Source organism: Bradyrhizobium sp. HKCCYLS1011 (assembly GCF_051167795.1).
Taxonomy (GTDB): Bacteria; Pseudomonadota; Alphaproteobacteria; order Rhizobiales; family Xanthobacteraceae; genus Bradyrhizobium.
In genome coordinates, this window is the sequence record NZ_JBNPTT010000005.1 from 223,354 (window position 1) to 336,473 (window position 113,120).

General features: G+C 62.4%; 105 protein-coding genes, 2 pseudogenes and 1 riboswitch (2 of these 108 only partly in view). Of the genes and pseudogenes, 64 read left to right on the top strand and 43 right to left on the bottom strand.

The window, feature by feature from the left end; translation table 11 throughout:
* The 11 genes from ACQR1W_RS18085 to ACQR1W_RS18135 form a co-directional block, all read left to right on the top strand.
* A protein-coding gene (locus ACQR1W_RS18085) for a phage tail sheath C-terminal domain-containing protein (RefSeq protein ID WP_434852055.1) crosses the window boundary here: on the top strand, nt 1-730 show its 3' portion. 683 nt of this gene lie to the left of the window's left edge; only the last 730 of its 1,413 coding nucleotides appear in the window; its start codon lies off the left edge, out of view; its stop codon occupies nt 728-730.
* 11 nt (nt 731-741) lie between these two features.
* Nucleotides 742-1,245, top strand: coding sequence for a phage major tail tube protein (locus ACQR1W_RS18090; RefSeq protein WP_315743088.1), 504 nt, complete (start codon nt 742-744; stop codon nt 1,243-1,245).
* 60 nt (nt 1,246-1,305) lie between these two features.
* On the top strand, nt 1,306-1,590 hold the full coding sequence (locus tag ACQR1W_RS18095; protein WP_434852056.1) for a phage tail assembly protein: 285 nt from the start codon (nt 1,306-1,308) through the stop codon (nt 1,588-1,590).
* Between the two features lie 159 nt (nt 1,591-1,749).
* Nucleotides 1,750-4,323: a phage tail tape measure protein gene (locus tag ACQR1W_RS18100; protein WP_434852057.1), complete on the top strand. Its 2,574-nt coding sequence runs from the start codon at nt 1,750-1,752 to the stop codon at nt 4,321-4,323.
* A gap of 2 nt (nt 4,324-4,325) precedes the next feature.
* Nucleotides 4,326-4,712 carry a phage tail protein gene (locus tag ACQR1W_RS18105; protein WP_434852058.1) on the top strand — a complete coding sequence of 129 codons (387 nt, stop codon included), beginning with the start codon at nt 4,326-4,328 and terminating at the stop codon, nt 4,710-4,712.
* Nucleotides 4,712-4,921, top strand: a complete 210-nt coding sequence (locus tag ACQR1W_RS18110) for a tail protein X (RefSeq protein ID WP_407156298.1) — start codon at nt 4,712-4,714, stop codon at nt 4,919-4,921. The genes ACQR1W_RS18105 and ACQR1W_RS18110 overlap by 1 nt, the downstream gene beginning before the upstream one ends.
* Entirely contained in the window at nt 4,918-6,000 is a 1,083-nt protein-coding gene (locus ACQR1W_RS18115) for a phage late control D family protein (RefSeq protein WP_434852059.1), read from the top strand. The genes ACQR1W_RS18110 and ACQR1W_RS18115 overlap by 4 nt, the downstream gene beginning before the upstream one ends.
* Nucleotides 6,001-6,073: 73 nt before the next feature.
* The gene (locus tag ACQR1W_RS18120) at nt 6,074-6,961 is read left to right on the top strand and encodes a glycoside hydrolase family 19 protein (protein WP_434852060.1); all 888 of its coding nucleotides are present in this window, start codon (nt 6,074-6,076) and stop codon (nt 6,959-6,961) included.
* A 10-nt stretch (nt 6,962-6,971) separates the two neighbouring features.
* Nucleotides 6,972-7,340 (top strand): hypothetical protein, encoded by a 369-nt coding sequence (locus tag ACQR1W_RS18125; protein WP_434852061.1) that lies wholly within the window; start codon nt 6,972-6,974, stop codon nt 7,338-7,340.
* 58 nt (nt 7,341-7,398) lie between these two features.
* Nucleotides 7,399-7,869: a hypothetical protein gene (locus tag ACQR1W_RS18130; protein WP_434852062.1), complete on the top strand. Its 471-nt coding sequence runs from the start codon at nt 7,399-7,401 to the stop codon at nt 7,867-7,869.
* Nucleotides 7,870-7,874: 5 nt separating this feature from the next.
* Nucleotides 7,875-8,210, top strand: a complete 336-nt coding sequence (locus ACQR1W_RS18135; RefSeq protein ID WP_434852063.1) for a hypothetical protein — start codon at nt 7,875-7,877, stop codon at nt 8,208-8,210.
* A gap of 189 nt (nt 8,211-8,399) precedes the next feature.
* Here the strand turns inward: ACQR1W_RS18135 and ACQR1W_RS18140 are convergent, their stop codons facing one another.
* The 7 genes from ACQR1W_RS18140 to ACQR1W_RS18170 form a co-directional block, all read right to left on the bottom strand.
* On the bottom strand, nt 8,400-9,248 hold the full coding sequence (locus ACQR1W_RS18140; protein WP_434852064.1) for a cation diffusion facilitator family transporter: 849 nt from the start codon (nt 9,246-9,248) through the stop codon (nt 8,400-8,402).
* Between the two features lie 22 nt (nt 9,249-9,270).
* Nucleotides 9,271-9,642, bottom strand: a complete 372-nt coding sequence (locus tag ACQR1W_RS18145) for a hypothetical protein (RefSeq protein WP_434852065.1) — start codon at nt 9,640-9,642, stop codon at nt 9,271-9,273.
* Nucleotides 9,639-12,854, bottom strand: coding sequence for an efflux RND transporter permease subunit (locus tag ACQR1W_RS18150; protein WP_434852066.1), 3,216 nt, complete (start codon nt 12,852-12,854; stop codon nt 9,639-9,641). Before ACQR1W_RS18150 ends, ACQR1W_RS18145 begins: the two co-directional genes overlap by 4 nt.
* On the bottom strand, nt 12,847-13,797 hold the full coding sequence (gene ihpB / locus ACQR1W_RS18155) for a divalent metal ion exporter adaptor subunit IhpB (RefSeq protein ID WP_434852067.1): 951 nt from the start codon (nt 13,795-13,797) through the stop codon (nt 12,847-12,849). Before ihpB ends, ACQR1W_RS18150 begins: the two co-directional genes overlap by 8 nt.
* Nucleotides 13,794-15,065, bottom strand: coding sequence for a divalent metal ion exporter subunit IhpA (ihpA, locus tag ACQR1W_RS18160; protein ID WP_434852068.1), 1,272 nt, complete (start codon nt 15,063-15,065; stop codon nt 13,794-13,796). The genes ihpB and ihpA overlap by 4 nt, the downstream gene beginning before the upstream one ends.
* 58 nt (nt 15,066-15,123) lie before the next feature.
* On the bottom strand, nt 15,124-15,501 hold the full coding sequence (locus ACQR1W_RS18165; protein WP_434852069.1) for a hypothetical protein: 378 nt from the start codon (nt 15,499-15,501) through the stop codon (nt 15,124-15,126).
* Between the two features lie 328 nt (nt 15,502-15,829).
* On the bottom strand, nt 15,830-16,663 hold the full coding sequence (locus ACQR1W_RS18170; protein WP_434852070.1) for a hypothetical protein: 834 nt from the start codon (nt 16,661-16,663) through the stop codon (nt 15,830-15,832).
* Nucleotides 16,664-17,642: 979 nt separating this feature from the next.
* A riboswitch (Fluoride riboswitch) is annotated at nt 17,643-17,705 on the top strand.
* A gap of 27 nt (nt 17,706-17,732) precedes the next feature.
* Between ACQR1W_RS18170 and crcB the strand changes: the two are divergent.
* A pseudogene (crcB, locus tag ACQR1W_RS18175) lies at nt 17,733-18,095 on the top strand (fluoride efflux transporter CrcB); the annotation flags it as partial.
* Nucleotides 18,096-18,476: 381 nt separating this feature from the next.
* Here crcB and ACQR1W_RS18180 read toward each other — a convergent pair.
* Nucleotides 18,477-21,527, bottom strand: a complete 3,051-nt coding sequence (locus ACQR1W_RS18180; protein ID WP_434852071.1) for an efflux RND transporter permease subunit — start codon at nt 21,525-21,527, stop codon at nt 18,477-18,479.
* Entirely contained in the window at nt 21,524-22,630 is a 1,107-nt protein-coding gene (locus ACQR1W_RS18185; protein WP_434852072.1) for an efflux RND transporter periplasmic adaptor subunit, read from the bottom strand. The genes ACQR1W_RS18180 and ACQR1W_RS18185 overlap by 4 nt, the downstream gene beginning before the upstream one ends.
* 466 nt (nt 22,631-23,096) lie before the next feature.
* Here ACQR1W_RS18185 and ACQR1W_RS18190 point away from each other — a divergent pair, with 466 nt between their 5' ends.
* The 7 genes from ACQR1W_RS18190 (at nt 23,097) to ACQR1W_RS18220 (ending at nt 27,673) form a co-directional block, all read left to right on the top strand.
* A complete protein-coding gene (locus ACQR1W_RS18190) occupies nt 23,097-23,297 on the top strand; it encodes a DUF3551 domain-containing protein (protein ID WP_139024790.1) in 201 nt (66 codons plus the stop codon).
* A 218-nt stretch (nt 23,298-23,515) separates the two neighbouring features.
* The gene (locus tag ACQR1W_RS18195; protein ID WP_434852073.1) at nt 23,516-24,043 is read left to right on the top strand and encodes a Na+/H+ antiporter subunit E; all 528 of its coding nucleotides are present in this window, start codon (nt 23,516-23,518) and stop codon (nt 24,041-24,043) included.
* Nucleotides 24,036-24,326: a monovalent cation/H+ antiporter complex subunit F gene (locus ACQR1W_RS18200; protein WP_434852074.1), complete on the top strand. Its 291-nt coding sequence runs from the start codon at nt 24,036-24,038 to the stop codon at nt 24,324-24,326. Before ACQR1W_RS18195 ends, ACQR1W_RS18200 begins: the two co-directional genes overlap by 8 nt.
* Nucleotides 24,327-24,340: 14 nt before the next feature.
* On the top strand, nt 24,341-24,616 hold the full coding sequence (locus tag ACQR1W_RS18205) for a monovalent cation/H(+) antiporter subunit G (RefSeq protein WP_434852075.1): 276 nt from the start codon (nt 24,341-24,343) through the stop codon (nt 24,614-24,616).
* Nucleotides 24,613-25,554: an MnhB domain-containing protein gene (locus tag ACQR1W_RS18210; protein ID WP_434852076.1), complete on the top strand. Its 942-nt coding sequence runs from the start codon at nt 24,613-24,615 to the stop codon at nt 25,552-25,554. Before ACQR1W_RS18205 ends, ACQR1W_RS18210 begins: the two co-directional genes overlap by 4 nt.
* A complete protein-coding gene (locus ACQR1W_RS18215; protein ID WP_434852077.1) occupies nt 25,551-25,895 on the top strand; it encodes an NADH-quinone oxidoreductase subunit K in 345 nt (114 codons plus the stop codon). The genes ACQR1W_RS18210 and ACQR1W_RS18215 overlap by 4 nt, the downstream gene beginning before the upstream one ends.
* Nucleotides 25,895-27,673 carry a complex I subunit 5 family protein gene (locus tag ACQR1W_RS18220; RefSeq protein WP_434852078.1) on the top strand — a complete coding sequence of 593 codons (1,779 nt, stop codon included), beginning with the start codon at nt 25,895-25,897 and terminating at the stop codon, nt 27,671-27,673. The genes ACQR1W_RS18215 and ACQR1W_RS18220 overlap by 1 nt, the downstream gene beginning before the upstream one ends.
* Nucleotides 27,674-27,778: 105 nt before the next feature.
* On the opposite strand, the gene ACQR1W_RS18225 is transcribed toward ACQR1W_RS18220, so the two are convergent.
* From ACQR1W_RS18225 to ACQR1W_RS18235, 3 genes are all read right to left on the bottom strand, one after another.
* Nucleotides 27,779-28,609: a sensor histidine kinase gene (locus ACQR1W_RS18225; protein ID WP_434852079.1), complete on the bottom strand. Its 831-nt coding sequence runs from the start codon at nt 28,607-28,609 to the stop codon at nt 27,779-27,781.
* 1,394 nt (nt 28,610-30,003) lie between these two features.
* A complete protein-coding gene (locus tag ACQR1W_RS18230; protein ID WP_434852080.1) occupies nt 30,004-30,759 on the bottom strand; it encodes a response regulator in 756 nt (251 codons plus the stop codon).
* Between the two features lie 117 nt (nt 30,760-30,876).
* Complete coding sequence (locus ACQR1W_RS18235) at nt 30,877-31,674, bottom strand: IclR family transcriptional regulator (protein WP_434852081.1); 798 nt, start codon at nt 31,672-31,674, stop codon at nt 30,877-30,879.
* A gap of 281 nt (nt 31,675-31,955) precedes the next feature.
* Here ACQR1W_RS18235 and ACQR1W_RS18240 point away from each other — a divergent pair, with 281 nt between their 5' ends.
* From ACQR1W_RS18240 to ACQR1W_RS18280, 9 genes are all read left to right on the top strand, one after another.
* Nucleotides 31,956-32,567: a flavin reductase family protein gene (locus ACQR1W_RS18240; protein ID WP_434852082.1), complete on the top strand. Its 612-nt coding sequence runs from the start codon at nt 31,956-31,958 to the stop codon at nt 32,565-32,567.
* 4 nt (nt 32,568-32,571) lie between these two features.
* A complete protein-coding gene (locus tag ACQR1W_RS18245; RefSeq protein WP_434852083.1) occupies nt 32,572-33,930 on the top strand; it encodes an MFS transporter in 1,359 nt (452 codons plus the stop codon).
* 22 nt (nt 33,931-33,952) lie between these two features.
* Nucleotides 33,953-34,813, top strand: coding sequence for a fumarylacetoacetate hydrolase family protein (locus ACQR1W_RS18250; protein ID WP_434852084.1), 861 nt, complete (start codon nt 33,953-33,955; stop codon nt 34,811-34,813).
* Nucleotides 34,814-34,815: 2 nt separating this feature from the next.
* Nucleotides 34,816-35,619, top strand: coding sequence for a 2-oxo-hept-4-ene-1,7-dioate hydratase (hpaH, locus tag ACQR1W_RS18255; protein WP_434852085.1), 804 nt, complete (start codon nt 34,816-34,818; stop codon nt 35,617-35,619).
* A gap of 16 nt (nt 35,620-35,635) precedes the next feature.
* Entirely contained in the window at nt 35,636-36,031 is a 396-nt protein-coding gene (locus tag ACQR1W_RS18260; protein ID WP_008972177.1) for a RidA family protein, read from the top strand.
* An 11-nt stretch (nt 36,032-36,042) separates the two neighbouring features.
* The gene (locus ACQR1W_RS18265; protein WP_434852086.1) at nt 36,043-36,918 is read left to right on the top strand and encodes an amidohydrolase family protein; all 876 of its coding nucleotides are present in this window, start codon (nt 36,043-36,045) and stop codon (nt 36,916-36,918) included.
* Nucleotides 36,919-37,019: 101 nt separating this feature from the next.
* Nucleotides 37,020-37,514, top strand: coding sequence for a hypothetical protein (locus ACQR1W_RS18270; RefSeq protein WP_434852087.1), 495 nt, complete (start codon nt 37,020-37,022; stop codon nt 37,512-37,514).
* A 298-nt stretch (nt 37,515-37,812) separates the two neighbouring features.
* A complete protein-coding gene (locus ACQR1W_RS18275; protein ID WP_434852088.1) occupies nt 37,813-38,160 on the top strand; it encodes a c-type cytochrome in 348 nt (115 codons plus the stop codon).
* A gap of 144 nt (nt 38,161-38,304) precedes the next feature.
* Entirely contained in the window at nt 38,305-38,841 is a 537-nt protein-coding gene (locus ACQR1W_RS18280; RefSeq protein ID WP_434852089.1) for a lipocalin-like domain-containing protein, read from the top strand.
* Between the two features lie 33 nt (nt 38,842-38,874).
* Here ACQR1W_RS18280 and ACQR1W_RS18285 read toward each other — a convergent pair whose 3' ends face one another.
* The 8 genes from ACQR1W_RS18285 to ACQR1W_RS18320 all read right to left on the bottom strand — a co-directional run bounded on the left by ACQR1W_RS18285 (nt 38,875) and on the right by ACQR1W_RS18320 (nt 51,144).
* A complete protein-coding gene (locus ACQR1W_RS18285) occupies nt 38,875-39,981 on the bottom strand; it encodes an ABC transporter ATP-binding protein (protein WP_434852090.1) in 1,107 nt (368 codons plus the stop codon).
* A gap of 2 nt (nt 39,982-39,983) precedes the next feature.
* On the bottom strand, nt 39,984-40,877 hold the full coding sequence (locus tag ACQR1W_RS18290; protein WP_434852091.1) for a carbohydrate ABC transporter permease: 894 nt from the start codon (nt 40,875-40,877) through the stop codon (nt 39,984-39,986).
* Nucleotides 40,874-41,815 carry a carbohydrate ABC transporter permease gene (locus tag ACQR1W_RS18295; protein WP_434852092.1) on the bottom strand — a complete coding sequence of 314 codons (942 nt, stop codon included), beginning with the start codon at nt 41,813-41,815 and terminating at the stop codon, nt 40,874-40,876. The genes ACQR1W_RS18290 and ACQR1W_RS18295 overlap by 4 nt, the downstream gene beginning before the upstream one ends.
* A gap of 1 nt (nt 41,816) precedes the next feature.
* A complete protein-coding gene (locus ACQR1W_RS18300; protein WP_434852093.1) occupies nt 41,817-43,076 on the bottom strand; it encodes an ABC transporter substrate-binding protein in 1,260 nt (419 codons plus the stop codon).
* Between the two features lie 1,332 nt (nt 43,077-44,408).
* A complete protein-coding gene (locus ACQR1W_RS18305; protein WP_434852094.1) occupies nt 44,409-47,516 on the bottom strand; it encodes an efflux RND transporter permease subunit in 3,108 nt (1,035 codons plus the stop codon).
* The gene (locus ACQR1W_RS18310; protein ID WP_434852095.1) at nt 47,513-48,697 is read right to left on the bottom strand and encodes an efflux RND transporter periplasmic adaptor subunit; all 1,185 of its coding nucleotides are present in this window, start codon (nt 48,695-48,697) and stop codon (nt 47,513-47,515) included. The genes ACQR1W_RS18305 and ACQR1W_RS18310 overlap by 4 nt, the downstream gene beginning before the upstream one ends.
* Before the next feature lie 723 nt (nt 48,698-49,420).
* On the bottom strand, nt 49,421-50,446 hold the full coding sequence (locus ACQR1W_RS18315; protein WP_434852096.1) for an aldo/keto reductase: 1,026 nt from the start codon (nt 50,444-50,446) through the stop codon (nt 49,421-49,423).
* A 200-nt stretch (nt 50,447-50,646) separates the two neighbouring features.
* Entirely contained in the window at nt 50,647-51,144 is a 498-nt protein-coding gene (locus ACQR1W_RS18320) for a hypothetical protein (protein ID WP_434852097.1), read from the bottom strand.
* Nucleotides 51,145-51,361: 217 nt separating this feature from the next.
* On the opposite strand from ACQR1W_RS18320, the gene ACQR1W_RS18325 reads away from it, so the two are divergent.
* Nucleotides 51,362-51,571 (top strand): hypothetical protein, encoded by a 210-nt coding sequence (locus ACQR1W_RS18325; RefSeq protein WP_434852098.1) that lies wholly within the window; start codon nt 51,362-51,364, stop codon nt 51,569-51,571.
* Nucleotides 51,572-51,588: 17 nt separating this feature from the next.
* Here ACQR1W_RS18325 and ACQR1W_RS18330 read toward each other — a convergent pair whose 3' ends face one another.
* Nucleotides 51,589-52,518 carry an NAD(P)-dependent oxidoreductase gene (locus tag ACQR1W_RS18330; protein WP_434852099.1) on the bottom strand — a complete coding sequence of 310 codons (930 nt, stop codon included), beginning with the start codon at nt 52,516-52,518 and terminating at the stop codon, nt 51,589-51,591.
* Nucleotides 52,519-52,717: 199 nt separating this feature from the next.
* Nucleotides 52,718-53,131, bottom strand: coding sequence for a DUF305 domain-containing protein (locus ACQR1W_RS18335; RefSeq protein WP_434852100.1), 414 nt, complete (start codon nt 53,129-53,131; stop codon nt 52,718-52,720).
* Between ACQR1W_RS18335 and ACQR1W_RS18340 the strand changes: the two genes are divergently transcribed.
* Nucleotides 53,013-53,276 carry a hypothetical protein gene (locus ACQR1W_RS18340; protein ID WP_434852504.1) on the top strand — a complete coding sequence of 88 codons (264 nt, stop codon included), beginning with the start codon at nt 53,013-53,015 and terminating at the stop codon, nt 53,274-53,276. The two genes, ACQR1W_RS18335 and ACQR1W_RS18340, sit on opposite strands and share 119 nt — an antisense overlap.
* Nucleotides 53,277-53,410: 134 nt before the next feature.
* Nucleotides 53,411-54,349 carry an RNA polymerase factor sigma-32 gene (locus tag ACQR1W_RS18345; RefSeq protein ID WP_434852101.1) on the top strand — a complete coding sequence of 313 codons (939 nt, stop codon included), beginning with the start codon at nt 53,411-53,413 and terminating at the stop codon, nt 54,347-54,349.
* Nucleotides 54,350-54,405: 56 nt separating this feature from the next.
* Here ACQR1W_RS18345 and ACQR1W_RS18350 read toward each other — a convergent pair whose 3' ends face one another.
* The 10 genes from ACQR1W_RS18350 to ACQR1W_RS18395 all read right to left on the bottom strand — a co-directional run bounded on the left by ACQR1W_RS18350 (nt 54,406) and on the right by ACQR1W_RS18395 (nt 65,094).
* Entirely contained in the window at nt 54,406-56,604 is a 2,199-nt protein-coding gene (locus tag ACQR1W_RS18350) for a molybdopterin cofactor-binding domain-containing protein (protein WP_434852102.1), read from the bottom strand.
* Between the two features lie 12 nt (nt 56,605-56,616).
* Nucleotides 56,617-57,597 carry an FAD binding domain-containing protein gene (locus ACQR1W_RS18355; protein WP_434852103.1) on the bottom strand — a complete coding sequence of 327 codons (981 nt, stop codon included), beginning with the start codon at nt 57,595-57,597 and terminating at the stop codon, nt 56,617-56,619.
* Nucleotides 57,594-58,250 (bottom strand): 2Fe-2S iron-sulfur cluster-binding protein, encoded by a 657-nt coding sequence (locus ACQR1W_RS18360; protein WP_434852104.1) that lies wholly within the window; start codon nt 58,248-58,250, stop codon nt 57,594-57,596. The genes ACQR1W_RS18355 and ACQR1W_RS18360 overlap by 4 nt, the downstream gene beginning before the upstream one ends.
* A gap of 13 nt (nt 58,251-58,263) precedes the next feature.
* Nucleotides 58,264-58,668 (bottom strand): cupin domain-containing protein, encoded by a 405-nt coding sequence (locus tag ACQR1W_RS18365; RefSeq protein WP_434852105.1) that lies wholly within the window; start codon nt 58,666-58,668, stop codon nt 58,264-58,266.
* Nucleotides 58,669-58,870: 202 nt separating this feature from the next.
* The gene (locus tag ACQR1W_RS18370) at nt 58,871-59,143 is read right to left on the bottom strand and encodes a hypothetical protein (RefSeq protein ID WP_434852106.1); all 273 of its coding nucleotides are present in this window, start codon (nt 59,141-59,143) and stop codon (nt 58,871-58,873) included.
* A gap of 547 nt (nt 59,144-59,690) precedes the next feature.
* A complete protein-coding gene (locus ACQR1W_RS18375; protein ID WP_434852107.1) occupies nt 59,691-60,653 on the bottom strand; it encodes a GlxA family transcriptional regulator in 963 nt (320 codons plus the stop codon).
* 26 nt (nt 60,654-60,679) lie between these two features.
* Nucleotides 60,680-61,402 (bottom strand): response regulator transcription factor, encoded by a 723-nt coding sequence (locus ACQR1W_RS18380; protein ID WP_434852108.1) that lies wholly within the window; start codon nt 61,400-61,402, stop codon nt 60,680-60,682.
* Nucleotides 61,403-61,614: 212 nt separating this feature from the next.
* Nucleotides 61,615-63,078, bottom strand: a complete 1,464-nt coding sequence (locus ACQR1W_RS18385; protein ID WP_434852109.1) for a catalase — start codon at nt 63,076-63,078, stop codon at nt 61,615-61,617.
* 340 nt (nt 63,079-63,418) lie between these two features.
* Entirely contained in the window at nt 63,419-64,399 is a 981-nt protein-coding gene (locus tag ACQR1W_RS18390; RefSeq protein WP_434852110.1) for an agmatinase, read from the bottom strand.
* Nucleotides 64,400-64,452: 53 nt separating this feature from the next.
* Nucleotides 64,453-65,094 (bottom strand): glutathione S-transferase family protein, encoded by a 642-nt coding sequence (locus tag ACQR1W_RS18395; protein WP_434852111.1) that lies wholly within the window; start codon nt 65,092-65,094, stop codon nt 64,453-64,455.
* Between the two features lie 201 nt (nt 65,095-65,295).
* Here ACQR1W_RS18395 and ACQR1W_RS18400 point away from each other — a divergent pair, with 201 nt between their 5' ends.
* From ACQR1W_RS18400 to ACQR1W_RS18425, 6 genes are all read left to right on the top strand, one after another.
* Nucleotides 65,296-65,493, top strand: a complete 198-nt coding sequence (locus ACQR1W_RS18400; RefSeq protein WP_434852112.1) for a hypothetical protein — start codon at nt 65,296-65,298, stop codon at nt 65,491-65,493.
* Between the two features lie 29 nt (nt 65,494-65,522).
* Complete coding sequence (locus ACQR1W_RS18405; RefSeq protein WP_434852113.1) at nt 65,523-67,019, top strand: cytochrome-c peroxidase; 1,497 nt, start codon at nt 65,523-65,525, stop codon at nt 67,017-67,019.
* Between the two features lie 576 nt (nt 67,020-67,595).
* On the top strand, nt 67,596-69,068 hold the full coding sequence (locus ACQR1W_RS18410) for a catalase (RefSeq protein ID WP_434852114.1): 1,473 nt from the start codon (nt 67,596-67,598) through the stop codon (nt 69,066-69,068).
* A 111-nt stretch (nt 69,069-69,179) separates the two neighbouring features.
* Nucleotides 69,180-69,914, top strand: a complete 735-nt coding sequence (locus ACQR1W_RS18415) for an MIP/aquaporin family protein (RefSeq protein ID WP_434852115.1) — start codon at nt 69,180-69,182, stop codon at nt 69,912-69,914.
* Between the two features lie 232 nt (nt 69,915-70,146).
* Nucleotides 70,147-71,127 carry a helix-turn-helix domain-containing protein gene (locus ACQR1W_RS18420; RefSeq protein ID WP_434852116.1) on the top strand — a complete coding sequence of 327 codons (981 nt, stop codon included), beginning with the start codon at nt 70,147-70,149 and terminating at the stop codon, nt 71,125-71,127.
* A gap of 206 nt (nt 71,128-71,333) precedes the next feature.
* The gene (locus tag ACQR1W_RS18425; protein ID WP_434852505.1) at nt 71,334-71,507 is read left to right on the top strand and encodes a hypothetical protein; all 174 of its coding nucleotides are present in this window, start codon (nt 71,334-71,336) and stop codon (nt 71,505-71,507) included.
* A 172-nt stretch (nt 71,508-71,679) separates the two neighbouring features.
* Here the strand turns inward: ACQR1W_RS18425 and ACQR1W_RS18430 are convergent.
* From ACQR1W_RS18430 to ACQR1W_RS18445, 4 genes and pseudogenes are all read right to left on the bottom strand, one after another.
* Nucleotides 71,680-71,925: pseudogene (locus ACQR1W_RS18430) on the bottom strand (Hint domain-containing protein); the annotation flags it as partial.
* 76 nt (nt 71,926-72,001) lie between these two features.
* The gene (locus tag ACQR1W_RS18435; RefSeq protein WP_434852117.1) at nt 72,002-72,286 is read right to left on the bottom strand and encodes a hypothetical protein; all 285 of its coding nucleotides are present in this window, start codon (nt 72,284-72,286) and stop codon (nt 72,002-72,004) included.
* 111 nt (nt 72,287-72,397) lie between these two features.
* Complete coding sequence (locus ACQR1W_RS18440; RefSeq protein ID WP_434852118.1) at nt 72,398-73,132, bottom strand: SDR family NAD(P)-dependent oxidoreductase; 735 nt, start codon at nt 73,130-73,132, stop codon at nt 72,398-72,400.
* Nucleotides 73,133-73,142: 10 nt separating this feature from the next.
* A complete protein-coding gene (locus ACQR1W_RS18445; RefSeq protein WP_434852119.1) occupies nt 73,143-74,183 on the bottom strand; it encodes a LacI family DNA-binding transcriptional regulator in 1,041 nt (346 codons plus the stop codon).
* Nucleotides 74,184-74,373: 190 nt separating this feature from the next.
* On the opposite strand from ACQR1W_RS18445, the gene ACQR1W_RS18450 reads away from it, so the two are divergent.
* From ACQR1W_RS18450 to ACQR1W_RS18515, 14 genes are all read left to right on the top strand, one after another.
* A complete protein-coding gene (locus tag ACQR1W_RS18450; RefSeq protein ID WP_434852120.1) occupies nt 74,374-75,675 on the top strand; it encodes an ABC transporter substrate-binding protein in 1,302 nt (433 codons plus the stop codon).
* A 61-nt stretch (nt 75,676-75,736) separates the two neighbouring features.
* Nucleotides 75,737-76,624 carry a carbohydrate ABC transporter permease gene (locus ACQR1W_RS18455; RefSeq protein WP_434852121.1) on the top strand — a complete coding sequence of 296 codons (888 nt, stop codon included), beginning with the start codon at nt 75,737-75,739 and terminating at the stop codon, nt 76,622-76,624.
* A gap of 4 nt (nt 76,625-76,628) precedes the next feature.
* Nucleotides 76,629-77,456: a carbohydrate ABC transporter permease gene (locus tag ACQR1W_RS18460; protein ID WP_434852122.1), complete on the top strand. Its 828-nt coding sequence runs from the start codon at nt 76,629-76,631 to the stop codon at nt 77,454-77,456.
* A gap of 7 nt (nt 77,457-77,463) precedes the next feature.
* A complete protein-coding gene (locus tag ACQR1W_RS18465; RefSeq protein ID WP_434852123.1) occupies nt 77,464-78,468 on the top strand; it encodes a zinc-dependent alcohol dehydrogenase family protein in 1,005 nt (334 codons plus the stop codon).
* Between the two features lie 6 nt (nt 78,469-78,474).
* Nucleotides 78,475-79,545, top strand: coding sequence for an ABC transporter ATP-binding protein (locus ACQR1W_RS18470; RefSeq protein ID WP_434852124.1), 1,071 nt, complete (start codon nt 78,475-78,477; stop codon nt 79,543-79,545).
* Nucleotides 79,542-80,501, top strand: coding sequence for a sugar kinase (locus ACQR1W_RS18475; protein WP_434852125.1), 960 nt, complete (start codon nt 79,542-79,544; stop codon nt 80,499-80,501). The genes ACQR1W_RS18470 and ACQR1W_RS18475 overlap by 4 nt, the downstream gene beginning before the upstream one ends.
* Nucleotides 80,498-81,535 carry a tagatose 1,6-diphosphate aldolase gene (locus ACQR1W_RS18480; RefSeq protein ID WP_434852126.1) on the top strand — a complete coding sequence of 346 codons (1,038 nt, stop codon included), beginning with the start codon at nt 80,498-80,500 and terminating at the stop codon, nt 81,533-81,535. Before ACQR1W_RS18475 ends, ACQR1W_RS18480 begins: the two co-directional genes overlap by 4 nt.
* A gap of 39 nt (nt 81,536-81,574) precedes the next feature.
* Entirely contained in the window at nt 81,575-82,699 is a 1,125-nt protein-coding gene (locus ACQR1W_RS18485) for a mandelate racemase/muconate lactonizing enzyme family protein (protein WP_434852127.1), read from the top strand.
* Nucleotides 82,700-83,358: 659 nt separating this feature from the next.
* Nucleotides 83,359-83,544: a hypothetical protein gene (locus ACQR1W_RS18490; RefSeq protein WP_434852128.1), complete on the top strand. Its 186-nt coding sequence runs from the start codon at nt 83,359-83,361 to the stop codon at nt 83,542-83,544.
* A 71-nt stretch (nt 83,545-83,615) separates the two neighbouring features.
* Nucleotides 83,616-84,296 carry a response regulator transcription factor gene (locus tag ACQR1W_RS18495; RefSeq protein ID WP_434852129.1) on the top strand — a complete coding sequence of 227 codons (681 nt, stop codon included), beginning with the start codon at nt 83,616-83,618 and terminating at the stop codon, nt 84,294-84,296.
* A 9-nt stretch (nt 84,297-84,305) separates the two neighbouring features.
* A complete protein-coding gene (locus tag ACQR1W_RS18500; RefSeq protein WP_434852130.1) occupies nt 84,306-85,739 on the top strand; it encodes an ATP-binding protein in 1,434 nt (477 codons plus the stop codon).
* A gap of 51 nt (nt 85,740-85,790) precedes the next feature.
* On the top strand, nt 85,791-86,714 hold the full coding sequence (gene rpoH / locus ACQR1W_RS18505) for an RNA polymerase sigma factor RpoH (protein ID WP_434852131.1): 924 nt from the start codon (nt 85,791-85,793) through the stop codon (nt 86,712-86,714).
* 80 nt (nt 86,715-86,794) lie between these two features.
* On the top strand, nt 86,795-89,977 hold the full coding sequence (locus tag ACQR1W_RS18510; RefSeq protein WP_434852132.1) for an efflux RND transporter permease subunit: 3,183 nt from the start codon (nt 86,795-86,797) through the stop codon (nt 89,975-89,977).
* Nucleotides 89,974-91,242 carry an efflux RND transporter periplasmic adaptor subunit gene (locus ACQR1W_RS18515; RefSeq protein WP_434852133.1) on the top strand — a complete coding sequence of 423 codons (1,269 nt, stop codon included), beginning with the start codon at nt 89,974-89,976 and terminating at the stop codon, nt 91,240-91,242. The genes ACQR1W_RS18510 and ACQR1W_RS18515 overlap by 4 nt, the downstream gene beginning before the upstream one ends.
* Before the next feature lie 72 nt (nt 91,243-91,314).
* Here the strand turns inward: ACQR1W_RS18515 and ACQR1W_RS18520 are convergent, their stop codons facing one another.
* The 6 genes from ACQR1W_RS18520 to ACQR1W_RS18545 all read right to left on the bottom strand — a co-directional run bounded on the left by ACQR1W_RS18520 (nt 91,315) and on the right by ACQR1W_RS18545 (nt 96,715).
* Entirely contained in the window at nt 91,315-91,797 is a 483-nt protein-coding gene (locus tag ACQR1W_RS18520; protein ID WP_434852134.1) for a hypothetical protein, read from the bottom strand.
* Nucleotides 91,798-92,232: 435 nt separating this feature from the next.
* Nucleotides 92,233-93,117 (bottom strand): ABC transporter ATP-binding protein, encoded by an 885-nt coding sequence (locus ACQR1W_RS18525; protein ID WP_434852135.1) that lies wholly within the window; start codon nt 93,115-93,117, stop codon nt 92,233-92,235.
* Nucleotides 93,102-93,989 carry an ABC transporter permease gene (locus tag ACQR1W_RS18530; RefSeq protein WP_434852136.1) on the bottom strand — a complete coding sequence of 296 codons (888 nt, stop codon included), beginning with the start codon at nt 93,987-93,989 and terminating at the stop codon, nt 93,102-93,104. Before ACQR1W_RS18530 ends, ACQR1W_RS18525 begins: the two co-directional genes overlap by 16 nt.
* Complete coding sequence (locus ACQR1W_RS18535; RefSeq protein WP_434852137.1) at nt 93,986-95,401, bottom strand: ABC transporter substrate-binding protein; 1,416 nt, start codon at nt 95,399-95,401, stop codon at nt 93,986-93,988. The genes ACQR1W_RS18530 and ACQR1W_RS18535 overlap by 4 nt, the downstream gene beginning before the upstream one ends.
* 163 nt (nt 95,402-95,564) lie before the next feature.
* Complete coding sequence (locus ACQR1W_RS18540) at nt 95,565-96,350, bottom strand: Crp/Fnr family transcriptional regulator (protein ID WP_434852138.1); 786 nt, start codon at nt 96,348-96,350, stop codon at nt 95,565-95,567.
* 74 nt (nt 96,351-96,424) lie between these two features.
* Nucleotides 96,425-96,715 (bottom strand): gamma-butyrobetaine hydroxylase-like domain-containing protein, encoded by a 291-nt coding sequence (locus ACQR1W_RS18545; RefSeq protein WP_008972221.1) that lies wholly within the window; start codon nt 96,713-96,715, stop codon nt 96,425-96,427.
* 257 nt (nt 96,716-96,972) lie between these two features.
* On the opposite strand from ACQR1W_RS18545, the gene ACQR1W_RS18550 reads away from it, so the two are divergent.
* The 6 genes from ACQR1W_RS18550 (at nt 96,973) to ACQR1W_RS18575 (ending at nt 104,812) form a co-directional block, all read left to right on the top strand.
* On the top strand, nt 96,973-97,746 hold the full coding sequence (locus ACQR1W_RS18550; protein WP_434852139.1) for a ferredoxin--NADP reductase: 774 nt from the start codon (nt 96,973-96,975) through the stop codon (nt 97,744-97,746).
* Between the two features lie 104 nt (nt 97,747-97,850).
* A complete protein-coding gene (locus ACQR1W_RS18555; RefSeq protein ID WP_434852140.1) occupies nt 97,851-99,593 on the top strand; it encodes a fumarate reductase/succinate dehydrogenase flavoprotein subunit in 1,743 nt (580 codons plus the stop codon).
* Between the two features lie 21 nt (nt 99,594-99,614).
* Complete coding sequence (locus ACQR1W_RS18560) at nt 99,615-99,848, top strand: 4Fe-4S dicluster domain-containing protein (protein WP_008972224.1); 234 nt, start codon at nt 99,615-99,617, stop codon at nt 99,846-99,848.
* Nucleotides 99,849-99,850: 2 nt separating this feature from the next.
* Nucleotides 99,851-100,828, top strand: coding sequence for a HEAT repeat domain-containing protein (locus ACQR1W_RS18565; protein ID WP_434852141.1), 978 nt, complete (start codon nt 99,851-99,853; stop codon nt 100,826-100,828).
* A gap of 1,060 nt (nt 100,829-101,888) precedes the next feature.
* Nucleotides 101,889-103,439: an ABC transporter substrate-binding protein gene (locus ACQR1W_RS18570; protein WP_434852142.1), complete on the top strand. Its 1,551-nt coding sequence runs from the start codon at nt 101,889-101,891 to the stop codon at nt 103,437-103,439.
* A 29-nt stretch (nt 103,440-103,468) separates the two neighbouring features.
* Nucleotides 103,469-104,812 carry an MmgE/PrpD family protein gene (locus ACQR1W_RS18575; RefSeq protein ID WP_434852143.1) on the top strand — a complete coding sequence of 448 codons (1,344 nt, stop codon included), beginning with the start codon at nt 103,469-103,471 and terminating at the stop codon, nt 104,810-104,812.
* Here the strand turns inward: ACQR1W_RS18575 and ACQR1W_RS18580 are convergent.
* A complete protein-coding gene (locus ACQR1W_RS18580) occupies nt 104,784-105,716 on the bottom strand; it encodes a LysR substrate-binding domain-containing protein (protein WP_434852144.1) in 933 nt (310 codons plus the stop codon). The genes ACQR1W_RS18575 and ACQR1W_RS18580 overlap by 29 nt on opposite strands.
* A 177-nt stretch (nt 105,717-105,893) precedes the next feature.
* On the opposite strand from ACQR1W_RS18580, the gene ACQR1W_RS18585 reads away from it, so the two are divergent.
* The 7 genes in view from ACQR1W_RS18585 to ACQR1W_RS18615 are tightly spaced (each overlapping or abutting the next) and all read left to right on the top strand, a layout consistent with a single transcriptional unit that may run on beyond the window.
* A complete protein-coding gene (locus ACQR1W_RS18585; RefSeq protein WP_434852145.1) occupies nt 105,894-107,012 on the top strand; it encodes an NAD(P)/FAD-dependent oxidoreductase in 1,119 nt (372 codons plus the stop codon).
* Nucleotides 106,993-107,289, top strand: a complete 297-nt coding sequence (locus tag ACQR1W_RS18590; protein WP_434852146.1) for a (2Fe-2S)-binding protein — start codon at nt 106,993-106,995, stop codon at nt 107,287-107,289. Before ACQR1W_RS18585 ends, ACQR1W_RS18590 begins: the two co-directional genes overlap by 20 nt.
* Nucleotides 107,286-108,689 carry an NAD(P)/FAD-dependent oxidoreductase gene (locus ACQR1W_RS18595; RefSeq protein ID WP_434852147.1) on the top strand — a complete coding sequence of 468 codons (1,404 nt, stop codon included), beginning with the start codon at nt 107,286-107,288 and terminating at the stop codon, nt 108,687-108,689. Before ACQR1W_RS18590 ends, ACQR1W_RS18595 begins: the two co-directional genes overlap by 4 nt.
* Nucleotides 108,686-109,816, top strand: a complete 1,131-nt coding sequence (locus ACQR1W_RS18600; RefSeq protein WP_434852148.1) for an NAD(P)/FAD-dependent oxidoreductase — start codon at nt 108,686-108,688, stop codon at nt 109,814-109,816. The genes ACQR1W_RS18595 and ACQR1W_RS18600 overlap by 4 nt, the downstream gene beginning before the upstream one ends.
* Nucleotides 109,813-110,757, top strand: a complete 945-nt coding sequence (locus ACQR1W_RS18605) for an ABC transporter permease (protein WP_434852149.1) — start codon at nt 109,813-109,815, stop codon at nt 110,755-110,757. The genes ACQR1W_RS18600 and ACQR1W_RS18605 overlap by 4 nt, the downstream gene beginning before the upstream one ends.
* Entirely contained in the window at nt 110,754-111,617 is an 864-nt protein-coding gene (locus tag ACQR1W_RS18610; protein WP_434852150.1) for an ABC transporter permease, read from the top strand. Before ACQR1W_RS18605 ends, ACQR1W_RS18610 begins: the two co-directional genes overlap by 4 nt.
* Nucleotides 111,614-113,120, top strand: the 5' portion of a protein-coding gene (locus tag ACQR1W_RS18615) for an ABC transporter ATP-binding protein (RefSeq protein WP_434852151.1). 338 nt of this gene lie beyond the right edge of the window; 1,507 of the gene's 1,845 nt are visible here — the first part of the coding sequence; it begins with the start codon at nt 111,614-111,616; the stop codon falls past the right edge of the window. Before ACQR1W_RS18610 ends, ACQR1W_RS18615 begins: the two co-directional genes overlap by 4 nt.

Here is a 113,120-nt window from a genome sequence, read left to right on the forward strand (position 1 = left end):
GATGTTGGCCCTGGCCGATGCCATGAAGGCGCATATCCTGGCCGATGGTCCCTCGACCACGGATGCCGCCGCGTTCGCATACCGCGCTGACTATGGCTCCCGTCGCGTGTTCGTCATCGACCCGACCGTGTCCGGCTGGTCGGTGAAGACCAGCACCTACTCATTGGAGCGCGCTTCGGCTCGCGTCGCCGGCCTGATCTCGCGCGTCGATAACGACACTGGCTTCTGGGAGTCGCCGTCGAACAAAGAGGTCTACGGCATGGCCGGTCTCGGTCGGCCAATCGACTACGCCTACGGTGACAAGAACAGCCGTGCGAACATCCTCAACGAAAACGAGATCGCGACGTTCATCCGCGACGACGGTTGGTATCTGTGGGGCAACCGCACTTGCTCGGCGGATGAGAAGTTCGCCTTCCTGTCCGTGTCCCGCACAGCCGACATGATCGACATCTCGATCGCCAAGGCGCACCGCTGGGCGGTCGATCGCGCGATCACCAAGCAGTACCTCGATGACGTGGTCGCGTCGGTCAACGCCTACATGCGGCAGTTGAAGACGAAGGGCGCGATCCTCGGCGGTCAGTGCTGGGTCGATCCCGAGTTCAACACGGAGGCCGACATCACCGAAGGCCATGTGACGTTCTCGTATGACTTCACCCCGCCGTATCCGGCCGAGCGCGTGACCTTCCGGTCGCATCTCGTCTCCGACTACATCCGCAACCTCTTCGCATAACGGGGAAAGAGATGATCCCGCGCGTACTCCGCAACTTCAACAGCTTCGTGAATGGGGTCGGCTATGCCGGCCGCATTTCCGAAGTCGAGCTTCCCGAACTCAACATCAAGACCGAGGAGTATCGGGCCGGCGGCATGGATGCACCCGCCGAACTCGACCTTGGCATGGAGGTCATGACCGCCAAGTTCACGTTCGGCGAATACAACACGCAGATTCTCGGCCTGTTCGGCAACATGGACGGCAACGCCTCGCGCGTGCAGCTCCGTGGCGCCCTTCAGCGCGACGGCGAGCCCGCCGTTGCGATGATCGTCGATCTGCATGGCGGCTTCAAGTCGAACACGCTCAACACTTGGAAGGCGGGCGACCTGACGCAGAACGAAGCCACGATGACCCTTCGCTATCTGAAGATTCAGATCGGCGACACCGTCGCGGTCGAGATCGACGTGGACAACATGATCCGGCTGGTCAACGGCGTGGATCAGTTGGCTTCGATCCGCACTGCGATGGGCATGTAATCACAACGGGCCGGTCTCGCTACGGCGGACCGGCCACTACCTAGCGGGAGACTACCGACTATGACTGATGAAGTGCAGCCGGACATGCGCTTGACGGCGGATGTCAAACTCGACTTCCCGGTGACCGTGGATGCTGTGGCGTACAATAAGCTGACGATGCGCCGTCCGAAGACCAAGGACTCGATCAAGGCGGCGAAGTTCAAGGGGCACGACGCCGATCGCGGCATCCTGCTCTTGGCTGATCTCTGCGGCGTTGCGCCGGACGTGATTCAGGAACTTGACGAACTCGATGCGAAGAAGCTCGGCGATCAGCTTGAGGCTTTTCGTGGGGGTCAGTCGAACTAATCGATCTCCGCAAGGCGATCCTGACGCTCATTCGGCTGACCAAAGGCGGCATCTCAATCAGCGAAGTCGAAGAAATGATGCTCTCCGACTTCTACGAATGGCTCGAAGCCGCCACGGAGCTTCAGGCTGATATCAACAATGCGATGAAGGCAAAGTAAGATGGCGACCGGCTTCTCCGTATTCGTCAATATCGGGGGCAAGGTCAGTCCCAGCCTCAACGCCGCAGTGAACGCAGCGAAGTCGCAGGTCAATGGCCTTGCGACTTCGCTCGCCGCCGCCTCCAAAAGCTTCAGTGCTCCGTTCGTGGCGGTCAATAAGCACCTCGATGCGACGGCGAAGCGGATGGCTACCATCCAACGCGCCGGCCGCAATGCAACGTTGGGCGTGACCGCGCCGGTCGGCCTCTTGGCGATCAGCGCCATCAAGGCGGCGAATGAGCGCGCCAAGGCGATCAATGTGCTCGACGCGGTCGGCCTCGATGACTACGGCGCCGACCAAGAGAAGGAGCGTGAGGCCGCGAAGAAAGACATCGTGAGCTTCGCTGACACGCTCTCCAAGAAGTACGGCGACGCGACCGAAATTCTGAAGACCTTCAATGAACTGCTCAAGGCGGGCTTCAGCGCGCCAGCGGCGAAGGGCTCCATCGAGACCGTGTTGCAGGGCGCAGCGGGCGCCGAAGACATGAGCGGCGCGGAGCTTGGCGGCTATGTTACCAAGCTCGCGACGCAATTCCGGCTTGGCATGAAGTCCACGGAGGATGCGGCGGCGAGCACGCAGCGCATCGTTGACGCGCTGGTATACGGCGCGCTGAAGACGAGCGCCAGTACGAAGGATATGGCGCAGTCGTTCAAATACGTCGGCGCGGCAGCGGCGGCGGCCGGTCAATCGGTCGAGAAGACGAACGCGCTCGTCATCTCCTTGGCGAAGGGCGGCTTCGTCAATTCGGAGTCGGGCGTCGCACTTCGGTCCGCATACGTCCGTCTTGTGAAGCCGACGAAGGGCGGTCGCGCCGCGATGTCGAAGCTGGGGCTGAATTATTCGGACTATGTGTCGCAAGGCAACCGGACCGGCGCGGGCATCAGTGCGGGCCTTGCCGCGCAGGGATACGACATCGATGCGAAGCAGATCGACAAGGCCCTCGCGAGCAATAAGGGGGCGCCCGAGAAGCAGCGCAAGGCAATCTATGACGCGGTAGTCATGAAGCTCGGCGCGACCAAGGCTGAAGACCTCAAGACCATCATGGAAGCCGTCGATGATAGCTTCACGGCGTCCGGCAATGAGATCGACCTGATCAAGCTCCTGAAGGACTTGAAGGCGAAGGGCGCCGGCCAAGGCGAGTTGGCCGCGATCTTCGAGGGTCGCCAGTCCGTCCGCATGATGGCGTCCATGATGCAGAATCTCGACGACATCCTGAAGGATGTGGAGGGCTACTCGAAAGGCTACACGCAGAAGGTCTTTAAGCGGCTGTTCGTGGGGCTGCCGGCGCAGGTGACCGAGCTTGACGCCTCTTACAAGATGCTCCGCAACACGCTCACCGAGCTTGTCATGCCGGACGTTCTCAAGGGCATGAAGTGGCTTGAGCAGTCGATGATCAGGTTGCGCGAGTCGAATCCCGCCTTGCTGAAGACCGGCATCTATTTGACCGCCGCTGCGGCAGCGGCCGGTCCGCTGATGTTCGCGCTGGGCGCTCTTGGCCGCGTTGGTTTGGTTGCCTTGAAGGGGCTCAACATAGTGACCCTCAGCCTGCTCATGCCGTTCCGGCTGCTCGGGACCGTGCTGCTTTGGGTGGCGCGTGGCCTATTGCTGCTCCCGGCGCGCGCCGCAGCGGCGGCCATCGGCCTGCGCATGCTGACCGCGCTCGGCGCTGGCACGACGCTGTCTGCGCTCGCCATGAGCCTTGCGCGGCTTGCGGCGTCCCCGTTCTTGCTGATCGCTTCTGGCATCCGCGCCGTTGCACTCGCCATGGTCTCGCTTGTCGCGAATCCGGTCGGCCTAATCATCGCCGGCCTGGTGGTCGGGCTCACCGCGCTCGGCGTGTGGGTCTCGAATAATTGGGCGGGCATCAAGCAGTTCTTCGCGGGCTTCGGGGAGGGCTTCTTGAAGGGTCTCGGCCCTGCGGGCGAGTCCGTCAAGCAGCTCTCGGACGGCCTCGCTAGCGCGTTTAAATGGGTGTCTGACATGCTCGGACCCCTCGACGCGAGCAATGCGAAGTGGCGCGAGTGGGGGACCACGGTCGGCGGTATCGCGGCGGACGGCGTCAACACGGTGATCTCTGCGATTGAAAAGCTGATCGGATTGATCGGGAGCGCGATCGACAAGTTCGTCAGCCTGGGGAGGGCTATCGGGAACGCCTTCAAGGGCGCTTGGGGCAGCGGGATCGAAGGCGGGGCGCCTGCGCCTGCGCCGCCGGTGGCCGGCGCTCGCGCGCTGGGCGGGCCGGTGAGTTACGGCAAGCCGTATCTGGTCGGTGAGCGCGGCCCCGAGCTTTTCGTGCCCGGCGCGACCGGCCGTATCGAGACGAACAGCATGCTTCGCCGGCTCAATGCCAGCGGTGCGGCTGCGGTCGCCTCATCATCCAGCGGGGGCGGAACCGTCTCGAACTCCAATCGGGTGGAGATCAACATGGCCGTGAACGGCGGCGATCCGGCCGAGGTTCGTCGCGTCGCCCAAGAGGCGGTCTATGCCGTGCTCGCACGGATTGAGTCCGAGCAGCGTGGCCTTCTGAGTGATTGATCATGCAGAGCACCGTCCTCCTTGCACTAGGCTCCTATCGCTTCTCCGTGACCACGGGAGCCTATCAGAAGTTCGAGCGCACGACCGCTTGGCGGTGGCCGGCGACGGATCGGATCGGGGTGGCACCGGCGAAGCAGTACGTCGGACCCGGCGAGGATGAGATCAGCATCGAAGGCACGATCTATCCGCACTATCGCGGCGGCCTTCGGCAGATCGACCAGATGCGCGCCCAGGCCGGTCTCGGTCAGCCGTTGCCGCTCATCACCGGCTTCGGCCGGTTTCTCGGGAATTGGTGCATCGAGAAGATCAAGGAAAATCAAGACTACCTGATGTCGGACGGTGCGCCCCGCAAAATCGAGTTCACAATCGACCTGGGGGCTTACTCCTGATGGCTGAGACCTACACCACGCAAGAGGGCGACACGGTGGACCTCATCGCCTGGAATCGGTTCGGCGTCACGCATGGCGCGACCGAGGCGATCCTGCGCGCGAACCCCGGCCTCGCTGCCGCCGGCACGAAGCTCCCGGAGGGGCTGACGGTGACGATCCCGGCATTCACCCCGAAGAAGGTCACCGCAGCCGCGAGGATTTGGTCGTGACGCCTGCCGCCCGCATCGTCCTTGACGGGAAGGACATCACCGCGAACCTGATCCCGGCTCCCTTCGGGCTGCCGTTGGAAGGCGGCGGTCGCGTCATCGCAGGCGGACTCGGCAGCAACTGTCCATTGATCTCGCTGACCATTCAGGATCATGAGGCCAAGAAGTCGGACTCCTGCGAGCTGGAACTCGACAATCGGGAATACATCCCGTCGCCGGGCAAGGGCTCGAAGCTGGAAGTTTGGCTCGGCTTCGTCGAGACCGGCGTCAACTACATGGGCCTCTATCAGATCGATTCGTGGACGAAGAAGGGGCGGCCGAAGATCATGACCGTGTCCGCCAAGGCCGCCGGCCTTACGACCGAGATCAAGGCTCCGAAGTCGCGCTCCTATCACGAGAAAAGCGTCGAGGAGATCGTGCAGTACATCGCCGGGCGCAATGGCCTGCGGGCGATCGTTGCCGGCGAACTCGGCAGCCTGAAGCCGGGTCACCTCGATCAATCCAACGAGTCCGACTTGAACTTCCTCACACGGCTTGCCGGCCGGATTGGTGGCAACTTCAAGCTGGCGAACGGGACGGTCATCATGAACAAAGCGGGCTCGGGCCTGCTTCCGGGCGGCGGCGTGGCCCCGACATTCGTGCTGACAGAGACCGGACAGACTGAGTGGGATTGCACCGGCTCGACGCGCGGCGACTACAACTCCGTTGAGGCGGCGTGGCACAACGTCAAGAAGGGCGAGCGCGAGTGGGTAGAGGCCAGCGGTGGCGGCGGCAGCGGGCCCAAGCATCGCGTCCGCAAGCTGTTCAAGACGAAGGAGGAGGCCGAGGCGCAGGCCAAGGCCACGAAGGGCGCGCTCGCTCGCGGCAAGAAAATCTTCGGCGCCGGCTTCCCCGGCCGCACCGAGATGTTCGCCGGGGCAGGGATCACGGCAACCGGCTTCGATCCCGACTGCGACGGCAGCTACACTATCAAATCGGCGACGCACACGCTTAACAGTTCTGGCCTTAAGACGCGCATTTCTTGCGAGACCGCAGGCGAAGGCAACGGCGATACGTGGGGCGGTAGCGGCGGCGAAGAGTAGGTGAGGGCTACTAAAACCGTCCCGTCAAACGCGGAACGATTAGCGATGATGCTCTTAACAAAAGAGGTTCATCGTGACGATCAAGATCGACGCCGCTTCCATCAAGCAGATTTTCCCGCGCGCGCCGCAAGAGGTGATCGATGCGTTCGCCTCGAAGCAGGCTGCGCTCGACGCGGCGGGTATCACGCATACCCGCACGCGGCTGACCGACTTCTTCGCGAACATCGATCATGAGTGCGCCGGCTTTGCGCTGAAGGGCCTGACCGAGAATATCAACTATACCGCTGCGCGCATGGCGGCGGTGTGGCCGAACCGCTTCAAGAACTCCGCCGCCGTCGTTGCGAAGTATGGCTCCGCTCCCGGTTGGCAGAAGCGCGCGTTCGACGACATCTACGGCAATCGGATGGGCAACCGCCCTGGCACCCACGACGGCTCGACGTACATTGGGCGCGGTGGTCCGCAGTGGACCGGGCGCGATGGCTACGTGGCGCTCGCGCAGCGCACGGGCCTTCCCGCTGTCGAGACGCCGGATGTCGCGACCAATCTCGACAAGCAGCCCGAAGTCTGCGCCGCGTTTTGGGCGTGGAAGAACCTCAACCCGAAGGCGGATGTCGGCGACTTCACCGGGCTCGTGAAGATTTGGAATGGCGGCACGAATGGCCTCGCCGAGCGCAAGGCCAACGCGGCTCGCATCGCGCCTATCGTCGCTCGCATGGAAGGCTCGCCGCCGACCGCAAGGCCTCCCGTTGATGTCTACGCTGCGGCGACGCGGAAGGAGCGCGCAGGCGTGGCCGCTGCCGCAGCGGCAACCGTCACGACGAGCATCGGCGCCACTTCGCCGCAGCCGGCCCTTCCGAAGGTTGCGTCCGTCGTCGGCATCGGGTTCGGAATCGTCGCGATGGTTGCGGCGATTGTTTTGATCGCACGGAAGAAGCAGGCCGTGCTTGCTAACTGGCTCTAGGAGAGCAGCTATGTTCTACGTCGTCCTCGCACTGACCGTCGTCACCGCGTTCGCGGTAACCTACGTCTTCCTGATCCGGCCGTTCCTTCATTCGGTTCCGAAGCTGAAGGCCTTCTTTGATGAAGCCGACACCTTTTGGGGGAAGGTGTGGGCTCTCGTCTATCGGTCGGCCACTGTCGCATGGTCATACGCCATGCTGGTTTTCGGCACGCTTTTCAATCAGCTTGACACCATCGCGGGCGCGCTTGGCGACCCCGACCTCAAGACGCAGGTCTCGAACTTCTTTTCCGCTGACCCGAAGGTCCTTGGATGGTTCCTGATGGGCGCCGCCGTTGTGACTCTCGCCGCTCGCCTCCGGTCAATCGCCAAGTCGGTCTAGGGCGACGGCTCGTGTCGGGAGCCTCGACTTCCCGCCGATCTCTTCTGAAGGACAAGCTATGCTCGCTGCGCTTTTTACTGGCCCGATCATCTCCGCGTTGGTCAACTCGATCTTCGGCAACATCACGCAGGCGTTCACGGCGTATCTCAACAAAGAGATCAGCGAAGCGCAACTGAAGGAACAGCTTCAGGCGGCCATGCTGTCGGCCTTCGCCCAGGTGGAGAAGGACTACGCGGCGTCCCTGACGCAGACGTTCCAAAGCTTCATGCAGGCGGCGGCGCAGTCGAAGCTTATGCAAGCGGTGTGGGCGTCGGTCGCATTGTCCCAGCTTATTGTTTTGATCTGGCATCAGATCGGCATTCCCGCAGTGAGCTTCTTCCTCGGTGTTCGCTATCCGTCGTCCGGCGCGACCGTTGATTGGGCCTATGCACTCGTCATGTTCTGCCTCGGGGGCGGCGCTATCTCGATGCGTTTTGGTCCCGGCAGCAATTCCATCAGTTCGCAACTCAAGACCCTCACCGGGAAGTAACGCCAGTGATCACGATCCCGGAGTGGGCCATCGGCATTCTCGGCACCCTGGTAGGTGGCGTGATCGGCCTGCTAATTCGTAACGCGGTGTCGCACACGAAGAACGAAGCGTCCGCAAAAGCAGGGCAGGCAATCGCCAATGAGGCGAAGGCCGCCGCAGCCGAAGCCCACCGGCTTGCCGCTGCGCTCGAACGCGAACTCGCTCAGTTCCGTGAGAAGGTCGCCGAGGAATACGCGACCATCCAACTGATCGACCGGATCGAAGAGCGTCTGGTCGGAGCGTTGGATCGCATCGGTGCGCGCTTCGACCAATTCCTATTGACTCAGGGCAAGCAAAAGTGATCACGGACAAACAGCGCAAATAAGCCAAAATGAGTTCGGCCGAATCGCAATTTTCCTGCGCTTCTAAGGAACAGCCCGAACCAGCCTTTTCTGCCTCAACTGGCGCAAGGTTGACTAAGGGCCATTACCAGACGATCGCTCCTAACTTCCCTTGCGTCCGGGTTGCCTCAGGTAGCGAAGCGCTTACCGTTACCGCGCGGTCGCGCTTAAGTCGTTTCGGGCGTCCTTTATGATCGAGAAGGACGAGTGGAGAAACAGAGCTGCAATGACGACCGCCACAACAAGGTCAGGCCATGGCGTCCGGGTCCATGCGACCAGAACGGCGGCAACTATCACCGCGACGTTGCCGATCGCGTCGTTCCGGCTGAAGAGCCATACCGCGCGCACGTTGGCATCCCCCTGCCTGTGTGGAAGGAGCACTACAGCCGCCATCACATTCACCGCAAGTCCGATCAGGGCAAGAATCCCCATCAGCCCAGCTTCCGGCTGATGCTGCACCAGCATGCGATAGGCGGTCGCGACGAGAACTCCCGCTCCTAGAACGCCAAGGAAGATTCCTTGCAGCAGGGCGGCCTTGGCCCTGGCCGCCAGTCCCCAGCCGACTGCCAACAGCCCAAGGAACGAGATCACTCCGTCTCCGATGAAATCGAGCGCATCGGCCTTCACGGATTGGGAGCCGGCGAGAAACCCGCCGACAATCTCAGCGACGCCGTACCCGGCGTTCAGCAGGACTACGACCCAAAGGGCGCGCTTGTAGGCAGGCGTCAGGTGCGAGAGATCCGGGATCTTATCGTCATCCTCGCCATCGGCAACGCGCGCAAGTCGATAGCCGAGGCTAGTGATCGAGCGTTCGACCTCGGGCAGTGGAGCCATCCCGTCCTCTGTCCGGAGGGTCATCTCCTGGGATGCTATCGACACCTTCGCATCCCGCACGCCTGCGATGGAACGCGCGGCGGCTTCGATCTTGGCAGCGCAGGCGGAGCAATCCATGCCTGTCACGCGGTAACGGACCGCTTCGGCCACGTCCGTTTCCGTCATCGCAAACCTCCTCGCATCGAACCTACTTCTTGAATTTGGCCTGGCCCGACTTCCCCTCGGCGGTTTTGATCGTGAGAGTGATCGTCGCGCCGGCGGGAATCGGGTTCTTGGCCTCGCCCTTGAGCGAGTTCTCGCCTTGGGGCGCAAGGGTGACCGTTTCGCGTGCCGACCCGCCGGCAATCAGCACGGCACCAACATAGCCCTTGGTTGACACCGGCTTGGCTTTGAAGGGCTCGAAGACATTGATGGTGACCGTGCTGCCCGCCGTAAGGAGTTCGGCGTCGATACCGGCTACGTCCAGCATCAGCCCGCCGTTCGGGCCCTTTTCGTAGTCCTCGGCGGAAACCGGCGCGGCGAACAATATGGTAGCGATCAGCAACAGCGTGTACTTCATGGCGACACTCCTTGATGGCCGGATGGGTTCAATTGCGCATTGGCCGATTCCGGCTCTTCCCGCCTGAACAACACGTAGAGGGCCGGCAGCACCAGTAGCGTAAGGGCGGTGGACGAAGCAATTCCGCCAATCACGACGGTAGCCAACGGCCGCTGCACCTCCGCACCCGCACCGGTGGCGATCGCCATTGGAACGAAGCCGAGGGCGGCAACAAGCGCGGTCATCAGGACTGGGCGTAACCGAGTCAGCGCGCCTTCCCGGACGGCATCCACCAGCGCCAGTCCCTCCCGGCGGAGCTTCTCGATGAACGTAATGATGACGAGGCCATTGAGCACAGCGACCCCAGAGAGCGCGATGAAGCCGATTCCGGCGCTGATCGAGAGGGGGATTCCCCTGAGCAGAAGCGCGACGACGCCCCCCGTCAATGCGAGCGGCACCCCGGTAAACACCAGAAGTGCGTCGGGGGCCGATCCGAGACTGATAAATAGTAGCAGGAAGATCAGAAACAGCGCGAGAGGCACGACGATCATCAGGCGTTGCGTTGCTGAGATGAGCTGTTCGAACTGGCCTCCCCATCCGATCCAATAGCCCGAAGGCAATTTCACCTTCTCCGCCACCTGATTTTGAGCATCAGCGATGAAGGAACCGAGATCGCGCCCCCTCACGTTGGCCGTCACAGCAATCCGCCGTTTACCGTCCTCACGGCTGATCAGATTGGGGCCCGGCTTGAGATCGACTTGGGCAAGTTCGGACAGCGGCACGTAGCGGATTTGCGCGAGCGGCGAATTGCCCCAGAGCGCCGCGGTTGCCTTGGTCGGAATTTCAGTCGGTGGCAGCGGAACTGGCAACGACCTGATAGCATCCACATCCGAGCGTAGAGTCTCCGGCAGTCGAACGACGATGTCGAAACGACGATCGCCATCGAACAAGCGGCCCGCGCTCTTGCCGCCCACTGCCATTTCAACGAGATTCTGTACATCGGCGACGTTGATTCCATAGCGCGATAGAGTCTGGCGGTTCAGTTGGACCGTGAGCACGGGCAATCCTGCTGCCTGCTCAGCTTTGACGTCGGCTGCCCCTTTCACCTTCTGCAGGACCGCTTGGACGCGGCTCGCAGCCTGGATTAGCTCGTCCAGGTTGTCGCCGAATATCTTGACGGCCACGTCGCTTCGTACACCCGAGATGAGTTCGTTCATGCGCTGCTGGATCGGCTGCGAGAACCCATAAGCGTTACCGGGGACGTCATCCGCCGCCTGCTGGATTTCCGCCACGACCGCGGTTTTCGGTTTCGCGGGATTGGGCCATTCCTTCCGCGGCTTCAGCATGATGTAGTTGTCCGAGGTGGATTGTGGCATGGGGTCGGTCGCAACCTCAGCCGTGCCGGTACGGGCGAACACCTCTTTGACCTCCGGAAGCTGCAGCAGCCGCCTCTCCAGCATCGCCTCCATTGCCACCGACTGGGTCAGGCTGGCGCTCGGGATGCGGACCACCTCCGTCGAGGCATCCAATTCATCGAGGCTCGGAATAAACTCGCCCCCCATGCGCGAGGCCGCGATGCCGCAGACAATGACCAACAGGACCGCAATCACCGCGACGCCGAACCGGTTGCGGATTGAGGCCGCGAGCAGCGGCGCATAAATGCGGCGCGCGGTTCGCATGAAGAAATTCTCATGTTCGGAGACGCTGCCAGTGACGAAGAGTGCCACGGCCGCCGGCACAAATGTCATCGACAGAATGCTGGCCCCGGTCAATGCCATCAGCACGGTCAAGGCCATCGGGGTGAACATCTTGCCTTCGACGCCGGTGAGCGTGAGAATCGGCAGATAGACAACGGCAATGATGAACGTTCCGAACAGGCTGGGGCGGATGACTTCGCGCGAGCCCGCGAGAATGGTCTCGAAGCGTTCCTCGCGGGTGAGAACTCGGCCGAGCCGCCGCTGCTCCACCGCCAGAAGTCGCAGGCAGTTCTCGACGATGATCACGGCACCATCGATGATGATGCCGAAGTCGATGGCGCCGAGGCTCATGAGATTGGCGCTGACCCTGTTCTCCACCATGCCCGTGATAGCGAACAGCATGGCCAGCGGAATGACGCATGCCGTCGCGACAGCGGCCCTGAAGTTTCCAAGTGTCAGGAATAGAACGACGATCACCAGCAGCGCGCCTTCGAAGAGGTTCCTCGCCACGGTAGCGATCGTCGCTTCGACCAAGCGTGTGCGATCGTAGACAGTGTGCGTGATGACTCCCTCCGGCAACGAGCGTCCGATTTCCTTGAGCCTTGAGGCGACGCGCTGTGCCACGGTGCGGCTGTTCTCGCCGATCAGCAGCATGGCCGTACCCAGCACGACCTCCTTCCCGTTCAACGTTGCCGCACCGGTTCGAAGATCCGTTCCCTCCCTGACATCGGCCACGTCGGACACCCGGACCGGGACGCCATTCCGCGAGCCGACCACGATTTCCTTGATCTCCTCGATGTTTGCGACCTGTCCCGGTGTACGGACAAGGTACTGCTCGCCGTTGCGCTCGATGTAACCGGCGCCGACGTTCGCGTTATTCGAGGCGAGGGCAACCATGATGTCGCGGAAGCTGAGTTTGTAGGCCATCAGTTGCGCGGGATCGGGCAGCACCTGAAACTGTTGCTCGAATCCGCCGACGGAGTTGACCTCGCTTACGCCGGGGACGGTCCGCAATTGGGGCCTGACGATCCAGTCCTGGATCGTTCGCAAGTCGGTGGGACTGTACGTGTCTCCGCCCGCCTTGCGGGCGTCTGGCGTGGCCTCGATCGTGTACATGTAGATCTCACCGAGCCCGGTGGAGATCGGCCCCATCGCGGTCTCGATGGCGGTCGGCAACTGATCCTTGGCCTGCTGAATCCGCTCGTTGACCATCTGCCTCGCAAAGTAGATGTCGGTGCCGTCCTTGAAGATCACCGTGACCTGGCTCAGTCCGTAGCGAGATAGCGACCGCGTGCTCTCGAGATGCGGCAGCCCGCCCATCGCGGTTTCGATCGGAAACGTGATGCGCTGCTCGACCTCAAGAGGCGAGTAACCCGGTGCCCGGCTGTTGATCTGGACCTGAACGTTGGTGATGTCGGGAACCGCGTCGATGGGCAAACGCGTAAAATTCCAGGCGCCGAAACCGGCCATGGCGAGGACGCCGAACATCACCAACCAGCGCTGGCGGATGGCGAAAGACAGGATGCCGTCAATCATTGTCTTCCGCCCCTCCCTTCGCCAGTTCCGCCTTTACAATGAAGCTGTTCTTCGCCGCGTACAGATCGCCCTCCAGCACGCCGAAGGTAACCTCGACGAAATCCTGGTCGCGCTCGCCGATCTCGACATCGCGGGCCTCGAACTTCTCGCCGTCGCGGACGAAGACGACCGTGCGGTTTTCGACGGTCTGCAACGCCGACGATTTCACCGCGATCGCCACCTTCTTCGCCGACAGGTTCAGTCGGCCGGTTGCGAACAAGCCCGGCCGCAGTCGCTGTTCGGCATTCCGCACCACGGCTCTGGCGAGCGCGCTCTGGGTCTCGCTGCTGCCGACCGGCGACACATACGAAATCTTCGCCTCGATCTTGGGTCCGCCGTCGGCGGGATCGATTAGGATTTGATCCCCGACCTTCACGCGGCTGAGGTCGCGCCGGTAGACGGAGAAATCGACCCATACGGTCGAGAGATCGGCGATCACGAACGCCGGCTTCTGCTCGGAAACGTATTCGCCGAGGGTGGTTTGGCGGTCGATGATCGTGCCCGCGAGAGCGGCCTTCAATTCATAGGGGGTCAGGCTTTGATTGCTTTCGACGATGGCGAGGACGTCGCCCTTTTCGACGTGGTCGCCAATCCGCTTGCGGACCTCGCGAACGACGCCTGGGAAGCGGGGCGTGATCTGAACCAGCGATTCCTGGTTGGCCTGCACCATTCCGTTCAGCAGCAGGCTATCGTGCAGCACCGCCGACGCAGCCTTCGCAAGCTCTATCTCGGCGGCGGCGACTTTGGCGTCGCTCATCGCGACGCTGTCCGAATGCTCTTCCTTTTCGGACTTCTCGGTTGCAACCGTCTTGGTCGTCGCCGGTGTCAGCATCCGATAGCCGGCATAGACGAGTGCCCCGGCGACGAGAAAGAAGACCAAATATCGGATCAGTGCTCGAATCATCTTGGGCTCTCGCGCGCGAGCGAAAACGGATTGCCGACGAGTCCTTCGATGGTCGCTACGGCAACGTGGAAGTTCTGCAGGGCCTCCTGCTCGCGCAGTCGCGCCTGGGTGAGGCTCGCCTGGGCGTCCAGCACCTCAAGGAGCGTGAAACGGCCTTGGCCGTAACCATCAGAAATTGCCTGTGCCGCCTGCTCGGCTTTGGGGATCGCGGATTCGCGGAGGATCGCAAGCTCGCGAAGCGAGCCCTGCAGCGAATCGTACGCACGGCCTGCGATCACGATCAGCGTATTCCGGTTCGCTTCACGCTCCGCTTTCGTCTTTGCCAGGCTCTCCTGCGCGGAGAGGATGTTACCCTGGTTCTGGTCGAACACTGGAATCGGCACCGACAGCGTAAGCCGGACGGCGTCGTCGTTTGTCTCATTGAAATGACGCCAGCCGGCGGCGATCTGAACGTCGGGATAGGGTTTCAGCCGGGCGATCAACAGCTCCGCGTTCCGCTGTGCATAGACCGCCGTCCATCGGACCAGTTGCGGATTCGCGTCGATTCCCGCCACAACCGCCTGAAAGGACGCCGGCCTACCAGTGACATCGAGCCGCCCGGAGACGGCGGCGAATTTCGGCACCGAATCTCCCATAAGGACTCCCAGTTCGCGCCGCGCGCTAGCGAGCGTCGATCGGAGCCGTTCGCGATCTGCCTTGACCAACGCGGAAGCCACCTCGGCCCGTCCGGTCTCTGCCGGTGACGATGCACCGGCCTCGACGCGCCGCTGCAGCAGCGGGGTCAACCGATCGATGGCTGCGATCTGCTCGTCGAGAACCTGGATTCGCCGCTGTGCGCCGAGCACGCCCACGAACGCAATGGCCGTTTCCGAGAGCACTTCCAATCGAATTGCCTGACGCTGGATCGTGGCCGTCTCGACCCCCGCCGCCCCGGCCGCAATACGCGCGTCCCGCTTGCCGAACCATTCGAAGGCTTGGCTGATCTGTAAGTTGGTTTCGGCGGATTTCGTCCCCCGAAACTTGCCCGTGCCGAAGGAATCGTCCTGTTCGTAGGACACCTCCGGATTGAGAAGCGCTCCGGCCTGAATGCGCTGCCCCGTCGCGATCCCCACGTCCCGCTCGGCCGCGGTGAGACGAGGGCTGGTGGCGAGTGCACGCGCAAGCGCGGCCCTCATCGTGAGAGTCTGCGAATGTGAAACGCCCGTCAGCCACGGGCTGACCAGAAATACCGCCGCACACGCAAAAAGCGCGGCCTTGTTCCGAAACATGAGCAGTTACCTGACCAAGCAGATCGATCGAGCGCTCGCACGCTCCGAGAAGTCGCTCTCAGGTCCGGGATTTGGGCGGAGGCGTATCGAGCCCTGGATGATCCTCAAGAAGGAACGTCGGCGTGGCGTATGTCGGCAGGACCGACTTTGCCGCCGGCTCGGCAACCAGGACGAGCGATGGGAGCAGCAGGGGGATACAGGTATAGCAATGATCGACGACGGTGACGGCCGGCGTGTTCGTATCCTGGTCCGCTTTGCCAGGTACATCGCCGAGTTCGAGCTGTTCGACCCGCTCGATGGAGACAAGCGTCTCCTCGGCGCAGGCGAACTCCCCTGCAATCCCAACGATGACATAAGCAATTGCAAGGCAAACGGTCAGCAGTCCCCGCAGCGCAGGTGCAAAAGTACGTCGCCTATGGCCATTTTGCCGTTTCATCAAGGATATGGGTAGCAAGGACAAGAGCCGAACACCATCCCAAAACCGGGTACTGGAAGAACGCGCGGCGCTTCCTGACTCACTCTGCGGCATTCGGTCATCGGCGTTCCTCGACAAAAAAACACGATTCTAGACCCTACTAGCGCGGGGCCTTAGTTCCATTGCTGAATCAGGGGCCGAAACGGTGTGCGTTCTGTGATACAAACTGGGATCAATTTGGGATACATACCGAAGGTTTCTGGAATAATTAGCCAATAAAATCAATTAGCAGACCTGCCTCATGGTTCCCTCCGAGCGCACCACTCCCACGCGTAAGCAGCTGAAGTGGTTAGAGTTTTTTCCGAAAGTTACTACGGAAAGTTACTACTCTGTTCTGTCTGGAGGTTCCGGGCTTGTTCTCATGCGGCATCGCCAGAAAATCGTCCAACGACTGGCTCTGATCGAACGCCACGACCTTGTCCATGCCGCTGATGCCGAGCTTTTCGCGGTTTGCCTGCGCGATGTAATGGGCCGGCATCTTCGGGTCCGTCCAGCCGCACATCGCCATCATCTGGCTCTCGGTGCAATCGGCGTAAGCCGCCACTTCCGCCCGCGCCTTGCGCACGCCATGGCAGCTCTTCTTCGGCTCATTCACGCCGGCGAGCACGGCAAATTTCTTGAATTTCATCGCCCACGCCTTCTTGTTCATCGGCAGGATACGGCTACCCACTGTCTTGCCGGTGAAAACCTCCGCGCCAATTATCCGATGGGCGCGAGCCGCCCGCAGATTTTCGGCGAAGTCCGGGTGCACCGGGACGGTGACCATGGTGTTGCCCCGGCTCTTCTCGGTGGCGATCTGGACCGCCATCTTCCGAACGATCTGGCGCAGGTGCTGAGGCCCGAATCGATGCGCATCCCCAAGCCGCAGGAATGTGTAATGGAGGATGTCGAACATCAGTAGCGCCTCGGTCCCGAGCGGCCATTTCGCCCGATACCTCGCCATGTCCTCCTCGGTCCAGGGGAGGAAGCCGCCGCTCTCGCGCGAGGCTTTTGCCTTACCTGACCGGATACCGATGGTCGGATCGTCGTCCTCGTGGAGGTGCCCCTCGTCGGTCATCCAACGGATCATTCCCCGTAGCGCCGACAAGAGGTTGCCCGCCTGAGACGGCGTGCGCGCTTTCATCTCCGCCTTGATTACCTTGCGGCTCTAGATTGCGAACGGCTTCTCGCCATTTTCGGCAAAGAGGCTTTCGATCAGTTCCGTGCGCTGAAACCGGATCGAGGCTGAAAGCCCCTCAAGGCCGACGCTGATGTCGCCGAGCCAGTGGTCGCTCTGTTTGTAGAGTGTCCAGTACCAGCGCAGCGTTTGAGGCTGCGGCGGCTCAGTCTGGACCGGGGCGTTTGGCTCATTACGCTGCTTCTGTGCCCGAATGTAATCGGTGCTGTCGCCATAGAGCGCGATCTGCGACGTGATCTCCGCATCACACGCCCCGTCGAAATCCTTCGCGCCGAACTCAGCCTTTATCCTGATCCTCGAAGAATGCGGGCAGAGCCCATCCTCAGCGCGGTCTTTTCAGGGCTTGAGGTCCAACAATTCGCCACGACCGCAAACGGGTGTGCGCCCGCCGATAGTGTGCGTTAGCTCAGAAGCTGCCTTCTGATCCACGAGTGCGTGGCTCCGGTTGAGCCCTCCCGGTATCACTCTGGAAGGCGGTTGCTGATCGGCTTGCTGGCGAGCCTCTAACCAATCAGCCAGGGCCTTGTACTCTCGCTCCATTTTCTCGAGCTCGTCTCTGGTCTCTCTATGCCCAGTAATGGCAGCTTGGAGACGGCAGTCGCGCTCCAGGGCGCGGTACTTGCGATGCGGCATTGTGACCCCCTTGTCACCAGGAAGATCCAGTTTAGCAGATGCTCCTTTGCGAGGAACTTAAGTGCGATAATCGCTGCCGCTTCCCGATTGGCTGGAGGCGCAAGGGAAAGACTCTTGCGCCTTTCGACCCAAGAACTGTCAGGCCTAGGGCACAGTTTCAGAACTTCGACAGCTTCGACATTTTGCGGAGATGCCTGATCGGGAGCTTCGGGCCATTTCCAGACTCGCGTGCCAGTTCGCATTTTCGGTCGGGGCAAATGCCTTGTCCTTCTCAGTGATGCTCGCTAGGCTGGCTCCTAATGGGGATGGGGTTCCCCCGATAACCGCCATGGTGGCTGATGACTCCTATTGTTGCGCGACGGCGCAGGTAGGAGCGTGGGCGATGAACCCTCAACTCATCTTGGCTGTAGCTATCGGACGCGCGCTGGGATCAGTCGCGAGATACTTGGTCGGTATCGGCTCCGGTAAGCTGTTCGGCTCTAATTTTCCTTTCGGAACGCTTGTTATCAACGTGACAGGTTCGGCACTGATCGGTGTCTTTGTCGGCCTGTTCGCAACGAAATGGGACTTACCCCCATTCGTTCGAATTTTTCTTATTGTTGGCATCTGCGGTGGCTACACTACATTCTCCACTTTCTCACTTGACGCTTGGTTTCCGATCGAGCGCGGGCAAAGTATGGCGTCGATCGCCTGCATGGGCTTGTCGGTTGTTCTGTCGCTGGCTGCTTTGGTCGGCGGCACGCAGAGGTTTATCCTCGGGCAACGCGTGCGGCCAACGAATTTCACCACTGGATTTCGAGGACCCCACCGAACCAGCGCGGTGAGCACAGCTTTGTTGAGTGGAAAGTGTCGGCATCAATGCACGACCACCGTGAGCTATGGTCGCACGTCGCGGTCAGGTCCTATCGGGCGCGTTCGGCAATGAATTTTAGTACCACTGGCGCATTCGACCAACATCCCAGTTTGTCGGATGACATTGCCGACGCGATTGCATCGCGGGGGTGTGGCGACTTCGAGCGCAACAGGCAGCTTGGCTGTCTGTCTCGCTTCACCTTGGCAGTGGCTTCACGCTCTGTAATCACCCGGTTGAGGGATTCTCGCAGTCGGAGATCCTTTCCCGCCTTTGTCATCGCTCCTGCAGAGCGACCTCCTTTTCGCCGAACCAGGTTAGATAAAGCGTGGGTAGGAAAACGAGCGTAAGGACCGTCGCAACCAACAAGCCGCCCATGATCGCGAATGCCATGGGTCCCCAGAACACCGTTGGCGCGATTGGGATCATCCCAAGGACAGTCGAGACGGCTGTCAACATGATCGGTCGAAAACGAGAGCTGCTGGCATCAACCGTAGCGTCCCACGGCGACTTGCCCAAGGTACGTTCGGCGTCGATCTGACCGATCAGGATGACCGCATTCTTGCTTATCATGCCGATAAGGGCGAGCACGCCGAGAATAGCGACGAAACCCAAGGGTCTGCCGGACAACATTAACGCAGCGACAACGCCGATCAGGCCGAGCGGCGCCACGCTCAGAACCATGAAAAGCTTCGGAAAGCTTTGCAGCTGTACCATGAGGACCGTAAACATGACCAAAAGCATCACGGGCACCACCGCCAGCACAGATGCCTGCGACTTCTGGCTCTCTTCCACAGTCCCGCCGACAGCCACGTGATATGAGGGAGGAAGAGTCTTTCTGAGGTTCTCGATCGCCGGCGACAGCGAAGTCACCACTCCTTCCGGCAACTTGTCACCGGTGATGGCGGCTTGGACCGTCAGAGTCGGAACGCGATCGCGCCGCCAGACGATAGGAAATTCCTGGTCATATTCAAAGAATGCAAACTGGCTGAGAGGAACGGTCCGTCCGCCCGACAATGGCACCTGCAGATTGCGAAGATCGTCCAACGAGTTTCTCTGCTCGTCGGTCGAGCGCGCCACGACATTGACTAGGTAAATATCGTCGCGGACCTGGGTGACGGGTGTCCCCGATATGACAGCGTTCAGGACGGTCGCGATGGTCTGCGAACTCAGCCCGAGAAGGCGCGCCTCGTCTTGGTCAACGCGAATGCGCACCTGGCGATCGGGTTCCATCCAATCGAAATTCACCTGTTTGGCGTCCGGATTGGTGGCAACGATCTGTCCGACCTTGAGCGCGATGTCGCGCACCCGTTCCACGTCAGGGCCACTGACGCGGTACTGCACAGGCCATCCGACCGGCGGCCCAAGCTCGAGGGGAGATATGAAGGCAACCGCGCCAGGAAATTCCTGCGCCAGCAGTTTGTCGAGTTTTAGATGCAGACGCTCGCGCGCCGCGACATCCTTCGCTATGACGACGACCTGCGTGAAGGAATCGTTCGGAAGCTGGACATTCAGGGGCAAATAGAAGCGGATCGCGCCGCGGCCGACATAGGTGCTCCAACGCGCTACATCGGGATCGGCCGAAAGCGCAGTGTCGAGGCGCTTCGCCGCGGTCTCGCTGGCATAAATTGAGGCATTTTGCGGCAGGCTAATGTCGACGAGCAGTTCCGGACGATCCGACGAAGGAAAGAACTGTCGCGGGATCAATGGCAGCGCAAGAACCGAGGCAGCGAAGAGTGCGAGCGAGGCTGCGATCGTCAGCCATTTGGCACGCATCGCGAAGGTTAGGAAGCTTCGGTAGATGCGGAAGATCCTGCCCGGAGCCGCTGTGCTCGCTGTCTTGGGCGGAAGGAGGATGACCGCTCCCAATAGGGGCGTGAAAATGACGGCAACGAACCAGGACACCAGCAGCGCAATCGTGACGACAGCAAACAGTGAAAACGTGTATTCGCCGGCCGAGCTCGCCGCAAAGCCTACCGGTATGAAGCCTGCGATCGTCACCAGTGTGCCCGCGAGCATCGCCATCGCGTGTGTCCGGTATGCGAAACTTGCGGCCTCGAGCTTGCTGGCCCCTTGCGCCAACCGGGTGAGCGTCGCATCAGTTGTCGTCATCGCATCGTCAACCAGCAAGGCAAGCGCGATGATGAGTGCGCCAAGCGATATTCGTTGCATGTCAATGCGGGCGAGTCCCATGATCGGAAAGACAATCGCCAGCGTGAGCGGGATGGCGAGAGCGATGATCAGGCCTGGTCGCACGCCGAGGCTGATGAAGCTCACCACCATGATGATCGCGATCGCCTGTAGCAGCGAGACCATGAATTCACGGATGGCCTGATCGACCACAACGGGCTGGTCTGCGACCAGATGGGGCTCAATCCCGATCGGCAGATCGGCGGTGATTTGCGCCATCGCTTTCCTGATATTTGCCCCGAGCGCGAGGATGTCCCCGCCGTCGCGCATGGCGATTGCAAGCCCTATTGCCGGCTGGCCATTCACTCGAAACAGCGGCTGGGGTGGGTCGGCACTACCGCGCCGGACCCGGGCGATATCGCTCAGGCGAAGCATCCGTCCGCCGATGGCGAAATTGATGCTGGCAATATCCTGCTCGGATTGGAAGCTGCCCGAAACACGAAGCGAGAGGTTCTCTGAGCCGGTTCTTATCACCCCGGCCGGTCGTACGATGTTCTGTGACTGAAGCGCCGCAATAAGAGCGGAACGATCAATTCCGAGGGTCGCGAGTTCCCTCATGGAGAACTCCACAAAAATCACCTCATCCTGTTCGCCCAAAAGCTCGATCTTCGATACGTCCGGCACGAGAAGCAGCCTTGAGCGGATCTCCTCGACCCGGTCGCGCAGTTCACGCTGGGTGAAGCCGTCGCTGGTAAATCCGTAGATTATGCCGAACGTATCGCCGAATTCGTCATTGAAGCCGGGTCCGACCACGCCGGCTGGCAGAGTATGACGCATGTCTCCGATCGTCTTGCGCACGTGGTACCAGGTGTCGGCGACCTCCTTCGCGCTAGCACTTCCCTTCAGATTCACAAAGACAGTAGCGACACCTGCCCTCGTGAAGCTGCGCAGGAAGTCGAGATGCGGTGTTTCCTGCAGGTGACGTTCGAGGCGCTCCGTCACCTGTTTCATCGTCTCTTCCACGGATGCGCCCGGCCAGGCGGCTTGCACCACCATGGTCTTGATGATGAAGGCCGGATCTTCGTTGCGTCCTAGCCGGAAATAAGACAGCACGCCGACGGCCACCGCGATGATCATCATGTAGACGACCAAGGGGCGGTGCTTCAGCGCCCACTCAGAAAGATTGACTTCCCTCATGAGTCCGACCCGAGCACGCGCACTTTCTGGCCTGGATGAAGTGACTGAACGCCGGCGGTGACGATGATCTCTCCGGCATCCAGACCCTGCGAGATGATCACCTGCGCCTGATCGAATCGCAGCACATCGACGTTGCGGACGGAAACTGCACTGGTCGATGGATCGACAATCCAAACCGCCGGCTGCCCGTTCATTCGCGTCAACGCCGTCGCAGGTATGTTGATCACCGGCCCGGAACCGGTTTCGACCCGCCCGTTGACTGTCGCGCCAAGCCGCATAGCGCTCGGGGGCTCCGTCAGTCCGACCTTGACTTCGAACGTGCGGGTGACGGGGTCGGCCTGCGCTGCGATCTGGCGAATGCGTCCTTGCGCAGTCACCTTCGAATCCTCAGTCAGGCTGACGGTGACCTGCACATTGGGTGACGCCGATCTGGCCAACTGAGCGGGAACATCGAACACCGCGTCTCGGCCGTCTTGTCGCGCGATTTTTGCGATCATCTGGCCGGCCTGAACAACCTCGCCGGCCGATGGACCTGTGGCGGTAATCTTGCCCGGCGCGTCAGCCTTAAGTTCGGTAAAACTAACGAGATCGTGCGCGGTGTTCAGTTGGGCCTCCGCAGCCTCGACTTGCGACTGGGCGGTTTGTCGTGCCTGTGTTGCCACCTCGAAATTGGCGCGTGTGGTCCATCCCTGCGCCAACAGCGTCTCCTGACGCTCGTAGTGATTGCGCGCCTGCGTCAGCTGGCCTTGCGCCGCCGCGAGTGCAGCCTGTGCCTGCCGTAACCCGTTCATTTCGTTCTGCGACTCCAGTCGCGCCAGCAACTGTCCGGGCTCGACCCGATCACCAATCTTGGTGTCGTTCGCCAGCAACCGTCCTGAAATCCGGAAAGCGACGGTCACCTCGTCCTCCGCCTCTATGCGACCGGTGAAGGTCAACGGAGCCAAGGCCTCACGCTTCTCGATCGTCGTCGTCCGGACCGGGCGCGGCGGAGGCTCAGCTTTGGTTTCCGCTTCTCGACCACAGGCTGCCAACGTCAGCGAGCACGCAGCCAGCGCAAACCCGAGTGAGAGAAACTGGTGAGGCGTCGTTCCGGGGGCAGGCATCCAAGGAGCCTTTCGAGTTCCGGGATGTCTGCCGAGAAGGTCAGCCTTTCCGACGTATGGTCATCCCGTGGTCATCCCGGCATTGCCCACTGTCATTTTTGCCGAAGGAACCAGCTGCAGAAATCGGTAATTCTACTTGGTGCGACCGGATGCATTCCCGGTCACTAATGGCCGCATTCCGGGGAATCCCTGACGTATGCTCGGGTAATCACCCGATACTTGGCGCTCCACCAAGAGCGCACGCTCGTGGTCTTCGATTGGAGCACGCAAAGGAGGTAATGGCTTCGCACCTAGTTGATGTTTCACATGATCGGCATCGCTAATTCGCGAACCTCGCTCGAAGCGACGGGCACCGGCTTGACGATCTCCAAGTCCGTACTTCGCATGACTGGCAAATGTTCCGGAAGTGCAGCAATGACACTTGAACGAGGCTCCAACTGAATCGATGGACCAGGAGGATTTACAGATGCGAAAGCTTATCGTGATTGCGTTTGGGATCTTGGGAATGCTGTCGATCGTGCCAATAGCTACTCCGGCAAACGCAGCGAACGAATGGTGCTCAAAGCACAAAGGCATGACGCGCTGCGCTTACGCCACCGAGGATCAATGCCGCGCATCAAGGAGCGGACGAGGTGGCACTTGCTTCCGCCGGCAGGCATCCCGCTAGCTGCGCGGTCGCGGGAGCTTTCCCTGAATTTGGCACCGTAGGATCGGCTCGTTAGCGCCATCAGAACCATGTTGGACGGGTGTATCGAGTTCGCGCAGCGACGCAAACACTGATTTCCGGCCGCCGAAGTCCACTATGGCGCTGCCGGAATCTTCTTAACAGCTACGGAAATCCAGAAGACCTCGCAACGCGATCCGACCTCGATCGAGGAGGCCGACATGAGCATGGGAGGATCGTCAGGAAGGCAGAATACGTTCTCCGGCTTGGCGGCCGGGCGGTGGAAGGCGATCGCGGCATGGCGAGCGGCGTGCTTCATCTGCCTCTGGCTGGTGCTTGCCGGAGCAGCCCTCGCAGATATTCCAGCCGCAGCCGCCGCCGTCGCCGCAGCGACGTGGATAAGCTTGCGCCTACTGGAGCCGCACACCTCGCGACGTTCGCTTAGTGCCATCATCCGACTGGTGTCGCTCTTCCTGTATCACTCGGTGGCCGCCGGAGTGGACGTTGCAAGACGCGCGCTCGATCCCCGATTACCCCTGCGGCCGGGATTTGTGTCCTACTCAACTGGACTTTCACGTGGAACGCGCCGGAACGTGTTCACAACACTCACTAGCCTGCTGCCGGGCACCGTGCCGACAGGAGAGCGGAACGGCCAGCTCTTGTATCACTGCCTCGACGTCGAACAGCCGGTCCTCGCTGAGCTTGCCGCAGAGGAAGCGGCCCTGGTTCGAGCGCTCTACAATGACTGAGTTCCTGACGGCTGCCGTAGGGTTCATTCTGGCGATGTTGGCGCTGGGGCTGGTGTCGATCCTGCGCGGTCCGGGAGACACCGACCGCATGATGGCGGCCCAGTTGATTGGGACGGCCGGTATTGCTGCATTGCTCCTGCTCGGCACCGTGACGGGCGTGCCCGCGGCAGTCGACGTCGCGCTGACCTTGGCACTTCTCGCCACGTTCGCATCCATCGCGTTCGTCAAGAAGGGGCTTTCTAGCCTCGATACTGATGGGACGGGGATAACGGAGGACAAATGAGCCTCGCACGCGACATGATGACGATTGCGGCAGTGTCAGCCGGCGCGTTCTTTTTCCTGGCCGGCACGGTCGGCCTGCTTCGTTTTCCCGACACGCTGACTCGTCTGCATGCGCTCACCAAAGCGGACAATCTCGGCCTCGGCCTCGTCGTGCTCGGCTTGCTGCCGCAAGCAGGGAGTCTGCGCGACGGGTTCAAATTGATAGGCATTTGGCTGCTCACGCTACTTGCGGGTGCGACCGTGTCACAGCTGATCGCGCGCACTGCGCGGGAAGGTGAAACGGCCAAATGAGCGTCGCAACTGTTTTCGAGGTCGTGCTTGCTACCGTGGTCCTCGGGTTCGGCTTCTGGACAACAGCGGTTCGCAAAACCTACTCGGCAGCGGTCGGTTTCGTCGCTTACGGATTGCTGGTGGCACTGATCTGGGTGCGCCTTGACGCTGTGGACGTTGCGCTGACCGAGGCCGCGATCAGCGGAGGACTCGGCGGCGTATTGTTGCTAGGTGCGGCGGCGCGATTGCGTGACTCCGAAACGACGGCGGCTGAAGCGCCAGGCAGCCTGACGCGAGCGTGCGCGGCTGTATTGTCTGTATTGATCGCCGCGGCGCTTGCTGGCGCCGTTTGGCTCCTGCCCGAACATGCACCAACGCTAGCCCCGAGAAGTGTTGCAAATGCGTGGGCGACGAGTCTGGCCAATCCTGTTACCAACGTGCTTATGGCGTTCCGCGCAATGGATACCATGCTTGAGAAAGTCGTGCTGTTGCTGGCCATCATCGGCGTCTGGTCGCTTGCACCCGATACTGCCTGGGGCGGCCGTCCTGGACCGTGCCACCGGGCAGATCCAAATGGCGTTCTGGCTTTTCTCGCGCGCTTGCTGCCGCCCGTCGGCATTGTCGTAGGAATTTACGTCTTTTGGACTGGAGCCGATCACCCCGGCGGAGCCTTTCAGGGCGGCGCGATTCTCGCGTCCATGTGGCTGCTTGCTATCATGGCCGGTTTAGCCGACACCCCAGCCGCCAGCCGTCGATGGCTTCGGTGCATCCTGATCGCCGGCCCTGGCCTGTTTCTCGCCGTCGGCCTCGGAGGACTTTGGTTTGGCAGCGCATTCCTTGCTTATCCCGCGGCGTACGCCAAGCCACTGATCCTCGGCATCGAGGTTGCGATGATCCTGACGATCGCAGCAACCCTTGGTTTGCTGCTCGCCGGCGCACCGGAACGGAGTGTGAAGTGACGAGCGGCGCAACAGTGTTCGGACTGTGTGCCGCCGTAGCTGTCGGACTTGGGCTCTATGGCTTGATCACGAATCCGCAGCCACTTCGAAAGATCATTGCCTTCAATGTGTTGGGTAGTGGCGTATTTCTCCTGTTCGGCGTGGTCGGACGGCGGGGTGCCGCAGCAGGGATCGGCAACGATCCGGTGCCGCAGGCGCTGGTGATCACCGGTGTCGTCGTCGCGTTCGCCGCGACGGCCTTGGCCATCGCGCTCTTGCTCCGGCTATTTCAGAAAACCGGCACGACAACACTGTGCAGCGACGTGCGGCCGATCGCCTGCTCTGATCCATCCGGTGACTAATGCTGCCAGCCGCCGCCGCCCCTGCGCTGGACGCGATGACAAGCACGGGCGGCTTCCTGCTGGTGCTGTCCATCGTCGTCCCTGTCACAGGCGTTTTGCTGGCCTTCATTTTGGGCGACCAGTACGTGAGGCTGGTCGCATGTGCGATTGTCCCGTTCGGCTTGGCGATTGCCGCGGCGATTGTCGTCGCGCTGCCGCAAGGCAACGGCCCTGTCGTCTACCTGTTAGGTGCTTGGCCACCCCCCCTAGGAATAGCGCTGCGCGCGGATGGATTGTCGGCGGTGATGCTCGCTGCGACCGCGGTCGTGATCTGTGCGGTCGCCGCGTTCGCCGCCGCTGATTTCTCAATAACCGAGACCCGTGTTTCATTCACGTTCTGGATCCTGCTGCTGGCGATCTGGGGAGCGCTAAACACGATCTTTCTCGGCGGTGACCTCTTCACCCTCTATGTCGCATTGGAGTTGCTGACATTCGCCGCGGTACCGTTGGTTTGCCTGGATGGCCGCGGGGAGACGCTGCGCGCCGCGATACGATATCTGCTCTTTGCCCTGCTTGGCTCCCTTCTCTACTTGCTGGGAACGACGCTCCTCTACGGCCTATACGGCACACTCGACATCGTGCTGCTGGGGCGTCGCATCGACACACAACCTGCCGCTGTCGTCGCAGCGGCATTGATGACAACGGGTCTTCTTGCCAAGACCGCACTGGTCCCGTTGCACCTTTGGCTGCCGCCCGCCCATGCTGGCGCACCGGCGGCGGCCAGTGCGATTCTATCCGGACTGGTCGTCAAGGGCTCTTTCTTCATCATTGTACGGCTCTGGTTCAACGTGATGCCTGGACTGCCCGGGTTCATTGCTACGCAATTGCTCGCCGGACTTGGCGGCGTGGCAATCGTACTCGGTAGCGTTGTCGCTCTGCGCCAGGAGCGACTGAAGCTCCTGATCGCATATTCGACACTCGCCCAGATCGGATATCTCTTCTTGATGTTTCCGCTGGCGTTCGGTGCTTCCGGACGGCTTGAGAGCAGTGGCGCCCTGGCCGGGGGTCTGTTGCAGGCGATCTCTCATGCCACCGCGAAGGCCGCAATGTTCCTGGCGGCCGGGTCGATCTATGCGACGCTGGGGCAGGATCGAATCCTAGGGTTGGGCGGTGTCGGCCGGATATTGCCGATCAGCGTACTTGCGTTCGCTTTGAGTGGGCTTGCGCTGATGGGCCTGCCGCCGAGCGGCGCTTATCTCGCGAAGGAGCTGCTCCTTCAGGCGGCAGCCGAAAAAGAGCAGTGGTGGTGGGCTGTCGTGCTTCAGGCGGGTGGAGTTTTCACAGGCGCATATGTTGTGCTGGTGCTCGCGCATGCACTGACGGCTGCGAAGGAGCCGATTGCTCCGGACAGCTCGGCACCGCGTATTCGAGAGCTGGCCACGCTGGCGCTGGCGCTATGCTCGCTGATGCTGGGCCTCGTACCTTGGGAGGCCTATCTATCGATTCCGAACGGCGTCCCGTCGGACAAGTTTGGCATTGGAGCGCTTTTTAAAATGCTCCTTCCTCTCCTGGGGGGTACAGGGGTGGCGATCTTGCTGGCGCCTTCGAAGCTCCCGAGCTGGCGTCGATCGGGCTGGAACGAACTCATAGCGGTGATCAGCTCGGTCCGTCGCGGAAGCCTTGCATCGAGCGCTATCGTTGAGGCGGGCGACAAGTTTCTCCGTCAGTGGCCCATCGCGTGCATTTCCGTCCTCACTCTGGCGGCGCTGTTTGGTGTATCGATGCTCGGAGCGCACTGATACTGCGATCTGGAACAATGGACGAATATTCATCCGGACGTTTGAGAGGCTCCGAGGATGTCACGACAGTACTGCTTTCGCGGCGGTCGCTCGTTGCAGGCAACGCTAGCCGTCGCTAGCCCCTTTCTTGATGGCATACCTGCGGCCTTTGTGTTCGATCGCAAAGTCATATGGGAATGTCGCACGAAGGGTGGTTCCTTGGCGCACCGCTGCCGGCCCGGATAATATCTCAAGCCGCCCTTCCATCTCTTCCACTCTGGCTTGCATGATGCGAAGCCCCGTCCCGAGTGCTGGCTTACGGAGACGGCATACGCCATTGCCGGCAGCTGCCATGCCTTGTCCGTCGTCACGAACCTCAAGCTGAAGTTTGCTTTGTCCCACCTCGATCGTTAGATTGACCCTCGTTGCTTTTGCATGACGGTAGACGTTCGTGAGGGCCTCCTGAACGATTCTCATTAGCGAGTGCTGGCTCTCGCGTGACAGACTATCCACCACGGGCGATATCAAAAACTCGACCGGTAAGGCCGTTCGAAGAGTGAACCCTTCCGCATACCGCTCGATTGTCCTCTTGAGCCCGTCCTCGAACAGGCTCTGCGGGTAGAGCAAATATGTGAGAGAACGGAGTTCCGTCAGCGCGCGGTTGATTGAGAGGTCTACTTGCTCGCAGTGCCGTTCCGCTTTCAGCGGATCCGCGAGAGCGTTTCTTACCTGCATCACGCCTAGACTCGCTGCTACCAGAAGCTGGCAAGTCGAATCATGAAGCGCGGACGCAATCTGCCGATGAAACTCCTCTTGCAGAGTGACTAGCTCCGACTCCAATTTGAACTTTCGCCTTGTCTCAATGCAGTCGCTTCGAATATTCCGAGTGAACAACGTCTTTTGCTGCGACATGAGATACTCACCTTTCTTCAGCCCCAATCCACTTGCCGGCTTCAAGGCGCATCCAGACGAATTTCCCCCTAAGTGAACGCAGCATTCGTCATGGGCTCTCAGGTAGGCAGTTCAGTATAAGTCACTATGAAGATACCCTTCAGGTTCAGGGCCTCAGGGAGGCTGCTCCTGACGTTCGATTTTGTTCTCTACCTGTTATTGATGTTTTCCAAATCACAACGCTGAGGCCGTGGCGCATACGAGAACATGCGATTCAGCACCCCAGGAGGGGCTCCCCTTTGCACAGCAATCCACGAGTCCACGAGAGCCGAGTGGTTTTAATCTACCTTCGATATGCTCGCTCAACATCTGCCGCTCAGGTTTTCGCGCTGAATACGGTTCGACTCGGCTCACAAGGGTTTCGGTGCTGCCCACGCGTTCGGCGCGGTCGTTCATGCCGCTGCTCGCGCTTGTGCTGCGGAGTGGACGCTCGGCATGATCACCATGGCGCTGATTGCGCCATTTTGTCGCACTATGGGATATCTGGGCAAGCATCGGGAAGTCACAAGCGCAACGAGACGTCACTTGGCGGAGCGCCAGCTGAACGAAGCCAGCTGGCGAGAAGTTCAACGCTCATCGCTACCTCAACATACGCGTTCGCGCCTCTGTTCTAATCTCAGTACACTCACCGGGTAGGTTCAGGGTTTTCTGGGACGGCTCATCAGGCCTCCTGCGATATGCTCATCCCCCTTGAGCTCTGACCAGTCGTGAATTCTTTGAGCAAGAACAGCACAATGGCAAAGACGACAAGTTTTGTTGAGTCTTCGCAGTTTTCGAAGCAGCATTGAACTTGCACGCAAATTTCAGGTAACCAGCTGGCCGCACCTTGCGGCTTTTATCCTGCCTATACGGTCGAGGTCTTGACGGGCTGCAACTGCCCAAATCTCCGCGCATAGATCGAGTAGTCTCATAGCGACATGACGTCGCGCTCCTTCATGATAGGGAGGATGTGCGGTGGCGGTCATCGATCCCGGATATAGGGCAAAAAATCCGTACTGCTCGAACGACGTGGCCACCTGGTTGGCTGGTTATCAAAAGTGTCGAGAGATATTGCCGCGGGCGCGAGATTTCGAGGACGTTGCCGAAGCGATGGGCGCGCTATCTACTGAGTTTCCGCAGCGGCACAGATGTAAGAAATGTTTGCAGAGTTTGCGTACTAGACAACTCGAACGACAGGGCAAGAAAGCGGCATTAACGCCGAAGCCCGAAGGCGTGTACCTGTCGCTACAACTGCGCACGGATAGCGAATCGATTGCGGTTCGGACGTTCTGGATATGCAGGTGCGGGTATTGAATTGGAGTGGCTTTGGAAGAGTTTGGAGTATGCTCGGCCTTTTGCCTTAGTGCCGTGCATCTGGCGCAATCGCTTCACAGATTCTCGGCGACGTAGTGGAGATGCGATCAGCGCTTCGGCTGAGTGGCCGGCGCAACGCAGACCTCATTGAGGATGGATACAGCGTTCTCGGACGGGCTTTGGGCAGTTGCGATTGTGGCCAGCATTTGCGCTGAAATTATCACCGCGCAGAAGCGCATGTTCGAAGGTCCCTGAAAGATTGAAGTTAACGTACCCGACGGTAGGCTCGGTTCAGACGTGTCAAAGTATATCGGGTCCTTCCGGACCAAAGCCAAGTTCCGAGATGATGAGCAGCGCGCTGCGCTACGGCCAGGGGACGCGCCCGACGGCTCGGCGCGTCCCAGGTTATTGCGAACCGTCTTTTGACTGAGATTGAGCAGGTCGGCGATCGCGCTGCTCGTCATTCCCGGGGCAAGCAGGCGCAGAATTTCTGTTTCGCGCGCGCCTAAGTGCTTGACCACGCTTCGTGGCCCGGCCAGCCGGTCGGCCGCGACGGCGCGCGCGATGTCCTCGCTTAAGAACCGTCCTCCGCCCGCGACGGTCCTCACCGCGCTCAGCAGGTCTTCCGGTTTGGTGCTCTTCGTCACGTATCCCGATGTGCCGGCCTCGAACGCCTTGAGCGCGAAAGCCGGGCCGGCGTGCATGCTGAAGGCGAGCACCTGGGCGTCCTCGTCCCACTGCCGTATATGACGCACCGCCTCAAGGCCGCTAGCGCCGGGCAGGGCGATGTCCATGATCGCAACGTCTGGACGGTGGTCCTTGTAGGCGCAATAGGCCTGCATCGGGTCTTCGGCTTGGCGCACACATGAAATCCGGCCTGGCGTTCGAGCAGCCGGCGATAGCCTTCGGGCCTTATTCCATCAGCGCAAGGCGGTCCTTAGCAAAGGGATGCGTTACCCTGGTTGCGGCAATGGGATTCATCAAAGCGCGTGTTCAATTGACCGAGCGGCGCGCATCGCCGCCTCCGCGACCTCGGATGCTCGCCGAGGATTGAGGCGCCTTCGAATTGCGGACACCGTCACCGCTGCGAGCGCCTGTCCATCGCGGCCGGTGATCCAGGCCGAGATCGAGCGGGTGCCCTCGATCAGCCCCTTGTCGCGCAGATTATAGCCGCGCCGGCGTGCCTCGGCGATCTGCTCGAGGATCACAGAGACTGTTGTCTTATATGAGCCGAAGCGGTTGGCGTTCCTTTCGAGGATCGCACGCGCTTCACGCGCCGGCATGGCGGCTAGGATCGCCACGCCAGCACTGCTGACGCCGAGCGGCCGGCGCGCACCGACCTCGATCGACAGCACCTGGATTGGAAAGCTGCCCACGCGTCGCGACACGCACAGAGTATCCAATCCCGTGCGCGTGGTCAGAAACACTGTGTCGCCGATCTCTGCGGACAGTTCTGCAAGCGAGCGCTCGGCGACGACGAGCAGCTTCGAGCGTGTCTGGCGCGCCAGCGCGAGTTCGGGCACCTGCCGCCCGACCGCGAAGCGATCGCTCGCCTCGATCCGTTCGACGATACCTTCCTCGATCAGCACGTGAATGATGCGATGGACGGTCGGCCGCGTCAGCCCCGTGATGCGCACGACCTCGCGTAACGGCAATCCGTTCTCGCGGCCCGCCGCCAGAATGCGGAGAACTGCGAGTGCGCGCCTGATGGCCTGCGCGCCCTGGCGTGGGCCTTGCCGGGGTGCGGCCGCACCCACAATCGATTTGTTGCGCTGCACCCGATTCTCCATTGTCCACAATATGGACAAAATGGACATAATTTCCTGGACGCGAAAAGCCCCACGGATCACATCACGCCACAACTATACGCGTTCGACATCGATCGGGAACGCGTGAACAACAACAGACGCGGCAAGCGGACTTCAGATGGGTTGGAAACATTGTCAACGTAGCGGCAATACGCCGCAGCCACACGAACAAGACGCATCGCCCGACAGCGCGAAGCGCTATCGCGGCGTAGCTGCTCCGGTCGAGGGGCGTGTGCAGCGGGGATCGGCTTATGCCAAGCATTGATCCCCGGGATCTCGGCGCCGAGCAGGCCTACAGATTGCTGACCGGCATCGTGGTGCCACGGCCGATCGCCTGGGTCACGAGCCTTTCGCGCGCGAAGACCGTCAATCTGGCACCGTTCAGCGCTTTCACCTTCGTCTCGCCCAAGCCGCCGATGCTTGCCATCAGTGTCGGACGTAAGGGGAATGTCTACAAAGATACTGCGCGCAACATCCTCGATCGCGAGGAGTATGTCGTGCACATCGCCGATGCGCCGCTGATGAATGCCGTACACGAGAGCTCTGTCGAACATCCATCCGACGTCAGTGAGGTCGACGTGCTTGGCCTGGAGACGGTCGCAAGTGACCGCATCGCGGTGCCGCGACTGGCAGCGGCGCCGGTCGCGATGGAATGCCTCTTCCGGCAATGCCTCGAATTCGGCGAAACGCGCAGCCGTCTGATCGTCGGGGAAGTGATTGCGTTTCACATCAGGGAGGAGCTCCTCAACGACGGCAAGATCGAGACCGAGAAACTCAACCCGATCGCCCGGATTGCCGGGCCGCGTTACGCCCGGCTCGGTGAGATCGTCACGCTGAAGTCTGTTTTTCAAACCTCGAAGTGACCCGATGACGACAATCTCGCGAGCCGAAGGCATGCTTCAGGCCGACGCAGCGCCGATCGCGGCCGATCAAGGTTACACCCCGCGCGAGCGCGTCGCGATCATCCTGTCGTGCATGCTCGGCTTTGCGCTCGATCTCTACGATGTCCTCATCATGCCGTTCCTGATGGGATCGATCCAGAAGTCGCTCAACATCTCGCTTGGCCAGGTCGCCAGCGTCACCAGCCTGACCTTGATCGGCTCGGTGCTGGGCGGTGCGCTGTTCGGCTGGGCCGGCGACCGAATTGGCCGCCGCCAGTCGCTCCTGCTGACCCTCGGTGTCTTCGCCATTGGCTCGATCGCCTCGGCCTTCGCCTGGGACTATGCGAGCCTCGCCGTCCTGCGTTTCGTCACTGGCGTCGGGCTCGGCGGCGAATGGGGCGCCGGCATGGTGCTGTTCAACGAAGCCTGGAACAAGGAACGCCGTGGCCTGGGCAGCGCCTTCATCCAGGGCAGCGCGGTGATCGCCAGCGCCGGCGCCTCGATCGTCGGCGTCTGGGCCACGACGTCATTCAGTCTCGAATGGGGCTGGCGGATCGCGCTGCTGACCGGCGGCTCGCCGCTGCTTCTGATGATCTTCATCCGCTTCTTCATGCCGGAATCAAAGGCGTGGCTGCAATTTGATAGCCAGCGCAGGGCCGGTACGGCACCAGTAGCGGCTCGCTCGACCAACACACTGGTCGCCATGTTCGGCCGGGACCTGATCAAGGTCTCGGTGATGTCGCTGCTGTGGATGATGGGCTACATGTTCTGTTACTACGGCGTCGTCGTGTTTATGCCGACCTTGTTGCAGCGTTCGCTCGGCACCCCGCCCGATATCATCAGGAACATCTCGGTCGTCGCCTCCTTCGTCGGCGGGCTCTCCTACATCAGCATGGGATTGCTGAACGACAAATTTGGCCGGCGGTTCGGTGCGCTCGTTCCGGCGCTCGGCTGGATCGTCATGGTCGGCGGACTCTATGTTTACGGACACCAGGCGTTCGCCGGCAGCGTGCTCGGCTTCCCGATGCTCTGGATCTATTTCGCCTTCGTGATCGGCAACTCGGCGCTCGGTGTCGTCGGCACCTGGCTCTCGGAGCTCTATCCGATCGAGGTGCGCTCCACAGCCGTCTCCGTCGTCTACATGGCCGGCCGCGGCGTCGGTAGCCTCGCGCCCGTGGTGGTGCCGATGGTTGCTGCGGCGTTCGGCGGGCAACTGGCGGCGGGCATGCTGGTCGTCGCGCCCGCGCTGCTCGTCTTCCTCGCCATGACCTTGATGCTTCCGGAAACGCGCGGCCGCGATCTCAGCGTTCACGCCGGCGCCAGGATCCGGCAGCAGGCGATTTGAGGGCCATTCTCGGAGGACTCTGATGAAACTCTGCACCTATCTTGTCGATGGGAAGAACCAATACGGCGTCGTCATCGGTGATGGCGTGGTCGAGCTGAGCGAGCCACTCGGCTCGGAATTTCCCGATCTGCGCAGCCTGATCGCCGCGGACGCACTCGCAAAGGCGAGGGTCGTGGCAGCGGGGCGAAAGCCGGACCGTCGGCTGAGCGAGCTGACATTGCTGTCGCCGATTCCGGCACCGGAAAAGATCTGGTGCATTGGCGTCAACTACAGGGATCGCAACGCGGAGTACAAGGACAATTCGGACCTGCCGAAATATCCCAGCCTGTTCGTGCGCAATCCGTCGTCGATCGTCGGTTCGGGGCAACCAATCGAAAAGCCAAAAGTGTCTGAGCAGCTCGATTATGAAGGCGAGCTCGTCATCGTCATCGGCAAGGAAGGCCGACACATCGGCCGCGAGAATGCGTGGTCGCATATCTTCGGCATGACCCTTTGCAACGAAGGCTCAGTCCGGGACTGGCTGCACCACGGCAAGTTCAACGTCACCCAGGGCAAGAACTTCGACCGTTCGGGTAGCATCGGGCCGTGGATCGTCACCGCGGACGAGTGCGATCCAAAAGGCCCGCACGATATCATCACGCGGGTCAATGGCGAGGTGCGGCAGCAGGACTCCACCGAGCGGGTGATGTTCACCTTCGACTACCTGATCTCATACCTGTCGACATTCGCTACGCTCAAGCCGGGCGACATGATCGCGACGGGAACGCCGACCGGTGCCGGCGCCCGGTTTACGCCGCCGCGCTGGCTCAAGCCCGGCGACGTCGTCGAGGTCGAGTCGACCCGGATCGGCATCCTGCGCAACGCGGTCGCCGAGGAGAAGTGAACGTGCTCGACCAGAAGACAATCGACATGCTGGCGCGCCGCCTCGACGAGGCCGAGCGCACCAAATCCCTGATCTCGATGTTCACGGCCGAATATCCGGATATGGTGATCGACGATGCCTACGCGATCCAGCGCAGCTGGACGGCCCTTCAATTGGAGCGTGGCCGTGTCATCAAGGGCCACAAGATCGGCCTGACGTCGAAAGCGATGCAGAACGCGGTCAGCATCTCCGAGCCGGACTATGGCGTGCTGTTCGCCGACATGTTCTATCAGGATGCCGGCACCATCCCTTATGACCGATTCCATGCGCCGCGGATCGAAGTTGAGCTGGCCTTCGTGCTCAAGACCGAGCTGCGCGGGCCCGCTTGCACGATCTTCGATGTACTCAACGCCACCGGCTACGTCACCCCCGCGCTCGAAATCCTGGAAACGCGGATGCATCGCGTCCATCCCGAAACGAAGAAGCCGCGGACGGTCATCGACACGATCTCGGACAATGCGGCGAACGCCGCGCTGGTGGTCGGCGGCCGTCCGTTCCGCCCGCTCGATGTCGACCTGCGCTGGGTCGGCGCGCTGCTGTTCAAGAACGGACAGGTCGAGGAGACCGGCATCGCCGCCGGCGTCCTCAATCATCCGGCCTATGGCATCGCCTGGCTCGCCAACCGGCTGGCGCCGCATGGTGAGCACCTCGCCGCGGGGGAGGTGGTGCTGGCGGGGTCGTTCACGCGGCCGATCGAGATCAGCCGCGGCGATACCATCCACGCCGACTACGGTCCCCACGGATCGGTCTCCTGCCAGTTTGTCTGAAGTTGGAGTTCACCCGATGACATCGACCTCGAAGCGACGCCGCAGCGTCCATATCGGCGAGTTCAAACACGTCAATCCGATCCCGAATGCGAGCCGGATCGGCAATCTCCTGATGTCCGGCGTCATCCTCGGACGCGACCCGAAGACCGGCGAGATGCCGGCCGACATCGAGAACCAGTGCGCGAACATGTTCGCGCATATGAGGGCTATCGTGGAGGCGGGCGGTGGCACCACGGATGACATCATCAAGATGACGGTCTGGCTGAAAGATCGCAGCCAGCGCGGTCCGGTGAACGTGGAGTGGCTGAAGATGTTTCCGGACGAGCATTCCCGTCCAGCGCGCCACGCGCTTTCCATGGAGATGGAAGGCGGCGCGCTGGTGCAATGCGACTTCACCGCGGTCATCGATTGAGGAAGAGTTCGATGCCGACCTATCTGCCGTTCGATCCCAATCCGCGCACGCCCGCCGAAAAGCCGCCGCGCAAGAGCATCGACAGCCAATTTCACGTGCTGGGATCGCCGGAGCGCTATCCGACCCGGCCAGGTGCGGCGTACCAGATGCCGAGCGCGACCTGGGAGGCCGCATTGCGTGTGCACACGGCGCTCGGCATCGAGCGCGGCATCATCGTGCAGACCACGACCTATGGCGCGGATCACGCGGTCGTGCTGGACGCTCTGGCGGCCATGGGACCGAACTACAAGGCCTGTGCCAACGCGTTGGTATTTGCCGAGCGTGACGATGCCTATCTCGCCAAGCTGAACGACGCGGGCGTCGGTGGCGCGCGTTTCAGCTTTCGCAAGGAACTGGGCGCTGTGCTGTCGGACAGCGACTATGCGCGCGCCATCGCGCGGATCAAGGAGCTTGGCTGGTACGCCAAGTTCCAGCCGGAAAAGGACGGCATCGTCGCCAATCTCGACAAGATTGCTTCGCTCGAGGTGCCGGTCCTGATCGATCACATGGGGCGGCCGGACCCGGCCTTGGGTAAGAACGATCCAAATCTCCGTGCGGTGCTCGATCTGCTGTCGAAGGGCAATTTCTGGGTGATGCTTTCGCTTGGCGAGAAGACATCGAAGAAGGGGCCGCCCTGGGACGACGTGCTGCCGATCGCGCACGCCTATCTGGAGGCGGCGCCCGACCGCTGCGTCTGGGCCAGCGACTGGCCGCATCCGGTCTCGGTCGTACAGCCACCTAACGACGCCGACTTGCTCGAGCTGCTTTATCGGTACGTACCGGACGAGGCCCTGCTCGAAAAGGTTCTGGTCAAGAATCCGGCGACATTGTTCAAGTTTTCTGACTGAACAGCGAACTTCGGGACGGTCCAGCATGTTCGTTGGCCGGTGAACGGCTTCTGAATTGCTGCCTCATCGCTGGTCAGGCGGATGCGGATCGCATCCGCCGCATGTGGACGTCCGTCCGAGCGATCGAGGAGCAAGGTGCGGCCACGGCGGAGATCTCGACGTCCGGATTGTCTTGCTCGCTGGTCGTTGCCTCCGTCCACTTCAAATTCGATCTCTCGCGCAAGGCTCAAACCGAAGGCATCATCAGAGCGATGCACAATCGCCGTGTCTCGATCATCGGTCACCCTACCGGACGGCTGATCGGCGAACGCGAGGCTTACGAGACCGATATGGAGGCCATCATCGCGGCTGCCCGAGAGCGCGGCTGTCATCTCGAGCTCAATGCCGATCCGGACCGGCTCGATCTCAACGACATCAATTCCCATGCCGCGAAGTTGGCAGGCGCGAAGCTTGCGATCTCGACGGACGCGCATTCAGTGGCCGGTTTTGCCAACATGCGTTTCGGTGTCGACCAGGCTCGGCGCGGCTGGCTTGAAGCTGCCGACGTGATCAACACCCAACCGTTGTCGCGCCTGAAGAAGATGCTGAAGCGCTAACGCGGTTGCTTGATCCGCCGCAAGGTTGCGGATGCGAGGTTGCGTATCCTTCTTGATAAGGACGAGTGATGAGTATCGTGCAGAGGATCGATGCGGCGACGACTAGGCTGCAGGCGCCGGCAGGCGCAGCCGCCGGAATCGTCGGCGGGCTGGCCGCCGGTGCATTTGTTCGGCGCGGCTATCGGCGCAAAAGGACGTGATAACCGTTTCTCGCTCCGCCGAATGACGTGCAACGGGGCGGCGTTATGCAGATTGATGAAGCCGGGCTGTCGCCGGCTGGTTACGGAGAGCCGGACGCATGTCAGCGCATTCTATGGTTCGGGCTCTGAGCCTCAGTGTCGGATTGCTCCTGTGTTTGCCGGCAAATGTGGATGCCGTAAACCTGAGCAAGGCTGCGGAACGGGGCAGGATCATCCTTCAGGAAAAGTGCGGGCGCTGCCACGCCATCGAAGCCATAGGTGAAAGCCCGCTCAAGACTGCTCCGCCGATGCGCGATATCTACGTCCGGTTCGATCCGCGCGAATTGCAGGCGGAGTTGTCGGAGGGCATGGTTTCCAAGCACAGGGACATGCCGCAGATCGAATTTTCCGATCAGGACGTGTACGCGATCATGAGCTACCTTTACACTCTCGCAGTCAAAAAATGAGGGCCTGCAGCCAGGAGATTGCTGGCACCTCTGTATCGAAATCAATCTGCCCTTGACGGGCTGCATGATCCCCTCGCTGGTGGGCATCGCCGCTGGTCTTGCAGCTCGCGACTGCATGGAGGGTTCCCATCGGGGGAGTTGGCAATGAAATCAGATCCTGCGCAAATCAAGCTTTCGCACCGGAGCCGCTCTGCAGCCGGCCTGGCGCGCCTGGTTCTCGTCGTCGCGCTCTGTTTGAGCGATCGATCTGGATTTGCTGCCGAAACCAGCGGAGTGGTCGGCCTTTGGAAATTGGTCTCATACCAAATTGAGGTGCAAGCAACCGGCGAAAAGGCAGCAATCATGGGCGAGCGGCCATCCGGCTATGCAACTTTCTCGTCAGACGGCCGGGTCTTCTTCATGCTGACGGGCGATGGGCGAAAGCCAGCGAAAACCGACCTGGAGCGCGCGGAACTCCTGAATACACTTGTCGCCTACACAGGAATGTACCGCATCGAAGGCGACAGGTGGATTACCAAGGTCGATGTCGCATGGAATCCGGAGTGGGTTGGCACCGAGCAGGTACGATCGTTCAAGATCGAAGGAGATCAATTGCAGGTCTTCTCGCCATGGCGCGTCATGCCGAATTGGGCCGAAAAGGGAACGACCCGCAGTATCGTGACATTCGAGCGGACGAAATAGGCCAGTTGGCCTCTGTGCCGGCTGGAAAGAATATCAGATGCGTTTTCCAGAATCGGGATCGAACAGCTTCGCCTTGTCCATATTAACCTCGAAAGAGTACAGGCTGCCGATCGGCGCCCGATCCTCGGGATGGACGCGCGCGATCATCTCGACACCGCCAAGGTCGAACACGATCATGGTATCGGGTCCGGTCGGTTCGACGACGTCGACCGGACGTTTGAACGTGCAGAGGAACTCGCTCGGCTTTTGGGTGCCCTGACGGGTGATGATTTCCGGCCGCAGTCCCAGTTTCAGGTGGCGCCCGATATGAGCGCCGATTGAGGTTGCCGATCCCGCCGGAACGGCAAGTCTCACATTGCCGCTTGCGTCTTCCACTTGGAGCCAGATCCCACTATCCTGAACAACTCGAGCCGACACCAAATTCATCGCTGGCGAGCCCATGAAGCCTGCCACGAACAGGTCCGCCGGCTGTTCATAGACAATTTCCGGCGCAGCGAACTGTCGGATGCGCCCGTTGTCCATCACGGCGATGCGCGATGCCAGGGTCATCGCCTCCACCTGATCGTGCGTGACATAGATGGTAGTTTGCCCCAGGCGGGCATGCAACTTCTTGATCTCAGTGCGCATCTCCACACGGAGCTTGGCGTCGAGATTGGACAAAGGCTCATCGAAGAGGAAAACGTCCGGCTCGCGCACCAGCGCTCGCCCCATGGCGACCCGCTGGCGCTGTCCACCGGACAGTTGTCCGGGCTTGCGCTGCAGCAGCTGCTCTATGTGCAGCAGTTCGGTGACGCGAGCCAGTGCCTGTTGCTGCTTGTGCTCCGGGATCCGCCGCGTCACCATCCCGAACAGGATGTTGTCGCGCACGGTCTTGGTCGGGTAGAGCGAATAGGACTGGAACACCATAGCGATGTTTCGATCCTTCGGCGGCACGTCATCGACGATCCGGTCACCGATCCTGACGTGACCTCCGGACAACGTCTCGAGCCCGGCCACGATGTTGAGCAGGGTCGACTTGCCGCAGCCCGAAGGACCGACGAGCACGACGAACTCGCCGTCGGCGATTTCGAGGTCGATGCCGTCGAGCACCGCAGTGGCGCCGAATTGCTTATAGACCTTGTCGAGATATACGGAAGCCACGGTCAACCTTTCACAGCACCAGCGGAGAGTCCGCGCAAGAAATAGTTTCCGGCGATGATATAGACCACCAGGGTCGGAAGGGCGGCGATGATGGCCGCCGCCATATCGACGTTATATTCCTTGACGCCTGTTGAGGTCGCAACGAGATTGTTCAGCGCGACCGTCACCGGATTGCTGTCGCCGGCCGTGAAGGCCACGCCGAACAGATAGTCGTTCCAGATCTGGGTGAACTGCCAGATCACGGTCACCACGATCGTCGACGGCGCGAGCGGGAGCACGACCTGGAAGAAGATCCGGAAGAAGCCGGCGCCATCGATCTTGGCGGCATTCATGATGCCGTCCGAGACGGTGACGAAGAAGTTGCGGAAGAACAGCGTCGTGAACGGGATTCCGTAGATGACGTGGACCAGCACCAGCCCGGGAATAGTCCCGGCTAGATTGAGGACGCCGAGCGTGCGTGCCATCGGCAACAGGACGACCTGGAAGGGGATGAAGGCACCGAACAGGATTAGCCCGAACAACGTCTCCGAGCCGGGAAACCGCCACTTCGCCAAGGTATAGCCGTTGACGGCGCCAAGCATGGTCGACAGCAAGACCGCCGGACCGACCATCAGGACCGAATTCCAAAGATAGGGCTTGAGACCGGCGCAGCGTACCCCGACACAGGCGGAGTCCCAGGCTTTCGGCCAGGCCTCAAAGCTCACCGCGCGCGGGAGGCTGATCAGCGAGCCGCTCCGGATCTCGGCGAGCGACTTCAATGATGTTGCAATCATCACCAGTAGTGGCAATAAATAATAGAGAACAAACAGGCCGAGGATCGCAAACAGGACGCCGCGTAGCATCGTGGTCCGGATCCCGGTCGGGCGCACAATGCCGGGCGCGCGCGAGCCGATCATTGACGGCCCGCCCGCAGTTCGGACCACAGATACGGCACCATGATCGCCACAACTGTCGCCAGCATCATTGTTGCGCTCGCTGCTGCGGTGCCGAGTTCGCTGCGCTGGAAGGCGAAAGAGTACATGAAGGTCGCTGGCATATCGGTCGCATAGCCCGGCCCGCCGTTCGTCAATGCAATGACGAGGTCGAAGCTCTTGATCGCGAGATGGCTCAGCACGACAAATACCGACAGAAAGATCGGCCGCAACATCGGCAGCACGAGCTGGATATAGAGGCGGAACGGACCGGCACCGTCGACCGCGGCGGCCTTGAGAACATCGTCATCGATCGAGCGCAGGCCGGCGAGAAATAGTGCCATGGCATAGCCGGAGGATTGCCAGATGCCGGCAATCACGACGGTGTAGATTGCCATATTCGGATTGACCAGCCAGTCGAAGCGAAAGCTCGTAAAGCCGAGCGACTGCACCATCTTTTCGAGTCCGAGACCGGGATTAAGAATCCATTTCCAGGCGGTGCCGGTGACAATGAACGACAGTGCCATGGGGTAAAGATAGATGGTGCGGATCACACCTTCGACGCGGATGCGCTGATCGAGCAGGATCGCCAGGAAGATGCCGATGACGGTGCAGCCCACCATGAACAGGGTTGTGAAGATGAACAGGTTGGCAATCGCCACGTACCAGCGTGGTGTCGCCCACAGCCGCGTGTACTGCACGAGCCCCGCGAAAGTATAGTCGGGCAGGACGCTGGACCGGGTGAACGAGATGTAGATCGTCCAGACGATGAACAGATACACGAATACGAACACGGCTGCGCCAGACGGACTTATGACCAGGCGTGGCAGCCAAGTGTCGACGCGTCGCAGGAATCGGTGGGGCGCTGCGTGGGGCATGGCGTGCTCGACGGACGAGGCGCTGCCGAGGGCAGCGCCATTCATCTCATGACTTCGCGCGCTTGATCGCCTCGTTCAGCCGCCTGACGGCCTCCTGCGAGCTCATGTCTGAATTGAAATGGCTGGTCACGACGTCCAGGATCTCGCCGCGCACCGAACGTGAAACGGCCATTTCATGCGCCATGCTTGGAACGAGGGCATTCGCCTCGGTGTCGGCGGCCAGATCGTCCATCGATTTCAGGGCGCAGGAATCGAACTTGTCGCGCGGCACACCGAGCCGCGCTGGGATCGATCCCTTGTTGAGGCTGAACGTCTCTTGAAAACCTTCCGACATGATCAGGCTGGCAAGCACCTTCTGGCCCTCCAGCTTGTCATCACCCTTTACCTTGAACATGGCAATGCTGTCCGAATTCAGGATGAAGCCCGGCAGGCCCGGAGCTGGAATGCACAAGAAGTCCTTCCCAGCGACCTTCCCAGCGGCCACGAACTCACCTTTCGCCCAGTCTCCCATCACTTGGAAGCCGGCCTGGCCGTTCATGATGGTGGCCGTAGCGAGATTCCAGTCGCGACCGGAAAAATCCGGGCTGACATAGGAACGCAGCTTGCGCATCTGGTCGAACACCTTGACCATCGTGCTACTGGTGATCGCCTTTTCGTCGAGCTCGACCAGCGATTTGCGATAAAACTCGGCGCCGCCCAGCCCGAGTACGACCGTCTCGAACAAGGTCGCGTCCTGCCACGGCTGGCCACCATGGGCCAGCGGCGTGATTCCGGCCGCCTTGAGCTTGTCCGCTGCCGCATTGAATTCGTCCCAGGTTGTCGGGGGAGAAACGCCTGCCTTGGCAAGCACCGCCGGATTGGCCCAGATCCAGTTGACCCGATGAATGTTGACCGGGGCAGACACGTATTTGCCATCGAATTTCATGATCGACGCAAGCATTGGTGGCAGCAATTGATCCCACTTTTCGGCGCGAGCAACGGCGTCGATATCGGTCAATACGCCCTGTCGCGCCCATTCCTGAATGTTCGGTCCTTTGAGTTGAACCGCGCTCGGCGGATTGCCGCCGACTACGCGCGCTCGCAAGGCGGTCATGGCGGCATCGCCACCTCCTCCTGCGACCGGAGAATCGATCCATTTGCCACCTTGGGCTTCGAAGGAGCTCTTTAGCGTGGCGATTGCCTTGGCTTCGCCGCCGGATGTCCACCAGTGCAGCACCTCGACAGTACCGCCAGCTTGACAGATGCTTGGAAACGTCAGGGCACCAAGCAACACGCTTAGCGCCGCGGTACGACCGACGATCGACATGGGTGTCCTCCTCACCGTTTCGTTAGAGCCCTGCTCCGGTCGGCAACCGAAGTTGTGAAAAATTGACAGGCCCATTGCGAGGAGCGTTGACTTGCGTCAACAAAATCGACGCAAGCGTCCGAGCTAGCCGATCAACAGCAGCTCGTGATCGGTGGCTTCAGCCGGTCCTTCGAAGGGCGTGCGCACGCGGATGTGTCCTTGAGCGCTCGCGAGCCTTACGGGGTCTAGGCTGGTGAATACGGTCTCTTTCTTGATACACGCAAAGCGAGCAATGTGACGAGTTTCGCGGCCACCCCGATCGGGGTGATTGGCCGGAATCACCGCATGGGTAGATCATCACGATTGTTGCTTAGTATGTCAGACACAGGGAGGCAAATGCTGTTCGCCGCGCAAGGCTCTCAGCATCCTTCCTTCCGCTTGCCGGCGGTGGAAGATTGGCGGCACCGGAGGCTTCCTGCGCACGACAATAGTAGTCCACGAGCGAGACTACCGGCCAAAAGGCTTTGATGTGAATCAATCGGCCGATGCTGCGACCATCCTTATGTTTCACAAATGGATGAAATGCAATGGAGGCTTGTCATGGATCGGCACTTGCTTGCGATGCTATTTGGCTGCAGCGCTGGCCTGCTGCTTGCTACCAGCGTTGACGCTCGCTCGTCGTATGACGGCTCGTGGAACATCACTTTTGTCACGCAAAGCGGAGATTGCAGCCCGACGTACAATTACTTGGTCAACATAGAGAATGGCGTGATAACCTCGCCTAACGTTGCGACATTCAGGGGCACCGTCACGGGTTCGGGAGCGGTTCGTGCGTCCGTTACCGTGCAGGAAAGGCGCGCATCTGGGTCCGGCAAGCTAACGGGCGTCCGAGGTCGAGGGACCTGGATCGGCTGGTCCGGAGAGCAGCGCTGCGCCGGATCCTGGACAGCCGAGCGGGCCTGGTAATCACCTAGATCGAGAGGGGCGAGTTGACGCTCGATCGCAGCCGCGCCAATGCCTTCTACACCGCGCTTCAGGCTGCGGGAATGCCGCATGTGCCGGACGAATTTTCAGTCGTGGCATAGCATCAGGTTATCGCGGCCTCCGTCCTCGCCGAGATTGCCGACGTCATTCGCACCTTCGATCGCTTCACCGGTCGCGTCGCCTATCCGGCCCCCTGCGCTGGGGTGTCCGGATAAACAGGCCAATGGGCACCCCCCCCCCGGGTGACCAAGCTGCTCCATGACTCATCATCAATACGCGTGAGAATTGAGAGCGCTTTGAGGTCCTGGCCGACGCGAAAGCTTTGGCCTCCCTTCAATCCCCCAGATGGTATGCCGCCCACACAATCAATCATTCGGCGGGGATCGCTTTGGCCTCGGTGATCGCCGGGTGCCTCGCGCCGAACAGCCAGGTTTGCACCCTGTCAAGATAGATGTAGATGACCGGGGTCGTGTATAAGGTCAGCACCTGCGATACGACTAGGCCTCCGACAATGGCATAGCCGAGCGGCTGGCGGATTTCCGATCCCGCACCGGTGCCCACCATCATGGGTACGCCGCCAAGCAGCGCCGCCATCGTCGTCATCAGGATCGGGCGAAATCGCATGACGCAGGCGCGATAGATGGACTCCTCCGCCGTTAGTCCCTCTTGGTGCTCGACATGCTGGGCGAAGTCGACCAACATGATTCCGTTCTTTTTCACGATGCCGATCAACAGGATGATGCCCACGATCGCGATCACGGAAAGATCAAGGTGAACCGCCTTCAAGAGCAGCAGCGCGCCAAGGCCGGCCGACGGCAGCGTCGAGATGATGGTGATCGGGTGAATGAGGCTTTCATAGAGTATGCCGAGAATGAGATAGATCACGAACAGCGCTGCTACGATCAGTATCGGGGTCGTCGACAGGGACTGACCGAAGGCCTGTGCATTGCCCTGAAAGCTGGTCTGCAGCGACAGCGGCTTGCCCAGATCCTTCTCAATCTTCTGGATGGCAGCTGTGGCCTGGCCTATCGCGGTGCCCGGCAGCAGGTTGAAGGAGATTGTCACTGACGGGAACTGGCCCTGATGGTTGATCAGGAGCGGCGCGACTTTCACTGCGCTGTCGACCAGCGTCGACAACGGCACCTGCTGGCCGCTGGAAGATTTGACGTAGATGCCCGTGAGCGCCTCTGGCGAATACTGGAACTTGGGATCGACCTCCAGCACAACATGATATTGGTTCAGCGTCGTGTACATGGTCGAGACGATGCGCTGGCCAAAGGCGTCGTCGAGCGTATTGTCGATGGTGTAGGGCAGGATGCCATAGCTCGAAGCCACCTCGCGCTTGATGGTTATGTCGAGCAGCGGGCCGGCGTTGAGCTGGTCGGTCGCGACATCGGTGATGCCCGGAATCTGCTTGATCCTATCGAGAAACAGCCCCGCCCAATGATTAAGCTCGCCCTGGTCGGGGTCATCCAGCGTGTATTGATACTGCGTCTTGGCGACGCGGCCGCCGATGGTGATGTCCTGGGCGGCCTGCATGTAGAGCGTGATTCCCTGGATTTTGGCGAGATTGGTCCGCAGCCGCCCCAGCACCTGATCCATGCTGTCGCGCTGATCGCGCGGCTTGAGCGCGATGAAGACACGGCCATTATTGACTGTAGCGTTGCCGCCGCCGGCCCCGACCGCCGCACCGATCGACGCCACAGCGGGATCCCGCATGATGGCATTGAGCAGGGCCTGCTGACGCTCGGCCATGGCCTGGAAGGAAATGTCCTGCGCGGCCTCCGAGAGGCCAATGATCAATCCGGTGTCCTGCTCGGGAAAGAAGCCCTTGGGGATAACGAAATAGAGATAGCCGGTCAGCACGATGGTCGCAAACATTGACAGCAGGGTAATGAAGCGGTGCCGCAGCACGATCCTGAGCCCCGCCTCGTAAATGCCAAGCAGCCCGTCAAAACCCTTTTCGAAAACACGGAAAAGCCGGCCGTGCTCCTTGCTTTTGGGCTTGAGCAGCCGCGCGCACATCATCGGGGTCAATGTCAGCGAAATCACAAGCGACAGCACCAGTGCGACGCTCACGGTGACCGCGAACTCGCGGAACAGAAGGCCGACATATCCGCCCATCAAGAACAGCGGAATAAATACGGCAATCAGAGACAGTGTGATCGACACGATGGTGAAGCCGATCTCGCCGGCGCCCTTGAGCGCGGCTTCGAAAGGCGTGGCGCCTTCCTCCATATGGCGAACGATATTCTCGATCACGACCACGGCGTCGTCGACCACGAAGCCGACCGCGATCGACAGCGCCATCAGCGAGAGATTGTCGAGGCTGTAGCCCAGCTCGTAAAGCACGGCGAAGGTGCCGATCAGCGATAGCGGCACGGTAACGGACGGGATCACCGTGGCCCAGAAGTTGCGCAGGAAGATGAAGATCACCATCACCACCAGCGCAACCGTCAGCATCAAGGTGAACTGCACGTCGCTGACCGAGGCGCGAATGGTCTCGGTGCGGTCGGATATGACGTTGATTCTGATCGCCGGCGGGATCGACGCCTGCAGCACCGGCATCATAGCGTTGATCCGGTTCACGGTGTCGATGACGTTGGCGCCGGGCTGGCGCTGGATTGCGAGGATAATGGCGCGCTGGTTGTTATACCAACCGGCGATCAGGTCGTTTTCCGGAGCGCTGATCGCGCGGCCGACATCGCGGACGCGGACGGGCGCACCGTTGCGGTATGCGATGACCAGATTGGCATAGTCGTCGGCCGTCAGCAGCTGGTCGTTGGTGTTGAGGGTGTAGGTCTGGCGTGGGCTGTTGAGCGTGCCCTTTGCGAGGTCAACGTTGGCCTGGCCGAGGGCGGTGCGGACGTCTTCGAGGTTGATGCCGCGCGCTGCGAGCGCCTGCGGATCAAGCTGCACACGGACCGCTGGCTTCTGCTGGCCGCCAATGCCGACGAGGCCGACGCCCGAAACCTGCGATATCTTCTGCAGCAGGATGTTCTCCGCATAGGCGTCGACGGTGGTCAGCGGCAGAGAGTCCGACGTGAGGCCAAGCACCAGGATCGGCGTGTCGGCCGGATTGACCTTCCGGATCGTCGGCGGATAGGGGATGCCGGTCGGCAAATACGGGGTCGCGGCATTGATCGCCGACAGCGTGTCGCTGACGGTCCCGTCGATCTGGCGATTCAGGTCGAATTGCAGCGTGATCTGGGTGTAGCCGAGCGCGTTGGCCGAGGTCATCTGGGTGAGCCCCGGGATCTGGCCGAATTGCGTCTCCAGCGGCGTGGCGACGGACGAGGCCATGGTCTGGGGATCCGCGCCTGGCAGTTGGGCCGTGATCTGCAGGGTTGGATAGTTGACATTCGGTAGCGACGCCACCGGCAACAGCGGGTAGGCGACAAGGCCGCCGACCAACAGCCCGACCATCAGCAGGGCGGTTGCGATCGGTCGCTGGATGAACGGCGCGGATATGTTCATGGGATGGATGCTTGTTGCGCTTGCTGCGCCGCTGCTTCCTCTGCCGCCTGGCCGTGCAGGACCGCGATACGCGTGCCCGGCTGCAGCCTGTATTGTCCGTCGACCACCACCTGTTCGTTGGGTGTCAGGCCGGAATCGATCAACGCTTCGCCGTCGCTGATTTGAGCGACCTTGATCGGACGGGTCGCCACCGTGCTGTCCGCATTGATGACGTAGGCATAGGCGCCGTTCGGACCCTGCTGCACGACGGAAGCGGGAACGGTCAGGCCGCCGTGCCTGACATCGACCAGCAGCCGCGCGTCGACGAGCTCGCCGGGCCAAAGTTCGTGCTGCTTGTTGGGAAAGGTCGCCTTGAGCTGGATCGAGCCTGTGGTCTGCAGGATTTCATTGTTGACCAGGGCGAGGTCGCCCTGGCCGAGCTGCGTGGTGTTGTCCTGGCTGTAGGCGAGCACTGGCAGTGGGGCCTTTGTTCGTTGCTGCTGTCGCTGGATTTGCGGCAGTACGGTTTCAGGCAAGGTAAAGATCAGCGAAATCGGATCGAGCTGGGTGACGACCACCAGGCCGTTGGTTGTTGATGGGCTGATGATGTTGCCGACGTCGATCTGGCGGATCCCGACCACGCCATCGATCGGCGAGGTCAGCCGGGTGTAGCTCAATTGCACATTCGCAGCATCGATGAGGGCTCGGTCGGTCTTGATCGCCGCCTGCAGCTGGCCGACTTGCGCCTTTTGCGTTTCGATCAATTGCGGCGTTGCCCAGCCCTTGTCGCCGAGCTGGGCGTAGCGCGTGAGGTTCGCGCCGGCGTTGGTGAGCTGCGCCTGGTCGCGTTCCAGATTGCCCGTGTATTGCTCGGTCAGCGCCTGGTAGGGACGGGGATCGATCTGCGCCAGCAAGTCGCCCACGTGCACGCTCTGTCCTTCGGTGAAGTTGATGCTGGTGATCTGCCCCTGGATCTGTGCGCGCACGACATCGGTGTTGTAGGCGATCACCGTGCCGACGCCGGTCAGATAAATCGGCACGTCATGCTGCGCGACCGCGCCACCGACGACTGGTACCGGGGGCGGCTCCGCGGGCGCAGCAGCGGCCTCTCGCAGCGGTCTGGCATGCGTCAGATAGAGAAGGGCGCCTGCCGTGACGGCGATGCCGAGCAAGGCAGCGGGAACGAGGACGTGCTTTCTCATGGCTGCTGGTGCTCGCAAGTCGATCTACGGAGCGCTGGCGCTGCCCGTTGTCGTGGTGGGTGATGGAGATGTGACGGGCATTGTCAGCATGGTTGGCGGCATACCGACGGCCGGCGATGCAATGCTGGGGAGTGGCACCATCGCAGCGGAGCTCACCCCGAGACTTCCGATCTCGGTCGAACCCAGGGGAATGCCGGTTCGCGCCGTTCCGCCCTGCGTCGTCGGCGAGGTCGGCATTGAAGATGCGGCGAGGCTGCCCGCGCCGGAGCCGCACATGCCGGACATGCCCGACGTGTCGATCATGGCCCACGTCGTCGGCAGTGCGGGCGAGTTCGATGGCGCCGCGGCCGATGGGTTCGGCGTTGCCGTCGGCGAGGAAGCCGCAGTGGTCGGCATCGCGCTCCCGACCGACATGCCGCCACCGTCAAAGGACGAGGTCGATCCGAACATCGCGGCCGCCGAGGTGCCGGTGGTTGAACATCCTGACATGGCGGTCGAGGATGTAACCAGCGGGCTTACGCCGGGCGAGGCGATTTCCGTCGAGCCCAAAGGAATTCCCGTGCCGCCGACCGGTGCGCTCGGAACCATGCCAAGCGGCGATGTCGCGGAGAGCGAAGGCGTCGGCGTCACCGCGGCCTGCCCGAAGGCAGGGCCCGCCAGTAACGCGCATGTTGCGGCAATCAGAAAGTGTCTCATCATATCTTCCTACAGGCTGATGGTCGATCAGGCGGCGACACGAGCCGGAGGCGCCATGAATTCCGGTCCGACCGGATCTTTGATGGACATCTCCAGAATGCGATCGATCTCGGCCATCGTCGCGTCGTCGATGGTCCAGCCCAGGACCTCGGCGACCGGTCCAAGCTGGTCCGCCCGTCGCGCGCCCCACAAGGCGATGTTTTGATCGTTTCGATCGAGCACCCAGCGCAGCGCGAGATGGATGACCCGCCTCCCGAAGCGCTCCTGTGCCAGGCGGTCCAGCCGCTCGACGGCGGCGAGATATTGCGCGAAGCGCGGCGTGCGGAATTTCGGATCGTTCTTGCGCAGATCGTCGCCGGCAAAGCTGCTTGACGCATCCATGTGGCCCGACAACAATCCGCGGCACAACGAGCCGTAGGCGAGCACCGCGATGTGGCGTGCCGCGCAATAGGGCAGCACGTCTTTTTCGATGCCGCGTTCGAACAAATTGTAGGGCGGCTGTGCCGCATGCAGCGGGGTAGCCGTGCGGAATTCCTCCATCTGGCCAGAGCTGAAATTGCTGACGCCGATGGCACGGATCTTACCGGCCTGCTTGAGCGCGGCCATCGCTTCGGCCACTTCCACAATCGGCGTGTTCGGATCGGGCCAATGCACCTGATAGAGATCAATCACATCGGTCTTCAATCGGCTCAGCGAAGCTTCGACTTCCGCGATGATCCGCGCCTTCCGCGCGTTGCGAAAGGGTTTGCCCTCCCGCCAATCCAGGCCGACCTTGGTGGCGATCAATGCGTTCTGTCGGCGGCCGCCCATGGCAAGCGCCTTGCCGACGATTTCCTCCGAACGGCCGAAACCATAGACTGGCGCCGTATCGATCAGATTGATGCCGCGATCCAGCGCCGCGTGGATGGTGTCGATGGCGTCGTTCTCATCGCTGCCGCCCCACATCCAGCCGCCGATGGCCCATGTTCCGAGAGCAATCCGCGAGGCGCGAATCGAGGTTCCGCAAATGTCGACGAATTCCATGTCGGCTTGGCTGGATGATGGAATGCTCATTGTCTTCAACTCCTGTTTGCGGTCGAGATGCGACGGCAACTTGGCGCATCATGTGTTCGCGAAACTCGCGCCGTGCGGTTGCGGTCGAACGGGCTTACGTTGTCTTGAGACGCCGTGAGATCACTGCGGAGGGAGCGATCGCACGAGACCTCCCTCCGCAGCATCGGTACACGCGCAAGCGTAACGCGTGCGCGTCGCACTTAGCCGCAGCTCGGCGACCAGATGTGGTTCGGATAGCGGTAGTAGAGGTCGTAGCAGTCGGGGTCGTAGCCGTAATCGAGGCCGTAGCCATAGCGGTGTCCACCGAAGCGATGCATGGCATGATGCGGCAGTCCCGCGGTGTGGCTGCCGACGCCGATGTGGTCGCCCCCGAAGTGCTCCATGGCACCGCTGGCAATGCGGCCGGTATGGACGCCTCCGCCAACTCCTCTCATCGCGCCGGCGCCCATGCTCCCGATATGCGGACCTGTGCCAAAGCCTCCGGTGCGGCCGCCGCCAAAGCCGCCCATATGTGCGCCGCCAGCGAAACCTCCCATGTGGCCACCGCCGCCAAAGCCACTGCCGAAACCGCCGCTATGTCCACCGCCACCGCCGCCACCATGTCCACCGCCGCCGCCACCGCCGCGGGCATCGGCTGCTGCCGTCAGCAAACTCGTGGCCAGGGCGGCCGTCGCCAATATCGTTATTGCTCGTTTCATCACGTCACTCCTATCAACAGGGGGAACCGGTCGTACAACTCAGCCCACTGCACGACGCCGAACGTTCCGATACGCGAAAGGTAGGAGCGGCGTCCGCGGCTTCCACTAAATTCATTTTTAGAGGGGCGCCGTGCCGTTGGCACGAGCCAGTGTTGCGCGTCCTCGGTTTCCTCGAGCGCGCGAGAGCTCTCGGTCCCATCGATCGCCGAGGCTCGCCATGACGAAAAATCGGGCTGGCGCATTGCTCCCCAAGGTGAATGGAAGCCAAAAGGCTTCTGGTCTTGAGGTGCGACAGAGCACCTTGTTTCGAAGGCACCATCTCGTCACGTCGCTTCAACAGGGCGCGATCGTGCTCACGCCTCGCGTCGCCTCAGCGGCGCTGAAATCGGCCGGCACGACGACATCGGTCACGATCGTGGTCATGTGAAGAACGGCAATCGACGCTCACAGGCCGGCCTCTTCGAAGGCCAGCAACGCAAGCGCGGTCCAGTCGCGTGCGGCGTGACCCCGCGCGATTGCGGTGATCATGCGATCCCGCACCACACTCACCGACGGTATCGCGACGCTGGCCTTCTCCGCCTCTGCGAGGGCGAGGCGCACGTCCTTCAGCGCCATCGGCATCGCAAGGCCGGGCGCATAATCTCCGGCAACGATCCGGCGGCCGTAGATCGTATGGACGCGACTGCCGAACATCGTGCCTGTCATGATGTCGAGAAATTGTTGCGGGTCCTGGCCGCGCTTCCGAAGCAGAGCGATCAATTCGCCAAGCACCTGAAGCGTGGTTGCCGTCATCATGTTCCCCAGCAGCTTGATCAGATTCGCCTGCGCCGGCTCGGACCCGACGAAGAAGGTGCGGCCCAGCCGTTCGATCAACGGGCTGCAACGTTTGCAGGCGGTCACAGGGCCCGCGACGATGACGGCGAGCTCCCGCGCTTTCGCGGCCGCGGGGTTTCCGAACACAGGCGCCGCCACATAGTCTTGTCCGCGGATCTTATGCGCGTGCGCAAACTCCGCGGATGCGGTGGTGCTGATTGTGCTCATCGAGAGATGGATCGTGCCGGGGCCGAGGTGCGCGGCAATGCCCTCGGTGGCGGTCTTGCCGAAGAAGACCTCGCGAACCGCATCGTCGTCCGGCAGCATGCTGAGCAGGATGTTGCAATCGGACAGGTCCTGCATGCTTGTGGTCGGAATCAGGTTCAGCGCCTTCAGCTCGACTAACCGTGCTGGGCGACGGACATAGGCTCTCACGCAATGGCCGACTGCGGCGAGGTTCGCCGCGATCTCTGTCCCCATCAGGCCAAGCCCGATGACGCCAATCTTGTCGAGGGAAGGCCGATTGCCGGTGTCGCCCTTGAAGGATTCTTCGTCCAGCATGGTCGTTCTGCTCCGCTGTGCATGTGAGCCGGCTGAGACGTAGGTCGGCGGCCTCGCGACGTCGGTTAAATTCGAGTTTAGTTTGCCCGGCTATAGGGGCTGCGATCCAAGCCGGATCGCGGCCCTGTCACCGGAGCGGCGGATCACCGCAATCGACGACCATCCGGGCGAGGATTCCCGCAACGTCCAGTGATATGGTTCATGGCGTGACCTTCTTGCCTTGAGCCAGCTGCTTGTCGTCATTGGCCTCTGAGGGAATCTTGCCCTGAGGACCACCGATTGCGCGATGCATGATCGATATTTCCTGGCCCTGCTGATTGACGATGCTCGCTGCCAGGCGGCGCAGCGTTTCGCTATGGCCATATTTGATCTCGGCTTCGGCCATATCGATCGCGCCTTGATGATGAGGAATCATCATCGCGACAAAGTCGCGGTCCACGTCGCCGGTCGGATTGACCATCATCCCTCGGCTCATCTTGCTCATGGCGAGCTCATTGTCGAACAAGAATTGGCGTTCGCCGGAATCGGCCGCGACCGCATGCGGCTGGTTCACAGGATTTGAACTTTGCGCAAGGGTGCTCGTCGTTGCGGCGACCGTCAGCGTCGTCGCCATCGAAATGACCCGTCTGCGAAAGAAAGCGCGCGACAAGAGTGCCATGGTCGACCTTCCGGAAAATGTTGGACTACGAGTGTTGCTTCATGCTTGCGGTGACAGCCGCCGTATTGACATGGGTGGTCTGGATCGCCGCAACAATTAAAAACAAAGTTAGGGTTTCGCGCGTGGGCCACCGACTAAACTCAAATTTCGCCTTCTCAAACCCAATTTAATGGCTCGAACGCAGCTCTCGGACCTAGAGTCAATCGCATTGTTCTCGAAACTTTGGAGCTGCAGATGCCCGTCAAGAGCGTGGCTGTTGCCGACAAGACCTTGGACGTAGCAGGTCGAGCTGGCGGCTACGCCAAGGACTACGCCTTGATCATCAAGCGATATGATCTTCTCGAGAGAGGACAGGAGCAGGAGCTGGCGCGACGCTGGCACGAGCGCCACGATCGGGTAGCGAGCGACGTGCTTGTGACCAGCCACCTGAGGCTCGCCGCACGCGTCGCTCGCCGCTACCAGGGCTACGGCCTTCCGCTGTCCGACCTGATCGCAGAGGCCAATCTCGGTCTGGTGATCGCGGCGTCGCGTTTCGAAGCAGGGCGCGAGGCCCGGTTTTCGACCTACGCAATCTGGTGGATCAAGGCTGCGATACATGACTACATCCTGCGCTCATGGTCGCTGGTCAAAATTGGCACGACCTCTGCGCAGAGGAAGCTATTCTTCGGTCTCAGGCGCGAGATGAGGAAGTTCGCCGGTACGACCAGCGGGCTGACGCCGGAGATCGTCGAGGCCGTTGCGCGAGAACTTGAAGTCAGCCCGCGCGACGTGATCGAGATGGACTGCCGCTTGACCGGCGACTTGTCGCTGAATACGCCAATCACGGACGACGGCCAGACCACCGAGTGGCAGGCGATGCTCGTCGACGGATCGCCCGACGCCGAAACGATCGTCGGGGATCACGACGAGCGCGCCCAGCGTTCTGAGGCACTCCACGCTGCGCTCGGTGTGCTGAGCGAACGGGAGCGGCGGGTGCTCGAGGTGCGGCGGCTCGCCGACGATCCACCGAGCCTCGAGGCGCTTGGACGTGAAATGTCGATTTCGAATGAGCGCGTCCGGCAGATCGAGGCCCGGGCCTTCGAGAAGGTCAAGCGTGCGGCCGCTGACCATCTGGCGCGGAAGGCCGCGGCACGGCTCACGGCACCACGGCTCACGCCCGCTTGCCCGGCATGACCTGACGCAAGCTGGACGCGACGGCTGCGCGCTGCCCGACGCCAGCTCACCCGGCCTCAGGCCCGCTGTGGCAGGCCCGATAGAATCTTGTCCATGGTGATGGGATAGTCGCGGATCCGAACGCCGCACGCATTGTAGATCGCGTTGGCGACCGCGGCGCCTGCACCGCAGATTCCCAATTCGCCAATGCCCTTGCTTTTGAGTGGGTTGGATTTGGCGTCGAGCTCCGGCAGGAACACAGCGTCGATTGCGGGAATATCGGCGTGTACGGGGACATGGTATTCGGCAAGGTCGCGATTGACGAAACAGCCGAAGCGCGGATCGAGTACCAGGTCCTCGTGCAGCGCGGCTCCCACGCCGAACACCATCCCGCCGATGGCCTGTGACCGTGCCGTCTTCGCGTTCAGCACCCGGCCGGCGGTGAAGACACCGAGCATGCGCCGCAGCCGCACCTCACCCGTATCTTCGTCGACGCCAACCTCGGCGAAGTGCGCGCCGTAGGACCGTTGCGAGAAGTCCTTGGCGGTCTTGCCGGGCCGGATTTCGCCGTCGGCTTCAATGCCCGCGCCGACCAGGTCGGTCAGCTTGACGGTGCTTTCGCCTGAAGCGATGCGGCCATCGGCAAAGCGAGCGGTCGCCGGGTCGATGTCGGCCAGTTGCGCCAGCTTCTCGCGCAGCAACTGGCAGGCCTCGAACAGCGCGGAGCCGGAGCTCGCCGCGCCGAACGATCCGCCGGAGCCTGCGGCTTCCGGAAACGACGTATCGCCCAGTTCGATCCGCACATGGTCGACGGGCAGGCCGAGCATCTCGGCCGCGATCTGGGTCAGGATGGTATAGGTACCTGTGCCGATGTCGGTCATGGCCATGCGTGCGGTCAAGGTGCCGTCCGCGTTCAGCCGTACCTTGGCTTTTGACAGGCGAAGCGGATTGCCGCGCGTTGCGGCTGCCATTCCGATCCCGACCAGCCAGCGGCCGTCGCGGACCTGGCCGGGCGTGACGTTGTGCTTGTCCCATCCGAATCTGCGCGCCCCCTCCTGCATGCAGGCGATCAGGTGACGGCTGGAGTAGGGGATGTGTCTTTCCGGGTCTTCGTTCGGCTCGTTTCGAACGCGCAACGCGATCGGGTCGATCGCGAGCTTCTCGGCCAGCTCGTCCATCGCGCATTCGAGAGCCAGCAGCCCGACTGCCTCGCCAGGCGCGCGCATCGACGATGCCACGGGTATGTCGAGTGGGGCCAGGCGATGCCGCGTCAGGCGGTTGTTACCGGCGTAAAGCGAGCGGGTCTGCAGTGCCGCAGCCTCATAGACCTGCTCGCTCGCCAGGTTGCCCGAGAGCACGTCATGTCCGATGGCGAGAATGCGGCCGTCATGGTCGGCGCCGATCCGGATGCGCTGGACGGTGTTTGATCTGTGGGTCGTGACGTGGAAGACCTGCTGGCGGGTCAGCGCCACTTTCACCGGACGCTTGAGCTGTCGCGCAGTGATTGCCGCAAGAATGGCATCGGCACTGACCCAGAGCTTGCCGCCAAATCCGCCCCCGATGAAGGGGCTGACCAGCCTGATGTTCTCGACCGGGATCTGCAAGGTGGCGGCGACAGCGCGCTGGCCCTGACTCAGCATCTGGTTTGCCGTGTGCAAGATCAGTCTGTCGCCGTCCCATGCCGCCAGCGTGGCATGCGGCTCCATCATGGCGTGGCTTTGCAACGGCGTCGTATAGGTGACGTCGGTCTGTACCGGGGCGTCGGCGAAGGCAGCGGCGAAATCGCCGACCGTGCTGTCGGGCGGCGCGCCGTCCTTCTGGTTTGGCACACGAGCCGAATCGAGATTGTCGCGGAGGGTATATGTCCCGTCCTGCCGATCGTATTCGATCGCGACCAGGTAGGCCGCGGCCCTGGCCTGCTCGAAGGTGTCGGCAACGACGAACGCCACCGGCTCGCCATAGTAGGAGACCTCCGGGCCGGTCAGCACGGGATGCGCCTCGCGATGATTGCCGGTACCTTGCGGTGGCGTGTTCCGGTAGGTGAGGACAAGCCTAACCCCCGGCGCCCGCTCGGCTGCTCGGGTGTCGATCGACTTGATCCTGCCCTTTCCGATCGAGGCCTCGACGACAAAGCCGTACAGCCCATCCTGCTGCATCTCGAAGGCGTAGCGCGCCCCGCCTGTGACCTTCAATCGGCCGTCGATGCGATCGAGCGGCCTGCCGACCACGGTCTCTGCATCAAGCGCATTGACTCCGACAGGAGCGTTCATGTCCATGAGTAAAGTTCCTCAGGTTCGGGTGATCTCTGCCAACACGGCACGGATCATCCGTCGCGTCAGCGGGATCTTAAAATCATTGCCACCATGGCCGCGCGCACCATCGAGGACAGCATCTGCGGCAGCCTCGGAGGTCTTCGTGCCGGCGGGGGCATTGGCCAGTCTTTCCTCTGCCGCTGCGACGCGCCATGGCTTGTGTGCGAGACCACCAAAGGCGAGACGAGCGGAGCGAATGCCACCGCGGCCGACGTCAACGATTGCTGCGACCGATACCAGCGCGAAGGCGTAGGAGGCGCGGTCGCGCACCTTGCGATAGACGTGTATGCCCGGCGGGGGAGGAGGCAGCGTCACGGCCGTGATGATCTCGCCGGGCCTGAGCGAGGTCTCGATCTCCGGCGTCTTGCCGGGAAGCCGATGGAAATCGGCGATGGGAATCACGCGCCTCTCGCCGTCCCGATCGGCAGTTTCCACCCTGGCGTCGAGCGTGCGCATGGCGACCGCCATATCGGAGGGATGGGTCGCGATGCAGGCATCGCTGGCGCCGAGCACGGCATGGATGCGGTTGAATCCGGCAAACGCCGCGCATCCAGACCCGGGATCGCGCTTGTTGCAGGGCTTGGTGACATCATAGAAGTAGTAGCACCGCGTTCGCTGCAGCAGGTTGCCGCCCGTGGTTGCCTTGTTGCGCAACTGCGCGCTGGCACCGGCGAGCAGAGCACGGCTCAGCACACCGTAGCGCTGCCGTACACGAAGATCCGCCGCCAGATCGCTGTTGCGGACCAATGCGCCGACGCGCAGCCCACCCTCGGACGTTTCCTCGATCTTGTCGAGCGGCAGGTGATTGATGTCGATCAGGGCGGACGGCGTCTCCACCTGCAGCTTCATCAGGTCGAGCAGGTTGGTGCCGCCGGCGATGATCCTGGCGCCTGGCTTGATCGCCGCTTCGGCCGCTTGTGCGGTCGATGCGGCGCGCTGATAGGTGAAGGCTTTCATGTCGATGTTCCCGAAGCTTGCTTGATCGCGGCGACGATGTTGGGATAGGCCGCACAGCGGCAGATGTTGCCGCTCATCCGCTCGCGGATTTCAGCGTCGGTGAGTTCGGTCGCCGGATGGGCGAGGTCGTCGGTCACATAGCTCGGCATGCCATTGCGGGCCTCGGCCAACATCCCGGCAGCGGAACAGATCTGGCCCGAGGTGCAGTATCCGCACTGAAAGCCGTCATGCGCGACGAACGCCGCCTGCAGGGGATGCATGGTCTCGCCATTGGCCAGTCCCTCGATGGTGGTGATGGATTGCCCGTCATGCATGACCGCAAGCGTGAGGCAGGCGTTGATGCGCCGTCCGTCGATCAACACGGTGCAGGCCCCGCACTGACCATGGTCGCAGCCCTTCTTCGATCCGGTGAGCGCCAGATGCTCACGCAACGCGTCAAGCAGCGTGGTGCGGGGATCGAGCGTCAGCGCGTGCGAGCGGCCGTTGACCGAGAGTTCGACCGTCGCGGACGGCAGGGACCCGACCGCGTCGGAGGGATCTCTGGCAAGCGCGGCACGTGGAAGCGCCGTCAGCAGCAGCGCCGTGGTTCCAGTCTCGATCACGGTGCGGCGGCTGACTTCCAGGGTGGGTGTCAATGATTGGTTGTGGTCCATGACGGCTCCCTGACTAGTTCCATGCATCATCTGGAAGATTGACGACGATCGGCGTCGCAGTGCTGCGCACGACAACCCAACGAAACGGTTGACGTTGCGAAGGATTGATCTCCATGTGCAGCAGGAAAGCCGGGACGTGGATAAAATCGCCGGCATGTGCCCGCGCGGCGCACTCGCCTCGTGCGCCCCACCGGATCTCGCAGAGGCCAGAAAGGACAAACGCGATCGTCTCCTGCTCCCCGTGATGATGGATTCCGGTCCGCGCGCCCGGCTCGACCTCGAACAGCCCGCCCCATATCGACGCGCCGATCCCCAGCGCCGGCGAAATCGCCGCGCGCCGTTCAGAGCCTGGCGTTTGCGCCGTACCGGTGTCGAATAGGGCCGGCTTCACAACGTGAACTGCGGGAGTTGTGCTCATGGCGTCCGATCATTGTTGAATGCGATAGCTAGCAACTAGGCCATCACACATCGGGCAACGACTAAATTGAGCTTTAGAAAGGTCACTTCGGATTGAACGCGACGACCGCAGTCGTTCAAGCTCTCGTTCGGCATGTTGCCAAGCGACGGCGGCGACACGCGTGTAGCGCTGCTACTCCGCTCGAGGCCAGCGCAGACCCTGTTCAACAGCCCCGGCAGATCGATCCGATCGCCTCGTCGACTTTGGTCTCTTCGCGGTCGATAGCAGGGCTGGTGCCAAGCGCTGGACCCTTCATGCGGGTGCTGATGCCAGACGAGGAGAGGGCTGTGCCCAGGGAGTTGGTGCCCGGTGTCGCGGCACTTGTGCCGAGCGCTCCGCCAGTGAAGGACATGTGAGATGAGGTCATGCCGCCGCGCGCGAAAGCAGCCTCCGTCGAAAGGCTAAGCACGACGCAAAGAACGGAGAAGATTTTCATCGCTTGGCTCCTCCACAAATTGTTGAGTTCGCGACCGTCATGCAAGAACTCCCGGTCGCGCCCTCGTATCTGCACGATCAAAATTATCGGAGCAGCGCCTGCGCACAGCCCCCGCATCGACAGCAATTGAGGGAGCGCCCGGTCAATCGATCCATCTTGCCGGACCGCGGTCAATCGTTCGACTTGGGTCCACCGTGATAGCGATAGCCGTCAGGCTTGATTGTCGACGAGGGCGTTGTCTGGTCGAATGCAAAAGATGCCTGCAGGGACTCTTGGGCAGAGGCCACTTTCTGCGCCGTCGGTTTGGGTGATACATTGGAGTATGCAAAGACACTGCTCGACATGGCAGCAAGCGCAAGCATCGATGTGGCGAGAATAGGCTGTCTGATCATCGCGTAGTCTCTTTTGCTGTTTGTGTTCCGCACTGGTGAGGTGCGCAGAACAGCTCAGCTGCACGAGCCCGCCTCAAGTGTTCGTGCACGAAAGTGATCTCCTGTAACCTTCGATGACAGGCGATCGCGCGCACAGCTCTGGCAAGAGGTTCCGGTCACCCGCGAAAGCGCTCCCGATACTCGCTGGGGCCGGTGCCGATCCGCCTGAGAAAGGCGCGTCGCATCGTGTCGGGATTGGCGAAGCCGCAGCTTGAGGCGACGCGCTGCAGCGGCTTGTCTGAGTCCTCAAGCAGCCGTCGCGCCGAATCGACGCGTGCCATCTCGACAAAGTCGGCCGGTGTAATCCCTGTCTCCTGCTGAAACACGCGGGTAAAATTGCGTACGCTCATCGCCGCCCGTGCAGCAAGGGTGTTCACGGTCAACTCGAGCGACAGGTGATCGAGGATCCAGTGCTGCACCGATTGAATACGCCCCTCCGAAGCCAGCTGTGCCGCGAGGTGGGCACTGAATTGCGACTGGCCGCCAGGCCGCTTGAGGAAGACGACGAGTCGGCGTGCCACCGCGAGCGAGATGTCGCGGCCGTGGTCGTCTTCGATCAGCTTCAGCGCGAGATCGATGCCGGCCGTCACGCCGGCCGACGTCCACAGGGTGCCATCCTGCACGAAGATTTGGTCGGGCACGATCCTGGCCGCCGGAAACCGTTCGGCAAGCTCGGTCGCATGCTGCCAGTGCGTCGTGGCGTTGAAGCCGTCGAGCAGACCTGCGGCGCCGAGAAAGAAGGCGCCGGTGCAGACCGAGCCGTGACGCCGGCAGCGCGGCGCCTGCCGGCGCAACCAGGCGAGCAGATCAGTGGCGCCATAGGCTTGGCCGTAGTCCGGTGTGCCCGCGACCAGCAGCGTATCGATTGGCTGCACGTCCTCCAGGATCGAGTTATCCGCAACCAGCGACATCACGCCGGCCTTTACGGTCAGCTCACTGCCGGTCGAGAGCAGCCGCACATCGTAATTGCACTTGGCGGGAGCCTGCCGGTTGGCTTCCAGAAACGCATCGAGCGGGCCGCAGATGTCAAGCGATTGGGCATTCGGCGGAACGACAATGGCGACAGGCGTGCGATCCATTTCGTTCTCCCTGCGGCTTACTGAATCTAGCGGCGGTGCGAGAGCCCTCGCATCGCTAGCACGTCCGGCCTGCTTGCAGTCTCGCGGAGGATAAAGCCCGCGCCGCGGATGTTGTAGATCATGGGCGTCTCGCCAGGGCCGTCGACCTTGTGGCGCAGGCGGCCCATATGGACGTCGACGAGATTGGTCGCGGGGACGAAACTGTAGTTCCACACGTTCTTGAGCAGCATCTCCCGGGTCAGCAGCTGTTCTGGCCGCCGCATCATGTATTCGAGCAGACGAAACTCACGTGGCAGCAGCGTGACCTCGCGGTCGCTGCGTTTCGCGGTCCGTTCGATCAGATCGAGCTCGAGTGCGCCGACCTGCAAGATTGTCTGGCGCATATCGGCGCCACGACGCAGCAGGGCCTCGATCCTGGCGACGAGCTCGATCAGCGCGAAGGGTTTGGTGAGATAATCATCGCCGCCTGATCGCAGTCCATGGACGCGATCCTCAACGCCGCCGAGCCCGCTCAGCACCAGGACGGGCGTCTGCAATTGATCCCTACGCAAGGATTCGATGACCCCAAGCCCGTCCACTCCGGGCAGCAGACGGTCGACGATCATTGCATCGGGCCGGAGAGAACGCGCTTTGTCCAGACCTTCGAGCCCATTCGACGCCCAGTCCACCACAAAACCGTGATCGCCGAGCCCTGCCGCGATCTGCTCGGCCAGTTCGCTGTCGTCCTCGATCAGAAGTACCTTCTTCATAGCGTGCTCTCGCTTGCAGGACGGTGTCCGCCGCGGTCAGGATAGGCCATTGTGAAACCGCATGCTGTTGCGTTGCGCCGAAAATAGGAGACTCCGCCCATCAGGCCCAATCGATTTCGATGAACGGGTTGATAAGGAGATCTGATCGTGAGGCGGGCCTCACGATCCCGGGCGGTATTGAAGGCGAGCCTAAGCTCGCCTTCGCGCCGGCATCAGAGCTTGCCGGACGCCAATCGTGCGAGCGCATCTTGGACACCCTTGCCGTAGGCAGGATCAGCCTTGGCGCAGTTCGCGATATGCCGTTCCTGGATCGGCCGTGAGGCCTGTCCCACCTGTCGCGCGGTGTTGTCGAACAACACCTGCTTCTGGGCGGCGCTCATCTTGCGGAACAGATTGCCGGGCTGCTGCCAGTGATCTTCGTCCAAGCGATGATCCCAATGCGCGGCGCCGCCCGTGATCTCGACTGCCGGCTCGTTGAGCTGCGGCTGATCGGTCCACTCGCCGACGCTGTTCGGCCAATAGGTGATGCTGCCGCCGAGATTGCCATCGGTGCGCATGGCGCCGTCCCGGTGATAGCTGTGGAACGGACATTTGGGTGCGTTGACCGGGATCTGGTGATGGTTCACCCCGAGGCGGTAGCGCTGCGCGTCGCCGTAGGAGAACAGCCGCGCCTGCAGCATCTTGTCGGGCGAATAACTGATACCCGGCACGATATTGGCCGGCGAGAAGGCGGCCTGTTCGACTTCGGCGAACACATTGCCGGGGTTGCGATTGAGCTCGAAGAAGCCGACCTCGATCAGCGGATAGTCGGCTTTCGGCCACACCTTGGTCAGATCGAACGGGTTGAACGGAAAGCGCTTCGCCTGCGCATCCGTCATCACCTGGATGTACAGCGTCCAGCGCGGGAAATCGCGCCGCTCGATGCTGGTGAAGAGGTCGCGCTGGTGGCTCTCGCGGTCCTTGCCGATCAGAGCCTCGGCCTCGGCATCGCTCAGGTTCTGGATGCCCTGTTGGGTGCGGAAGTGAAACTTGACCCAGGTCCGCTCGTTGTTGGCGTTGAGCAGGCTGTAGGCGTGGCTACCGAAGCCGTGCATGTGACGGAAGCTCTTCGGGATGCCGCGCTCGCTCATGATTATGGTGACTTGATGCAACGCCTCCGGTAACAGCGTCCAGAAATCCCAATTCATGTCGGGATTGCGCATGCCGGTATAGGGATCGCGCTTGATGGCGTGGTTCAGGTCCGGGAAGCGCAGCGGATCGCGGAAGAAGAATACCGGCGTGTTGTTGCCGACCACGTCCCAATTGCCCTCGTCTGTGTAGAATTTGAGCGCGAAGCCGCGGATATCGCGTTCGGCATCGGCCGCGCCACGCTCGCCGGCCACCGTCGAGAACCGTGCAAACATCGGCGTTTGCTTGCCGATCTCGGAGAAGATCGTAGCCTTGGTGTAGCGGGTGATGTCGTGGGTGACGGTGAAGGTGCCATGCGCGCCCGACCCCTTTGCGTGCATGCGCCGTTCCGGGATCACCTCGCGGGCGAAGTGGGCGAGCTTCTCGATCAGCCAAACGTCCTGTAGCAGCGCCGGACCGCGCGGGCCCGCCGTCTGGATGTTCACATTGTCTGTTACAGGCGTGCCCGACGCATGGGTCAGGAACGGCTTCTTTGTCGCATCGTTCATTGCAGTTCTCCTTTCATCAATTTTGAGCGCAGCCCGTCGTTGACGCTGCCGGGGATGGCAGCGCCTTGCGACCGTTTCTCCGTTGCACTCGATTAGTGGCGCGTCTTAGTCAGCGCATTCTCGATTGCTGTGCGCTCCTGTCGCGGACCGGCCCGACGGTGACGGACCCGCGGCGTGGTGCGGAAGCCTCACGGGTTACGTAAGGAATCTCTGGCGCAAGATCCAATCGATTTGGTTGGATGAGCCGATAAGGATATCTGATCCTCTCACCGGATCGCACGCGAGGACGGTGGGCCAAATGTCGTTCATTGCGACTTTCCTTTCATCCATTTTACGGTGATCAGCGCCGTCGCTTCGCGCGCTCGTGGAAGATCGACCCGATGAAGTCGAGGCTGGTTCGCGCCGTGAGCAGCGAGGTGATCCCGGAGGGATCATAGGGCGGCGATACTTCGACAAAATCGACGCCGACCACCTCGAAACGCCTGGCGATTTCGCGCAGCAGGTCCTTGGCCTCATAATAAGTAAAGCCGCCATGACTGATGGTCGCGGTGCCTGGCGCGATCGAAGGATCGAAGCTGTCGATATCGATCGAGACGTAGACACGCTCACAATCCGGGATATGGGCGAGTGCCGCAGCCGCGCCGATGGATCGAAACTTCCGCAAGGGAACCACGTGCGTGCCATAGGCTTTTGCGGCTTCGTAATCCTTCCTGCCGACCGAGGCCATGTTGTGCGGGCCGAGTGTTGTGATTCCCTTGACGTGGGCCATCTCAGAGGCGCGCCGCATCGGGCTGCCGTGGCCCCAACTGACGCCGTTGCGCTCGTCGATGAAATCGAAATGCGCGTCGAGATGCACGATGTGGATCGGCTTCTCTCCCGAATAGGCTGCAATTGTCGCCATGGTGATGGCATGATCGCCGCCGAGGACGTACGGCATGGTGCCGGCATCGAGCAGCGCCCGTACCGCGAACTCAGCGTTGGCGAGACTGCGTTTGGTGTCGGCATAGATGACGTCGCTGTCGCCGGCGTCCACGATCCTGACCTCGTCCGCGGTCAGGTACGTCACCTCGTCTTCGAAATCGAACACGCCCTCGGGGCCGAAGCCGTGGAACATCGACATCTCCCGGATGGCGCGCGGCCCGAAGCGGGTGCCGACGCGGTAGCTTGAGGCAGTATCGATCGGTACGCCGAGCACGGCGACATCAGCGCCGTCGAGCCTGTCCCAATCGGTGCAGGCAGGTTGGCTCGCGAAGGTTACGAGGCCCACGAAAGGCAGGTCCATCCGCTCCCGCATATTCCGACTCATTGTCTCGATCGTCATGGCAGTCTCCTCGTGGCTTCCGCGCCGGCAAGGCAGTTGCCGCCGGCTACCGTTCAGCAAATTTCGTCAGGGACACCCTCGTGCGCATAGGCTCGGCGCACGGAGGGCAGCGCGGTCACCATGTCGAGCAGTCGCGCAACGTAGGTGCGGGCGCGTGGCGGATTCGTCATTGGGCGAGCCCAGCGAGCGAGCATGACGAGATAGAAGTCGGCAGCGCTCAGCGTGTCGCCCAGGAACAGCGGGCCGTTGTCTTTCAGGTGCCGGTCGATCACGTCGAGATAGGCCCCGGCGCGCTTCTCGGCGCCGCGCTTGACGATCTCGGTGGCAGCCTCGTCGTCGCCTGTCAGCCGATCCGGATACTGCCAGATCATGAGCTCCTCTTGCAGCGAGTTGGTCAGGAAGGTCATCCATTGATAGAATTTCGCGCGCTCCGGCGTCCCAATCTTCGGCGCCAAGCCAGCGTCGGGGTGCTGGTCCACGAGATGGAAGACGATTGCAGCGGCCTCGAACAGCACGAGCCCGCGGTCGACCAGGGTCGGAATGCGACCGTTCGGATTGATCTTGAGATAGTGGGCGGATTTCTGCGCGTTCTTGGCGCGATCGACCAGCACGAGGTCGTAAGTCAGGCCCAATTCTTCCAGCACCATGTGAGGCGCCGCGCTGGCATTGCTCGGAAAATAATGGAGCTGATACATCGCGTTCCTCTCGGAGTTCGTGTTTCGACGAACGGAGAATTAGAAGCGCTGCGACGGTGCGGCAACTGGCGAAGTCCGTCGATTCCGGCCAAAGGTCCGTCGATCCAGGCCAACCGCTGATCCCGACCTCCCGACGTTGTGAAGCGATTGCACGGGCAACGTGCCTACATCCATGTCAAAATAAATATCGCGGAGCGGGTTATGCTCAGTAGTAGATATCTCGATACGGCGCGGACACTGCTCCGCGTGGCGCGGGATACGACCAACCAGACCGTGGCCGAGCGGCTCAAGGCGATTGCGGACGACTACCGGCATAGGGCCGAGAGAGCCGAGCAGGTTGAGAACGCATTGGCTCAGCCGAGTGCCCGGGGCGAACGAACAGCGGTGAGGCCGAAGTAGACGCGCCGCCGAACATGGGGCTGCAAGAGATGAAATTGGCGAATCCAGGGCTTGTCGGCGTGTCGTTGTCGTTGCTTGTCGGCTCCGTGGTCGCCGGGTTCTCGGCGATTGCCGTGCTGTCGGCGCGCGAGAACGACTCGCCCTTGTCACCAACCGCGCTAGGCGAGATTGCCCGCGTGGAGGCCGAGATCGATCGGATCGAGGCCGAAAGCATGAAGCGACTTGCGACGCTGCCGGACAACCAGGTGCAGCGGATCGAGCTACTCGGCAAGCTGTTGCTGTTTGACAAGGACCTGTCGGTGAACCGCAACGAGGCGTGTGCCTTTTGCCATATGCCGGAGAGCGGATTCACCGGCCCGATCTCTGAAATCAACAAGACCACCGGTGCCTATCCCGGATCGGTGCGCACGCGGTTCAGCGAACGCACGCCGCAGACCCATGCTTATGCGCCGCTCGCTCCCGTGCTTCACTACAATGAGGGGCAAGGGGATCTGGTCGGCGGTAATTTCTGGGACATGCGGGCCACCGGACGCCGGCTTGGCAATCCTGCGGCCGAACAGGCCGAGGGACCACCAGTCGATCCAACCGAGATGGCCTTGCCGGATATTGCCTGTGCGGTGTATCGCGCGACACAGCGGCCCTACCGCGCGTTGTTCGAAAGCGTGTGGGGTGCGCAAGCCTTTGCAATCGATTGGCCGGCCGGCACTGAGAACGTGTGCAACCAGCCCGGGCCGCCGCGGGCCGACGACCCGGCGCCGGTTCACCTCAGCGCGGCCGACCGGGGCCGCGCGGCCGCCACCTTCGACCAGATGGCGCAGTCGATCGCCGGCTATGAAGCCTCGCATGAGGTGACAGCTTTCTCCTCGAAATACGACGTGGTGCTGGCCGGCAAGGCGCAGTTCACCCCGCAGGAGCAGCAAGGCTATGCGCTGTTTCGCGGCAGGGCGAAGTGCAACGACTGCCATCGCGATGGCGGCCCCGGCGAAGATCCGCTCTTTACCGATTTCACCGCCAGCAATATCGGAACGCCCGCCAATCCCGATCTGCCCTACTATGCCGAAGACGAACCAGACGCGCACGGCTACGTCGCCAACAAAGGCGGCGCGTCCTTTGTGGACATGGGCGTCGGCGGCTTCCTCGCCAACGGGCATCCGCTCAGCCAGCCGTCCGCCCTGGATGCGCGCTGGCAACCGCTGGCGCCGCCAAGTCGCGGCCGTTTCCAGGTGCCGACGTTACGCAATGTCGACAAGCGGCCGAGCCCCGATTTTGTGAAATCATACGGTCACAACGGCTATTTCAAGAGCCTCAAGGAGATCGTGCACTTCTACAACACCCGCGATGTGCTGCCGCACTGCACGCCACACGATCCGCGCGAGGGGACAGGCTGCTGGCCGGCGCCGGAAACGAGCGAGAACATGAACACGAGCAAAGTTGGAAATTTGGGTTTGTCGGACCAGGAGGAAGATGCCCTGGTTGCCTTCCTGCAGACACTAACGGATGGATTCTCGCCAACGCAACATCGATAGTGGATAGGGCGCATCAGCGCGCCTGGTTACCTCTATCAGTCGAAGATAGGTGCGATCCGGCTCGCGGTGAAATTTCGACGGTGCTCTGGCGTCTAGGTTTGGTCTCGCTGCCGCTCGGTCAATGATGGCAGCACGGTGACATGGCGGTCGCCGCACAACCGCCCACGACTGCGCAGGGTCGCCATGACGGCCGCTGGTCTTCACACGTCGCTGGGCTGAGGATCTCGTAGCTCCGTCATTCTGTCCAATGCCAGTCGTGGGGCGACTTTGTCGAAGTCTTTTCTGACATGGATCATCGGTGGCAATTTTGCCGAGCAAGGCCTGAGCGTGCTCACCGTAGGGGGACGAACCTTAGTCTAGCCGGAAAAACTCAGGAAGCGTCGCTTTCCGCAATTTGCAGCAAAGCGGCCCAACTCGCGCAATCGATCCAAAGTTATTGCGAAGTGAATGCATACAATTCCGACAGCGTCCGGTTTTTTTGAACGGATTGCCCGGCGCATGCGGCGGCACGAATCGAAAACCGCCTTGGGCGGCCGTCGTGGTGCTCGATTAACACTCGTACACAGGGATGACTTCATGTCCAAACGTCCTACACTCACCACGGACAGCGGCGCGCCGGTCGCCGATAACCAGAATTCGCTGACCGCCGGGCCATTCGGTCCGGTCCTGATGCAGGACTTCCACCTTTTGGAGAAACTCGCGCACCAGAATCGCGAGCGAATCCCCGAGCGCACCGTGCATGCCAAAGGATCTGCCGCCTACGGCGCACTCACCGTGACCAATGACGTGACGAAATACACTCGCGCGGCGGCCTTGTCCAAGATCGGCAAGAAAACGGAAGCGTTCCTGCGCTTCTCCACGGTTGCCGGCGAGCGCGGTGCGGCGGATGCCGAGCGGGATGTGCGCGGCTTTGCGCTGCGCTTCTACACAGAGGAAGGCAATTGGGACATCGTCGGTAACAACACGCCCGTGTTCTTCGTTCGCGATCCCTTGAAGTTTCCGGACTTCATTCATACGCAGAAGCGCCATCCGCGCACCAATTTGCGCTCGCCGACTGCGATGTGGGACTTTTGGTCGTTGTCGCCGGAGAGCCTGCACCAGGTCACCATCCTGATGTCTGACCGAGGCCTTCCGCAGAGCTTCCGGAATGTCGATGGTTTCGGCTCGCATACCTATTCCTTCATCAATGCGCAGGGCGAGCGGCACTGGGTGAAGTTCCACTTCAAGACAATGCAGGCCATCAAGAACTGGACCAACGCGGAAGCCGCCGAAAGAATCGCCCAGGACCGCGAAACGCATCAGCGCGATCTCTATGACGCGATCGAGCGCCGTGAATTTCCAAAGTGGAAGTTCTTGATCCAGGTCATGCCGGAAAGCGATGTCGGCAGGCACTGGTACAATCCGTTCGACCTGACCAAGGTCTGGCCTCACGAGGACTATCCCCTGATCGAGGTCGGAATTCTCGAATTGAACCGGAATCCCGAGAACTATTTTGCGGAGGTCGAGCAGGCTGCGCTGACGCCGGCCAATGTCGTGCCGGGTGTCGGCCACTCGCCCGACAAGATGCTGCAGGCGCGCATCTTCTCCTACGCCGACGCGCATCGCTACCGTGTGGGTGTCAATGCCGAGCAGCTTTCGGTCAACAAGCCGCGCTGCCCGGTGAACACCTATCATGCCGACGGCGCGATGCGGCTTGCGGGCAACGCCAACCCTGACGCCTATTATGAGCCGAACTCGTTCGGTGGACCGGCGCAGGACCCTGATGTCAAGGAGCCGTCCCTGAAGATCAACGGCAATGCGGACCGCTACAACCATCGCGACAGCAACGACGATTACCGCCAGGCCGGCGATCTATTCCGCCTGATGTCGCCCGCGCAAAAGGAGCAACTGTTCGAGAACATCAAGGCGGCGATGGATGGCGTGCCTATGGAGATCGTCAAACGGCAGGTGGCGCATTTCTACCGCGCCGATCCCGCGTACGGCATCGGGGTCGCGACCCGCATGGGTATGTCGGCGAAGGATCTGCCTCCGGCGCAGGCTGCCGAGTAGGCAGGCTTCGATAGCCGGTGGGTGGTCTCGCCTTCCACCGGGTGTCTCCCAATCAGCGTCCACTGGCGCGACCGCGAGCGCCAAACCATCAATCTCATTTTGGAGAGAACGATGTCCAACCCGATCAACGCAAAGCTCTTGGCTGAGTTTATCGGCACGTTTGCATTCGTGTTCATCGGCGCCGGCACCGCAGCAGTGATTGGCGATAGTGTCGGTCTGCCAGGTATCGCAGCGATTGCCCTGGCCCATGGCTTCGCCATCATGGCCTTCGCCTTTGCATACGGCCCGGTGTCAGGTGCGCATATGAACCCGGCCGTTACTGTGGGCGTGCTCACCACTGGCGCAATGGAACCAATCGACGCGATTGGCTATGTCGTGAGCCAGCTCGCTGGAGGTATCGTTGGTGCGCTCGTGTTGCGCATCTTGCTCGGCGGCGTCGCCACCGGCCTCGGCACGCCAGCGCTCGCGCACAACCTCACTCTCCATGGCATGCCCCTCACGATTACGCCCGTTGCCGGCTTCACTATCGAGGCTGTGCTCGCGTTCTTCCTGGTTACGGTTGTACTCAGCACAGCCGTCGCAGGTCGCGCCGGCAATCTCGCGCCGCTTGCGATCGGAATGACGCTGACGTTCAACATTCTCATGGGCGGCGCTCTTACCGGTGCAGCGTTTAACCCGGCGCGGGCGCTTGGCCCGATGGTTGCGACCGGCAAGTTCGACGATGCGTGGCTGTACATGGCAGCCCCAATCGTCGGCGCCATCATCGCGGCCATCCTTCACACGGGCTTTGGTTGGCTGGCCGAGGGTGCACGGCGGGGCAGGGCCGCTCAAATGGCTGCCAAATGAGTCTCATTCGCCTATTAGCGTCGCGCGGTGAGCGGGTCCAGGCGGCGGCAGTCAACATTCCGCAATCTCGAGAAATGAACTTCAACTCAGTGAGAGTTGCTAGAGCATCTTCTTGTCGCTGTCGCGGACCGGCATATGTCGGGAGGCTGCGGCGCGGTCAAGGTCGCCGGCTCGAAAGGAGGAATGTCCGAGGCGTGGAGCGCCCATCGTAAACAGCGCACGGGATCGAACAATGGCCAGTTCCGTCGAAACGACCTTGAAGCAATCTCCTCGTCTTTTGCCTGCTTCTGCATCTCCGATTGGCGAATATCGTCGAGGGGGACACTCGCGCCGAAGTCTCGAAACCACATCGATCGTGGACATCTCGCCGCCGGAGATCGTGGAGCGTAGGTCTTCCGCTTGGTCGGGCATAGCTGTGGAAACCGTCGAGATCACGCGGCATGAGCCGTTCGAATATCGATTCCAAGCGGCCTGCCATCTGCTTATTGCGGCGGAGCTTGCCGAGCGCGACGACGGTGAGACTGTTCTTGAGGGGCTACCCCGGTCGACTTTGCGGGATTTTACGCGCAAGCTGACCTTTGTTCCCGCCGGTCACGTTTTTCGCGGATCGCAGAAGCCGCGTGTGCTTTCGCGGACCATGTATTTTTACCTTGATCCGACCGGACCGCTTGCCGACCCCGCACTGCGCTTTAGCGAGATCGAATTCAAGCCGCGTCTGTTCTTTTATGATCGCGACCTCTGGGAAATCGCTTTGAAGCTCAAGTCACCGGTCGAAAATCCGGGATCGATGCATCGGCAATATGTCGAAGCGCTTGGAATTTTATTGACGCACGAGATCATCCGCATGAACAGCGATTCCCGACGTTGCGGGCAAGCCGCTCGAGGCGGCTTGGCGACCTGGCAGCAAAGGCGCGTGGCCGACTACATCGAGGAGCATATGGGTGACGACATCCCGCTAGCGACCTTGTCAGAACTGGCGCGGCTTAGCCCGTATCACTTCTGCCGGTCGTTCAAGCGGTCTTTCGGTATGCCACCTCACAAATACCACGCCGTGCGTCGGATCGAACGAGCGAAGCAGCTGTTGAGCAATCGCGAACTGTCCGTCACGGCGATTGCGCTCAAGGTCGGCTTTGGCGAGACGAGTACCTTTACTGCGGCTTTTCACCGGTTCACCGGCGTGTCCCCGAGCCGTTATCGCTCTAATCTCGATTGATGCAGTGCGTCCTTACGCAGTTTGCTTACGCAATAGTTGGAGCAGGTTGAGAGGGAGCCGGATCGGGCAGGAGTGTCGAAATCCGATCCGCTGCCAATCGACACCGCCACTTTGATCGCCCGTCCTCCATACCGACATCGATGAGCAGCGAGTGACCCCTCGCAGACACATTGCGCTGTCCTGGGCGAATTCGGAGGAGAATCGCGATGCGCCAGATCGCTTGTTGCTATGTCGCGGATGGCTTCGCGTCGTGGGTGCCCGGCGGCTATACTATTTCCGTTTCCAACGGCCATGGCTCGGCAAGGGTGGAAGCCCGAGCATCCAACCTCGCGCGGATGAGTTCGAGTTTCCGCACGCTCTGTGATGACGACAGCTCCTGATCTGGGTCACAAATTCGGTGCGCAGGCCGTTGCAAATGATGGGCGCGCATCGGTCCGCCTGTCTCCCGCGCCTGCGAGAATAGCTGGGCAAACCGCTTATCGCTTTATCGACGTGAAGCAGGGCCTCGCATGGCGCGCCCTCGGCATAGATCACATCTTGGCTCTCCAACTCGATGTGATAGAATTCCAGTTCGTCATGCTGATCGGCCGGGCAGAGCGAGATCGTGGTGTAGCTGATCAAGCTTCCGGCAGGGATCAGTACACCATCGATAAGCAGGGCATGACCCTGGCTTACGAAAAGGTCGGTGCACGGAATGTTGGGGGCGAGCGCGGAGCGCGCGATTCGGACAGGACGTGCTTCCTTCGGCCAAGGTTTGCTCAAATCGCGTCGGGTCCGTCCAATGCGTCCTGTCCACACAACCGGACGGAATCCGCCAAAGACGGTTGGGACAATGTCGCCGATACCGATGTCTTCCGGAAATTACTGATCGGTATTACTGCTCCGTTCCGGGTCCGCCGACGAACACCTGCTCGCCAATGACCCCGGCAGCGCGCGCTGCCCGCAGACTCACGGCGAAGTCAGGATGGATCGGCACCGACACGACGGTGCGGCCCTGACTCTTCTCAGTGGCGATCTGGAACGCCATCTGCTTGATTATCTTCATCAGGTGCGACGGTCCGAACTGGGAGGCGCCGCCGACGCGCAGCATCGCGTGGGTGAGAATATCGAGCTTGATGCGCGCCTCGGTGCCGAGTGGCCGGCGATCCCGATAGGCCACCAAGTCCTGATCGGTCCATGGGATCCAGCCGCCGCTCTCCCGGCTTGCTCGCGCCTTAGCCGATTTCAGGCCGATTGTCGGGTCATCATCCTCGTCAAGAACATCGCGTTCTCATCCGGCGAGAAATCCGCCATCCACGGCAACGACGGTGCCGGTCGCATATTGCGAGGCCGGCATGCAAAGGAAGGCGACCGCGCCGGCAATATCCTCCGGCTGTCCCCAGCGCTTGAAGGCGGTGCGGTCGGCGATACGCTGATAATGCGCCAGGTCGGTGCGGCCGGCGGCGTTGATCGCGGTCTCGATATAGCCGGGCGCAACCGCGTTGACGCGGATGCCTTCCTCGGCCCATTTCAAGGCTAGCGCCTTGGTCAGCATCACGACGCCGCCCTTGCTGGCGCAATAGGCCGGAATGCGCGGCAGCGCCAAGGTCGCATTCATCGAGGCGATGTTGACGATCGAACCTTTGGCCTCCGCGAGCAGTGCGTGGAACGCCATGCAGGTGCGGAATGTCCCGGTCAGATTGACGTCGATCACCTTCACGAATGTCTCGATCTCGAATTCCTTGTCGCGCGCGAGAATGCCGGCACAGTTGACCAGCGCGTCGACGCGCTTGTGAGTCCTGGCGAAGGACGTCACGGCCGCATCGTCGGTGACATCGAGCGTCACCAGCGTGAGGCCCGCGCGCGGCTTGAGCAGCGTGCGGGCAAGATCGGCTTCGTTGGCGCCGGTTGCAGTGACCGTCGCGCCGAGATCGCAAAACTGGTTGCTGATCGCAGCGCCGATGTCGCCGGCGCCGCCTATCACCACGGCATGAAAGCCGGGCGCGAGAGAAAAATTCGAACTCATGGGAAGGATCTCACTTCAGGGATTTCGGAGGCGGGGCCGTCGACTCGCGAACCACCAGCGAGAAGTCGATCTCGCGATGCATGATGGTCTGCTCGCCAGCCAGGCTGCGCACCAGATACTCGCCGGCGCGCTGCCAGGTTTCTCCGGTCGGCACATGGATCGTGGTCAGGCTGGGCCGCAAATGCCGGCTCCAGTCGAGATCGTCGAAACCGACGACGGAAAGGTCGCGGGGCACGGAGAAGCCGTCGCGCTCCGCCTCGAGCAGCACGCCATAGGCGATGACGTCGTTGCCGCACACCACGGCCGTCGGGCGGTCCTTGAGGTTGAGGAGATAGCGCGCCGCCTCACGCGCGTCGTCCAGCGCATAGGGCACCTCGACATGCCATTGCGGGGGAAGCTCGATACCGCTTTCCGCCAAGGCGCGGCGAAATCCCGCGACGCGAGCGCTGGCGCGGTCGTTGTTGCGCTGGAGCGCAGAGACGATCCCGATGCGGCGATGGCCGAGCTCGATGACGTGCGCGGCCGCGCGATGGGCGGCGGCTTCGTTGTCGGTGCCGACGCAAGGGTAGGGCCGGTCAGGCTGGTAGATGCCGACATTGATGAACGGCACCGAATTGTCCGCGAGCAGCTTTCGCAGTCCGTCATGGTGGCAATCGCCGCGCAACACGAGGCCGTCGACACCGCGGCTGACCAGATTGCGCGCCTGCTGCAATTCGACGTCGAGATCATAACCGCTCGTGGTGAGGAACAGCATGTATCCGACCGAGGACAGATACTGCTGCAGCGAGGCGATGCCGCGCGCGAACATCGTGTTGTCGATCGTCGGCACGATCGCGCCGAGGGTGCGCGAACGCCGTGACGACAGGATGCGCGCCGGTGCGTGCGGGATGTAGCCGAGCGCGTCGATGGCCTGGTCGATGCGCGCACGTAAGGAGGGGCTCACCGCATCGGGATTGTTGAGGGCGCGCGAGACCGACGCGGTCGAAACGCCGGCCCGGGCCGCCACGGCGCGGATGCCCTGTTTCGCAGATTTGGCGTTGGTCAGTCTCATGAATGTAACGTTACATGGTGCAGTGCGAACCGCAAAGTAGCGAGAATATCGCAAATCTGGCGCAGATTATGCGCCTTGTCCATCGCTTGACTCCACCAATGTGAGGTCTATTTTGTAACCGTTTTCAAAGGGTTTAAACCTGTTCAAAATGGTCCGTCAGCTTAAGACGGCCAGCCGGGAGGAGAGTTCGATGAAGGCCAGGATGCTCGCGACGCACGTCGCGTTGCCCGTTTTCGCGATTGCCGCGATGACTGCGCCGTCGCGCGCAGCCGATTTCGACTGGATGAAGTTCAAGGGCAAGACCGTCACCTTTCTTGCCAACAACAATCCTGTCTCGCAGGCGCTGCTGACCTACAAGGCCGATTTCGAGAAGCTGACCGGCATGACCCTGAAGGTCGACGGTTATCAGGAACAGCAGATGCGCCAGCGTCTGGTCACGGTTATGAATGCGAACAGCGACGAGGTCGACGTGTTCATGACGCTGCCCTCGCGCGAGGGCGAGCAGTTTGCCGTCGCTGGCTGGTACAGCGATCTCACCGCGATGGCCAAAAACGAGGTGGCCAAGGACTATGACCCGAACGGACTAAGCCAGGCCTTGCTGAAGGCGGCCACCTTCGGCGGCAAGCTGACCAGCATGCCAATGAACATCGAAGGTCCAATCTTCTATTACCGCACCGACATCTTCAAGAAATGTGGTCTCGAGGCACCGAAGACCATCAAGGAGGTCGAGGCGGCCGCCGAGAAGATCAAGACCTGCGACAGCACGCTGACGCCGTTCGTCTCGCGCGGCCTCAAGCCCGCGGTCGCCTACACCTTCAGCAACATGCTGCACAACATCGGCGGCAGTTATATCGCGAATGGCAAATCGAACCTTTGCTCGACCAAGGGCAAAGAAGCGCTCGATACTTATAGCCGACTGCTGCGTGACTTCGGTCCGCCCGGCGTCGTCAACTACAGTTTTCAGCAGATTTCCGCGCTCTATCGCGGCGGCCGAGCTGCGATGGCGTTCGAATCCTCGAACGAATTGCGCACGGTGATGGAAGGCGGCGCGCGCTTGAAGGACACTGGTCTGTTGCCGTTCCCCGCGGGCGATGCCGGCCAGGTGCCGACCACGATCGGCTGGGGCATGGCGGTGTCCTCGCACAGCAAGCAGCCGGATGCGGCCTGGTATTTCGTGCAATGGGCGACAAGCCCCGAGGTGCAGAAGAAGATGGCGCTCCAGGGCATTGCCCCGCCGCGTCCCTCGGTCGCCAATGACCCCGAATACCGCAAGTGGATCGACGAAGAGCCGGTCCGCAAGGAATGGCAGGCCGCGCTCGACGTGCTCGCCACCAAGGGCTCATCCGAAGTCGGCTATCCCATCGTCGCCAATCCGCAATCGCGCGAGTTCATCGGCCAGGCGGTGCAGGATTTGATCCTGAAGCAGAAGCCGATCGACCAGGCCTGCGCGGATGCCGACAAGGCGCTCGACGCGCTGATCGCGCTGAACTAGCCGCCCGATGACGGCTGGCTTCGCAGCGGCCGGAATCTCATTCGATCGAGGACACGAATTCATGTCTGACACGGCTGCGACACTCGCGCAGGACCGGCAGAAGCTGGAAATGGCGGTGCTTTCGGCGCCGGCCGTGATCTTCACGGTCGCGATGATCGCGTTTCCGGTCGTCTACACGATCTGGCTCGGCTTCCAGACCTTTTCCTCGACCGGCAAGCAGTCCTTTGCGGGCCTCGCCAATTATTCGAAGCTGGTCTCGGACGTCGAGTTCTGGCACGGGCTGTGGATCACGATCGCGCTGTTCGTGCTGTCGCTGACGCTCCAGCTCGTCTTCGGCATCTGGCTCGCGTTGGTGCTGTTCCACGCCAGGCGACTGCCGGGCATCGTGCGCTCGCTGTTCATCTCGCCCTTCATGATGCCGCCGGTGGTGGCCGGCATGATGTGGCTGGTGATCCTCGATCCGTCGCTTGGCGCTGCCAACTATATCCTGCAATCGTTCGGCCTACCACCGTCGGACTGGCTGGCCTCGCCGTCCCTGGTCATTCCGACCGTCGCGCTGATCGACAGCTGGCAGTGGACGCCTTACGTTGCGCTGATCGTGCTGGGCGGATTGCAGTCGCTGCCGCCGAGCGTCTACGAGGCTGCACAGATCGACGGCGCATCGCCGTTCAAGACGTTCCAGCGTATCACGCTGCCGCTTCTGCTGCCGACCATCGTGACTGCGGCGATCCTGCGCAGCGTCGATCTCCTGCGCTTCTTCGACATCATCTATATCACCACCCAGGGCGGCCCAGGCAATGCGTCGAACACGCTCAACATCTACGGCTTCCGGGTCGGCTTCGAGTTCTTCAACATCGGCTATGCCAGCGCCCTGATGCTGACGCTGACGGCGATCGTGTTCGGCGCCGTGCTTGCCTTCAACCGCCTGCGCGGCGCCGTGGCGTGGTGACGTCATGAACGATGCCGCCAACACCGACCGCTGGATCCGCTGGCTCAACACATTGCAGCTCGTACTCGCTGGCGTGCTGATCATGGCGCCGACGACCTGGATGGTGCTGTCCTCGTTCAAGCCATCCTTCGAGGTCACGGCCTATCCGCCGACGCTGATCTTTTCGCCGACGCTCGAAAACTATGTCGAGCTGACCAGGACCACGCCGTTCCTCAGCTACGCGCTTAACAGCCTTGTCGTCACCGTCGGTTCGACCGCGCTCGGGTTACTGTTCGGAATTCCTGCCGCTTTCGCCGTCTCCTGGACCCGCATCTCGTGGCCGGCGATCCTGACCCTCGCCGCGCGCATGGCACCCGGCACGCTGTTCCTGCTGCCGTGGTATGTGATGTTCCGGCAAATCGGCATGATCGGCTCTTACACTGCGCTGATCCTCAGCCACGCCGTCATTACGCTGCCGATCGTGATCTGGGTTCTGTTGCCGTCCTTCGATGCCATTCCGCGCAGTGTTTTCGAGGCGGCGCAGGTCGACGGATGCAGCGTCACGCGCATCCTCTGGCGCATTGCGATGCCGCTGGTGGCATCAGGCATTGCGGTTTCGGCGATCCTCGCCTTCGTGTTTTCGTGGAACTACTTCCTGTTTGCGCTGGTGCTCTCCAATGGCGACACCAAGACGTTGATCGCGGCAGCCTTCAACTTCATCGGCGAAGGCTCGACGCAATGGGGCGCTCTCATGGCAGCTGCGACGCTGATCGCATTGCCGCCGCTGGTGCTGGCCGCTCTGGTTCAGCGCTGGCTGGTGTCCGGACTGACGCTCGGTGCGGTGAAAGGCTAGGTATCTGATGAACGTGCCCGCCCGTCCAAATTCGGTCATGCAGGCCGCGGTCTTTCACGGCAACGACCGCATCACCATTGAACGTGTGGCGATGCCGGACGTCGGCACTGGCGAGGTGCTGGTGCGCGTCTCGCGCACCGCTCTGTGCGGCTCTGATTTCAAGCTGTGGCACAAGGGCGCCGAGTTCACGGCCGGCCACGAGATCTTTGGCGTGGTCGAGCGGCCCGGTCACCGCCTGCATGGCCGGCGCTGCGCCGTCTACATTCCCTTGCACTGCGGCCACTGCGCGGCCTGCAAGCGCGGCGACACCCAGATGTGCCTGGAAGTCTCCAGCCTGATCGGCTGGAACAGGCCGGGCGGCTATGCCGAATATGTGCCGGTGCCGGAAAACTGCCTGCTGCCGGTGCCCGATGATATCGAGGACAGCCTCGCGCCACTTTTGCTCGACACCATCGGGACATCAGGTCACGCCGTGCGCTTCGTCAGTCGCGTGGTGCCAGCGAACGAAGCCGGGCCAGTTCTCGTGATGGGCGCGGGGCCCGTCGGCCTTGGGGTCGTGCTGGCGCTCCGCGCGCTCGGCTATGAGGATGTCTACGTCGCCGATCCCAATGCAGTGCGATTGAAGATCGCGCGATCGTTCGGCGCAAAGGCCCACCCCGTCGGCGACACCTCCAGGCGTTTTGAGCTGATCATGGAATGCTCGGGGGCGCATGCGGCGCGCAATCTCGGCATCGAGCTCGTACTGCCACGCGGCGCGCTGGTGCTGGTCGGCGAGAACGCCGCGCCCTGGACCATCGAGGAAGGCAAGGTCTTCCGCCGCAAGGATTTCTACATGATCCGGACCTTCTACTTCCCGGTCTCGGATTTCGAGCCAAACGTCGAGCTGCTGCGCAAGTACAAGGACGAATACCGCGTCCTCGTCGACGGCGAGTTCGGCTTACAGACTCTGCCCGAAAACTTCGCCCGCTTCGCCAAGGGCGAACTGATCAAGCCTGTGCTGGCGTTGGACTGAGCGATCATGGCCTCGATCTCGATCCGCAATCTGGTCAAACGCTACGGTAATTTCACCGTGATCCCCGATCTCAATCTGGAGATCGCTGACCACGAGTTCGTCGTCTTCGTCGGCCCGTCCGGCTGCGGCAAGTCGACCTTGCTGCGGATCATTGCCGGCCTCGAGCCGATTTCGTCCGGAGACCTCTATATCGGCGATAAGCGGGTCAATGGCGTCCGGGCCGCGCAGCGCGACATTGCGATGGTATTCCAGGACTACGCGCTCTATCCGCACATGCGCGTCTACGACAACATGTCGTTTGCGCTGGAACTGCGGGGCACGCCGAAGGCGGAGATTGACGCTCGGGTGAAGCGCGCCGCAGCGCTCCTGCACATCGAGCCTTATCTGGACCGCAAGCCGAAGGAGCTGTCCGGTGGCCAGCGGCAGCGCGTCGCCATGGGCCGCGCGATCGTGCGCAATCCCAAGGCGTTCCTGTTCGACGAGCCGCTGTCCAACCTCGACGCAAAGCTGCGTGGGCAGGTGCGCGCCGAGATCAAGGCGCTGTCACAGGAGCTGAAGACCACCATGGTCTTCGTGACTCACGACCAGATCGAGGCCATGACCATGGCCGACCGGATCGTGGTGCTCCAGGGCGGTACCGTCCTGCAATACGACACGCCGGAGACGGTCTACGAACGTCCCGCCAACCAGTTCGTCGCCGGCTTCATTGGTTCGCCCGCCATGAACTTCTTCCCGGTCGAGTGGCGCGACGAGCGTGCGATCCTTTCACAGGGTGCGACAGCGGTGCCGCTGGATGGCGAGACCGCAGGCCGCCTGCGTCAGCCCGGCAATGCCGTGCTCGGCATTCGCCCTGAGCATTTCGCCGTCGCGACCGACGCCGATGGCATCGCCATCAACGTCAAGCTGGTCGAGCCGCTGGGCTCGGATACGCTGATCCACTTCGATCTCGCCAACGTCTCCGCCATCGCGCGGGTCGACCCGTCGCTGCGGCCGAAGGTCGGCGATCGGCTCAGCCTCCGTCCGCAGCCGGGCAAGACGCATTTGTTCGACGCCGCCAACGGACAGGTTTTGCGGTGAGCGCGTCGGTCAACATCGGCAATCTCTCGGCGCTGGCGGACGTCGCGTCCAAAGCCAAGCCCGTGCACGTGATCTGTCTCGGGCTGTCGGCGCTTGACCAGGTCTGGCGCGTCGACCGGCCGTTCGCGGGCGGAAGCGAGAAGATCAAGGCCGTCGAGTACGGCACGCTCGGCGGCGGCATGGCCGCCAATGCGGGCGTTGCGGTGGCAAAGCTCGGCGCGTCCGTCGCGTTCTGGGGGCGGGCAGGGAATGACGCCGCGGGTCAGGAGATGAAATCGGCCTTCGCCGCTGAAGGTGTCGACGTCGAAAACTTTCGGCTGTTTCCGGAAGGGCGCTCCTCCGTTTCAGGCGTCATCGTCGACAGTTCCGGCGAGCGGCAGATCGTCAATTTCCGCGGGCTTTTCCCGGAAGCCGCGGACTGGCTTCCACTCGACGCCGTCGCGCACGCCTCCTCCGTGCTGGCCGACCCGCGCTGGGTCGAGGGCGCCGCGACGCTGTTCCGGGAAGCGCGCTCGCGCGGCATTCCGACCGTGCTCGACGGCGACGTGGCGGATCCCGACGTGTTCGAGCGGCTGCTGCCGCTGACCGACCACGCCATCTTCTCCGAGCCCGCGCTCACGGCCTTTGCCGGATCTGCGAAGGACGAGTCCCTCGCAGCGCTGGCGCGTTTCGGCTGCCGCGTCGTCGCCGTGACGCGCGGCGAGGATGGCGTGAGCTGGCACGAGAGTGGCCACCTGCACAGGCAGGCAGCCTATGCCGTCGACGTCGTCGATACCACGGGCGCAGGCGACGTCTTCCACGGGGCCTATGCTCTGGCTATCGGCGCTGGTCTCAACGTGCGCGCCGCCATGGCGTTTTCGGCGGCCACGGCTGCCATGAAATGCCGCCACCCCGGCGGCCGCAACGGAATCCCCACCATCAACGAGTGTCTTGTATTCATGAGGACGAAGCCATGAGAACGATTGGAAAGAACCGCGGCCTGGCACGGCTTGCTGACGCGGATGGCCACTTTCGCATGGTCGCGCTAGATCAGCGGCCCCCACTGTTCGATGCCATCGCCAAGGCAAGAGGCATCACGCGGGAGCAGGTCGAATATTCCGACGTCACGGCGGCCAAGCGCCTCCTCGTCGAGAACCTTGCCCCGCATTGCAGCTCGATGCTGTTCGACCCGAACTTCGCTGTGCCTGCGGCGATCGACCTGCTGCCGCCGCGCTGCGGACTGATCATGACGCTGGAGGAGCATCGCGTCGAGGAAACCGCGGGCGGCCGCAAGTCGCGCGCGATCACCAATTGGAGCGTGGAGAAGATCCGCGCCATGGGCGGCGACGCCGTCAAGGTCCTGGCCTGGTACCGGCCGGACGCCGATGCCGCGGTGAACGAGCACCAGAAGAAGTTCGTGCGCGAGATCGGCGAGGACTGCGCCCGCCACGACATTCCCTATGTGCTCGAACTTCTGGTCTATCCGTTTCTCGGCAGCGCCAATCACACCGCCGATTACGTGGAATCGCCGGGCAAGCTTTCGGGTCTCGTCATCGACAGCGTGCGCGAGTTTGCCAAGCCCGAATACCGCGTCGATCTTCTCAAGCTGGAGAGCCCGCTTGCGGCCAACGGCCTGCCGGCCCGTGATGGCAGCGCGGAAGAAAAGGCTGCGCAGAAGGAGTTCGATGCGATCGGCGACATCTGCCGCGAGCGGAGCATTCCCTGGGTGTTGCTGTCGGGTGGCGCTATGCCCGAAAAGTTCGAACGCGTGCTCGACTACTCCTATGCCGCGGGTGCGAGCGGCTTCCTGGCGGGCCGCACGATCTGGCTCGATGCTGTCCTGAAGAATTTCCCGGACCGCGCGGCGGTGTCGGCGAGCCTGCGCAAGGATGGCCTCAACGTGCTCCAACGGCTCAGCGAGTTGACCACGGCCAAGGGCACGCCCTGGAAGGCGCGCTATCCGGTGTTCACCGATATCAAACAGGAAGGTGACTTCGCGCGCGCCTATTGAGATTATGGCGGCTCCGCGTGGTCTCGCAGGATCTGCAACATGACTGACAGCTTTACCATCCGCTCGATCGAGGCATTCTGCTATCGCTATCCCCTGGCGACGCCGGTGGTGACGTCGTTCGGCAAAATGCTCAACCGTCCGGCCGTCTTCGTCCGCGCGGTCGACGAGGACGGTGTTGAGGGGTGGGGCGAAGCCTGGTCCAACTTTCCGGCATCGGGCGCGGAGCATCGCGCTCGGCTCGTCAATGAGGTCCTTGCACCCGGTCTCGTCGGGCGCAGGTTCGACGCGCCCGCTCAGGCTTTTGAGGCTCTTTCCAAAGGCACCGAAGTGCTCGCGCTTCAATGCGGCGAGCCCGGTCCGTTCGCACAGGCGATTTCGGGCATCGATCTGGCACTGTGGGATCTCTCGGCGCGCCGGCAGCGCCTGCCATTGTGGCGGCTTCTCGGCGGGCAGTCGCGCAGGATCAAGGTCTATGCCAGCGGCATCAATCCGGGCGGCGCGGCGCAGACGGCCGAAGCCGCGCTCGAGCGGGGCCATCGCGCGCTGAAGCTCAAAGTCGGCTTCGGCGCCGATACCGACCTCGCCAATCTGGCCGCGCTGCGCGGACTTGTCGGCGACGGCATGCTCGCCGCCGATGCCAATCAGGGCTGGTCGATGGCGCAGGCGCTTCAGATGCTGCCGCGGCTTGCCGAATTCGATCTGCGCTGGTTGGAGGAGCCGATCCGCGCCGATCGGCAGCGCGAGGAATGGCGCAGTCTGCGCGCCATAGCGAAGATGCCGATTGCTGCTGGCGAAAACATTTCAAGCATCGAAGCCTTCAAGGAGGTTCTGTCCGAAAGCGTGCTTGGGGTGGTTCAGCCTGATATTGCGAAATGGGGCGGCCTCAGCCTCTGCGCCGGGCTGGCTCGCGACATCCTGGAGGCGGGCAAGACGTTTTGCCCGCACTATCTTGGCGGAGGTCTCGGCCTGCTTGCGTCCGCGCATCTTCTCGCCGGTATCGGAGGTGATGGCTGGCTGGAAGTCGATGCCAACGACAACCCGTTGCGCGATTTGTTTTGCGGCTCGATCATCAACGTGAGGGAGGGTACCGTTACATTGGGCGAGGACCCCGGGCTCGGAATAGTGCCCGATCTTCCCTCTATCGAACGCTATCGCAGCATCTAGACGAGAGTAAAGAGACCCTGTTGGCTTCCGGCCGCAATGGGGTGGTGGAGACCAAGTCAGGATCGCCGGTTCGGCTGAAGGCGACCGCGCCAATATTGCATTCTGTTCTCGCGAGGCGTTCAGCGCGGATGATAGCTGAGCCGGCGCTTCGGCACTCAGCGCCGTCGCGAGCCGCAGGGCCTCGCTCATCACGAAGGATAGGGCGACTTAGTAGTTACGCTCAGCTCCGCTTCGAGCAGACCTTTGGCGACGATCAGCGCGCAGACGGCGGCCCGTACATCCCCATCACATGCCGCGACAATCTGGTCCGCCGCCAGCTCAAGGGCGTCAGGCTCGAGCTGGCGAATTTGCGCGGAAGGTGCTCGCGCGCCATGACAGGACCGTCAAACATGGTGGCTGCGATCAATCCCATCGACACAGTCTGGACGTGGTCATTCGCTCTCTCCATGACATCAGGCCGAACCAAGCCGGCTGGCCATCGAGGTGTGAACGATCGGTCGCGATTCAAACGCACGATTTGCTCACCGCAGTTCAACGGCCCGTGACCCGATGCGCTGCGAACCGTGATCGTGCGAATGCATAACGTCCGTGGCCCCTGAAACTACAGCACGCCCGTCGACGTCATATGATCCAGCGCAGTACGCAGCGGAGCCTGGAAGATGATCGCGACGTTGGCAGGACAGATCGCCCTTATGTTGGCGCTGCTCGCGAGGCGCGCAACCGACATCATGAACTGCAATTTAATGGCGCCCTGGCCGCCGCGGCACTACCTCGTAGTGCAGCGGGTGGCCGGCAGCAGGCGGCATCAACGCCGCACCTTCGAAACGGGCGGGCGTCGAGCATGACACCGCGCGCCGCCGAGCCCGCGCTTCCGCACCGCGCGCCAAGGCTCGGCGGGGAACGTGGGACGATAATCATGAACCGGATTCTCCTGATCGAGGACGACACCGAGACCGCCGAGGCGATCGTCGCCGAGCTCGCTGATCGCGGCTTCGAGGTGCAGTGGGCCGGCGACGGTGTCGACGGTCTCGGCCGGGCGCGTGCCTCAAGCCCCGATGCCATGATAGTCGATCGCATGCTGCCGGGGATGGATGGGCTGACTGTCATCGAGGCGCTACGTAAGGATCACGTCAGGACGCCCGTGCTGGTGTTGAGTGCGCTCGGCGCCGTGGATGACCGGGTGCGTGGGTTACGCATGGGTGGAGACGACTATCTCACAAAACCATTCGCGCTCGTCGAACTGGTCGCGCGCATCGAGGCGTTGCTGCGCCGGCCGATCGATAGCCGTGAAACCATCTTGCATGCTGGGCCGCTCGAGCTCGACCTGATCGAGCGTACTGCGCGACGCGGCGAGCGCAGGCTCGATCTGCTGCCGCGCGAACTCCGTCTGCTCGAATACATGATGCGCCGGAACGATCAGCTGTTGACGCGCGCGATGCTGCTCGAGGAGGTCTGGAACTACAAATTCGTTCCCGCAACGACGAACCTGGTCGACGTGCATATGGGTCGGCTTCGGCACAAGGTGGATGGTCCCGGAGAGACGCCGTTGATCCACAACGTCCGAGGCTCCGGCTTCGTTCTGCGCTCGCGGCAATAGGGGCGGGTGATGCACCAGATCCGGTTGATCCGCTCCAGCACATTCCTTTGGGCCCTGGCCGTGGCGGCCGCCTTCGGGCTGTTCGTGGTCGCGTTGTTTTCATACATCTACTGGCAGCTCGATGGTTATCTGGTCGCGCGATCCGATCGCATGATCACCACGCAGATCAGCTTCATCGCTGACCTCCCGCCCGCTCGGCGCATCAGCGCCATCGCGGATCACCTCGCGCAGGATTCGAGGGGCGTGCAGTACGCGGGACTGTTCGATGCCGCCGGCACCCGCCTTGCCGGCAACGTCGATCGGGTACCGCGCGAGCTGGGACTAAATGGAGCGGTGCAGGGCGTGCGGCTCGATCTGTTCAAAAAGCCGGGGGGGCATCCGCCGGTCGTCAGAGCGGTCGGCACGCGTCTCGATGGCGGCGATGTCCTGGTGATGGGACGGAACGTCGATGAGACGCACGAGATATCGAGCGTGGTCGGCCAGGCCTTGGCCCTGGGCTTGCTGCCGGCCTTCGGCCTCTGCCTGCTCGCCGGTGCGTGGCTGAGCTTGCGTGCCCAGAGACGCGTGGAGGAGGTCAACCAACGGGTCCAGCGCATCGTGGCCGGTGAGCTGCGCGAGCGGCTCCCGGAGGGTGGGACGGACGACCCGTTTGCGCGGCTGGCCAGGATCGTCAACGGCATGCTCGACGAGATGGAGATGATGATCAATGCGCTCGCCGGCGTTGGCAACGACATCGCTCATGATCTCAGGACCCCGCTGACGCGCGTCCGCCTGGCGCTGGAGCGCGGGAGGACGCATGCGGCAACGCTGCAAGAGTTCCAGGACATTACAGACAAGGCCATCGGCGGCATCGACCAGTCGCTTGCGATCGTCACGGCTCTGCTGCGCCTGACCGAGATCGAGAACAGTCGCCGCATGGCAGGTTTTGGCGACGTCGCGCTCGACGAGATCCTGCGGGAGGTGTGCGATGTCTACGAGCCGATCGCCGAGGACAAGCATGTCGGGCTCGGCGCCGTCACCGAGCGCAATGTGAAAGTGTGGGGTGACCGGGACCTGCTGTTCGAGGCGGTCGCCAATCTCGTCGACAATGCCATCAAGTTCACGCCGTCGGGCGGACGGGTGGAGCTCACCCTGGAAGCTGAGGACGACACGGCGCTGGTGCGCGTGAGCGATACCGGACCCGGCATCAGCGAGCAGGAGCGCGAGGCGGTGCTGCGGCGGTTCTACCGCTCCGACAAGATGCGCCATACGCCGGGCGTCGGGTTGGGGCTGAGCCTGGTGGCCGCAATCGTCAAGCTGCATGGCTTCCGGCTGGTCATTGGCCCCGCCCCCGGTGGGCGGATCGAGATCCTTGCCTGGACCGGGAGGGCGGGCAAGCCCGCCACGCACCGGTCGCGGGCGTTGCTGCACGCAGACGCGAGCCAGATGGAACGAGCCAAGTGACTCCCGATGCTTTCGAGATCAATCAGCTGGCCTGGACTATAGGAGTGACCAATGCAGACTAGCCATGACATCGTGAGGCACGATCCTGTTGCCATGCCGGCCGCATCGGTGTCGACGCCGTTCCTCGCCGCCTATGCCGCGACCATCAGGCGCTTCGACCTGCTCGAGCCGGGTCAGGAGCAGCAGCTGGCACGTCGCTGGCAGGAAACGCGGGACCGGCGCGCCACGGATGCGCTCGTCACCAGTCATCTTCGGCTCGCCGCCAAGCTGGCGCGAGGATACAAGGGATACGGCCTGCCTCTGGTCGATCTGATCGCGGAAGCGAATCTCGGCCTCGTGATCGCTGCGTCACGCTTCGAACCCGGCCGTGGCGCGCGATTCTCCAGCTATGCGATCTGGTGGATCAAGGCCACCATTCACGAATACATCCTGCGGTCCTGGTCCCTGGTCAAGATCGGGACGACAGCTGCGCAGAAGAAGCTGTTTTTCAAGCTCCGCGGCGAGATCAGGAAAGCCACCGGCAGCGTGATGGCGGGGCTCACGCCCGACGTCGCCGAATTGATCGCCGGGAAGCTCGAGGTGACGGCGCGCGAGGTGATCGAGATGGACGCGCGACTCAATGGTGACATGTCGCTGAACGCGCGCGTCGGGGACGAGGACAGCGGAACCGAGCTGGAAAGCCTCCTGGTTGATGGGGCACTCGACGCGGAGACGATGCTGGCCGATCACGAGCAGACGGAGCAGCGCAGCAAGGCCTTGCAGGTTGCGCTGGACGGGCTTGCGGCGCGGGACCGTCGTGTCTTCGAAGCGAGGCGGCTGACGGAATGCCCGGTGACGCTCGATCAGCTCGCTAGGGAGCTGTCCATATCCAGCGAGCGCGTCCGGCAGATCGAGATCCGCTCCTTCGCCAAGGTCAAGCGGGCCGTGATGCTTGCCGCGCGGGATATGCCACGCGCCGCCGCGTGCAGCGACTGAATACGTTTTCATTTGAACGGAGGCCAGGCCGTCCTCACCTGTCCGACGATCTCGCGTCATTTTGCTTCAGGCAGACCATCATGGGAATTGTTCGCTTCGCGCTGCGGCTTCCTCACACATTCTATGTGCTTGCGGCGCTGATCCTGTTCCTCGGCGGCATCGCCATCCGCGCGATGCCGACAGACATTTTTCCGGAGATCCGGATCCCCGTCGTCACGGTCATCTGGAGCTACACCGGCCTCTCGACGCCGGAGATGGAGCAGCGCGTCAGCACCTATAGCCAGTATTCGATCAGCGCAAATGTCAGCGGCATTAAGAATATCGAGGCGCAGACCCTCAACGGCCTGTCGATCCAGAAGATCTACTTCCAGCCGGACGTCAATCTCGATCTCGCAATCTCGCAGATCGTCTCGGCGACCAATGCCATCCGCGCCCTGATGCCACCGGGCATCCAGCCGCCAATCATCGTGCAGTTCAATGCCTCGAGCGTGCCTGTGCTTCAGCTGAGCCTCGAATCGAACAGCCTGAACGAGCAGCAGCTCTACGATTTCGGCATCTATCGGGTGCGCCAGCAACTGGCTCCCGTTCCGGGCGTGACCCTGCCCACGCCCGCCGGCGGCAAATACCGCCAGATCATGGTCGACATCGATCCGAACAAGCTGCTATCGCGCGGATTGACGCCGCTCGACATCGTCAACGCGGTGAACACGCAGAATCTGACGTTGCCGACCGGCACGACCAAGATCGGCGATACCCAGTACACCGTTCGTACCAACGCAACGCCGGCGACGATCCAGGACCTCAACATGATCCCGGTCAAGTTCGCGAACGGGGCAACGATTTTCCTGAAGGACGTCGCCCAGGTCCGCGACGGCGCCCAGGTCCAGCAGAACATCGTGCGCGAGGACGGCCACCGCGCCGTCCTGCTCAGCGTCATCAAGAACGGCAATGCATCCACGCTCGCCGTGGTCAACGGCGTGAAGGCGGCCCTGGCGTCGATCCGCGCATCGGCGCCGGCGGGGCTGAAGATCAACGAGCTGTTCGACCAGTCAATCTTCGTCACCCACTCGGTTGATGGCGTGCTGCGCGAAGGCGCGATTGCGGCGGGCCTGACGGCGCTAATGATCCTGGTGTTCCTGGGATCTTGGCGATCGACGCTGGTCGTTCTGATCTCGATCCCGCTGGCGATGCTGTCCTCGCTGATCGTCCTGTATTTCCTGGGCGAGACCCTCAACACGATGACGCTCGGCGGCCTCGCTCTTGCGGTCGGTATCCTCGTCGACGATTCGACCGTGACGATCGAGAATACGCACCGGCTCTGGACCGAGGAAGGGAGGCCGCTACCGGAGGCGACCCTGCACGGCGCCGCCGAGATCGCGGTGCCGACGCTGGTCTCGACGCTCGCGATCAGTTGCGTGTTCATCTCGGTCGTGTTTCTGGAGGGCCCGGCCAAATATTTGTTTACGCCGCTTGGCCTTGCCGTGGTGTTCGCGATGCTGGCCTCCTACGGGCTGTCGCGGACGCTGACGCCGATCACCATCGGCTTGCTGCTGAAGGGCGAGCGGCGTCATGGTGCGAGCGATCGCCCGTCGGGCATCTTCGCGCGTGCCTCCTCCGCGTTCGAGCGCGGGTTCGGGCGCTTGCGGGATGGCTATTCCGATCTGCTGCTGGAATTGCTGCGGCATCGGGTGATCATACCCGTAGTTGCCGTGCTGGTGCTCGCGCTCGGAGCCACCATGTTCGTCTATGTCGGCCGGGACTTCTATCCCGTGATCGATGGCGGCCAGATCCAGCTCCATGTTCGCGCGCCCGCGGGCACGCGGATCGAGCGTACGGAGGCGATCTTCCAAGCGGTCGAGGACAAGATCCGCGACGTCATTCCGGAGCGCGATCGGGCGCTGATCGTCGACAATATCGGCCTGCCAGCGCGTGCCTACAACCTCGCTTTCACCGACGGCTCGACGATCGGGGTGAACGACGGCACCATCCTCGTGTCGCTGAAGGAAGGGCACAAGCCGACTGCGGACTACATCAGGAAGCTGCGGCAGGTGCTGCCGTCGGCATTCCCGGAGGATATCTTCTATTTCCAGCCGGCCGATATCGTCACGCAGATCCTCAACTTCGGTCTTCCGGCCCAGATCGATGTTCGTACGGTTGGTTACGGCAACAACAATCTGGCCGTCGCCAAGGAACTGCAGAAGAGTCTCGCCGCGATCCCCGGCGTCGTCGATGCGCATCTGCAGCAGGAGGTCGACGCTCCCGCATTCTATGCCGACATCGACCGGACGCGCGCGGCACAACTAGGCCTCAATGCCAGCACGGTGGCGACCAATATCAATGTCAGCCTCAGCTCGTCGGCGCAGGTCTCACCGAATTTCTGGACGGATCCGACATCGGGCATCCCCTATTACCTGGCGGTGCAGACGCCTGAATACAGGGCCAACTCGCTGAACGCCCTAGGCAACACGCCGGTGTCAGCCTCGCTCGCCGCGAGCGGGCAGACGGTGCCCGGCCTGCTCAGCAATGTCGCGACCTTCAAGCGAGGCACCGTTCCAACCAATTCGAACCAGGCCAATGTCCAGCCGGTCTACGACGTCTATGCGAGCGTGCAGGGCCGCGATCTCGGCAGCGTCGCGACCGACATCGAGAAGGTGACGTCCAGCCTGCAGAAGCAGCTCCAGCCCGGAAATTCGATTCAGGTTCTGGGGCAGATCCAGAGCATGCATCAGTCGTTCCGCGATCTCGGACTCGGACTGCTGTTCGCGGCGATCCTCGTCTACCTTCTGATGGTCGTGAACTACCAGAACTTCGGCGATCCCTTCGTCGTCATCTTGGCGCTGCCGGCGACATTCTGCGGCATCGTGACGATGCTGTTCGTCACCGGGACGACGCTGAACGTGCCATCGCTGATGGGCGCGATCATGGCGATCGGTGTTGCCTCCGCAAATTCCATCCTGCTCGTGACGTTTGCGCGCGACGAGCAGTTGAAGGGGCACTCCGCGTTCCAGGCGGCGCTGAGTGCGGGCCGGACGCGTATCCGGCCCGTGTTGATGACCGCGGCGGCGATGATCGTCGGCATGATTCCGATGGCGATCGGCGGGCCCGGCGAGGAGCAGAATGCCGCGCTCGCGCGGGCGGTCATCGGCGGCCTGCTGTTCGCAACCCCGACCACCTTGCTGATCGTGCCTTATCTGTTCGCGATGCTGCGCAAGGGCAACGACGGCAAGCCTTGCCAAGGCGTATTCGAGGAGCAACCGGAATGAGCGACGTTCGTGTACGGAACGATGACGAGGCGAGAGACCGCCCCGGGGCTGAAAGCCTCCGGATCGTTGAGCTGCCGGGTAAGCGCGCACGATCCGGACGCCGTTACGGCGGCGCGCTCCTTGGCGGAGGCGTGCTCCTGCTGCTGGCAGGTGGCCTCGGCATTGGTGGCTGGCGGCTTTATGAAGCCGCGAGTGATGTAGCCGCGGTGGCGGAACAGGCTCGAACCGACATTCCGGAGGTTCGGGTAGCGACTGTCCAGTCCAGCGGCGACCTCATCAAGGTGAGCTTGCCGGCGACGACGACCGCGTTCGAGGCGGCCAACATCTTCGCGCGGACCAGCGGCTATATCGAGAAGCGCTATGTCGACATTGGCGATCGGGTGAAAAAGGGCGATCTGCTCGTGGAGATCACTGCGCCCGAGCTGGACCAGCAGATCGCACAGGCGCAGGCGACGCTTGCCCAGGATCAGGCCGCGCTCCAGCAGGCGCAGGCGAGCCGGGAGCTCGCCGACGTCACCAATTCGCGCGACAGCAATCTCGTCAAGCAAGGTTGGCTCACGGCACAGCAGGGCGATAACGATCGTCTCACCCTGCGCGCGCAGCAGGGGGCAGTGGGCGTCGCGCAGTCGAACATCACGGCGCAGGAGGCGCAGATTCGCGTTCTCCAGCAGGAGAAGTCCTACCAGCGTGTGGTCGCGCCGTTCGATGGCGTCGTCACGCAGCGCAACGTGGACAATGGCAGCCTGGTACAAGCTGGGTCGACCTTCATGTTCACGCTGATGCATTCCAACGTGATCCGAACCCAGGTGTTCGTGCCGCAGGACGAGGCATTCGGCGTCGGCCCGGGCGTCGATGCAGACATTCGCGTCCCCGAGATTCCGGGGCGGATGTTTGCCGGCAAGGTCACGCGGATCGCGACCGCGCTGCAGCCAGGGAGCCGGACACTGCTGACCGAGATCGACGTGCCCAATCCCGATGGTTTGCTCAGTCCGGGCATCTATTGCACGGTCGAACTATCGATCCCGCGCAGGACGCCATCGATGACGATCCCGTCCGATGCCCTCGTCTTCGATCAGAATGGCCTTCATGTCGCGGTCGTGCGGAACGGCACGGTTCATTTGCAGCAGGTCTCGATCGCTCGGGACTATGGCACCACGGTGGAAGTGCGCGACGGCCTACAGCCAGGCGACCAGGTCGTGCTCAATCCGGCTGTCAATCTGGCTGAGGGCGGCAAGGTCACTGTTCGCAAGATCAAAGTGGGTTAGGGATCGAACGATGATGCGGATCGCGCTCGCAACGATGATGGTTCTGCTGCTCGGCAGTTCTCCGGGCCTGGCTCAGGTCGCAACGACCGGAAGCACGGCCATGGATCTGCCGACGGTGCCGGGCGCAATCGTGATCTCGCCGCTGAACAGTCCGGGGCCGTTTTCCGCGACCACTGTGTCGGGTACGCCGGATACGACGTTGGCGCCAGTCCCCCTCGCGTTGGACCCGAGCACGCCGGGAACGGTGGTCGGCTGCGCTCCATCATCGTCATCACCAACGCCGGTGCCGGCGACTCCGACCGTATCGCCCACGGGCGTTTCGACCTCGGGCATTGCGGCCCCGATCCTGCCGGTTACGGGGCAGAACGGCAGCTCCATCGGGACGATTGCCGCGGCTGCGCCTGCGGGAACGGGTGCGACGGTGGTTTGCAGTTCAACGCCGGGAGGGCAGGTGATGAGCGCAGCGTCTCTACCGCTGTCGATTCCGCAGGTCCCTGCAAGTCCGGTGCCTGGCACGATCGTCGCGGACACCAGCGGCGGTGGCGGGACGGGCATAGACCCGAATGCCGCTGTCGCGCCTAGCCCGAACAGCTCGGCTTGCGCGGAAGGCGTCTCGATGAATTTGGCCTCCCCCGCGACGGTGCTGCCGGCCAACGCCTCAGGCGCAGCGCCAACACCGGGTGTATCGCCGATCCTGCCGCCAGGATGCTGAGTCCATCATATTCCCGGCGCAGCTTGCGGACTTCGCCATCCGCTGCAGGCATCGTTGCAGCATCCCAAATTTCCAATCCACCATGACGGCTTTGTTGTCCCTGACCGTGGTGCAGCCGGCCAAGCCTCGGGTCACGGCATGGCGGTGCATCGTCTTTCACGCTTCCACCTCCGCGGCGAAGGGCTCGGGTCCGCACAGGAAAACGTGCCGCTGATCGAGGTCGGGGACCAGCGCATCGATCATCGACGTGTCGAAACGCCCTGTGAGGTCGTGCGTGCTCAGAGGACGTCGGCAATGGAATGGCCCTGGAGCTCGATGCCGAGGCCCTGCATGCCGAGATCGGTGATCTCGCCTCCCATCGCCTTCAGGCTTTCCTCGCGGATCAGCGACATCAGGCCGCGCCGTAGCGCCAGGAACTCCGACGACATCATCATCGATTGCTGGCGCGGCCGCTCCAGAGGGATCCTGATCTCGGCCTTGATCGAGCCGGGGCGGGCGGTCATGCAATAGACTCGGTCAGACAGGAAGATCGCCTCGTCGATGTCGTGGGTGACGAACAGCACGGAGATCTTCAGCCGCTGCCACATGTTGGTGAGGATCTGTTGCATGATGATCCGGGTCTGCGCGTCGAGGGCCCCAAACGGCTCGTCAAGCAGCAGCACCTTGGGACCGGTGGCGAGCGCACGCACGATGCCGACGCGCTGCTTCATGCCGCCGGACAGCCGCTCTGGATAGTGGTTCTCGAACGCCTCCAGTCCGGCAAGCCCGAGCAGCGTGCGCGCGGCGCGTTCACGCTCGAACTTCGGCATGCCACCCATCTTCAGTCCGAACTCGACGTTTTCGCGCACCGTCTTCCAGGGAAACAGCGAATATTGTTGGAACACCATGCCGCGCTCGGCGCTCGGGCCGGTCACCGCGCTGCCGTCGACCGTGACGACGCCGCTGGTCGGCTTGAGGAAGCCCGCCACCGCGTTGAGCAGCGTCGACTTGCCGCAACCCGACGGTCCGACGATCGAGACGAACTCACCGGGCTCGACATGGATGTGGGTGTCGGTCACGGCTTCGACCGCGCCGTCGATGGTCTCGTAGCTCAGAGCGAAATTGCGGACCTCGATGTGGCCCTGTCTCGTATCAGGTGCGGCCTGGCTCATCGCGACCTCCATGGCATGATCAATTGTCCGGCGGCGCGGATCACCAGGCTCGAGCTAAGGCCGAGCACGCCGATCGCGATCATGCCGAGCGCGATGTCGGCATATTGGACCAGCGAGTACGCCTCCCAGGTGAAGTAGCCGATGCCGAACTGGCCCGAGATCATCTCGGCTGCGATCAGCGACACCCATGCGACGCCCATGCCGACCGTGAGGCCGGTGAAGATATGTGGCAGCGACGCAGGGAAGTAGACCTCGCGGAAGATCGCGGCCTCACGCGCCCCGAGGCATTTGGCGGCGCGCACGAGCACGGGATCGACCAATGTCATGCCGTGCAGGGTATTGACCAGGATCGGAAAGAACGAGCCGAGGAAGGTTATGAAGACGATACTCTGCTCGTTGGTGGGCCACAGCATGATCGCCATCGGCACCCAGGCGATCGCCGGGATCGGGCGCAGCACCTCCGCCACTGGGAAGACAACCTCGTGCACCAACTTGAAACGGCCCATGATAAGGCCGAGCGGGACGCCGACCACGACCGCAAGCGAGAATCCGATGAAGATCCGTCGGCAGCTGAGCAGGATGTGCATCAGGAAATGCGGATCGTGGATCGCCTTGGTGAAGCTCGCATAGACAGCCAGCGGCGCCGGCACGTTGGTGAACTTGACGAAGAAGACGACCCGGTAGGTCGTCAGCAGGTGCCAGGCGATCAGGAACAGGATCAACGATGCCGTGCCGACCAGCAATGACCGCAGCCTGTCCTGGTTCAGCCTGAACCAGCGCAGGGTGAGGGCGGAGAAGGCTGGCCGGCGCAGCGGGATCGCGGCGCCAGGCGCGGCGGATGCCGCCGCCTGGTCGGGCGATGTCATCAAAGCGGGGCTACTCAAGTCTTGCCTCCCGCCACGGCCAGCTTCACGGCGTCATCCAGTCCCATCACCTTGCCGCCGATCTTCGCGGCATACGCTTCCGCGTCCTTCTTCAGAAGGAACGGCGCGATCTCGCCATCGCCTGCGGCGAAAAAGGCTTGATCGGCGAAAAGCTTGATGCCGCGCGCTGTATCGAAGACATAGGCAACGTTGATCTTCTTGCCCTTGGCCTTGAGGTCGGCGTAGGCGCCGAGCGTGCAGGAGGCACTGGCGAAGGCTGAGATGCCCTCGCCGTCGACCCAGACCTCGCCCGCCTTGCGCGGTTCGGTGATCGGCTTGTTGCAGAACTTGTCCTGTCCCGAGATCTCGTAGTTCGCGGTGCTGGCAAGGTCCTTGTCATAATCGAGCTTGAGCTCAGCATAGGCCTTGCGGATGTAGGAATCATCGACCCACTTCTTCGGATCAAACTCCTTCATGCGACCGAGGCTCTGCAGCACCTTGACGTCGGTGGACGCGGCGTCGATCAGGGCCGGCTTGAGCGTGGGGTCCGTCGTCATGTTGCCGCCGGGGCCGAGGAAGATGTAGACGACCTCCTTGTTGATCCCGGTCCATTCCTGGATCTTCTCGGCAGCCGCGATCGGATCCTGGCGCAGCCACTGGTTGGCGGCGATGATGGCCTTGACATAGGCGATGACGACCTCGGGATATTTCTCGGCGAAGTCAGTACGGACGACGACGCCGTGGAAGGTCGGCAGGTTGGTCTCGACGCCGTCGAAGATCTTGCGCGCATAGCCGCGGAACGGCAGCAGCTCGGCGAACGGCACGAAATCGGCGTGAGCGTCGATCTTCTTTTCCTGCAGGTTGGTCGAGCCGACCTCCGGGGTCTGACTCACCAACTGGAAGAAGTCCGATGGATAGCCATGGTCCTGCAGCGCCTTCAGGACCATGCCATGGGCGGCCGAGCCGAACGGGACACTGACCAGCTTGCCCTTCAGATCGGAGAGCTCGTAGTAGGGCGAGTCCTTGTGAACGACGATGCCGTTGCCGGAGCCGGAGAGGCTGTAGGCGGCGACCGCGATCAGCCGGCTCTTGCTGTCGGGATTGTTCTCGAAGGTGAAGCCGTTCACGATCAGCGGATAGTCGCCCATCATGCCGAACTGCAGCTTGTTCGCCATCATCCCGTTGGTGACGGGCGGACCGGAGGTGAAGTTCTGCCACTCGATCTCGAACTTGACGTTGGCGTACTTGCCACCGGTGGGAAGGTACGTCTCCAGCAGGTGAAGCTGCCGCACGACGGTGCCGGCCGTTACCGTATTGGTCGTGGTGTCCTGGGTCCCGATCCCGATCGTGACGGTTTCTGCTGCAGCCGGATGGGCCGCGAGCCAGGACAGACAGGTGACGGACAATAAGAGCGCTTGACAGCGGCGGACCATTCTCATCCCCGTTCGGTTGGATGGCTGATGGCGCCATGATGGTTGCCGCGTCCGCGATCGCAAATCCGGACTTCAGGCGCGGGTGGATTAGTTGCCGTCAAAAACCGGTTGCGTACTCCTTGGGCAATTTTGCTCATGACAGCCGCTTGCATGAGCAGGACCGTCAGTCCGCCGCCTGGCCACGCATCTCGTCCAGAATGTCGGGCCGGCAGACGACGATCTGCGAACGTCGGGTCTGGACGATGCGTTTCTCCTGCATCCGCTTCAGGCTGATCGTCACCCATTGCCGCGTGGCGCCGACCATGTGGGCGATGTCGGCGTGGGTAAAGGCGGCCGCGATGACCTTGCCGTCGGGATCATCGACGCCGTAGAGATCGACCAGATGCAGCAGAAGATGGGCGAGCCGCTGTGTGATCGAGCGCGTCCCCAGCATCTGCGCCAGCGCCGAATAGCACTTGCCTTTGAAGCTCAATCCCTCGATCAGGCCGACCGCCAGGTTGGGAATTTCGGTGACCAGACCGCGCAACTCCTTTCCCGGAAGCTGGAAGACGCTGGCATTGCTGGCGGCGACGCCGGACCATTGATGCACACCGGTATCGAACACCTCCGGACCCCCGACGAAATTGCCGACATGCCAATAGGCGAGCGTGATCTCGCGCCCTTGCGGCGAGGTATAGAACACGCGGATGCGGCCACTCTCGATCAGGAAGATGCCGTCATGCTTGGCGCCCTGGCTGAACAGGGTCTGGCCCCGATTGAGCACCTTGCGGCGGCCCTGCTTGAGCACGAGCGCGCGCTCACGCAGGCTGAGCCGCTCGATCAGCGATGGCGGTCCACCGATGGACTGCTGGCTTTCGGTGAGGAGGAGCGACGACGTTGTCACGGCCCGCGCGGAGGTGAGGGACGAAGGCACGGCTTCCGCTGCTGATTTGGCCGCCTGCAGCAACATGTTCTGCCTCCGCATTGATCATACTGACCGAAAGCGGAGCAATGTTCGTGCCACCCTGCGTGGCGGGCGGCGGCTCAACCGGTTGCGAGTTCCCGAAGGTAGGAGTTCGGAAAGATGCCACGATCGTGCCCGTCGGAGAACGCGATATTGAAGCCGTAACCGAGCTGACCGACGGCGACGATGCCAATGCCCGGGAACTGCGCGGGAAAGCGGCCGTCGAAGCGCGCCCGCTGGCAATGCGCGCAACGGCACGACAGCCGCAGGCGCTCGGCGGAGACCACGGCGCAGTCTCCGTCCGCGGTCCGCAGCAGCAATGACGTCAGATCCGCGCTGATTTCGCCATCGGCGATTTCCGCCGCTATCATGTTGCCTCCTGGCTGTGCCAAGGACCTCCGCATGATGCTACCGGGGGCAGGTCGGACTTTACTAGCAACTAATTGCCTCGATCGATATGGAGCGGGTATACGGCCGCGCCGGCGAGTCCGCGCCCGGTCTGCCAGCGGATAAAGTTTGCAACTAATCCACCGGGCCAGCGCTTCCGAAATTGCGGGGCCCGCCAATTCCGCGACATCGTCCGCACCAACGGCGCAACACGCGCGTTTGCGCGCCTTGGGAGACGACGATGAGTGCTTTTCAGACCGAGACGGTGTTGTCGGTCCGTCACTGGACCGATTCGCTGTTCAGCTTCACGGCCACGCGGGATCCCGGATTCCGATTCCAGAACGGACAATTCGCGATGATCGGCCTCGAGGTCGACGGCCGGCCGCTGATGCGTGCCTACAGTATGGCGAGCGCCAACCACGAGGACGAGTTGGAGTTCTTCAGTATCAAGGTCGCCGATGGACCGCTGACGTCACGGCTGCAGAGGATCAAGCAGGGAGACCATATCCTGGTCGCGCGCAAGGCGACGGGCACACTGATCGCCGGCAACCTCATTCCGGGCAGGCGGCTGCTGCTGCTGTCGACCGGGACCGGCCTGGCGCCGTTCGCCAGCCTGATCAAGGACCCCGACATCTACGACACCTATGAGACCATCGTGCTGGCCCATGGCTGCCGGCAGGTCTCGGAGCTCGCCTATGGCGAGCAACTCGTCGACAACCTGCAGCGTCACGAGATCTTCGGGCCGCTGGTTCGTGATCGATTGCTCTATTACCCCACCGTGACCCGCGAGCCGTTCCACAACCGCGGCCGTATCACCGATCTGATCGCGACCGGGCAGATGTTCGCCGACATCGGCCATTCCGATCTCGATCGCGAGACCGACCGGGTCATGCTGTGCGGCAGTCCGGCCATGCTGGCCGAGCTCCAAGTCATGCTGGAGGAGCGGGGCTTCACCGAAGGCAATCACAGCACGCCGGGACATTTCGTGGTCGAGAAGGCGTTCGTCGAGCGCTGACCGCGCCGATTCGAGGAATTTCTTCCCAGCGACAACTAATTGCTATCGCCGGACGCCCAGCTGAACAACTCTGACCCGGACCGCCGGCCACGCAGGAGCATAAAATGGCAATGGATGAGATCGTCGACGGACTCTCGGAGGTGTCCTGCGACGTGCTGGTGATCGGCGGCGGCACGGCCGGCCCGATGGCCGCCCTGAAGGCCAAGATGAAGAATCCGAAGGCCAACGTCGTTCTGCTGGAGAAGGCCAACGTCAAGCGGTCGGGCGCGATCTCGATGGGCATGGACGGCCTGAACAACGCCGTCATTCCGGGCTACGCGACACCGGAGCAATATACCAAGGAGATCACGATCGCCAATGACGGCATCGTCGATCAGAAGGCGGTCTACAAATACGCGCAGAGCTGCTACTCCATCATCGAGGAGCTCGACGGCTTCGGCATCCGCTTCCTCAAAAACGAGAACGGCGACTATGCCGTCAAGAAGGTTCACCACATCGGCACCTACGTCCTGCCGATGCCGAATGGCGAGACCGTCAAGAAGGCGCTCTATCGCCAGCTGAGGCGGGCACGCATCCTGATCTCTAATCGCTACATGGCGACGCGGTTGCTCAAATCGAGCGATGGCCGGATCGCCGGGGCGACCAGCGTCAACACCCGCACCGCCGAGTTCCTGGTGATCAAGGCCAAGGCGGTCATTCTCTGCATGGGCGCGGCCGGCCGGCTCGGCCTGCCGACATCGGGATACATGTTCGGGACCTACGAGAATGCGGCGAATTCGGGCGACGGCTACGCCATGGCCTATCATGCCGGCGCGGCACTCGCCAACCTCGAATGCTTCCAGATCAATCCACTGATCAAGGACTACAACGGTCCGGCCTGCGCCTATGTGGCCGGTCCCTACGGCGCCTACACTGCCAATAACGAGGATCGCCGCTTCATCGAATGCGACTACTGGTCTGGCCAGATGATGCTCGAATTCTACAACGAGCTGCTGTCCGGGAAGGGGCCGGTGTTCCTGCAGCTCAAGCACCTGCACGACAAGACGATCGAGGAGATCGAGCAGACCCTGCACAAGGTCGAGCGGCCGACGCGAGGATTGTTCCAGGAGGGCCGCGGCGTCGATTACCGAAAGGAATCGATCGAAATGCACATCTCCGAGATCGGCTTCTGCTCCGGCCACAGCGCCTCCGGCGTCTTCGTCGACGACAACGCGCGCACCACCGTGCCTGGGCTCTACGCAGCCGGCGACATGGCGAGCGTCCCGCATAACTACATGCTGGGCGCGTTCACCAACGGCTCGTTCGCCGGGCTCGACGCCATGGACTTTGCCGATAACCACGATTTCGGCGACATCGATGCAGCGGAGGTCGCGCGCGAGCGCGCGCGCGTGTTGGCGCCGACCCGGCGAGAGGACGGCATTCCGCCGAACCAGATCGAGTATAAGACGCGGCGGCTGGTGAACGACTATCTGCAACCGCCGAAAGTCACCCGCAAATACGAGCTCGGCATGCGCCGGCTCGCAGAGGTTCGCGACGACATGCAGAAGCGCATGATCGCGCGCAACGCGCATGAGCTCCTGCGCGCGCTCGAGGTGCAGTCGATCATGGATTGCGCCGACATGGCGGCCCATGCCTCGCTGTTCCGCGAGGAGAGCCGCTGGGGGCTCTATCATTGGCGCACCGACTTCCCTGAGAAGGACAACGAGAACTGGTTCTGCCACACGCTGTTGAGCAAGCAGGATGGCAGAATGACCAGTGAAAAGCGGGCGGTTCAGCCCTACGTCGTGCCGATCGCGGACGACGAGAAGGACCTCTACGACAAGCAGCGCATCCGCGCCAGCGCCTGACCGACCAGAAGGAGAAGAGACATGCCTCTTGCGACTCACCAGACGTCGGTGCCCGTTGTCGTCGATGACGCCAAGTGCATCGCAGACAAGGGCTGCACAGTCTGTGTCGACGTCTGTCCACTCGACGTTCTCAGGATCAGCGACATGACCGGCAAGGCCTACATGGCCTATGACGAATGCTGGTACTGCATGCCCTGCGAGGCGGATTGCCCGACTGGCGCCGTTACCGTCAACATCCCCTATCTGTTGAGGTGATCATGACGAGCCCCTTCGAAGCCTACGACGATCTCGACGACGCCGACGAGCGGCTGCAGGCCGCCGATCCGGCGGAGCGCCGGGTCGCGATCATCGCACTCGGCCATTGCGGTGATCCCGCTGCGGTTGTGCATCTCGCCCGCATGATCGCCGATCCCGATGCCGGCGTGCGCCAGCAGGTCGCCATGGCGCTCGGCGAGTTCGACGGTCCGGAGGCAGCAGAAGCGCTGGTCCAACTGCTGGTCGATCCGGAACGGATCGTTGCCTCGGCGGCTGCCGACAGTCTCGCCGAGTTCAAGGATCCCGCCGCGGCCGACGCCATTCTGCCGCTGGTCAAGCATGGCCATGCCTTCGTCCGCATGGGGGCTCTCCGCGCGTTGAAGGAGCTGCGGCGCAAGGACACTCTGAAGCCGGCGCTGCAAGCGCTGCAGGACCCGGACGCGGCAGTGCGCGTACAGGCGATCGGCGTCATCGGCTTTCTCAAGCTCGAGGAGTCGATTCCGGCACTTACGGCCCTGATCGGGGATTCCGATCCGCATGTTCGGCGCGCGGCGGTCAGCGCGCTGGCGTTCTCGAACATGAAGATCGCCGCCGAGACCATCACGCGAGCCCTTAGGGACGCCGACTGGATGGTGCGCGAGATGGCGGCCGAAACGCTCGGCCTCAACGTCAACGGTGCGGTTGCGGCCGACGCCTTGATTGCGTGCCTGGCGGATGAATTCTGGCAGGTACGGCTCAAGGCGATCCGGAGTCTCGGTCGGATGAAGATCCCACATGCGGTCCGACCGATCGGTCATTGCATCACGCATGAGCAAGCCAATCTTCGCAAGGAGGCGGCCGCGGCGCTCGGCGAGATTTCTGCTCCGGATGGTGAGCCGTTCCTCGCGTTGGTCGCCAACGATCTCGATCCCGACGTGCGCAAGAACGCAAGATGGGCACTTCATCAGATTGCGGCTGGCAAGGCGAGAGCGCCGCGTTGAGGGAAATCCGGCTCCTTCGGATGACTCATTCAATCAGCGCGCCAACGGCGTCGCCATAGCAGAGGAAGGTTGGAGTATGTTCGGACAGCTAGAATTCACCAGCGCCATTGTTTGCCAGAAAAGTCGCAGCAAGAGAGAGCGATCATATTTTCTCGACGGAGCGCCGCCGCCAGAGCAGGGATAGCTGCGGAATTGCTGCTTCAGATGCGGGCGTCTAACGGCGTGCTCTGCTGATCGACCGCGCCAGAACGGGGCTCCGGCGTGATGCCCGCGATTAGAACGTGGATTTACTTTCCAGAGCCTTTGGCGATCGTCGTAGCTGCGCTGAGAGCTTTGGCGGTCTGCTCAAACAGGCCTGTATCGTTGTGTTCCGCCAGATCAATGGGGTGACAGGATTCCATCTCCGCCGAGGAGCGAGGTGATACACCCGCCCGAAGCCGCTGGCCTAGCCGTATTGTCCACTTTCTCAGGCACGCTCCCCGACGTTGACGCCACATGTCCGTTCGGAGTGCCGCGCGCTACACAGGATCGAGATCGAAACGGACGTCTGCCATGCTGACGAGTCCCGCGGCCACATTGAGATCATCGCGAAGCCCACGGCCAACGCTACCCCGGAAGATCCCGTCGGCAACACTATCCAGTTAGCCGCCAGGGCCGGGCTTTTGGCCTTCGCGAGGATCCACACCTTATCGCACTTTCCCGGCGATCGCTTGAGATCCACCCGCCACGTGATCTCATGATGGGGCTCGCCGTCAGCGCTTGCTGCAATGGTACCTTTATGGTGGAAACGCACCTTATTCCTGAAATGATCAGGGCAACCCATTGATATCGCCGCAAAGGCGACCGCCCTCCGACGTTCTAGGGTTGTTCTCATCCGCGATCTACATTGCCGTCTTTCGCACGGTCCGAAGCAATGCGCGTCCCGAGCCGGGCCTCCCATTCCGCCGCAATTGCCGCACACACCATAACCATTGAGTATGGAACAATTCCATTTTGACTTGGACAGTTAAGCTCGTGCACCAGCAAAACAGGCTCGAGCGCATTTTCAATGGATCAGACGATGAAGCTGCGGGTTCTCGGGCTGGTAGGTCTGGGGCTGGCCCTCTGCCTGCCTCAGTTGGCCTCGGGTGAGGAAGCGGTGCTGCACGTCAGCCCAGGCACGGGCGACATCTCCACGCTGGATCCGCACCGCGCCAGCGCCACACAAGACGTCGCTTTGGTCAGCTGGATTTATAACGGCCTCGTCCGTTTCAAACCTGGAAGCGCCGACCCAAAGGATCTGGAATCTGATCTCGCCGAGCGCTGGGAGGTCTCACCAGACGGCAAGATCTGGACCTTTTACCTGCGCAAGGACGTCAAATTCCATGGCGATTGGGGGTCGCTCAACGCCGACGATGTCGTCTATTCGTTGCAGCGTGCGATGGATCCTGGGCGATCGACTTTTTCGTCGGATTTTGCCGCCGTTGACAACGTTCAGAAGCTCGATGATCTGACCGTCCGCATCACGCTGAAATACCCTGATATCAACTTTCTCGCCCGCGTTTCCAACTATCATGGTGGCAACATCGTCAGCCGGAGGGCAGTAGAGGAACTGGGCGACAAGTTCGGCTCACGGCCCATCGGAACCGGACCTTTTGCTTTCGTCGAGCAGGCGACGCAGCAATACGTCAAGCTTGCAGCCAATCCGAACTATTTCCGCGGCAAGCCGAAGATCGACGAAATCATGGCGCGCGTCATTCCCTCGGACAGCGCGCGCGAGCTGGCCCTTACCTCTGGAGAACTCGACCTGATTGCCGGCAAGCGCGAACAGCGGTGGGTCGACTCCGCTCATCGCCGCGCCGGTTTCAACGTCGATATCTTCCGGCCGGGCGAATACCGCCTCTTGCACATCAATCAGAGCATGCCGCCGCTCGACGACATTCGCGTTCGTCGCGCCATCGCCGCTGCGATCAACGTCGATGACCTCGTGCGCTACGTCGGCAAGAATGTGGGCCCCAGGGGGTGCTCGGTGGTTCCGTCCGGTTATCTCGGCGAGGACTGTTCAGTGCGCTACACGTTCGACCTCGCCAAAGCCAAGGCCTTGCTGGCCGAGGCCGGCCATCCGGACGGCGTCACGATCAAGGCAATCGTTTCGAATATCTCGGCGCAGCAGCCCATCATGGAGATCATCCAGGCGCAACTCGCCAAGGCCGGGATCAGGCTCGAAATGCAGGTCGTCGATCACCCGACCTATCAGGCCCAGATCCGCAAGGATCTCAGTGGTGTCGTGTTCTACGGCGCAGCGCGGTTTCCGATTGCCGATACCTATCTCAGCGAATTCTTCCATTCACGAGCGATCGTCGGGACGCCGACAGCCGCCACGAACTTTTCCCACTGTGCGGTCGCGGACAGGGAGATCGAACAGGCCCGCACGGCGGCCGATCCCGAGACGCAGCTTGCGCTCTGGAAGGAGGCGCAGCGGAAGATCATGGACGCTGTGTGCGCGATTCCTCTGTTCGAGCTGCGCCAGGTCTGGGCCCATAGCGACCGGCTCAATTTTGGCTATGAGCTGAATGGCGCGCTCAACCTCGCGCCGCCGATCACCGAGTTAACGACGCTGAAAGCCCACTGAGAGTTCGTTCCGGCGCATGGGGAGCGGCCATGGAAGTTGTACGGGAGCTCGCGGCCTATGTCGCGGCGGCGGACGGGCTGGTCCTGACGGATGCGCAGCGCGATGCCGCGTGTCGGTGTGTGCTCGATCTCGTCGCAGCGGCAGTGGCCGGGATCGACGCCCCTGGTCCGCGTGCGGTGCGCAAGGCCGCCATCCTGACGATGGCCGGGGGAGCGTTGCCGATCTGGTTTTCCGGTCAGGCCCTGGGCCTCGCGGGTGCGATCTGGTGTAATACGGCGGCGGCCGCCGCGCTCGATCTCGATGATGGGCACCGCATCGCGCGCGGCCATCCCGGCGCTGCGGTGATCCCCGCAGCATTCGCCGCCGCCCAGGAACAGGAAGCCAGCACGGAGGAGCTCCTGCAGGCGATCGTCGTCGGCTACGAGGTCGGTGTCGCGGTCGGCGCTGCGCGACGCTTCTACGCCAATACGGGCATGTGGTCCGGCTACGGCGTCGTGGCGGCGCTCGGACTTCTCAGACATACCAGAGCCGGGCAACTGGCGCATGCCTTCGCCATAGCCGGTGTGGGCGCGCCCAACCAGCTCCATGCCGGAGCCGGTCCGGCCTTTCGTGCGCAGGAAGGCAGCGACGTCAAGGAAGGCATTCCCTGGTCCGGCGTGACGGCTGCAAATGCGCTTCTGCTCGCGGAGTCTGGGCATAGCGGCCCTCTCGCGCTCCTCAACGATGACCAGCACTTTCGGCTCGAGGGGCTCGTCGAGGGCCTTGGCCGGCAGAACTACATCACCCGCAACTATGTGAAGTTTCATGCGTGCTGCAGGCATGTGCATGGGCCGCTCGAGGCGCTGCTCGGCCTGCTCGCGCAGCACCGGTGCGATCCGCAGCGCATCGAGGCGATTGAGGTCGAGACCTATGGCGGTGCGCTCCGTATCGCCAACCGCCCGCGCCCGGAGGGCTTCACCGACATTCAGTTTTCCATTCCGTATTGCCTCGGCCTGGCCGCGGTCGATGGGCCGGACGCGCTGCTCCCGCTGACGGAAGCGGCGGTCGACCGGCCCGATGTCGTGGCCGTTGCGGAAAGGGTCTCGGTGCGGCTCGATCCCGAGCTCGACGCGCGCTTCCCGGCCGAAACGCTCTCGCGCGTCAAGATACGCATCGACGGGCGGACTCTCGTCTCGCCGGTCACGGCGCCGTCTGGCGAGGCCGACGCGCCTCCATCCTGGCTCGAGCTCGAGGACAAGCTCCGCAAGGCCACCCGCAACGTCGCGAACCCGAGCCAGCAGGACATGCTGCTCGATGCGCTTCGCAAATTGCGCGACGGCGATCACGCGCCGCTGCAAGAGGCTTTCAGGACTCTAAGGCTCGGTCAGGCCTGAGAATCGCCCGCGAGACTGCTGCCGACGCTTCCCGGGCGCTCTCCAGGAATGCATCGACCAGACGTGCGTTCCGGCTATCGCGGATGCGGCAGATCTGGAAGTCGAGCTGAACCGCCGGCTTGAATTTGCGGACCGCGAGCTTTTGCCGCAAGCCGCCGACCATCAGCGGATGGACCAGTGAGATGCCGACGCCGGCGGCGACGAACTCGCAGACGGTGGGCGAGACGTTCGCGATCATCGTGATTTCCGGAGAAACGCCGTGTGCATCGAGCACCTGACCGATACGTCGGCTCGTGTGGCTCTCCGGGTCGAAAGAGACGAACCCTACGCCGTGAAGATCGCGCGGTGCGATCACCTTCTTCCGGGCCAACGGATGGCCAAGCGGAAGGATGCAGACAATGGGGTGACCCAATAGCGGCTCGGCAACGATGTAGGGGTTGTCGATCGGGGCGATGATGAGGCCGACGTCGAGATTGCGGGTGGTGAGACCCTCGGCGATCCATTGCGAACTGCGCGACTGCACGGAGCAGAACACACCGGGCTGCTTGGCAAGAAAGCGTGAGGTCGCCTGCTGAATGAAGGAGCCGGAAAGCGCCGGCATGACGCCGATCACGAGGCCGCTCTGCTCGTCGCGGCGGATTGCCTCCACCGCGTTTTCGACCTGACGAACGCCGACGAATATCCGATCTATCTCTTCGTAGAGCCGCATGCCGCGGCGCGTAGGAAGGAGCCGCCCTTTGACCCGATCGAACAACCGAAGACCGGTATCGTCTTCGAGATGTGCGATCAGCTTGCTCATCGCCGGCTGAGAGATACCGATCATCTCTGCTGCCTGGCTCACGGTCCCATATTCGATGACGGCTTTGAAAGCCTCGATCTGCCGCAGGTTCAGGCGCCGCGTCATCGTATAATCCCAGGGAATAGATCACGAAAAAGATCGGCACCAGGGCATACAACATCCATGCCAAACGTCAAAGTTGTCGCGCTCATCCCATAACCTCGGAGAATAGGAGCGAAAGAAAAACGACTTTGACGAAATACGAGCCGCGCCCCTACGGTCATATTCTGACAGGGGCTCTTGATGCAACCGGACATTGTCGTGATCGGAGGAGGGACGGTCGGCGCTGCCATTGCCTATGGGTTGGCGATGCGGCGGCAGAAAGTCCTGCTGCTCGACGGCGACGATGGCGATTTCCGCGCGGCGCGCGCGAATTTCGGACTGGTCTGGCTGCAGGGCAAAGGGCTCGATATGCCGGCGTACCAGGCGCTCACCAGATCGAGCACCGAACTCTGGCGCGGCTTTTCCGACGAGCTCGAGGCCGAAAGCGGGATTGAACTCTTCCTCGAGCAGAACGGCGGACTTGCCTTTTGCCTGGGCGAGGAGGGTCTGGAAAAACGCCGCCTCGACCTGTTGCGTCTGCACAACCAGCGGGGCGGGGGCGAGCCCGACTGGGAGATGCTCGACCGGGCTGCTCTGGAGCGTCTGTTGCCGGGAGTGGCGCTCGGTCCAAAGGTTGCGGGCGCCAGCTTCGGCCGACGGGACGGGCATGCAAATCCGCTGCGGCTGCTGGCGGCGCTGCATGTGGCGCTGCTGCGCCGGGGCGCCAATGTTCGCCATCGGGCGCGGGTCAATCGAATTGAGCCTGCGGGTGCGGATTTTCGCCTCGTCCTCAACGGTGAGACGTTGACGGCGCCGCGGATCGTCATTGCGGCTGGGCTTGGGTCCTCGGCGCTGGCGCGGCAGGTCGGCCTCGAAGTGCCGCTGCGACCGGAACGTGGACAGGTACTCGTCACTGAGCGCCTTGCGCGCTTCCTGCCGCTGCCGGCGAGCGGTCTGCGCCAGACGGACGAAGGCACGATCATGATCGGCGCGACCAAGGATGGCCACGATTTCGACGTCTCGACAACGACCGAGGCTGCCGCCAGCTTGAGCCGCAAGACGACCGAGATCATTCCGGCGTTGGCCGGCGTCAGGCTCGTCCGGCACTGGGCAGGCCTCAGAATCATGACGCCCGACAGCTACCCGATTTACGCGGAATCACGATCCCATCCCGGCGCGTTCGTTGCGATCTGCCATTCAGGCGTGACGCTCGCAGCCGTCCATGCCAGCTTGCTGGCCGAAGCGATCGCTGAGGGCGCTCTGCCCGACACCTTTTCCCCCTTCCATCAGAGACGCTTTGATGTTCCGCAAGCTGCATAATCCAGGCGCGGCCACTGTCACGATCTACATCGACGGCTGCGCCGTCACGGCGGAAGCAGGCGAAAGCATCGCCGCCGTGATGCTGCGCCAGCCGACGGGCTGGAGTCGAACAACATCCATCTCGCAAAGCCAGCGCGCGCCCTATTGCATGATGGGCGTCTGTTTCGAGTGCCTGGTTGCCGTCGATGGCAAAGGCTCGCTGCAAGGATGTCTGACACCGGTTCGTGACGGCATGCGCGTCACCCGGCAGCAAGGCCGCCGGAGCCTATCCGCGTGACCGTACCCCATACCGATCTCCTGATCGTCGGCGCCGGTCCCGCGGGGATGGCTGCTGCCGTCACGGCTTGCAGCCACGGCCTTTCCGTGCGTGTGGTCGATGATCAGCCGGCGCCCGGCGGCCAGATCTGGCGTGCCATCGAAACCGTCGCATCGACACCGCGCCTGGCACGGCTCGGACAGGCCTACCGCGCGGGGGCCGATCGCGCTCGCGCCTTCCGGTCCTGCGGCGCCGTGTACGAGCCGCAGAGCGAGCTCTGGCAGATCGAACCTGGCTTCCGGGCTTTCCTGACACGGGACGGTCAGGCTCGCAGCGTGACAGCCGATGCGGTCATTCTGGCCACCGGTGCGCAGGAGCGGCCGGTGCCGTTTCCCGGCTGGACTTTGCCAGGCGTGCTGACGGTCGGCGCGGCACAGATCCTGCTCAAGACAGCCAACACCGTGCCGGAAAGACCCGTGTGGATCGCCGGCTGCGGGCCACTGCCTTTGCTCTACATGACGCAACTTCTCGCCGCGGGCGGACAGATCGCCGGTTTCCTCGATACCACGCCGCGCGGGCGCACCAGCGCCGCGCTGCGCCACCTGCCAGCGGGTCTGCGCCGGGCAGGCGAGCTCGCAAAGGGGCTCTCCTGGTCACTGGCACTGAGACGCGCCGGGATGCCGATCATCCGTCACGTGACGGACCTACGCGCTGAAGGCGATGGACGCGTTGAACGCCTGAGCTATCGCACCGAGGACGGCCGCGAAGGCGAGGTCACCGCCGAGGTGCTGCTGGTCCATGAGGGCTTGGTGCCGAGCATCCATGTGCCGCTGGCGCTGGGTTGCACGGTGGAATGGCATCCCGCTCAGCACTGCTACGTTCCGCTGCTGGATGGATGGGGTGAGACCTCGCAGGCCAACCTCTTTGTCGCTGGTGACGGAGCCGGCATCGGCGGGGCCGAAGCAGCCGAGCCACGTGGACGACTTGCCGCGTTGCGGGTCGCCGCACGCCTCGGAAAGCTCGATGATGTCCGCGCCGAGCGGGCCGCAAAGACGGAGCGCGCCGCGCTCGCCCGTGCGCTTGCCCTGCGGCCCTTCCTCGATACCCTCTACGCCCCGCGAGCGCAGGTCTCCGCGCCCGCCGACGAGACGCTGGTCTGCCGCTGTGAGGAGGTCACGGCCGGTGCGTTGCGCGCGCGTGCAGTCGAGGGGCGGCCCGGCCCCAATCAGCTCAAGGCCTTCACGCGCGCCGGCATGGGTCCCTGCCAGGGCCGACAATGCGGCTACACCATGGCTCATATCGTTGCCGCCGCGCAGAACCGGAAGGTGGAGGAGGTGGGCTTCTTCCGCATCCGGCCGCCACTGAAGCCGGTCACACTCGGTGAACTGGCTTGTCTCGACCAGCGGGAGCCGGCGGCATGAATGCCGAAGCGTTCGACGCAGCCGTGATCGGCGGTGGACTGCACGGCTTGTCGGCAGCATTGCATCTGGCCCGTGCCAGACGACGGGTGGTGGTGATCGAGCGCCGCTGGACAGGGCGCCATGCCTCCGGCGCGACGGCGGCCGGCGTGCGCACACTCAATCGAGATGTCGCGGAAATCCCGATTTCGCTCGAGGCCATGGACAGCTGGCACGAGATCGAGAGACTGGTTGGAGACGATTGCGGATTTCATTCCACCGGCCAGCTCCTGGTCGCCGAGACCGAGGAGCACATGGCAGGCCTGTGTCGGCGGGAAGCGCGCATGCGCCAGCTCGGCTATCGTCACGAGGAGATCATTGATGCCGCGGAGTTGCGACATCTCGTGCCCGCCTTGAGCCGGCATTGCGTGGGCGCTCTTATCGCCCGGTGCGACGGTGCTGCCGATCCGCACCGAACGATCCTCGCGTTCCGTCGCGCATGCGAGGCGCAGCGCGTCGTCATTGCGGAAGGCTGCGGCATCCAAGCGGTCTCCCATGAGCGCGGAATCTGGCTTCTCAGCTGCGGAGCTCGCCGCTTCCAGGCTCCGATGGTCGTCAACGCGGCCGGCGCGTGGGCTGGCCGGGTCGCGGCGCTGTTCGGCGATGACATCGCGCTCGGCGTGCGTGCTTCGATGATGATCGTGACGGAGCGCGTTGCGCCGCTGCTCGAACCCGTCGTCGGCGTTGTCGGCCGCGCGCTCTCCTTCAAGCAGTCGGACCAGGGCACGCTCGTGATCGGCGGCGGCCTGCAGGGCGCCGCCGATCTCGACCGCGAGCGCAGCACGGTGAGCTTCAACGAATTGGCGAAGGGGGCGCGCGCCGCGGCCGACCTATTTCCGGCCGTCCGGGACGTGCGTATTGCCCGCTGTTGGACCGGGATCGAAGCGCAGACCTCCGATCGTCTGCCCGTGATCGGCGCCTCGCCCAACGCACCCGGGCTTCTCCATGCTTTCGGGTTCTCGGGACACGGCTTTCAGCTCGTCCCGATCGTCGGGGCCGTTCTCGCGGAGTTGGCCGTTCACGGGCGCACGACGCGCAATATAGCAGCCTTCACGCCGCGGCGACTGATGGGGGAAGGGATTGCGGCATGACGCATTATCTCCTCAGGCGGCTCCTTCTCGTCATTCCGACACTGCTGATCATGCTGACCGCGGTTTTCGTGCTGGTCCGCCTCGTGCCGGGCGATACCGCCTCGGTGATTCTCGGTGATCAGGCCAGTGCGGCTTCGCTCGCCGCGCTCAGGGCGAGACTGGGGCTCGATCAGCCGATCTATGTCCAATATCTCACCTTCGTCGGCAAGGTGCTGACCGGCGATCTCGGCCAGTCGCTCAGCACCGGCCGCAGTGTGATCAGCGAGGTTCTTCAAGTCCTGCCCTCGACGATCCAGCTCACGGTTGCTGCGATTGCGATCGGGCTTTTTCTCGGCCTGCCGCTCGGCATCGTCGCGGCGCTCAACCGCAATGGTTGGATCGACTACGCCTCGCGCGTCGTCTCGCTGGTCGGACTGTCCTTCCCGGCCTTCGTCTCCGGCATCCTCATGTTGATCGTCTTTGCAATCCAGCTCGGCTGGTTTCCGGTGCTCGGCAACACCAGCGGCTCCGGCGATCTCGTCGATGGGCTGCGCGCCCTCGTGCTGCCGGCGCTCAATCTCGGCATCATCATGACCGCTTATGTGGCGCGCGTGACGCGCGCAGCGATGCTCGGTGTGCTGACGGAGGACTACATTCGGACCGCGCGCGCCAAGGGGGTGCGGCCGCGCCAGTTGGTCATGACGCACGCGCTGCGGAACAGCCTGATCCCGATCATTACCGTCGTGGGACTCTATTTCGGCACCCTGATTGGTAACTCGGTTTTGACGGAGATCATCTTCAACCGTCCAGGCCTCGGCAAGCTGATCATCGGCGCATTGAATGCCCGTGATTATACCCTGCTGCAGGGACTGATGATCATCTTTGCCGTCTGCGTGATCATCGTGAACACGTTGACCGATCTAGCCTACGGGCTGGTCGATCCGAGGGTGGAATACACATGACCGCCGTCGTCACCGTCGAGATGCAGCCGGGCGGCCTGTGGCTTGCCCTCATGCAAAACAAGCTTGCATGGGTTGGGATCGTCCTGCTCGCGCTCATTGTTGTCATCGCGGTCTTCGGGCCGTGGCTTGCGCCTCACGATCCGCTCGAGCAGAACATCGTGGCGCGGCTCGATCCGCCGTCGCCCGATTTCTGGCTCGGCACGGACTCCTACGGCCGCGATGTGCTGTCGCGGCTGATCTACGGCGCGCGGGTCTCGCTCTTCGTCGGCTTCGTTGCGATCCTGATCGCAATGGTGATCGGTACCGCGATCGGTGTGCTGGCCGGCTATGTCGGCGGCGTGTTCGACCAGCTCGTCATGGGCGTGCTCGACGTGCTGCTTGCCTTCCCGACACTCCTGCTCGGGCTGATGATCGCCGCCATGCTCGGCGCGAGCCTGCACAACCTGATCATCGCAATCGCGGTGACCGAGATCGCGCCCTTCGCCCGCGTCGCCCGCGCGCCGACCATCATCTTGCGCCAGCGCGAGTTCGTCGAGGCGGGACGAGCGTATGGCTGCGGCCCGGTTCGCATCATGATGCACCACATCCTGCCGAACATGATCTCGGATGTGGTCGTGATGAGCTCGCTCTGGCTCGCTTCGGCAATTCGTACCGAAGCCTCGCTGTCCTTCATCGGGCTTGGCGTGCCGCCGCCGACAGCGACCTGGGGCAGCATGGTCCGCGAGGGCTTCGAGAACATCCTCGACGCCTGGTGGCTGGCCGTCTTCCCGAGCCTCGCCATCCTGGTGACGGTCCTTGCTTTGAATCTCCTTGGCGACGCGCTGCGCGACGCGTCCGACCCGAGGTCTCGCGCCCGATGAGCGCTCCGATCGTCTCGGTGTCGAACCTGAGCTGCTGCTTTCGCGTCGGCGGCACGTGGCAGCCCGTCGTGCGCAATCTCTCGTTCGAGATCGCGCCGAAGGAGACGCTTGCGATCGTCGGTGAGTCCGGCTCCGGCAAGAGTGTGACCGCACTCTCGATCATGCGGCTCATGCCGCCCGGTGCGAGCAGGATCGAAGGCTCGATAAAGCTGAACGGCGGGGAGCTGCTGACGCTGCCCGAGGCCAAGATGCGCGACATACGCGGCAACGAGATCGCAATGATCTTCCAGGAGCCGATGACCTCGCTCAACCCGGTGCTGACGATCGGTTTCCAGATCACCGAGACCCTGCGTCTGCATCGCGGCCTGTCGCGCACCGCGGCCGAGGCCGAGACGATCCGCCTGCTGGATCGGGTCCGCATACCCGCAGCGAAGGCGCGCTTCCACGAATATCCGCATCGCTTCTCGGGCGGCATGCGCCAGCGCGTGATGATCGCCATGGCGCTGGCCTGCCGGCCGAAGCTGCTGATTGCCGATGAGCCGACCACCGCGCTCGATGTGACCATCCAGGCGCAGATCCTCGAGCTCATCAAGTCGCTGCAGGACGAAGAAGGCATGTCCGTCCTGTTCATCACCCACGACATGGGCGTGGTCGCCGAGATCGCCGACCGGACGGTCGTCATGTTCAACGGAGAGCAGGTCGAGGCCGGTCGGACCGAGGACATCTTCGCCGTTCCCCGGAAGCCTTACACGAAGGCGCTGCTCGCCGCAGTGCCGAAGCTCGGCTCGATGGCCGGCAAGGCCCGGCCAATGCGCTTCCCGATCGTCGACCGCACGACGGGCGGCTCAGACGCGCCGGGCGAGGTGCCGGACACCGTGAAGGCGACGGAGCGGCCGGTGCTGGAGGTCACAGGGCTGACGACACGCTTCGACATACGGGGTGGCGTGCTCTCGACGGTTCGCGGCCGCGTGCATGCGGTTGAGAATGTCTCTTTCAGGCTGAGTGCAGGTGAGACACTGGCGCTGGTCGGCGAATCCGGGTGCGGCAAGTCGACGATCGGCCGCTCGTTGATGCGGATGGTCCAGCCGCTCTCCGGATCGGTGCTGCTCGACAATATCGATCTGCTGAAGCTTGGCCAGACCGAGCTTCGTGCGCAGCGCAAGGGCATGCAGATGATTTTCCAGGATCCCTTTGCCTCGCTCAATCCGCGCATGAACATCGGCACGGCCATCGCCGAGCCGCTGGTGATCAACAACATCGTCCGCCGCTCCGAGGCGCGCGACAAGGTCGTCGATCTGCTGAAGCAGGTAGGCTTGTCTCCCGAGATGGCCTACCGCTTCCCGCACGAATTCTCTGGCGGACAGCGCCAGCGCATCTGCATCGCCCGGGCACTCGCGCTCGAGCCCCGCGTCATTGTGGCGGACGAAGCGGTCTCTGCGCTCGACGTCTCGGTCAAGGCGCAGGTCGTCAACCTGATGCTCGACCTGCAGGCCCGGATGGGGC

What these genes read in the sequence shown, in the direction of transcription:
- ACQR1W_RS18585 (WP_434852145.1), top strand. Translation starts at nt 105,894, where the DNA reads ATGCAACCGGACATTGTCGTGATCGGAGGAGGGACGGTCGGCGCTGCC.
- ACQR1W_RS18190 (WP_139024790.1), top strand. Translation starts at nt 23,097, where the DNA reads ATGCGAAAGCTTATCGTGATTGCGTTTGGGATCTTGGGAATGCTGTCG.
- ACQR1W_RS18470 (WP_434852124.1), top strand. Translation starts at nt 78,475, where the DNA reads ATGGCCTCGATCTCGATCCGCAATCTGGTCAAACGCTACGGTAATTTC.
- ACQR1W_RS18485 (WP_434852127.1), top strand. Translation starts at nt 81,575, where the DNA reads ATGACTGACAGCTTTACCATCCGCTCGATCGAGGCATTCTGCTATCGC.
- ACQR1W_RS18560 (WP_008972224.1), top strand. Translation starts at nt 99,615, where the DNA reads ATGCCTCTTGCGACTCACCAGACGTCGGTGCCCGTTGTCGTCGATGAC.
- ACQR1W_RS18270 (WP_434852087.1), top strand. Translation starts at nt 37,020, where the DNA reads ATGTGGACGTCCGTCCGAGCGATCGAGGAGCAAGGTGCGGCCACGGCG.
- ACQR1W_RS18405 (WP_434852113.1), top strand. Translation starts at nt 65,523, where the DNA reads ATGAAATTGGCGAATCCAGGGCTTGTCGGCGTGTCGTTGTCGTTGCTT.
- ACQR1W_RS18375 (WP_434852107.1), bottom strand. Translation starts at nt 60,653, where the DNA reads ATGGATCGCACGCCTGTCGCCATTGTCGTTCCGCCGAATGCCCAATCG.
- ACQR1W_RS18145 (WP_434852065.1), bottom strand. Translation starts at nt 9,642, where the DNA reads ATGAAGTACACGCTGTTGCTGATCGCTACCATATTGTTCGCCGCGCCG.
- ACQR1W_RS18480 (WP_434852126.1), top strand. Translation starts at nt 80,498, where the DNA reads ATGAGAACGATTGGAAAGAACCGCGGCCTGGCACGGCTTGCTGACGCG.
- rpoH (WP_434852131.1), top strand. Translation starts at nt 85,791, where the DNA reads ATGCAGACTAGCCATGACATCGTGAGGCACGATCCTGTTGCCATGCCG.
- ACQR1W_RS18345 (WP_434852101.1), top strand. Translation starts at nt 53,411, where the DNA reads ATGCCCGTCAAGAGCGTGGCTGTTGCCGACAAGACCTTGGACGTAGCA.
- ACQR1W_RS18540 (WP_434852138.1), bottom strand. Translation starts at nt 96,350, where the DNA reads ATGTTGCTGCAGGCGGCCAAATCAGCAGCGGAAGCCGTGCCTTCGTCC.
- ACQR1W_RS18410 (WP_434852114.1), top strand. Translation starts at nt 67,596, where the DNA reads ATGTCCAAACGTCCTACACTCACCACGGACAGCGGCGCGCCGGTCGCC.
- ACQR1W_RS18360 (WP_434852104.1), bottom strand. Translation starts at nt 58,250, where the DNA reads ATGGACCACAACCAATCATTGACACCCACCCTGGAAGTCAGCCGCCGC.
- ACQR1W_RS18350 (WP_434852102.1), bottom strand. Translation starts at nt 56,604, where the DNA reads ATGGACATGAACGCTCCTGTCGGAGTCAATGCGCTTGATGCAGAGACC.
- ACQR1W_RS18290 (WP_434852091.1), bottom strand. Translation starts at nt 40,877, where the DNA reads ATGATCGGCTCGCGCGCGCCCGGCATTGTGCGCCCGACCGGGATCCGG.
- ACQR1W_RS18110 (WP_407156298.1), top strand. Translation starts at nt 4,712, where the DNA reads ATGGCTGAGACCTACACCACGCAAGAGGGCGACACGGTGGACCTCATC.
- ACQR1W_RS18245 (WP_434852083.1), top strand. Translation starts at nt 32,572, where the DNA reads ATGACGACAATCTCGCGAGCCGAAGGCATGCTTCAGGCCGACGCAGCG.
- ACQR1W_RS18425 (WP_434852505.1), top strand. Translation starts at nt 71,334, where the DNA reads ATGCGCCAGATCGCTTGTTGCTATGTCGCGGATGGCTTCGCGTCGTGG.
- ACQR1W_RS18305 (WP_434852094.1), bottom strand. Translation starts at nt 47,516, where the DNA reads ATGAACATATCCGCGCCGTTCATCCAGCGACCGATCGCAACCGCCCTG.
- ACQR1W_RS18365 (WP_434852105.1), bottom strand. Translation starts at nt 58,668, where the DNA reads ATGAGCACAACTCCCGCAGTTCACGTTGTGAAGCCGGCCCTATTCGAC.
- ACQR1W_RS18260 (WP_008972177.1), top strand. Translation starts at nt 35,636, where the DNA reads ATGACATCGACCTCGAAGCGACGCCGCAGCGTCCATATCGGCGAGTTC.
- ACQR1W_RS18590 (WP_434852146.1), top strand. Translation starts at nt 106,993, where the DNA reads ATGTTCCGCAAGCTGCATAATCCAGGCGCGGCCACTGTCACGATCTAC.
- ACQR1W_RS18555 (WP_434852140.1), top strand. Translation starts at nt 97,851, where the DNA reads ATGGCAATGGATGAGATCGTCGACGGACTCTCGGAGGTGTCCTGCGAC.
- ACQR1W_RS18180 (WP_434852071.1), bottom strand. Translation starts at nt 21,527, where the DNA reads ATGAGGGAAGTCAATCTTTCTGAGTGGGCGCTGAAGCACCGCCCCTTG.
- ACQR1W_RS18465 (WP_434852123.1), top strand. Translation starts at nt 77,464, where the DNA reads ATGAACGTGCCCGCCCGTCCAAATTCGGTCATGCAGGCCGCGGTCTTT.
- ACQR1W_RS18300 (WP_434852093.1), bottom strand. Translation starts at nt 43,076, where the DNA reads ATGTCGATCGTCGGTCGTACCGCGGCGCTAAGCGTGTTGCTTGGTGCC.
- ACQR1W_RS18165 (WP_434852069.1), bottom strand. Translation starts at nt 15,501, where the DNA reads ATGAAACGGCAAAATGGCCATAGGCGACGTACTTTTGCACCTGCGCTG.
- ACQR1W_RS18490 (WP_434852128.1), top strand. Translation starts at nt 83,359, where the DNA reads ATGATCGCGACGTTGGCAGGACAGATCGCCCTTATGTTGGCGCTGCTC.
- ACQR1W_RS18315 (WP_434852096.1), bottom strand. Translation starts at nt 50,446, where the DNA reads ATGAGCATTCCATCATCCAGCCAAGCCGACATGGAATTCGTCGACATT.
- ihpA (WP_434852068.1), bottom strand. Translation starts at nt 15,065, where the DNA reads ATGTTTCGGAACAAGGCCGCGCTTTTTGCGTGTGCGGCGGTATTTCTG.
- ACQR1W_RS18500 (WP_434852130.1), top strand. Translation starts at nt 84,306, where the DNA reads ATGCACCAGATCCGGTTGATCCGCTCCAGCACATTCCTTTGGGCCCTG.
- ACQR1W_RS18385 (WP_434852109.1), bottom strand. Translation starts at nt 63,078, where the DNA reads ATGAACGATGCGACAAAGAAGCCGTTCCTGACCCATGCGTCGGGCACG.
- ACQR1W_RS18445 (WP_434852119.1), bottom strand. Translation starts at nt 74,183, where the DNA reads ATGAGACTGACCAACGCCAAATCTGCGAAACAGGGCATCCGCGCCGTG.
- ACQR1W_RS18095 (WP_434852056.1), top strand. Translation starts at nt 1,306, where the DNA reads ATGACTGATGAAGTGCAGCCGGACATGCGCTTGACGGCGGATGTCAAA.
- ACQR1W_RS18205 (WP_434852075.1), top strand. Translation starts at nt 24,341, where the DNA reads ATGATGACGATTGCGGCAGTGTCAGCCGGCGCGTTCTTTTTCCTGGCC.
- ACQR1W_RS18415 (WP_434852115.1), top strand. Translation starts at nt 69,180, where the DNA reads ATGTCCAACCCGATCAACGCAAAGCTCTTGGCTGAGTTTATCGGCACG.
- ACQR1W_RS18605 (WP_434852149.1), top strand. Translation starts at nt 109,813, where the DNA reads ATGACGCATTATCTCCTCAGGCGGCTCCTTCTCGTCATTCCGACACTG.
- ACQR1W_RS18565 (WP_434852141.1), top strand. Translation starts at nt 99,851, where the DNA reads ATGACGAGCCCCTTCGAAGCCTACGACGATCTCGACGACGCCGACGAG.
- ACQR1W_RS18220 (WP_434852078.1), top strand. Translation starts at nt 25,895, where the DNA reads ATGCTGCCAGCCGCCGCCGCCCCTGCGCTGGACGCGATGACAAGCACG.
- ACQR1W_RS18195 (WP_434852073.1), top strand. Translation starts at nt 23,516, where the DNA reads ATGAGCATGGGAGGATCGTCAGGAAGGCAGAATACGTTCTCCGGCTTG.
- ACQR1W_RS18090 (WP_315743088.1), top strand. Translation starts at nt 742, where the DNA reads ATGATCCCGCGCGTACTCCGCAACTTCAACAGCTTCGTGAATGGGGTC.
- ACQR1W_RS18550 (WP_434852139.1), top strand. Translation starts at nt 96,973, where the DNA reads ATGAGTGCTTTTCAGACCGAGACGGTGTTGTCGGTCCGTCACTGGACC.
- ACQR1W_RS18140 (WP_434852064.1), bottom strand. Translation starts at nt 9,248, where the DNA reads ATGACGGAAACGGACGTGGCCGAAGCGGTCCGTTACCGCGTGACAGGC.
- ACQR1W_RS18330 (WP_434852099.1), bottom strand. Translation starts at nt 52,518, where the DNA reads ATGCTGGACGAAGAATCCTTCAAGGGCGACACCGGCAATCGGCCTTCC.
- ACQR1W_RS18240 (WP_434852082.1), top strand. Translation starts at nt 31,956, where the DNA reads ATGCCAAGCATTGATCCCCGGGATCTCGGCGCCGAGCAGGCCTACAGA.
- ACQR1W_RS18210 (WP_434852076.1), top strand. Translation starts at nt 24,613, where the DNA reads ATGAGCGTCGCAACTGTTTTCGAGGTCGTGCTTGCTACCGTGGTCCTC.
- ACQR1W_RS18460 (WP_434852122.1), top strand. Translation starts at nt 76,629, where the DNA reads ATGAACGATGCCGCCAACACCGACCGCTGGATCCGCTGGCTCAACACA.
- ACQR1W_RS18370 (WP_434852106.1), bottom strand. Translation starts at nt 59,143, where the DNA reads ATGAAAATCTTCTCCGTTCTTTGCGTCGTGCTTAGCCTTTCGACGGAG.
- ACQR1W_RS18130 (WP_434852062.1), top strand. Translation starts at nt 7,399, where the DNA reads ATGCTCGCTGCGCTTTTTACTGGCCCGATCATCTCCGCGTTGGTCAAC.
- ACQR1W_RS18455 (WP_434852121.1), top strand. Translation starts at nt 75,737, where the DNA reads ATGTCTGACACGGCTGCGACACTCGCGCAGGACCGGCAGAAGCTGGAA.
- ACQR1W_RS18200 (WP_434852074.1), top strand. Translation starts at nt 24,036, where the DNA reads ATGACTGAGTTCCTGACGGCTGCCGTAGGGTTCATTCTGGCGATGTTG.
- ACQR1W_RS18395 (WP_434852111.1), bottom strand. Translation starts at nt 65,094, where the DNA reads ATGTATCAGCTCCATTATTTTCCGAGCAATGCCAGCGCGGCGCCTCAC.
- ACQR1W_RS18105 (WP_434852058.1), top strand. Translation starts at nt 4,326, where the DNA reads ATGCAGAGCACCGTCCTCCTTGCACTAGGCTCCTATCGCTTCTCCGTG.
- ACQR1W_RS18320 (WP_434852097.1), bottom strand. Translation starts at nt 51,144, where the DNA reads ATGAAACGAGCAATAACGATATTGGCGACGGCCGCCCTGGCCACGAGT.
- ACQR1W_RS18185 (WP_434852072.1), bottom strand. Translation starts at nt 22,630, where the DNA reads ATGCCTGCCCCCGGAACGACGCCTCACCAGTTTCTCTCACTCGGGTTT.
- ACQR1W_RS18100 (WP_434852057.1), top strand. Translation starts at nt 1,750, where the DNA reads ATGGCGACCGGCTTCTCCGTATTCGTCAATATCGGGGGCAAGGTCAGT.
- ACQR1W_RS18440 (WP_434852118.1), bottom strand. Translation starts at nt 73,132, where the DNA reads ATGAGTTCGAATTTTTCTCTCGCGCCCGGCTTTCATGCCGTGGTGATA.
- ACQR1W_RS18125 (WP_434852061.1), top strand. Translation starts at nt 6,972, where the DNA reads ATGTTCTACGTCGTCCTCGCACTGACCGTCGTCACCGCGTTCGCGGTA.
- ACQR1W_RS18380 (WP_434852108.1), bottom strand. Translation starts at nt 61,402, where the DNA reads ATGAAGAAGGTACTTCTGATCGAGGACGACAGCGAACTGGCCGAGCAG.
- ACQR1W_RS18325 (WP_434852098.1), top strand. Translation starts at nt 51,362, where the DNA reads ATGACGAAAAATCGGGCTGGCGCATTGCTCCCCAAGGTGAATGGAAGC.
- ACQR1W_RS18275 (WP_434852088.1), top strand. Translation starts at nt 37,813, where the DNA reads ATGTCAGCGCATTCTATGGTTCGGGCTCTGAGCCTCAGTGTCGGATTG.
- ihpB (WP_434852067.1), bottom strand. Translation starts at nt 13,797, where the DNA reads ATGATTCGAGCACTGATCCGATATTTGGTCTTCTTTCTCGTCGCCGGG.
- ACQR1W_RS18495 (WP_434852129.1), top strand. Translation starts at nt 83,616, where the DNA reads ATGAACCGGATTCTCCTGATCGAGGACGACACCGAGACCGCCGAGGCG.
- ACQR1W_RS18515 (WP_434852133.1), top strand. Translation starts at nt 89,974, where the DNA reads ATGAGCGACGTTCGTGTACGGAACGATGACGAGGCGAGAGACCGCCCC.
- ACQR1W_RS18580 (WP_434852144.1), bottom strand. Translation starts at nt 105,716, where the DNA reads ATGACGCGGCGCCTGAACCTGCGGCAGATCGAGGCTTTCAAAGCCGTC.
- ACQR1W_RS18575 (WP_434852143.1), top strand. Translation starts at nt 103,469, where the DNA reads ATGGAAGTTGTACGGGAGCTCGCGGCCTATGTCGCGGCGGCGGACGGG.
- ACQR1W_RS18355 (WP_434852103.1), bottom strand. Translation starts at nt 57,597, where the DNA reads ATGAAAGCCTTCACCTATCAGCGCGCCGCATCGACCGCACAAGCGGCC.
- ACQR1W_RS18420 (WP_434852116.1), top strand. Translation starts at nt 70,147, where the DNA reads ATGGCCAGTTCCGTCGAAACGACCTTGAAGCAATCTCCTCGTCTTTTG.
- ACQR1W_RS18520 (WP_434852134.1), bottom strand. Translation starts at nt 91,797, where the DNA reads ATGCCCGTCCCGCCACCGCCGCTGGTGTCCGCGACGATCGTGCCAGGC.
- ACQR1W_RS18310 (WP_434852095.1), bottom strand. Translation starts at nt 48,697, where the DNA reads ATGAGAAAGCACGTCCTCGTTCCCGCTGCCTTGCTCGGCATCGCCGTC.
- ACQR1W_RS18250 (WP_434852084.1), top strand. Translation starts at nt 33,953, where the DNA reads ATGAAACTCTGCACCTATCTTGTCGATGGGAAGAACCAATACGGCGTC.
- ACQR1W_RS18265 (WP_434852086.1), top strand. Translation starts at nt 36,043, where the DNA reads ATGCCGACCTATCTGCCGTTCGATCCCAATCCGCGCACGCCCGCCGAA.
- ACQR1W_RS18510 (WP_434852132.1), top strand. Translation starts at nt 86,795, where the DNA reads ATGGGAATTGTTCGCTTCGCGCTGCGGCTTCCTCACACATTCTATGTG.
- ACQR1W_RS18610 (WP_434852150.1), top strand. Translation starts at nt 110,754, where the DNA reads ATGACCGCCGTCGTCACCGTCGAGATGCAGCCGGGCGGCCTGTGGCTT.
- ACQR1W_RS18450 (WP_434852120.1), top strand. Translation starts at nt 74,374, where the DNA reads ATGAAGGCCAGGATGCTCGCGACGCACGTCGCGTTGCCCGTTTTCGCG.
- ACQR1W_RS18280 (WP_434852089.1), top strand. Translation starts at nt 38,305, where the DNA reads ATGAAATCAGATCCTGCGCAAATCAAGCTTTCGCACCGGAGCCGCTCT.
- ACQR1W_RS18400 (WP_434852112.1), top strand. Translation starts at nt 65,296, where the DNA reads ATGCTCAGTAGTAGATATCTCGATACGGCGCGGACACTGCTCCGCGTG.
- ACQR1W_RS18525 (WP_434852135.1), bottom strand. Translation starts at nt 93,117, where the DNA reads ATGGAGGTCGCGATGAGCCAGGCCGCACCTGATACGAGACAGGGCCAC.
- ACQR1W_RS18170 (WP_434852070.1), bottom strand. Translation starts at nt 16,663, where the DNA reads ATGAAAGCGCGCACGCCGTCTCAGGCGGGCAACCTCTTGTCGGCGCTA.
- ACQR1W_RS18335 (WP_434852100.1), bottom strand. Translation starts at nt 53,131, where the DNA reads ATGGCGACGACGCTGACGGTCGCCGCAACGACGAGCACCCTTGCGCAA.
- ACQR1W_RS18150 (WP_434852066.1), bottom strand. Translation starts at nt 12,854, where the DNA reads ATGATTGACGGCATCCTGTCTTTCGCCATCCGCCAGCGCTGGTTGGTG.
- ACQR1W_RS18545 (WP_008972221.1), bottom strand. Translation starts at nt 96,715, where the DNA reads ATGATAGCGGCGGAAATCGCCGATGGCGAAATCAGCGCGGATCTGACG.
- ACQR1W_RS18570 (WP_434852142.1), top strand. Translation starts at nt 101,889, where the DNA reads ATGAAGCTGCGGGTTCTCGGGCTGGTAGGTCTGGGGCTGGCCCTCTGC.
- ACQR1W_RS18600 (WP_434852148.1), top strand. Translation starts at nt 108,686, where the DNA reads ATGAATGCCGAAGCGTTCGACGCAGCCGTGATCGGCGGTGGACTGCAC.
- ACQR1W_RS18295 (WP_434852092.1), bottom strand. Translation starts at nt 41,815, where the DNA reads ATGAATGGCGCTGCCCTCGGCAGCGCCTCGTCCGTCGAGCACGCCATG.
- ACQR1W_RS18390 (WP_434852110.1), bottom strand. Translation starts at nt 64,399, where the DNA reads ATGACGATCGAGACAATGAGTCGGAATATGCGGGAGCGGATGGACCTG.
- ACQR1W_RS18535 (WP_434852137.1), bottom strand. Translation starts at nt 95,401, where the DNA reads ATGGTCCGCCGCTGTCAAGCGCTCTTATTGTCCGTCACCTGTCTGTCC.